The sequence below is a fragment of the Empedobacter sp. ULE_I140 genome (genome assembly GCF_053482575.1).
The window spans coordinates 1,730,142-1,845,484 of the sequence record NZ_JBQMTX010000001.1 but is presented as its reverse complement, the minus strand read 5'-3'; the positions used below and the strand labels follow the sequence as shown (position 1 = coordinate 1,845,484).

Here is a 115,343-nt window from a genome sequence, read left to right as displayed (position 1 = left end):
TCTCTTCTCAATTCAGCAATATCAGCTCTGGAACGACTTCTTTCATTAGAGTTAGCCGTCTGATTATTGCCTTTAGACATTTCCAAAGCATATTCGTCAGGATCAAAAGCTTTGTAAGTATAACAACTTGATAATAATAGAATAGATAATATGATAGATGTAGTTTTCATTTATAGTTTTAGAAATTAAACGATTAATTTATGAAAAGATTATTTCGATTCGATAAAAATATCTCGCCAAGTGTTTAATCGTTCAGAAATTCGCCATTTAAAATCGGGTAAATAACGCATTTCTTCAGGAAATTTAGACAATGGATACATTTTTCCGTCCGATTTTATGCGACATGCAACCAATTCAACATCTTTTCCTACAACATCAACTTCTATAATTCCGCAATAAGAAATATTAACTCCATAACGTTCTTTCACTTTCGTTTTTTGATCCGTATCATCCATGTACGTCAACGCGACAGCATTTTCTTCTACATTTATAAAATCAATTTTATCATCCTGAAAAAGAACAGTTAAATATTTTCCTTTGATTTGATGATATTCATTTTCCACAAGCGAATCCACTTTAGCAATCACAAAAGCATTATTAAACACTTTCATCGAGTCTAATTTTTCTGTTTTCGCATTTGTATACGCTTCGATATAATCTCCTGTAACTTGGTTATCACCAGAAAATAAAATTGGATCTTTGTAAAATTGCATCAATCCTTTAGTTTGATTGTACACCAAAGAATCTGCTTTTCCGTTCGCATTCGATTTGTAAAAACGCGCTTTATGAAAAGCTTTCACCAATGAAGTCGAATCAACATCGTGACGTTTTACCGCCAACAACGTATCAGCACTTATGTAAAGCGAATCTTTATCAAACGCTTTCACAGCATACGCGTTCTTCGTTACAAAAGCCGAATCTAAGTATTTAAAAGCTTCTGCGTAATCACCTTTCAAAAATCTTTTTTCTAATGGATCATCCAAAAAAACATCGCCTTCACCTTTACCAAAACCTGTTTTATCGTTGAAATAAAGTTTTTTAGCCGTCAACGTTTTGTTTTGATAATAAACTTTTGAATTTCCTCTTAACCAAGCTTCACCTGTTTTTTTATTAAAATCTCCATCCGAAGTAATGATATATTGTGATGGATCATTTCGACGTGTAATTTTAGAATAATCGCGGAAAGTTGTAATTCCCGTAATATCATTCGTCGTCATTTTTCTCGAATAAATCGTATAATCTTTATTCGTAATAAAAACTTCTGAACCAAAATTTGCCGATTTAGACTTTACATTATACACAACATTTCGTCCTTCGACTAAAGTTCCATCAGAACCAATTGTTTTGTAAGTATCATTTACAATAATATTTCCTGTCAATCGTTCGTAAATCATTTTCTCAGAACTTATTTGTTGCGTAGGTGTCTTCACTTCTACTTTCCCAATACCAGTCGCAATCTCGGTTGTACGATTATAATCCATATAATCTGCCGTAATACGAGAACTTGGATCAGTCAACACCACATCTTTGAAAGCTTTTGCAATTGTTGTGTTTCCGTCATACTCCATTTTATGCGCCGTAATTGTTTTGTCTTTGCTCACCAAACGTGCATTCGACCAAACAACAGCCAAGTTTTTATCACGATACAAAACCGCACTATCAGCCGAAATTACATCACCTTTATATTCGATTACAACATTTCCTGATAAAAAATCATTTCCCTCAAAACGTTTCGGATCATGTTCTACTAAATCAGCATGCCTTAGATTAACTTTTTCTTTTTTAGGTTTCTGTTGCGCAAAAACACTTATCGTTATAAAACATGAAAGTAAAAAAGCAACTTTCAAACCTGTTTTATTTCTATCTATATAATTAATTAACAATTACTTATTATTTTTATTTAATCTCTATTTCACTTCAAAAAAGTGTTAGCCAAAATTAGTATTAATTTTTTAGTCCTAAAAATTAATTATTACGATTAAACGAGCTTGAATACTTAAAATTATCATAATATTTTAATCAATATAACCCGTTGTGCATTTTAAATAATTTGGGTTTTTAGATTATTAATATTTCGATTAAAGTATGTTTTATTAATGTACTGAACCACAGTAAGTGCAGTAATTTTAGCTAAAATTCTGGTTTTAAATCCTTCGAAAGTCTTTGCATAATTTCGTCTAATCATAAACTGATCACATAGTTGAGAAAATAACGTTTCAATTCTTTTTCGATACTTTTTGAATGGATAAAACTGAGGTTTATACTCTTTTTGATTGGATCTTTTCGGTGTTTCTAATCGAATATTGGCTTCATTAAATAAGTCAATTTGAATTGTTTGTGACAAATAGCCTCTGTCACCAAGTAGCACACAATCTGACAGTTGAGATTTTATATCTTTCAAAAAATGAATATCATGAACAGATGCGGGACTAATATCAATACTCTGGAAAACACCAGTTAAAGAACAAACAGCATGAAGTTTATAGCCATAAAAAGACATTTGCTGAGAAGCACAAAAACCTCTATTTGGTGCACTATACTGATGTTCTTTGCAAATTTTAGAGCGATTAATTCTTGCTATTTTGCACACCTCCAACGGCATACTATCAACGATAAAACAATTTTCAAATTCATTAAATTCTTTCGCTAATTTGAGGCGAATACTATTAATTTGCTCTGATAATCTTCGTTTTCTACGATTGTAAATACTACGCTCAATTTTACAACTTAACGCATTAGGAAGATTTCGAAATAAATGATTTTCACTATCAATACCCATAAATTCAGCTGTTAAAACAAGACTTATGAGTTCTAAATCAAAAAGTTTAGGTTTTCTACGTTGATAAATTAAAAGTGTATCTCTTGATATTTTTCGAAGAACTTCCAATATTCTTTCGTAATTTGCAAGTAAGTTGTTCATTGTAAATGTTTTGTAGTTAAAACAATTTACTGATTTTCAATCAAATGAACAACTTTATTCTTTATTAATCAAAATGCACAACGGGTTAAATATAATATATTTATAAGTCATATTTTGATTCAAAAAAAATAACGATTATTCATCAAATTCAGTTTTAAAATTCTTAACTTCATATTCAATTTTATAAATCTATTAAATGCCTCAATATCAAAATGTATTAGACAGTCCAAACACCAATACTATTTTTATGGTTTGGAATTTCAAGGAAAATACTACTTACAAAGATGCTTTCAAAAAGCTTTGCGCTTTAATTATCAATCTCAATCATTCAGCCAATACACGTTTTCCGAAAACGCAATCGAGCGTTATTTTAGGAATTAGTTACGATGCTTGGATAAAATTAGATTTACCAAAACCTTTGCCGAAAGAATTAAAACCTTTTGTTGCCATTAAAGGAGAAAAGCATGAAGCCGTTTCTACAAAAGGTGATATTCATTTTCATATCCGCTCTACACAACAAAGCTATTGCGTTGATATTGTTTCTAATTTGACTGATTTATTGAATGATGTTGCAACTTGTCAAGAAGAAATTCATGGTTTTAGATATTGGGATGGTCGTAGTATTTTAGGTTTTGTCGATGGAACTGAAAATCCACAAGGTGACGAAAGAATAAATTTCGGTTTGATTGGTAATGAAGATTCTGCTTATACAAATGGAAGTTATTTATTTGTGCAAAAATACATTCATGATATGCAAGCTTGGAAAGATTTACCAATTTCCGAACAAGAAAAAGTAATTGGAAGATCTAAAGTTGATGATATTGAAATGAATGACGATGAAAAACCCTCGAATTCACATTCTGCATTAGCAAATGTTGGAGATGACAAAAAAATTGTTCGGGATAATATGCCTTTTGGAAATATGTCGACAAATGAAATGGGAACCTATTTTATCGCTTATGCCAGAAAGTTTAGCATTGTAGAAGAAATGTTAGAACGTATGTTTATTGGTGAACCTATCGGAAACTATGATCGAATATTAGATTTTAGTAAAGCCAAAACTGGAACTTTATTTTTTGTTCCTTCTTTTGATTTATTAGATCAATTTTCTAATTAAAAATAACAAAAAAGACCTTTTACGAAATCGTAAAAGGTCTTTTGATTTTATAAAATCAAGGTTATTTATTCTTACGAGTTCCGTAAAAATATAATGAATGATTATCAATTTTGATATCAAAAATATCTTCTATCGTTTGTTTGATAGATTGGATTCTTGGATCACAAAACTCCAATACTTCTCCTGTATCAGACAAAATAATATGGTCATGATTTTTGTCGAAATATGATTTTTCGTAATGCGCTTGTTGATCTCCAAACTGATGTTTACGCACCAATTTTGCTTCCATCAAAAGCTCGATAGTATTGTATAAAGTAGCACGACTAACGCGGTATTTCTTATTTTTCATTTTGATATACAACATATCAATATCAAAATGATCATCTGTAAAATAAATTTCCTCTAAAATAGCATAACGTTCAGGTGTCTTACGATGTCCATTGTCTTCCAAGAAATTCGTAAACACTTGCTTTACTATTTCGTAATTACTTGATTTTACTGATTCGTCTGTCATATAAAAAATTTGTGTAAATATACAGAATATTTCCTTATCAATGTAACGAAACAACTTTCAATTCGTACGTTTTTTCTATCTCTTGATAGTAAATCTTTATAACAACGTATAATTAACAATATATCTATATAAGAAAACGTATAATCTTTCAAAATTATTTTATCCTTTACACCACAAAGGTTAACTTTGCACACGATGGAAGAAAATTATTTAGAAAAACTGAACGAACCACAGCGTTTGGCTGTAGAAGCTACCGAAGGTCCAGTAATGGTAATTGCGGGTGCGGGTTCTGGAAAGACGAGAGTGTTAACTTATCGCATTGCTCATTTACTAAATAAAGGAGTTGATGCTTTCAATATATTGTCTTTAACATTTACCAATAAAGCTGCCCGAGAAATGAAAGAACGTATCGGACATGTGGTTGGTGAAGCGAATGCAAAAGCACTTTGGATGGGAACCTTCCACTCTGTTTTTGCGCGTATTCTACGTGTTGAAGCTCCGCTTTTAGGTTATCCATCAGATTTTACAATTTACGATCAACAAGATGCAGTTTCTGTAATGACAAAGATTATTAACGAAATGCATTTAGATAAAGATATTTACAAAGCAAAACAAGTTTTGGGACGTATTTCTCAATACAAAAATAACTTGATTACAGTTAGAGCTTATCACAATAATCAAGCTTTAATTGAAGCAGATAATGAAGCAATGCGCCCTCGAATGGGTGATATTTACAGAGCTTATGTAGATCGTTGTTTCAAATCTGGTGCAATGGATTTTGATGATTTATTGTTGCGTACCAACGAAATTTTGACGCGTTTTCCTGAGGTTTTAGCAAAATATCAAGAACGTTTCAAATACATTATGGTAGATGAGTACCAAGATACCAATCATTCTCAATATTTGATTGTAAAAGCATTGGCTTCTCGTTACGAAAACCTATGTGTAGTTGGTGATGATGCGCAATCTATTTATGCTTTCCGTGGTGCAAATATTCGAAATATTTTATCATTCAAATCCGATTATCCTGATGCGAAATTGTATCCATTGGAACAAAATTACCGTTCGACGCAAATGATTGTGGAAGCTGCGAATCAGATTATCAAACAAAATCAAGATCAATTAGAAAAAAATGTTTGGACTGCGAATGAAACTGGTGAAAAAATAGCCGTTTATCGTGGACTTTCTGATGCTGATGAAGCGCGTTATATTGCAACGCAGATATGGGAAAGACAGATAAATGAACATCTTCAACCAAAAGATTTTGCTATTCTTTATCGTACCAATGCACAATCTCGTGCGTTAGAAGAAGCCTTGAGAAAAAGAGGAATTCAGTACCGTGTTTATGGCGGAACATCTTTCTATCAACGCAAAGAGATTAAGGATATGGTTGGTTATATGCGATTATTGATTAATCAAAATGATGAAGAAGCTTTATTGCGAACAATCAATTATCCGGCACGTGGAATTGGTCAAACGACTATTTCAAAACTTTTGGTTGCGGCAGATCAACATCAAATTAGTTTATTTTCTTTGATTGAAAATATTGCGATGTATGCTCCAACCATTGGAATAAATGCAGGAACATCAAACAAATTGAATGATTTTGTGTTGATGATTAAGCGTTTCCAAGTGATGCTAAAATCACATGATGTGTATGAAGTAACAATGGAAATGGCTAAAACAACACAATTGTTGAATGCGTTGAAAGAAGATTCTACACCAGAAGGTGTTTCTCGCTTAGAGAACGTTCAAGAGTTGTTAAATTCGATCCAAGGTTATGTCGAAGAACAACAACAATTAGACGAAGGAGATGCTTCTTTAGGTGGTTTCTTAGAAAATATTGCTTTGGCAACTGATGCGGATAACGAAGAAGATGACGATAATAAGGTCAATTTGATGACGGTCCACTTAGCAAAAGGTTTAGAATTCCCTGTTGTATTTATTGCAGGTTTAGAAGAAAATCTTTTCCCTTCTATGATGAGTGTTAACACGCGCGCTGAATTAGAAGAAGAACGTCGCTTATTTTATGTTGCCTTAACACGCGCTGAGAAAGTGGCTTATATGACCTATTCTGTTTCACGTTTTCGTTGGGGAAAAATTATCGATTGTGAACCTTCTCGTTTCTTAGAAGAAATTGATGATAGTTTCTTAGAATGGAAAAATCTGAATATTTCTGCAAGAGCTTCTAATAATAGTGGATTATCGGCTGATTTATTTGGAGATGAACCAACACCACAAAACTATCAACAACGAGAAAAATCAGTTGCAAGACCAAATCCAAGAGCTCGTGTAGAACCAGCTCAACCAAGGTCAAATTTCAAACCAGTAAATCAAACAAAAAGTAACGCTTCATCAACAGCAAATGCACAAGGTTTGCAAGTTGGTCAAGTTGTTGTTCACGATCGTTTTGGACGAGGAATTGTGAAAGATTTGCAAGGAGAACCATCAGATATGAAAGCAATTATTCATTTTGATAATGCAGGAGAAAAAAAATTACTCTTAAATTTTGCAAAACTAAAAATCATTCGATCATAATAAAAAAACAGAAAAAGGTTACAGTAATTTGCAACCTTTTTTATTTGTATTTAACCAATTACACACCTTTTATCAAACTAAAGGTTTAAATAATATATCTTCAAAATTTAGAATAAAATTCTTGCTTGTATTTATTTTTTCGAATAAATAAACAGATTAAATCTTATAATTAAGATTTTTTTAGCATTTTAGCACCACAAATAAACACAAGAACAAAATTTTTTACTCAAATGGATGATATCATCAATCTAATAAGTAGCTACGTTTGGTCATATGCCTTGATTGGACTTTGCGCTTTAACAGGAATTTACTTCTCTATTCGCACCGGATTTTTACAAATAGTCTACATAAAAGACATGGTTCGCTTGCTATTTAGTGGCGAAAAATCGGACAAAGGAATCACTCCTTTCCAAGCTTTTTCTTTAGCAATTTCTGGTCGTGTCGGAACCGGAAACATTGTTGGTGTTGCAACCGCAATCGCAATGGGAGGCCCTGGAGCAATTTTTTGGATGTGGTTTATCGCATTTTTAGGAAGTGCATCTGCATTCATAGAATCTGCATTAGGACAGGTCTACAAGCAAGAAATCGATGGAGAATATCGTGGAGGTCCTTCATACTACATCGAAAAAGGTTTAGGAATCAAATGGTACGCGGTTTTGTTTGCAATCATTACAATTATGAGTTGTGGATTATTATTACCAGGCGTTCAGTCGAATAGTATTTCATCTGCTTTGAATAACGCGTTTGATATTCCTATTTATAATTTTGTAGGAATTCCAATCAACATTGTAGGATTCGTCATTATTGGATTATTAGCCTTGATTATTTTTGGAGGTGTAAAACGTTTGGGACAAGCTTCTGAATTTATCGTTCCTTTTATGGCAGGCGCTTACATCTTAATGGCAATCATTATTATTGGAATGAATATCCATCAAGTTCCATCAGTTTTACGATTAATTTTTTCATCAGCTTTCAATCAAGAATCACTTTATAGTGGTGTTTTTGGATCTGCAATTGCTTGGGGAATAAAACGTGGAATTTATTCTAACGAAGCTGGTCAAGGAACTGCTCCTCATGCGGCTGCGGCTGCGGAAGTAAACCATCCTGCACAACAAGGTTTGGTACAAGCTTTTTCTGTTTACATCGATACATTATTTGTGTGTACTGCAACTGCTTTTATGATTTTATTTACAGGAAAATACAATGTGAATCACCCAGAAAAAGCGGGAAGTTTCATTACTCAAAATCTTCCTGGAGTAGATTATACAGGTTTTACGCAAGCAGCTGTTTCAAGTCATTTTCCTTCATTCGGAAATAGTTTTGTTGCGATTGCTTTGTTTTTCTTTGCTTTTACAACGATTATGGCTTATTACTATTATGCTGAAACGAATATTACATACATTTTCAAGAAAGGAAATAGAAAAGTATATGTATGGATTTTACGTATTTGTTTTTTAGGTGCTACGTATTACGGAACAATCAAAACTGCTGAAACTGCTTGGGCAATTGGAGATATTGGTGTTGGTCTGATGGCTTGGGTAAATATTATTGCTATTTTATTATTAAGCGGAGTTGGGCTTAAGGTCTGGAAAGATTATAAAGACAAACGTAAAAAAGGAATTAAAAATCCTGATTTTAATCCTACAGAAATCGGAATTAAAAATGCTACTTTTTGGGAGAACAAAAATAAATAACACAAAAAAAACCACTTCGTTTGAAGTGGTTTTTTTGCTATTAAAAATTATGATTATTGGGCTTGAGTAAACTCTAAATTCACCAATAATTTTACTTTATCAGAAACCACTAATCCTCCAGCTTCTGTTACTTGGCTCCATCCTAATCCGTAATCTTTACGGTTGATTTCTCCTGAAAATTCGAATCCAGCTCTTTGTAATCCCCATGGATCAGTGATAACTCCACCAAAATCTGCATTTAATGTAATTGGCTGTTTTTCACCACGAATTTCTAAAGTTCCATTAATTTTTCCGTTTTGAATACCTGAAGTACTTTCAAATTTCATTTCTGGAAATTGCTCAGCAGCAAAGAAATCAGCTGATTTTAAATGTCCATCACGATCTGCATTTTTTGTATTGATTGAATCTACTTTTGCATCAAATTCAAATTTTGCATCAGAAAAATCATCTGAATTAGCTTCTACATCAGCATTGAAATGATCAAAATTTCCTGTTACTGTAGAAATTACCATGTGTTTTACTTTAAATTGGACTTCTGAATGAGAAGGGTCTAAATTCCATTTTGTTGCCATAATGTTTTGTTTTTATTTGTTATTTAAATTGATTTTATTTATCCTATTTTGAATGATAACATTCCTAATGATCCATAAATTAGTTTATCATTAAAAAGTGTTAGCTCCTCTTCTTTTCCTTGTAATGCTAATGCGTAAATAGCTGGCAAATAATGTTCCATAGATGGGACAGCAAGATTAAATGCGCTACCTTTTTGTACAAAATTGAACAATTCGTCGTGATTACCTGTTTGAACAATATTCTTGAATGTATCATTCACTTCATAAGCCCAATCATAACCAGCATTTGGCTCGCTCCAATTTAATGCTCTCAAATTGTGTACAACATTCCCACTTCCTACTATTAATATCCCTTTACTACGCAAAGCGTCTAATTCCTTCGCTAATTCGTAATGCTCTTTTGGCGTTTTATAAACATCCAAACTCAGTTCTATCATCGGAACATCTGCTTCTGGATACAAAAATTTAATCACACTCCAAGAGCCGTGGTCAAATCCCCACATTTTGTCTAAATCAACCTCTGTTGTTTTAATTAAATTTTTGACCTCTGTTGCTAATTCTGGACTTCCTGGCGCTGGATATTCAACATCGAATAAAGCTTGCGGAAAACCATAAAAATCGTGAATCGTTTTGGGTTGTTCTAAAGCCGTAACTTTAGTTCCTTTCGTTTCCCAATGTGCCGAAATACAAATAATCGCATTTGGTTTTGGGATTGTTTTTCCAATCTTCTTCCATCCTTCTACAAAAATATTTTCTTCGATTGCGTTCATCGGAGAGCCATGTCCTAAAAATAAAACTGGCATTTTATCAGTTGTAGAAAAACTTGAAGTAATTGATTTTAACGTATTGAAATCCACGATTTTTATAATATATTTTATTTATTATTATTTAGCTTTTGAAGCTGAAAATTCTAAGTTTGATGTTAATGTAACAACATCACCTACAACAGCTTCTGGGAAATTACCACCGATGTTAAAATCACTTCTTTTTACATTTCCTTTTACTGTAAATCCGTACGTTTTAACTCCGTTATTGTTGATGCTTCCGTTGTAAACTAATTTTAATGCAACTGGTTTAGTTACTCCGTTTAATGTTAAATCACCAACCATTTTAAATTGATTTCCTTTAACACGTGTAATTCCTTTTGAAGAGAATTCTAGTTTTGAATTTTTTGCTGCATTGAAAAAATCTGCTGATTTTAAATGATTATCACGTGCCTCAACTCCTGTATTGATTGAATTGATATCTGCAACTACATGAAATTTTGCATCGCTTAAATCTTCTTTTGTAAAGTTTAAATGAACATCAAAATTTTGGAATTGTCCTTCAACATCAGAAATTGTCATGTGAGAAACAGAAAAGCCTAATTTTGAGTGCGCTTTATCATTTGTATAATTTTGAGCAAATGCAGACATTGAAGCTGCTGATAACATTAACGTGAATAATAATTTTTTCATAACGAATGATTATTTGATTGTTTTTAATTAATTATTTATTTTGATAGGACAAATTTAGCTCAGTCATCAGCGAGATTTCATTGACATAAGATAAGAAATTAAAAAGCTTGATTTTTCATCTAATAAACGATCAAATTGTATCAATTAATATTCCAAAAAGTAAAGATTTTGAATTTGTTAGCAATAAAAAAAACACTTCAATAGAAGTGTTTAATATTATTTTACTGGACTAAAATACCAGTAGGTAGATGTTTTTTTATTCTCGATTTCCAAATATTCTGGAAATGCTTGCGGTAATAAATGTAATTCTTCCGATTTTTTCAAATCTGTTAGAATCTGACGCAAAGGATATCCTTTTTTACGGTCGTGAGGAAAATATCCTTTTTCAATTAAGAAAGGCATCATATCCTTAGTTTTTACACGTTCCAACTTATTTTCTGTTAAATAAGCCTGAATATCTTCGCTCATTTTTTTGACCACTTCGCGGTCTACTTTAATATATTCGTTTCTCTTCATATAATTTTACCAATTACCATTCATGTGCGTTAAAATCATAGGACCTTCAGAAGTAACCAAAACAGTATGTTCGTGTTGTGCAAAAACGCCAGGTGCATTTCCTATCATTGTCCAACCATCCGCTTGCTCAATTGCTTCGTAAGAATTTTCTGAAATAAAAGTTTCCAATGCAATAACTGAATTTTTACGGAATCGACGTTTATCATCAGGGTCTCTGAAATTCATCAAATCCAATGGTTCTTCGTGCAATGAACGCCCTACTCCATGACCAGTTAAATTCTCAATCACATGATAATGATGTTTTTTTGCTTCTTTCTCAATAATTCCACCAATATCAGCGATTTTAACTCCAGATTTTACAGCCGCAATTGCTTTTTGAAGCGCAGAAATAGATGCATCAACAATTTTTTGATAACCATTCACATCTTCTCCAACAACAATAGAACCTCCATTATCAGCCCAAAAACCACCTAATTCTCCAGAAACATCAATATTAATCACATCTCCGTCTTTCAAAATTTTATCGGCTCTTGGAATTCCGTGACAAATTTCTTCATTCACGCTTAAGCAAGTATAACCAGGAAATTGATACGTCTCGAAAGGAGCTGATTTGCAACCAAATTTGTGCATAATCTTCGCACCAAAATCGTCCAATTCTTTTGTTGACATTCCAGGTTTTACATAATCTTTCATCTCTTTAAGAGTAACGGCTACAGCTTCGCTGACTTTTTTCATTCCGATTAACTCTTCTTCTGTCTCTATAATCATTGCTTAAATTCTATTGATTTCCTTTTCAGAAATCATTTGCAAATTTACGGGTATTTGTAACGATTATTTGCTTATTTTGATAGAAATTCGTGATTATTGTATGATAGATTATATTGTTGATTGATAAAGAAGTATATCAATCATAATGAAAACGACATTTCGCAATTTGAATTTCATCTTCTACAACACGATATATTAACCGATGTTCATGATCTATTCTTCTCGACCAAAATCCTGCATATTTATGTTTCAAAGCTTCTGGTTTCCCCAGACCATCAAAAGGATTTCGAGCAATACCTTTAATCAATTCATTGATCTTTTTCAATTTAGATTTATCTGTTTTTTGCCAATACAAATAATCTTCCCATGATTCATCAACAAAAACGATTTTCATCTATTCTTCAATTAACTCCTTTGTAAACGTTTTCTGAGTTTTTAATTTCTCAATTGCAGCATCCAAACGCTCTTCATTTTTGCGAGAAGAAAGCTCATGATTCGTAGCCATTAGCGAATTATACTCTTCTAATGACATAATAACAACACCAGAATTTTTTCCACGATTAATAATCAATGTTTCAAAATTATTCGTCACACGATCAAAATATTCTTTAATATCTTTTCTAAATTCAGAAATATTTGTTATCAACATATGTACAATATTTTGTACAAAAATAAGTATAATTAATTATAAATAAACTTGATTTATAAAGTTTTAGAAAATAAAAAAATCCGTCAAATGACGGATTTAAGGTTATATTTTTCTAACGATTAATCTGCATCATAGATTAATACTCGTTTTGCTAATTTATTTGGACCATTCAAAAACTCGATATGTTGTGGATGTTTTTGATACGTCTCAAATTGTTCCATCGTTTCGAAAGCTGCAAACAAAGAAAACGAATACGAAGCGTCGATAACATCTCTTTCGATATTTGCTGGTGTTCCAACATGAAAAAATACTGAAGGAGCAATTGGTTCTAAATCTTTCAAAGCTTGATGAAATGTATTCACTTCAGCTTCTGTAGCGTCATCTTTTAACCAAAATAGTACGTGGTGTGCTAACATAAAATTCTATTTTTAATATGCAATTTGCATTTTTACTTTCTTATTTTTTACTTTTTGACCGTTCAATTTTTTCAATAAGTCCGGAACTTTTTTACGGTTAATCGCAACATACGAAGTGGTATCTTTTACCTCAATAATTCCGACATCGTTTTTTTCTAAACCTCCTTTTTTGAACAAAAATCCAACAATATCAACTTTGTTTACTTTGTCTTTTTTTCCTGCAGAAATATAAATCGTTTGGTAAGGTGTACGTTCTGGAATCTTATATGTTCCACCTAAATTTTCGACAGGTAAATTTTCATTTACAAACGGAAAATGTTCTTCATTGCTAATAATTAAATACACAAAACCTTTCGCATTCATACGTGCTGTACGTCCATTTCTGTGAATAAAAGCGGCTTCTTTTGCAGGTAATTGATAATGAATAATCGAATCTACTTCTGGAATATCCAAACCACGCGCAGCCAAATCTGTTGTAATTAAAACTCGAACCGAATCATTTCTGAATTTCAGTAACGCACGTTCGCGTTCGTCTTGTTCCATTCCACCATGAAAACTTTCACGCGCAATTCCTTTTTCATGCAACAAATTACTAATACGGTCGACAGCATCACGGTGATTACAGAAAATCAACATGCGTTTGCTTCCAATTTTGCAAATCAAATTAAATAAAGTATCCAATTTTTCTTCTGAAATGGTGTTAACCACTTTCATATGTAAATCAGGCTTTACCTCGATTTGTTTTAGATAGCTCACAATTTTTTCGTCATTCAATCCAACAAATTCTGGAATATTTTCCATTTCTGTAGCAGAAGTCAAAATACGTTGTTTCAAACCAGAAAGTTGCTCTACAATAAAGCTCATATCTTCTTGAAAACCTAATTCTAACGCTTTATCAAACTCGTCTAAAATTAAAGTTTGAACAGTCGAAGGATCAAAATTTTCGTTACGCAAATGATACGCAATACGTCCTGGAGTCCCAATTAATACAGCTGGAGCTTCTAACAAAGTATTTTGCTCAACTTTTGTATTGTGACCTCCATAACAACACGTTACTTTATAATCAGACTTCATCGATTTGAAAACTGTTTCGATTTGTAAAGCTAACTCACGCGCAGGAACTAAAATTAAGGTTTGAACACCTTTTACATCTGGATTTAAATCTCTTAAAGTCGGAAATAAAAACGCCAATGTTTTACCAGATCCTGTTGGTGATAATAAAATTAAATCTCGTTGATTTTCGGACATTTTGAATGCTGAACGTTGCATTGCATTCATATCTTTGATGCCCAAATTTTTATAAAGTAAATCGATTTGCATGCTGCAAAAATAGTCTATTCTTTCGAATTAATCATTTTTTGAAGCTGTAGAAATCTTATAATCTTCCATAAATTCATCAAAAAGATTCATGATTTCGAAGTGATTTTTATCTAAAGTATTTGCGTCAAACGAAACAACAGCGCCATACATTTTATTCCAAAATCTCATACGTGCTTGTAAGAATTTCTGCGTTTCGTTATGGATAAAATCGTCTGCATCAATAATTTTTATATTAATGACACGTTGGCGAGGCAATTTCAGTTCTTCAATTTCTAAAATTTTTCCCCATTCAATATAATTCAAATGATCCGTAGGTTTGTAAACAATTCCTTTTTTATCAATCAATAAAATCAATTGTTTTTTCATCAATTTTTTGATTGAAACGATGATGAATAGTAAACTTGGAACAAATAAAACTCCGCTTAAAATTTTTGCAGTTTGCGGAGAATTAACTTGATTGGCGTTTAGAAATAAATAAATTGAACAAGCAAAAAATAAAAGACTACCGAATAATAATCCCCAATTGCTTGTTTGTTTTGCGTAAACTTTAACTGAATTCAATTGATTTTGTTTTTACAAAAATATAGATTTTAATCTTAATTAAAGGTTATAAAAAAGAGTCTCAAAAAACTGAGACTCTTATTAATTATCCAAAAATTTCTTGGTATTGTTTCTTGTATTTTTCTAAAATAATTTTACGTTTAAATTTTAACGTTGGCGTTAATTCTCCACCTTCTACGGTCATTTCATTTGGAATAATTGCAATCTTTTTGATTTGTTCCCAATGTCCAAAATGATTATTCAGTTGATTGATTTCTTCTTCTAATTTCTTTTTGACAACATCGCTTTTCTGAAATTCATCATGAGGAAGATTTACAATTTCAAGAGCATTTGACTGCGACCATTTTTTTAGATTTGTATAACTCGGAACCACAAAAGCTCCAGGAAACTTCTCACCTTCTCCAACAACCATCAATTGCTCGATGAATGGCGATTCTACCATTTTCATTTCGATTTGTTGTGGAACAATATATTTCCCTCCCGAAGTTTTGTACATTTCTTTTTTACGGTCAACAATTTTCAAGAATTTATTGTCTATCCATTCTCCAATATCACCCGTGTATAGCCAACCATCTTTGATTTCTTCGGCAGTTTTTTCTGGTAAATTATGATAACCCATCATCACAATATCACCTTTTACTAAAATTTCGCCATCATCAGCCAATTTTACTTCAACACCTTTCAACGGAGGTCCAACAGTTCCTATCTTTTTACCTCGACGAAAACAATTCACCGCAATTACTGGCGAAGCTTCTGTCAATCCATAACCTTCATAAATTGGAATTTCGGCAGCTAAAAATACGCGAACAATTCGTTGTTGAATCGCTGCACTTCCCGTTACAATGGCTTTTAATTCGCCACCAAGTCCTTCGTACCATTTGTGTAAAACTAATTTTCGGGCAATTGCTAATTTCAAATTATAAATTGTAGAACGCTGATCATCTTCTAACACAAACTCATCGCCAACTTTTACAGCCCAATCAAAAATAGATTTCTTAAAACCTGATAATTGAGCTCCCGTTTGCATGATTTTTTCATAAACTTTTTCAATCACACGAGGAACAGCCGTAATCATATGCGGTTTAATTTCTTTTAAATTATCGCCAATCTTCTCCATCGATTCTGCAAAATATATCGAAATCCCCATGTACACATACAAATACTGAATTGTTCGCTCATACGCATGACAAGCAGGAAGAAAGGTCAAAGCACGATCATAAGGATCAAGTGGTGTTGAATATTCGCAAGCCATAACATCTGCAATAATATTTTTGTGCGACAACATCACACCTTTCGGATTTCCCGTTGTTCCTGATGTATAGATTAAAAAAGCTAAATCTTCGTGCTTTACATTTGCGGCACGTTTGTCTATTTCTTCTTGTTGAATTGTTTTTCCTTTTTCGATTAAAACATTCCAACTTTCTGTATTTTCAAATTCATCAATCGAGTACAGTTGCTCTAATGAAGGCAATTTTGTTTTGAGTTGATTGATTCGCGTATACAAATCGAGATTACTTGTAAAACACAATTTTATAGCCGAATCGCTAAAAATATATTCGTAATCGCTGTCAGAAATATTCGGATAAATCGCTACCACAACAGCTCCGATTTGTTGTATCGCATAATCTATCATATTCCATTCGACACGATTTTCTGAGATTAATCCCACTTTTTCACCTGGTTGAACTCCACAAGCGATTAATCCTTTTGAGATTGCATCAACATGTTCTAAAAAAGTTGTGGTTTTCATTGGTTTCCATTCTCCATTTTGTTTGGATACAAACATGGATAAATCAGGAAACTTTTCCAGCTGACGTTTTGGTAAATCAAAAATTCTGGTTGCTTCCATAGCGTACTTATAGTTTTGTAATTTTGAAAAGAATTCGTCGAAAATAGCGTAAAATGATGAGTTTTTCAAAAATTTTATCTTCAACTTAAAAAGAATTATATTCGTCATAACTATTACAATTATGAAATATCTAATTTTATTTCTCTTATTATTTTACTCTTGCAGTTCTGATTTTAAAAAGTCTTATATAATTGGAGATATTAAATTATATGAATTACAATGTTCTGGACACTATTATTTAAGCACTGATAATTGTGATTGTAAACATTTACCAACTAATTATTTTATTCCAAAAGGAGAAAATGATTCATTTTTTGAATTATTCTTAAGAGAGAATAATGGTAAACTTCAAGTTAATTCACTTTATAATGAATTTGAAACTCATGGAAATAGCTAAGAGAAAGTAGATTTTATTATATATACCGATAACGCTTCTTTTATGGATAGTATTGAAAAAGTAGATTATACTGTGATTCGTGGTTATACTAACGAAAGAATGAATCCATAAAAAAATCCCTCAACTCATTATGAATTGAGGGATTTTTTTATTTATAAATTTCTTCGAATTCTTTCTGATATTTCTTTAGAATAACTTTACGTTTTAATTTCAAAGTTGGAGTTAATTCTTCACCTTCAATCGTAAATTCATGCGCTAAAATTGCTGGTTTCTTAATCTGTTCCCAATTTCCAAAAAACTGATTTGCTTTACGAACTTCTTGATTAATTACTTTATGAACTTCTGTAGATGCTATGAATTCATCGCGAGAAAGATTACTAATTTCAGGTGCATTTTCTTTTGCCCATTCTTTCAGATTTGCATAATTCGGAACAATAAAAGCTGACGCAAATTTTTGCGCATCACCAACAACCATTGCTTGCTCAATAAAATTTGATTCGACAAGTTTTGTTTCAATTGGTTGAGGAACAACATATTTTCCACCAGAAATTTTGAACATTTCCTTTTTACGATCAATGATTTTCAAGAAATGACCTTCTCCTTCCTCCCAAACTCCAATATCACCTGTGTGCAACCATCCATCAATAATGACCTCATCGGTCGCTTTTTGATTTTTATAATAGCCCATCATCACATTAGGACCTTGAACCAAAATTTCTCCATCTTCGGCTAATTTTACCTTAACATCTTTTATTGGTGAACCCACAGTCCCTATTCGAACACCTAATTTATGCGGATTATTTACAGTGATTAAAGGCGAAGTTTCCGTCATTCCATATCCTTCAAAAAATGGTAATCCAGCCGCCATAAAAACACGCGCAATTTTACCTTGCAACGAAGCACTTCCCGAAATAATATATTTGAAATTACCTCCTAACGCTTCATAAAATTTATTCAAAACTAATTTTCGAGCTAAAGCTAACTTCACATTATACACCAAAGATCGTTTCTTCGCATCAGGTTCATATTGAGAAGCAATATTAATCGCCCAATCAAAAACTTTTCGTTTTTTTCCTGTTAAAGCGCTACCTGTTTTTAGGATTTTCTCATAAACTTTTTCCATCACTCGAGGAACAGCAGTCATGATATGAGGTTGTACTTCATTGATATTATCACCAATTTTTTCAAAACCTTCGGCGAAATAAACCGTTACACCAATATATAAATAGGTATAAATTACAGTTCTTTCGTATGTATGACAAGGCGGTAAAAAAGTCAAACCTCTTGTTCCTTCTTCTAACACAACAATTTCTTTTGCCGCAATAAAATTCGAAACCAAATTATTATGAGACAACATTACACCTTTCGGTTTTCCTGTTGTTCCAGACGTATAAATTAAAGTTGCTAAATCTGAATTTCGAACAATTGAACTAAGATTATTTACATATTCGTCTGTTATATCTTTTCCAATTTCTTTTAATTCTGACCAATTTCTAGAATCTGGGAACTCATTAATTGCAAAAACATATTCTAAACTATAAATTGTCCCAAACATATTATTGATACGTTCATACAAATTTTTTGTACTTACAATACACAATTGTATTTCGGCATCATTGAAGATAAATTGATATTCAAAATCTGTAATATTTGGATAAATCGCTACCACAACCGCACCAATTTGCTGAATTGCAAAATCAATCACATGCCATTCATAGCGGCTTTCGCACACAAGTCCTACTCGATCGCCAGGTTTAACTCCCAGAGCTAATAAACCTTTCGAAATTTCTCTTGTTTGCGCAATAAATTCGGCTGGTTTTGTAAACTTCCATTCGCCATCAATTTTACTTGCAAACATATTATGATTGGGGTAAAGTTCTTGTTGACGATAAGCTAAGTCAAAAATTCGTGTAGGATTATTCATTTTTTAAATACTAAACTTTATAAAAAAGAGTGCAAATTTGGTGCAAAATTTTCATAAATCAGTTTTATTTCACGAAAAAAGCAAGATTAATAAAAATCTTGCTTCGTTATTTTTCTAAAAAATTGATGTTTTTATTGATAAATTCCGTCAATTTCTTTTTTATATTTTTCTGAAATGATTTTACGTTTCATCTTCAAAGTTGGCGTTAATTCTCCAGCTTCAATTGTAAATTCATAAGGCAGTAAATGAAATTTTTTAATTTTTTCCCAATTTCCAAAATTGACATTTAATTTATTGATTTCATTTCCTATCAATTCATAAATTTTTGGATGCGTTAAAAACTCTTCACGAGGTAAATTAATCAATGAAGATTCATTTGCTTTTGCCCAATCAATACAGTTTTCATAAGAAGGAATAACCAAAGCAGCAGGGAATTTTCGTCCTTCTCCAACTACCATAATTTGTTCGATATAATTAGATTCTGAAAGAATTTTCTCAATTTGTTGTGGCACAACATATTTTCCTCCAGAAGTTTTGAACATTTCTTTTTTACGATCGATAATTTTTAAGAATTTATCATCAACCCATTCTCCAATATCGCCCGTATACAACCAACCATCTTTCAAAACCTCAGCCGTCGCCTCAGAATTTTTATAATATCCTTGCATGATATTTTTACCTTTTGCTAAGATTTCTCCATCTTCAGCTAATTTAATCTCAATATCAATCAAAGGAATACCAACGGTTCCGATTTTCATTCCACGTTTGATACAATTTACAGATAAACAAGGTCCAGCTTCTGTTAAACCATAACCTTCGTAAATTGGAATTCCGGCTGCTAAATACAATTTTAATAAACGAGTTTGTAAAGTTGCACTTCCCGATGCAATTCCTTTGACATTACCGCCAAGCGCCGCTTTCCATTTCGAAAAAATTAATTTTCGAGCAATGTTTAATTGAAATTTATACCAAGCAGAAAGTTTTGATTCGTCTAAATCATACTGTTCTCCTAACGAAATTGCCCAAAAGAATAAAGCTCTTTTTACTCCTGTCAATTGTTCTCCAGTCGCCATTATTTTATCGTAAACTTTCTCTAAAACACGTGGAACAGCCGAAAAAATATGTGGTTGAACTTCTTTCATATCTTGCCCAATCGTATCCATTGATTGTGCAAAATAGATTGGTAATCCCATTTTGATGTACACGTATTGAAAGACGCGTTCATACGCATGACAAGCAGGTAAAAAAGACAACGCTTTATCATACGCTTTTACAGGAAAAGAATATTCGGAACTATTGACATCAGCCAATAAATTTTCGTGAGAAAGCATAACGCCTTTCGGGTTTCCTGTTGTTCCAGAAGTATAAATAAGAGTTGCTAAATCAGTTGGTTTTACATTGTCCATCTTCGTTTGTAAAACCTCATCAGAAATAGAAATTCCTTTCGAAATTAGCTCAATCCAATTTGGTGTATGCGGATAAGTATTAAATGTATAAACTTGTTCAAGATTTGGAATACGATCTTTGATTCCTAATAATCGTTGATACAACGCATCATTGCTCACAAAACAAAGTTTGATTTCGGCATCATTTAGAATAAATTCGTAATCATTATCCGAAATATTGGGATAAATTGCCACAACAACAGCTCCAATTTGCTGAATTGCAAAATCTACTAAATTCCATTCTAAACGATTTTCGCTGATTAACGCAACTTTATCATTTTGTTGAACACCATTTGCAATCAAACCTTTCGAAATATTATTTACTCGATTGATAAAATCTGTTGTCGAAATTCCCTTCCATTCTCCTTTTTCTTTGTAATTAAAAATCGAAATGTTAGGTGTATTTTTTTCTTGAAATCGAGATAAATCGAATACTCTTTGTGGTTGTTTCATATTCTTGAAATAAGGATACAAATTTCTGCTAATTCTTTCTACTTTAGAAATTATTTACTCATTCTTTTCTCAAAAAAATTAAGTTTATTATCAATAAAAATCATTTTATTTTTTTGCAATAATTATACTATACTCTCTTTCAACTTTTTCGCCAGCTTTGCTAATTACACTTTCTGAAAATGTTTTTCTATTTTCAATAGAAAATTTAGCTGATTTCAATAGTTTTATCACTTCGTCTTCTGTGTATAAATTGAAGCCAAATTGAGTAAAAGGTAAAGTTTCCATAAATTCCTTTTTAGCAAAAGTAAGAGCAAATTCCCCATTGAATTTCAAGACTCTATAAATTTCACTCAAGAAAAATTTAGGATTTTTCCAAAAATAGATTGTATTCACTGTGAAAATTTTATCAAAACGTTTTTCATAAAAATGAATTCTTTCATCCATAATTATTTCAAATCTAATATTTGCATTCAAATAATCAGAATTGTTCGTGATAGCACTATTTTTCATGACCTGTGAAAGTTCTAAACCAATATATTCTAAATCCTTTGCTTGATTTAATACATAAGGTAAATGCTTACAATTTCCATGACCTAACTCTAATATTTGTTCTTTATTTTGTAATTGTAAATGATCTATTGTCGTTTTTATCATACCAAAATTACTTTCATTCATTTGCTCACCAACTTCAATTCCTTCGTCTCCATTTGGACAACTCAATTGTTCCGCAAGATTTTGTAAATCAATATTATTTTTCATTAAATTTATTTATATAGAATAATTCTAAATTAATAAATATTAATCATTGTTCGCGTGATTTTAATCATTTAAAAATTACATCTTACCTTTGAAAAATAGTAAAATAGATGAAGGATATTATACGAACTGAAGACGAAGATGATTTCAAATTGTTTTGTTTGGAATCTGTAGCAGATATTGAAGAGCAAAATGATTCGCAATTATTGGAATTTTTGGAACATTTGGCTCGAGAATTTCAGATTACAAATGTTTATAAAACGACTGATAGCTTTGAAGGTTTCGAAGAAAGTTTGACCAATCTTCTTTATCATGATAAATATTTTAGAGATTATAAAATCATTTATTTAGTTTTTGAAGGCGAAGGAAATCAAATTCAAATTGATGATTATTACTATAGTTTGGAAGAAGTAGCAGAAATTTTTCAAGGAAAACTAACCGATAAAATTGTTCATTTTGCAAATACAATGAGTTTAAATTTGGAAGACGAAAGTTTTCAATATTTTATTGATGTTACAGGAGCAAAAGCCTTATCTGGATATGTAAACCCTTCTCCAATTTTGAGTACAATTTTAGATCAATATTATTTTTGTTTAGCAAAAGAAATTGATGACGAAGAAGAGCTTGTACATGCATTGTTTGATAAACACGCCAATATATGCCTGAAATTAGGATTTAGATTGTATCATTAATAAGATTTAACAATAAGCTAAAACACTTCTCAGAAATAATCTATTCATTTACAAAAATAATAAAATGGATAGACGTAAATTTCTTAGAGGATCGGCATTAATTTCTACAGGCTTAATTCTAAATCCTTTCGATTTATTTGCTCAAAATAAAATCAAACCTAATCTTTCTACAAATTCTGCAAAGAATATTATTTTTATGATAAGTGATGGAATGAGTTCCGGAACTCTTGCTATGGCTAATTTGTACAACATACAATTGCATGGAAAAAATGGTAATTGGATAAATCTTTATGAAGAAAATAAAGTAAAAAGAGCTTTAATGGACACCGCTTCTGCAAGTTCTATTGTTACCGATTCAGCTGCTGCAAGTTCAGCTTTTGGAGGTGGAATTCGTGTGAAAAATGGCGTATTAAATATTAGCACGAATGGAGAACATCATGTTCCGATTTGGCAAAAGTTCAAAAAAGCGGGTAAAAGAACAGGGTGTGTGACTACAGTTACTATTACTCATGCCACTCCAGCTGGTTTTTGTATAAATTCTGCAAGTAGAAATGCAGAACCAGAGATAGCTGAAAAATATGCCGAAATTGGCATTGATGTTTTATTAGGTGGTGGTGATGAGTTTTTTAATTCATCCAAAAGAGAAGACAAGAAAGATTTGTATGCTATTTATAAAAATAAAGGCTATCAAATTGCGAAAACAAAGGAGGAATTAGGAAAATCTCAAAACAATAAATCTCTATTAGGTATTTTCAATACTGGAGCAATTCCTTACGCAATCGATCATAAAAATCTCTCAAAAAATAAATCTATTCCTACACTTGCCGAAATGACTAAGGTTGCGATTGATAATTTGAAAGATCATCAAAATGGTTTTGTATTGCAAGTAGAAGCTGGAAAAGTGGATTGGGCGGCACATGCAAATGATGTTGCAGGATTAATAAATGATCAAATTGCATTTGATGAAACAATCAAAACTGTAATGGATTTTGCTGAAAAGGATGGAAATACGTTAGTTATCATCACAACTGATCACGGAAATGCAAATCCAGGAACTATTTATGGAGCTGATGTAAACAAAAAATTTGAAAGTATTGTTAATTATAAATATACCAACGAACATATTTTGAATGAAATTCACGAAGATTTTAATATACAAGAAATCAAAGATTGGATTGTCGAAACAAATGGTTTTAGTTTAACTGATGATGAAGCAAAACATATGTTAGATTTTTACAAAGGTTTGGATAAAGAAGAAGGATTATATAATTTCAAAAAGCTTCCGTTCAAATTTTTCTCTGAAATTCAGAAAAAACACAACAATGTAGGTTGGATAAGTATGGATCACTCGGGCGATTATGTAGAATTAGCTATGTATGGACCAGGAAGTGATTTGTTGAAGCCATTTGTAAAAAATACAGATCTTCATCAACTTATGTTACAAGCAACGAACGTAAATGTATAGTAAACAAAAACCTCTCAAGTTGAGAGGTTTTATGTTTTATTCTTAAACTATATTTTACATCGAATGCGCTTTATTTCCTTCGAAATGAATCATCCAAGGTGTTCCAAATTGATCAATAAAAGACGCATAAAGCTCAGCAAAAAACTGCTCAGCCAAAGGCATTTCTAACGATTTTGCATTTACCGAAAGACGATCATATAATTGATGCGCTTCTGCGGGATTATCAACATCAAGCATAATGTAATTATTATTTCCAGCTTTGTATTGATGTCCAAATTCTTCAATAATATCAGAACCCATTAACATTGTTGTTTCATTAATAAACAATGCCACATGCGAAACTTTATCCTTTGCACTTTCTGGAATCTGAAATTCTGGATTTGGCGGCATATCTCCCATTTTATACATCCCAATATTTTGCGTTTCAAAAACAGTTTCATAAAACTGAAATGCCTTTTCGCAATCTCCGTTAAAATTTAAGTAAGCGTGTACTTTAGCCATAATATTGTGTTTTTTGTGATTATTTTTTTAATATAATGATTGACCATTTTCATCGGTTGTTAAAACCTCGGTCATATAATCTAAAAATGGTTGAAGAACTTGAATTGATTTCGCCACTTTCTGCGGAAAATCTTTTGCTAAAACTTCTTCATCTGTAAAATTCTTAATAAACAAATATTGCTTTTTACGTAATAATTCAATTCGTTCATGATCTTTAGAGAAACCTTTTGGCGCAGATTTCACTTCATCTCCTTGCATTTCTCCAAATTCTTTCTGAATCGTTTTTGATTGCAAAATCTTTGCTAATTCATCCGAAACTTCAATATCTTTTCTGATACGAAGCAAATCATCGCGCTCTGGTCCCCAAAAACCAACACCTATAAAATTATGATTCGGTTGAATATGGAAATAATACCCACCTCTATTAAGCGGTTTTTTGCGACCTGTTTGCGCAGAAAAATGAGTTTTATAAGGAGTTTTATCATGAGAAAAACGAACATCTCTGTAAATTCTATAAATTTTAAGCGGTTCTAATTCTTCCTTTTTACTTAATTCTTGGTAAATCACATTGAAAATTGAATCTGCTTCAGCTTTCGCTGTATCAAATTCAACTTTATGTTCTGTAAACCATTCGCGGTTATTATTTTTTTGTAATTTATTTAAAAATTTATCGATTTGTGACATGATTTATTTTTTTCGATTAAGTAGAACTTTTTCATAATTTTCTATCCATTCTTGTGGCGTAATTTTTTGCGCTAATTTTCCGATTAATTCGAACGGAATATCCTCCACTTTTTTGAAACGAATACAACTTTTTCCCATATCTAATTTACGTTTTGAGTATTTTGGATATTCATCAACAAACCAATTCAGCAATTTATTGTCCATATAAATTCCCATGTGATATAACGCAATGAAATTCTTTTGAGAAGCAATATTGATAAACGGCAACGGTGATTTCGGATCGCAATGATAACCATTCGGATAAAGTGAAAACGGTACAACAAACCCAAGATGACCATAGCTCAACTGCAACTCGAAACCAGTGGGTAATTTATCTGCCAAAATTTTAATTAATTTCTCAACAGCTTCTTTTCTTTCTACTGGAATTGACGTTAAATATTCTTCTAAATTTGCGACTTCATATTGCATTATTTTCGATATTTATCATTCAAACCTTTTCCTTCTAAAATCATAGGTTTTATTTTTTCGATGCGAGAAATTTTCGTTTTCTCTTGTTTTGCTTCATCAATATATTCGATGTATTCTTTTTGTCTTCCTGAAGTTAAAGCTTTAAATGAAGTAAATAATTTATTGTTTTGATTTAGAGTTTCTTTCAAAATCCCATCAACTTCTTTTGGTACAGATTTTTGAGGTTTTATTTCCTTTCCGTCTTTCACCAATTGAATCGCTTCTAAGACATATTCTCTTACTTTTTCGACATCAATTTCATCGGCAGAATTAAATCTCCATTGACGCAAAGCTTTCGTTTTTTCTTCATTCGCATTCACCAAAACTTTATATTGATCTTTCAAGAAAACGCCATTGTGAAACCACAACGCAAAATGATTTTTGAAACCACTAAATGCCAACACATTTTTCTTGTTAAACGTATAAATATCTCCACCCCATTTAAACTCTTTTACAAGTTCCGTTTCATTTACAACTTGTTGAATTTTCTCATTCGCTTCTGCCCAATTACCATTGTATATCGTCCATTCTTCAGCTTTCTGATCTTTCATCAAACTAACTTTATACAACACAATTTCTCTCAATAATTTCTTCGGTAAAACTTTATCCAAAGGAAGTTGTATTGTACCTTTTGATGTTTTATAATCGGTTAAATCATTTTTAAAATGTTCGATTGTTTCTGCTCCAGGATAAATCCCTACATGATTTTTGAACATCGCAAAATGAATCACATTTCCATTCAAACGAAATGTTGGCATTTTATAATTAATCGTTTCCATTGCTCTTGGTACAGCTTCATGAATAATTTTTCTTACGTTTTCTAAAATCTCCTGTTTAGCTTGATCAAACCCAAGAATATATTCATCAATAGTTGTGAAATTATCTGTCATCATAATTAATCTTCGCAAATCTCTTTCAGTTTGCGCAGTGCATTTATCCACATTTCTCTGACTTGAGTTTCTGGAAAAACCTGATCATCTATCTCCACCGAACAGGTTAATCGTGTGTGACCTTCTACATCTTCCATTTTATAGGTTTCTTCTGTATTTTTCCACGCATCAATTTCTGGTCCATCAAAAATTTCTTGACCTTCTTCATTCAGCTTTCCTATATGACGCATTTTGATTGATTTTCCAATAATATTTTCATCTATTGTAGCAATCATCGCTGCCGAACCTTTCTCGGTATCATAAGTGAAATAAACATGAGAACCTTCGGACCAATCTCCTTTAAAATCTGAAGTTTCACTAAACGATTTCGTCCAAATTTTATACGAATCTGGCGCAATCATTACTTTATGCACATGTTTAGGCTGCGCATAAATTACTTCTGTAAACGATACTTTTTTCATATTTTAAGCATTTGCTAATCCAAAAACAGCTCCAGCAGGATCTTCTACAATTGCAAATTGAAGATTTCCTTCTTTATTTTTAATCTCATGAATAGATTTCCCTCCCATTTCCAACGCTTTTTGTAAACTTTCCGCAACATTTTCTACACTAATGTACATAATCCATTGAGAAGGAATTCCTTTATTCATACCACGTTTCGTACAAACTCCACCAGCCGCATTTTCTGGAGAAGACATCATTGCATAATCATTGTATTCTTCTTCGCCATCTTTCATCGCAACATTTTTGACTTCCCAACCAATCACTTCTTTGTAAAAATCTTTTAATTCAGTCGAATTTTCAACAGTTAAATCAGCCCAAACCATTTGACCAATTTTCGATTTATTTTCTTCCATCTTCTACTATTTTTATCGATTTGATTCAACATAATTTTTGAAACTATTCAAAATAGCTTGCCAACCTTGTTGTTGCATTTCAGTAGGATTTTGACTTTCTGGTTCAAATTTTTCTGTGATTTTGGTTAAATTATTTTCTTCATGAAAATTAATTTCAACCTTACGACCATCTGCGATGTAATAACGAATAAATTTATTTGGAATGATTTCATCATATTTAGCTTCAAATTCGAATTGAAAACTGCCATCTTTCGCAGCCATCGTACTCTTTAATTTTCCACCAACTTGCAAATCATTTTCTGCTTTCGGACAATGCCAATCATCAGAAGCTTGATTCCATTTTACAATATCTTCAGGAGAATTAAAAGCTTTCCAAACTTGATCTATTGGAGCATTTATTATTGTTTCGATTGTGATCATACGTATGTCTTTTGTTCATTTTTAAGGTTTCATAAAATCAAAAGCACCTTTGCGCAAATTAATTCCATATTCGAGATAAGCTTTCAAACAAGCCAAGAAATTAGCCCAACCTTCTGTTTGTCCCATCAATTGCTTAATTCCAGCTTCATCATCATTCATTTCATGTTCAATGACTTTGACAATTGTCGAATCATTTTCTCCTTTTTCAAGAAAAATTTCCACCAACATATCATCAACACCGCCACTCCAATCAAACGAAATGTATTCATCTTGTTTTAAATCGCCTCCCATTACAGGAAAAATATCATCAAACTCAGGGAATTTCCATTCAACAATTTTTCCAGTTTCGATAGCACCCGTAGAAGAAGCGATAAAATATTGATTCATCTTATTTGGATTAACAATCGCATCAAAAACTTCATTTTTAGGTTTCTGAATTTGAATTGTTGCTTTTGCAGTTAACTTCATTTCAATTGATTTTGGCTAACTAATTTAGTCAAAAAAAGTGTTCGAATTTTCAAATTCATAAAAAATAATTAAAACTTTATCGATATTGAAATCATTTGTAGAAAATAATTCGATTTATAAGTGTAAAATTTAAAAGTTTTTTACATTTATAGTATTGTAAAATTGATAAACACGTGAAAAAATTTACTCAAAAAGCAACTCTACTTAGTCTTATTTTGATGAGTGGAATTAGCTATGCGCAAGTTGCAAAAGCAGATTCTGCCTATGTTAGAGAGCATTATGAAAAGACCGAACAATTGATTCCGATGCGAGATGGAACGAAATTGTTCACGGCTATTTATACGCCAAAAGATCAAACCAAAAAATATCCTGTTTTACTTAATCGAACACCTTATACCGTAGCGCCTTATGGAGCAAATGAGTATAAAAAATCGCTTGGAAATTTCCCTGCAGAAATGCGCGAAGGTTTTATTTTCGTGTACCAAGATGTGAGAGGAAAATGGATGAGCGAGGGTGAATTTGAAGATGTACGACCTGTTAATAAAACGAAAAATAAAAAAGCGATTGACGAAAGTACAGATACGTACGACACATTGGAATGGTTGGCAAAAAACATGAAAAATTACAACCAAAAAGCTGGAATCTATGGAATTTCTTATCCTGGTTTTTATTCAACAATGAGTTTAGTTAATTCGCATCCAACCTTGAAAGCTGTTTCGCCACAAGCACCAGTTACGAATTGGTTTTTAGGCGACGATTTTCATCACAATGGTGTATTATTTCTGAATGATTCTTTCAAATTTATGTCGTCATTTGGTGTAAAACGTCCGCAACCAATTACGCCAGATAAAGGTCCAAAATCATTAGAATATCCAATCAAAGATAATTACCGTTTTTATTTAGAAGGTGGATCTGTAAAGGAATTGAAGGATAAATATTTTCAAGATAATATCAAATTCTACAATGATTTGTTTGCACATCCTGATTATGATCAATTTTGGCAAGATAGAAATCCTTTGCCACATCTTACCAATGTGAAACCTGCTGTGATGACGGTTGGTGGTTTCTTTGACGCAGAGGATGTTTATGGTGCTTTTGAAACTTATAAAGCAATTGAAAAGCAAAATCCGAATGCGACAAATATTTTGGTCGCTGGACCATGGTTTCATGGTGGTTGGGTTCGCTCTAAAGCCGATACGTTTGGCGATATGCAGTTTGGAACGCCAACAGGTGAATATTATCAGCAACAAATTGAATTACCTTTTTTCAATTATTATTTAAAAGATAAAGGAAATTTCAAACCGACAGAAGCGCAAATCTTTATCACAGGTTCTAACGAATGGAAACAGTTTGATACTTGGCCACCAAAGAATGTGACAACTCAGAAAATGTATTTGCAAGCCAACGGAAAAATATCTTTTCAACAGACTAATAATACAAGTTTTGATGAATATGTAGCAGATCCAAATAATCCTGTTCCATATCAAGGTGGTGTTTTAGAAAGTCGTCCACGAGAATATATGGTCGATGATCAACGATTTGCGTCAACTCGTCCTGATGTTATGGTTTATCAAACCGATATTTTAACGGAAGATATGACAATCACAGGTCCAATTATAAATCATTTATTTGTTTCATCAACAGGAACAGATGCTGATTATGTAGTAAAATTGATTGATGTTTTTCCTGAAGATACACCAAAATATAATGGGAAATTGATGGCTGGATATCAAAATTTGATTCGTGCCGAAATTATGCGAGGAAAATACCGCAATAGTTTTGAAAAACCCGAAGCAATGGTTCCTAATCTGAAAACAAATGTAACGTATTCTATGCCAGATGTTGGACATACTTTCAAGAAAGGACATCGTATTATGATTCAAGTTCAAAATACATGGTTTCCTTTAGCAGACCGCAATCCGCAACAATTTATGAATGTTTATGAAGCAACCGCGAAAGATTTCTTGAAACAAACACAACGAATTTATCACGATTCTTACATCGAAATTCCAGTTTTGAAATAACAAAAAATCCAACAAGTAATTTGTTGGATTTTCTATTTTGATTCTATCAATTTATTCAACTAAAACTGCAGAAATCAACACTTTTTCGAAACTAAATGAAACACTAATCGGACAGGTTTCTTCTGCCTCTTTTGCTATTTTCTGAAATTCTTCATCTGTAATCGAAGGAATACTTGCTGTTAAACTTAATTCTGATCGAACAACTTTTCCTCCTTCAAAAACAATTTTACAATCGGTTTCTAATTTTTCTGCTGTATAACCTGCGTCTCCAAGTAATGCAGAAGTTTTCATTGTAAAACAACCTGCATGAGCCGCTGCCAGAAGTTCTTCTGGGTTTGTTCCTACTCCTTCTTCAAATCGACTTTTGAACGAATATTGCGTATTATCTAATACTGTACTTTGTGTGGTTAATGTTCCTGATCCTTCTGTAACCGAACCATTCCAAACTGCTTTTGCACTTCTTTTCATTTTGAATATTTTTTAGATTGAATTTTATTAAAGTTAAAGATTATGAAATCATAAGAAGAATTAATTCTCAACTTTAAGAATAATTTTAACGAAAAAAGTTCAGATAAAAAATATCTGAACTTTTACTAAAAAAACTACTAACCACCCTTTACTATGAATTGTATTAGGTTATTCAAATTTACTAAGAAACTAATATTTATAAAATTGAAAATCAATTTCTAATCTAATTTTAATTTTAGAAAATCTTTATAACGTAACTTTTCCTATCTTTCCTTTATTCCCAACCAAAATCACATATTTCTTATCTGGCGAAACTGTACACGTATTGTAACTATCTTGTGTAATAGTTGTCCAATTATGTCCTCCATCTGCTGAATAATCCACTCCAGAATAGCCACAAACCAAGACTTTATCTTTTGAAATAATTGTTACGCCAGATTTATATCCTGTTGGATATTTCCATGAATCTTGAAAAGCAATTTTACCATTTGTCAACTTAAATTTATAGAAATTATAGCTCGAATCTTCTGGTTTTGTAAAATCTCCACCAACCAAATATCCTACATTATTTGTTGCGTCATAAGCCATTCCATTAATTCCAGAAGTAGAACTTTTTGTTTTCTCTAACGCATACATTTGACCACCTTTTGGCGTATAATAGTATAAATTCGATAGCTCTCCTCCTGTCACAATCAAGGTTTGCTTTGCATCTACATACAAATTACTTCCACTTGAAGCAAAAAAAGCTTCTTTCGGATTTTTTAAACGCAAAGGTTGACCATGAAGCGATTTTGCAACTTCCCATTTTGTCGGATCAGTAATCGAAGACGTTAATACAAATGGTTTATCTGGCGACATTGGATCGCCCAAGACAATAATCTTTTTCGAAGTTTTATCCACATAAATTGCATCTAAAAAAATACCTTTTTCATTATTTTCATACACTTTATTCCATGATTTTCCGCCATCTTTCGTTTGCAAAACATAAGCAGGAGAATCAATTCCTAAAGCTAAATAGTTATCTTTTCCTAAAACTTCTACATCTCTAAAATCTCTATTTTCAACAACTTTCGGGTTAATCCAACTAAATGTTTTACCACCATCTATCGTTTTACCAATTGTATTTTTTGAGCCAGAAACAATAAACGTTTTTGCATCCTGAAAAGCCAAACCTCGGTAACTAACAGACGAATTTTCCTCATTAATCACTTGATAGGTTTGCGCAAAAGACAAACTCGATAACAATAGGACGAAATATTTCATTTTTTTATAAATTTTAGATTCTACATTTTATATAAAACTATTTTATCTCGGCGAATCAACCAAATATTTTTTAAGTTTGTGTTTTACATCAAATAAAATGAAACGATATACATTCTCAACATTACTTCTAAGTCTTACTTTAACATGTTTTAATCCAATTAATCAAACTGTTTATGGACAAAATATGTCAAAAAATAGTTCGAGAAGTTTACAGATTAATGAAAAAACATTAAACGATATTCTTGAGAGAAATAAAGCTTTTTACAAAGAAGGAAAAGTTGCCGATTATATTCCAGAATTAGGAAAAATGCAAGCGGATAAAATTGCTTTTTCTGTAGTTAATGAAAATGGTAAAGTGATAAATGTTGGCGATATCAATCAAAAATTTACAATTCAAAGTATTTCTAAAATCATTGCGTTGATGATTGCTGTTACAGAAAAAGGGGAGAAAAATGTATTTTCTAAAATGGGTTATTTCGGAACAGATAAACCATTTAATCATTACGCAAACCTTGAAACGACAGGAAAACCTCTGAATCCAATGATGAATGCTGGTGCGATTTTAACAACTTCTATGATTGATGGTGAAGGTGAAATTCCTTTCAAAAAAATCCTTGAAATGGTTCGCTACATCACCAAAAATAATTCGATAGATTATAGCAAATCCGTTTATAATTCTGAAAAAGAAACGGGACACAAAAATCGTGGAATGTTTTATTTGATGAAAAATAATGGCTTGATTGAAGGTGATGAAGAAAAGTTGAACAACTATTTCAAACAATGTTCTATCGAAGTAACTGCCGAAGATTTAGCTAAAATTGGTTATTTCTTTGCGCATCAATGCACACGTTTTGATGGTGATGCAACGTATAAAAATCCAGAAATCTCACAGTTAATTCAATCTCAAATGTTGACTGCTGGAATGTATGAATTTAGTGGCAAATATTCACGCACCGTTGGTTTACCAAGTAAATCTGGCGTTGGTGGCGGAATTACCGTTTCCGTTCCAAACAAAATTGGTATCGGCGTTTTCAGTCCTGCACTTGACGAACATGGGAATTCCGCAGCTGGATATCATATGATTTTGGATTTGGTAAAGCAATACAATTTAAGCTTATTTCAATAATTTCTTATGTTCGATTTTAGATTAAAAGTTTTTGATACGGTTGCTAAACGATTGAATTTCACGAAAGCAGCAAACGAATTAAACATAACACAACCAGCTGTTACAAAACACATTAAAGAAATTGAATTAAATCTTAACATTAAGTTATTTGAACGAAATGGGACGAAAATAAAATTGACCAAAGCTGGTGAAATTCTATTAAAATATACAGAAGAAATTTTTTCTGTTTATCAAAAAATGGAATTTGAAATTGGGCAATTACAAGAAAAACAAAAAGGAATTTTACGTTTGGGTGCAAGTACGACAATTGCGCAATATGTATTACCTCCTATTTTGGCAGAATTTCGAAAAAGATTTCCTGAAATTCAATTGAGTTTGGTGATTCAAAATTCGGAAAGAATTGAAGAATTATTAGGAAATCATAAAATCGATGTCGGTTTAATTGAAGCTCAAATCAAAAATAGAACGTTTCATTATTTTCCGTTTATGAAAGATGAAATTGTGTTAGTTTCTCGTCAAAATCATTCTATTTTTACCAAAAATAATATCAAATTAGATGATTTAAAGAACATTCCGTTGGTTTTTCGGGAACCTGGTTCTGGAACTTTAGAAACCATTGATTTAGCTTTAAAATCGAAAAATATAAAGCTAAATGAACTCAATATCGAAATTCAATTGGGAAGTACAGAAAGTATAAAATCGTATGTGTTACATTCTGATGCTTTAGCGTTTTTATCAATTCAATCTATTTTACAAGAACTTAAAAATCAAACTTTAACTATTATTGACATTAAAAACCTTGTGATAGAACGTAATTTCAATTTTATCATTCCAGAAGGTGATCAATCTAAATTGGTGAATTTGTTTATTAATTTTTGCAATAGTTATAACTTAAAGTAATAATAGATTACTTTTTATCATTTCTTTTTGAATAATAAGTACAAGAAATTTGTACCATAAAATTATTCAAATCATGAAAATTATACATTCAGAAAAAGGCTTATTTCAACAATTCACTACACAAAAAGTTATCTTTTTAATTTGTGCATTTCTATGTTTAATGCCTTTTATAAGCTCTCCTATCGCATTAGTTTTAGGATTTGTTGTTGCGCAAATATTTGGAAATCCATACGAAGTACAATCACGAAAAGTATCAAACACTTTACTGAAAGTTGCTGTGGTAGGTTTAGGATTCGGAATGAATATTTTTTCGGCTATACAAGCAGGAAAAGAAGGAATTGTATTCACCGTTGTAAGTATTTCTACGTTGATGATTTTAGGATTTTTATTTACCAAACTCTTCAAAATTGAAAAAGCTACAGGCTACCTAATTTCCGCTGGAACAGCAATTTGCGGAGGAAGTGCAATCGCTGCAATCGCGCCAATTACAAAAGCAAAACCCAATCAAATTTCGGTTGCTTTAGCAGTAGTTTTCACATTAAACTCAATTGCATTATTGATTTTCCCACCGCTTGGACATTTATTCAACTTATCTCAACACGAATTTGGTTTATGGTGCGCTATCGCAATTCACGACACAAGTTCTGTCGTTGGAGCAGCAAGTAAATACGGAGAAGAAGCTTTACAAATCGCTACAACAGTGAAATTAGCTCGCGCACTTTGGATTATTCCATTATCGTTTTTAACCTTATTGTTTTTCAAAAACAACACATCAAAAATTAATATTCCGTGGTTTATTGGTCTATTTTTAATCGCTATTTGTGTGAATACCTATGTACCTTTTGTCCATCAATTTAGTCCAATTATTATCGATCTATCTAAAGCTGCTCTTACGCTTACATTATTCTTAATCGGCACAAGTTTATCATTCAAAATGATGAAAAATATCGGCTACAAACCGTTATTAATGGCGATTATTTTATGGGTAATTATTGGTGTTGGAAGTTTAATTATGATTATGAATTTAGCTTAAAATCATTCAGATTTCTATATTTGTTGTTATCTTTAGAACAAGAAAATTTACAATGAATCATCGATTATTAAAAAATATTGCTCTCGGAATTGGATTTTCAATTTCGAGTTTTGTTTCTGCGCAAACCTATACTTTAAAATTCAAAACTAATTACGGAAAATTTGATGTAATGTTATATGATTTCACTCCCAAACATCGCGATTTGATTTTGAGTGAGATTAATAAAGGAACTTATACAAATGCACAATTTAACAGAGTTGTGAAAGATTTCGTCATTCAAGGAGGCGAATTAGATGATCCTATTTTGGCGCGAGAAGCCGAACATCCAGAGCAAAAACCGATTCGTTTAGCGCCAGAATTTAATCCGAAAGCTTTTCATAAAATGGGAGCTTTAGGTGCTGGTCGAGATGGAAATAAAGAAAAAGCTTCTTATTACAATCAAATTTATTTTGTTGTAGGAAAAAAAATTACAGCGAAAGAATTAGATGATTTGGAAACTAAAAAAGGAATCAAATTTACAGCAGAACAACGCGCTGAATATTTAAAAAATGGCGGACAGCCTCGTTTAGATCATGATTTTACAGTTTTTGGAGAAATTACAAAAGGTTTAGACAAAGTCATGAAAATTAGTGAAGTTGAAACAAAGAACGAATTACCATTAGAACCTGTTATTTTTTCAATCAAAGTGAAAAAGAAAAAAACGCCTACAAAATATAACAAAACAAGTGTTTCTTTGGGCGGCACAGCGATTGGTTTTTAATTATTATTTTTGCAAATCAATTACAAATTATGCAACCATCAATTTTATTAACGACTTTAAACGCAAAATATATTCACCTCAATTTGGCAATTCGTATTTTGTACGATTTGAATCATCATCGTGGAAATATTTTTTGGAAAGAATTTACGATTAAATCTGACTTTGATGAAGTTGCAGAAAAATGCGCTAAATACAATATTATCTGTTTTAGTTGCTACATTTGGAATATTACGCAGACGTTAGAGGTTTGTAAACGAATCAAACAAATTTCTCCTGAAACTAAAATTTTGTTGGGTGGACCAGAAGTTAGTTACGAATATGATGATGTGATTGCAAATGATTATATCGACTATATCATTGTAGGTGAAGGAGAAATTCCGTTCGAGGAATTTGCAGCAAATTATCCCGCAATAGAAAATGTACCGAATTTAGTTTACAAAAAAGAGAACGAAGTTGTTTACAATGTACAAAATATTCAATTTGATATTAATCGATTAAAAGGTCGAAATCCTTATCAATACGATAATCCAGCGGATTTGGAAAAGAAGGTTTGTTACATCGAAACTTCTCGTGGATGTCCTTATAAATGTGAGTTTTGTTTGGCAAGTTTAGACAATAAAATGCGCTATTTGCCGATGGAAACCATCAAAGAAAATTTGTTGTATTTGATGAAACACGGGAAAACAATCAAGTTTCTGGATCGTACATTTAACATAAAACGAGATTTTACGATTGAATTGTTTCAATTTATTTTGGATCATTATCGTGAAGGAAATGTTTTTCAGTTCGAGATTACAGCAGATATTGTTCATCCTGATATTATAAAATTCATCAACGAAAAAGTGCCAAAAAATCTTTTCCGTTTCGAAATCGGAATTCAAACCGTTAATCAACAAAGTAATCGAGAAGTTTCGCGCAAGCAAAATTTTGAAAAAACGTCAAATGTTATCAATCAATTAAAAGATCGAATCGAGATGCATTTGGATTTGATTGTTGGTTTACCTTTGGAATATATTGATGATTTGAAATTTAGTTTCGAAGAAACCTTTAAACTATATCCACCAGAATTGCAATTAGGTTTTCTGAAATTTCTGAAAGGGACTCCAGTTCGTCAAAAATATGAAAACTATGGTTACCATTTTGATCCAATGCCGCCTTATCAAATTATAAAAAGTGATTTTTTAAGTGAAAATGATTTAGAAAATATTACTGCTTTAGAAAATGCTCTGGAGATTTATTGGAACAAACCAAGAACGCCAGAAACGCTGAAATATATTAGTCAAAAGTATTCTATTTTCGATTATTTGATGGGATTAGGACAATATTTTGAGCAGCATCATTTGTTTCACAAACATACCTTGAACGATGTTTTTCAAACGATTTACGATTTTGCGCAAACATTTACAAACGACAAAATTATATTAGAATTAATCGCGATTGATTATTATAGTTTTCATAAATCAAAACCAAAAGATTTATTTGAAATGGAACAAAAAATTGAAGAAGATTTGAGTGAACTTGCTTCTCATCCAAAAAGTAAATTTGTTTCGATTCCAATTTCATTTGATTATCTAATTTGGAAAGATGAAAATCGAATTGAAGAAACTACTGAAAATTGGTTAATAGAATTTGTAGGAACTTCTCACAATATTATTCATTGCGAAGTTTTAGAGAAATAGAAGTATAAAAAAACCTCTCAAATATTTGAGAGGTTTTTTTCTTAAGATTAGAATTGCTTATTGCCATCCACCTCCAACAGCGCGATATAATTCGACCATTGATGATAAAGATGATAATTTCGCATCAACAACATTCAATTCAGCATTCAACCCATTGTCTCTTGCTGTAATTACTTCTAAATAGTTTGCCATACCGTAGTTTAACAATTCTTCAGAATAGGTAATTGCTTGATTGTATAATTGATATTCTTTTTGTTTATATTCAGCTTTCTTCGTTGCTGCATCGTATGTGTATAACGCATCAGAAACCTCTTTACTTGCATTTAAGATTTTGCTTTTATAATTAATCAAAGCATTTTCTTGATTTGCTAAAGCAACTTCTTTTTGCGTACGCAATTTACGTTGTTGTAACAAAGGTTGAGTTAAGCTACCGATCACCGTTGCAAATAAAGATTGCGCACTAAATAATTTATCGATATCAATTCCTTGTACACCACCTGTTGCAGTAATAGAAAGAGAAGGATAAAAACTTGCATTCGCAACGTTAACATTCTCAAAAGCATTCATCAATCCAAACTCTGCAGCTTTGATATCAGGACGATTTTCTAATAATTGAGCTGGAACACCAACAGATAATTTTTCGTCAATTTTTTGAGAAGCTAAGTTTGTACGATTAATAGATTGAGGATTTGTTCCTAACAAAATACTCATCACATTTTCATTCATCTTAATTCCATTTTCAACATCAACCAATAATGATTTCACATTGAACAATTGCGCCTCTGTTTGGTTAACTGCAACTTCTGTTACATTCCCAGCTTCTTTCAAAGCTTTCGTTGTTTCTAAACTTTGCTCGCGGTTGATTAAAGTTTTATCTAAAATTCTTTTTTGCTCATCTAAAGCCAATAAGTTGTAATACGCATTTGCAATAGATGCAACAATTTGCGTTTTTACCGCTTTGTGTGCTTCTACAGTTTGCAAATAAGTTGCAGCAGATGCACGTTGATTACTTCTAATTTTACCCCAAATATCTGCTTCCCAACTTAAGTTCCCTGAAACTTCGTATTGACTTTGTGCACGTTTTGACATCAATGCACCAAATTGAGTATTACGAGAGTTTTCTGTAAACGTATATTTCGGACCTACAGATAAAGTTGGTAAATAACCTGCTTTACCTTGTTTAGCATACGCCTCAGCAACTGCAATATTTTGCAGTGCTGAACGTATATCTAAATTATTTTGTAAACCTTGATTAATCAAAGCTTGTAATTGAGTATCTGTAAAAATTTGTTTCCAAGAAACAGTTGCAACACTTGCACTGTCTTTTGCAATAACATCTGTTCTGAAATTTGCTTCATTTACAACAGCTTCAGGACGATGATAATCTTTTGCTACGAAACAAGATTGAACAGCAAACAATCCAGCTGCGATTAAAGTAATATTAAATATTCTGTACTTTTTCATTTTTAGATTGAATTATTATGTTCAATTTCTTCTTGTGGACGATCAAATTTAACTGGTTTAACTTTTTCTTGTAATGTTTGGAAAACAACAAACAATACTGGAATAACAAATAAACCTAAAATTGTACCTACCAATAAACCAAATGCTGCTCCAGTAGCTACAGAACGGTTACCAGCAGATGATACACCTGTTGCAAATACTAATGGCATTAATCCTAAAATGAAGGCAAAAGATGTCATCAAAATTGGACGTAAACGAGCTTTAGCTCCGTCTATAGCTGCCTGAACAATTGACATTCCGTGTACACGTCTTTGTAAAGCGAACTCTACAATCAAAATGGCATTTTTAGCGAGTAACCCAACCAACATGATTAAGGCAATTTGGAAATAGATATTATTTTCTAATCCAGCTAACCATTGAGATAAATATGCACCCATCATACCACAAGGAACAGATAATAATACTGCGAATGGTAAAACATAAGACTCATATTGTGCAGATAAGATAAAGTACACGAATACGATACATAAAGCAAAAATCATTGCTGTTTGAGAACCTGAATTAATCTCCTCACGAGTAAGACCTGTAAAGTCAGTACTATAAGAAGTAGATAATGTTTGTTCAGAAACTTGATTAATTGCTGTAATCGCATCACCTGTAGAGAATCCTGGTTTTACTGCTCCTGTAATATTAGCTGATGTAAATAAGTTGAAACGGTTAACAGAGTTAGGACCATACACACGTTTTAAAGTCACAAATTGTGAAACTGGTGTCATTGAACCTGCATCCGTTTTCACGAACATTTTATTTAAGCTTGTTTCATTGATACGATCATCTGGTGAAGCTTGAATGTACACACGGTATTGTTTACCAAAACGTGTAAAGTCAGCTGCATATAATCCTCCAATATATCCTTGTAAAGTTGAGAAAATAGAACTTACTGAAACACCAGATTGTTTTGCTCTTTCAATATTAACATCGATTTCGTATTGAGGAAAACCTGTGTTTAAAGATGTTTGAGCATACATAATTTCTGGACGTTGCATTAAAGCACCAATATATTCCTTTGCAACTTTATCAAAATCAGCAATATCTCCACCTGTTTTATCTAATAATTTCAACTCGAAACCAGAAGACATACCAAAACCTGGAATTGATGGTGGTTGGAAGAAAATCATTTGAGCATCAGGAATTTGAGCTGCAGCACCAAATAATTGTCCAATGATTGATTGTATTGATAAAGCATCTGTTGTACGTTCTTCGAATGGCTTCAATTTAATGAACATCATACCATAGTTAGAACCAGCTCCAGAAATAATAGAGTTACCCGAGATAATTGTTGCTTTATCTAATCCAGGAATTTTTTCAATTTTTTTCTGGAATTCTTTTTCAACTTCATATACACGGTCCATAGAAGCACCCGCTGGTAACTCGATATTACCAATAATAAACCCATTATCTTCAGTTGGTACGAAACCTGTTGGCATCATCTTTCCAACACCCCAAATTCCTAAACCACTTACAATAATCAATAAGAATGAAATCCATTTGTGTTTAATTAAAAATTTGAATGAATTACCATATTTATGTGTCATACGATCAAATGAAGCATTGAAAGCATCAAAGAATCGCTGAATAAAGTTACGTTTTTGCTCTCCTTCTTGATGTGGTTTTAAGAATAAAGCACACAATGCTGGAGATAATGTCAAGGCATTTAATGCCGAAATTAAAATGGCAACAATTAAAGTAATACCAAATTGTTTGTAGAATACTCCGGTTGGTCCTGAGATAAATGTTACTGGTACGAACACCGCACACATTACTAATGTAATCGAAACGATTGCTCCAGAAATTTCATCCATCGCATTTTTTGTTGCATCCATAGGAGCTTCGTGATGAGACTCCATTCGAGCATGCACGGCTTCCACCACAACAATGGCATCATCTACCACAATACCAATGGCGAGTACTAAGGCAAATAACGTTAATAAGTTTAACGAGAATCCTGCCAAATTAAGGAAAAAGAATGTACCAATAATAGACACTGGTACCGCAATCAATGGTACTAATGTAGAACGGAAATCTTGTAAGAAAATATATACAACAATAAATACTAAGATAAACGCTTCTATCATTGTGTGAACAACTTTAGAAATAGACGCATCTAAGAATGTATTTGTATCCATTAAGATAGTGTAAGAAACTCCTTCTGGTAATAATTTAGAAGCTTTTTCTAACTCAGCTCTCAAGTTTACAATAATTTCTTGTGCATTAGATCCTGGTGTTTGATAAACAGCAAATACAGCAGAAGGATCCCCATCCATTGCAGAACGTCCTGCATAAGATTGAGCACCAAATTCTACATTTGCTACATCTTTTAATCTTAGAACCTGTCCGTTTGGTAAAGATTTAATAACAATATTACGATATTGATCTTCTGTCTTGTATCGTCCAGAATATGTAATTGTATATTGGAATGACTGTCCAGAGTTTTCTCCTAACGAACCAGCAGCAGCTTCAAGAGATTCTTGAGATAAAGCTGCAGAAACTTCAGAAGGAACTAAACCATAACTTGCCATACGAGAAGGATCTAACCAAATACGCATAGAATAAGTCATCGCACCAAACACAGTTGCATCCCCTACACCGTTTACACGTTTTAAGGCTGGAATAATATTGATGTTCAAATAATTTTGAAGATAAATCTCATCGTATTTGGGGTTTGTTGAACTAAACGAAGCAAACATCAATGCTGATGTCTGTTGTTTTTGTGTCACAACCCCTGAACGAGTTACCTCCGAAGGTAATAATGGTGTAGCACGTGCCACACGGTTTTGTACGTTTACCTGTGCGATATCTCCATCTACACCTGGTTTAAATACAACATCAATAGAAGCAGAACCGTTATTAGAGGCAGTAGAAGAAATATAATCCATTCCTTCAACCCCATTCACCTGTTCCTCTATCGGGATAATTACAGACTCCATTACTGTCTTTGCATTCGCTCCGGGATATGAAGCAGAAATTTTTACAGTAGAGGGTGCAATATCTGGATATTGTGTTACCGGAAGCGATATAAGCCCCAGTATACCCAATATCAATATAAGGATAGAAATTACCGTAGATAATACGGGTCTTTCAATAAACTTTTTTAACATATCTATTTACAATTTAGAATACCGTTTTTGTAGATTCTACGATTTGATCAAAGTTTGCTGGAGTTGGTTTAACAGCTGTTTTATCACGTAGTTTTCCTACACCTTGTGCAACAACTTTATCACCTTTTTTCACTCCGTCTTTTACAACTGCCATATTATTCGCTCTTTCTACTACAGTAATTGGCGTTGCGTAAGCTGTATCTTTTGTTACTTTGTAAACATAAGTCATACCTTGTTGTTCAAACGTTGCAGCCTCTGGCACAACCAATACATCAACATAAGTTTTTGGAACACGAATACGCCCTGAGTTACCATTTGCCAAAAGCTTAGCCTCATTATTGAACGTAACACGGAAATCAATTGTCCCTGTTGTTGGATTAATTTGACCAGTTACAGTTTGTATTTTACCTTTCTCAGGATAAACATCTCCATTAGCTAATACTAATTCAACTGCTGGAATTTTGTTTAATTTATCTTTTAAAGTTGATCCTTCAGATTTAGAAATAAAGTTTAAATACTCTTTCTCATTCATAGAGAAATAAGCATATACTCTACTTGTATTTGAAACTGTAGTAATTGGAGTTTGATCTGTAGGACCAACTAATGTACCTTGACGAGAATTAATAGAACCAACCACTCCACTAATAGGTGCTCTAACAACAGAATAATCTACATTTGCTTGAGCTCCTTTGTAATTTGATTGAGCTTCAGTAACACCAGCCTGCGCTTGAGACTTAGCAGCTACAGCTTGATTATAACTCGCTTGTGCTTTTGCTAGATTAGCTTTTGCAGTTTCTAATTGTACATTACTAATAATATTTTTCTGTACCAACGGAGTCAATTTGTTTACCTCTACTTGAGCTGCTTGTACTGCCGCTTCTGCTGCACTTACATTAGCCTGAGCCGCTTTTACATTAGCTTGCGCTGCACCAACACCTGATTTTAAAGCATCCGCATTTTGAGTTAAAACATTTGTCTCTAATTTGAACAAAGGTTGACCAGCTTGTACATATTGACCTTCATCAACATAAACTTCTGTAATATATCCTTGGATTTTTGCACGAACATCATTATTTACAATACCTTGAATATTTGCAGGGTATTCATCATAACTCGTTACCACTTTCGTAGGCACATCAACTACCGGATAAGGCGTTGGACCTTGTGCTTGTTGAGCAGCAACATTGTCTTTCTTTCCACAAGAACTCAAAGCTATTGCCAAAGCACCAACCATTATAACGTTAACGTTTTTCATATTACTTTTACTTATTTTCTAGTTGAATTTTATTTATTTTTTGTATTGTCTCGTCTAATATCACTTTTGTTTGATTAAGATGTTCCAAATAAATATCAACTACTCTATTATCAACATTTTTAGAAAGCGTATTATTCGCTAGTTTATGTTCTTTTATTCGATTTGTATAACCTATATCTTGAGAAATCATTTCAAATAAAAATTCTAATTTTTCTGTCAAATAATTAAAATTTAATCTAAAATATCTTTTTCTAGAATTAATTTTATTTATGTACTCGATGTGTTTCATCGATAGTAAGTAGTTAATAGAGTTTGATAAGGAACTTTTACTAACATTAAAAATCTCAAGAAGTTCTTCGAAAGTAAATCCCTCCTCATCTGATTCTAAAATCATGTATGCTTGCAACTTAGCCGTCAATGGAGGAAAACCATAAGTTCTCTCCAAAAAAGCACTATAGCTGCAAAAAAGATCCAAATTACATGCTTGATTTTTTATATTCATAATTGTATAATCTACAAAACCATGCAAATATAAAATAGTTAGTTCTGTTTACACAGAACTAACTATACTTTTTTCGATGTTTAACAATTAATTAAATTAATAATTTGTTAATTCACATCTTAAATCTTAACAAAAAATAGACCAAACAAATTAAAAATAAATCTTTTATAGCATAATTAATTATTATTTCACAAAATATTACATAAGCAAACTTTTGTTTAAAAGAACTATTAAGACTTAAAATTTATAGGAGTTTTTGTTAAAAAAATATTAATTTCATCAACATCGTTTAAATAATCGAATTTTAAATCTTCATGAAATTTTTCAAAAATAGAAAAAATCAATTTCAATCTGCCATGTTGATAATTGTATAATTTTTCTGCATTATCTCCTGTTGTATAAGTTTCAAAAAGATAAGGATAACGACTAAAAGATTCTTGAATGATATATTTTCTCAATTCAAATTCTGACACTTTATCTTTCGTAATTTGAACATGATAGTTCACAATTCCACTCAATGTTTTTAACGTCAACAACAATTGACGATGACTTCTATTTATGTTAATCTGATTAATTAAGTGATGAGACTTTTCAAACTGCAAATCAATTTTTTCATAAATATTTTTTACACGATCTTGCAAATCATTTTCATTCTCTAATAATTGAAAATGCAAATGTTCTACTAAAGTTTCATCTTTATTGATAAGACGCAAAAGAAGTTTATCTTTTTCTTTTGAAGGAAGATCTAAAATAGAATTTTTCAATTCAGGAACGTCTTTCAATTTCATACTTATTTTGTTTGTTGTTAGCTTGCTTAAAATTACAAAAATATTCGAGATAATTCATTTTACACAAAACGATTAAATCATATAAATAATGTATATTCGAAAAAATAAATCATAACCTAAATGTCAAAATCACTCAAAATCTACATCATTTCTTCAGTTCTTCTCATTTTATTTTTATTGAGTTTAAACCTTATGGGGTTGAATTTAAAAGGAGAATATACCTATCAAATTCTTGCTTGGACTTGGATTATTTTCACCTTTTACATCGTTATTAAATTTTGGAAAATTATCTATATCAAAATTTATGGTTTTTTACTTTTTGCTTTAGTTGGATTGAGCATTTTACCAATGGCAATTCCGTTTCTATCTATCGTTAGTTTTTTATTCAATATGAATACAATTCAAACCATTAAAGTAAACGATGAATATAAAATAGTAGTTACGAAAAAAGTTATGGCAATGAAACGTGCTTATATCTATAATTCTGAATCTAAATTTCCTATTTTAGAAAAATCAAACAATATCGCGAGACCAGATTATAGTGATATTGTTTCTGAAACATTAAATATTAATTCTGATGATCCAAAGCTATATGAATACGAAAACGAACCTATTCAGCAAGCTAAACTGATTTCTATAAACAAGGATAGTATTGGAATTGAAATATCAAATTCTCAACAAAAAGAAAATTATTTATCATAACCTTAACGAAACTTATGGATATTAAGCGCATTTCGTGATTTATAATCCGTACTTTTGCACTCCGAAAAAAGGATTATAATTATGAAAAGCGTTGTAGAACACAGAAAATTACTTGGAGTTGATAAAAATGTAACTCTAAAAGAGTTGAAAACAATTTACAGAAATACGATGAAAGATGCGCATCCTGATAAATTTATCAACGACGAAGCAGGTAAAATAGAAGCTGAAGAAAAAAGTAAAGTTGTGATCGAAGCATACCACTTTTTAGTAAGTATTAATCCTGAAACGCACGAAAAAAACAAAGAAGAATATACGATTACAACTGCAAAATCTAACATTCATGATTTTTATATGGATGAACAAATTTTGAAAGTAGAACATTTAGATGGAAATCATTACGAGTATTTTGGCGTTCCTAAAAATACGTACATCAAAATGGTAAATTCTGATTCTCCAAGCCGTTTTGCAAGAAGACATATCTATGGAAAATTTACGCATAGAAAAGCTGGTGAAGCAATGAAAGATTAATTATCGGAACGATATATAACAAAAAAACCACTTCAATCGAAGTGGTTTTTTTATGCTTAATATATTCTATTGATTAGTTTCCTAAAATATAGTTGAAAATCAATGGAGCAACAATAGTCGCATCAGATTCTATCATATATTTTGGTGTATCAACATCTAATTTACCCCATGTAATTTTCTCATTTGGAACTGCTCCAGAATAAGATCCGTAAGATGTTGTAGAATCAGAAATTTGACAGAAATACGCCCAGAAAGGAACATCTGTCCACTCTAAATCTTGGTACATCATTGGAACAACACAAATTGGGAAATCTCCAGAGATACCACCAGCAATTTGGAAGAAACCTACACCTTTACCATCAGAATTAGCACGATACCACTCTGTTAAGTAAATCATGTACTCAATTCCAGATTTTACTGTAGACGCTTTTAAATTTCCTTTGATTACGTTAGACGCAAAAATGTTTCCTGTTGTAGAGTCTTCCCAACCTGGACAAACGATAGGTAAATTTTTCTCAGCAGCAGCAACAATCCAAGAATCTTTCGGATCAATTTCGTAGTATTGCTCTAAAACTCCAGAATTTACAACTTGGTATAAAAATTCGTGTGGTAAATAACGCTCACCTTTTTCTTCTGCTGCATGCCAAACATTCTCTAAATGCTCTTGTAAACGACGAAAAGCCTCCTCTTCTGGAATACAAGTATCTGTAACACGGTTGAAGTGTGTATCTAACAATTCGCGCTCTTGCTCTGGTGTTAAATCACGGTAATTTGGAATTCTTTTATAGTGAGAATGCGCAACTAAATTCATTACGTCTTCTTCTAAATTTGCTCCTGTACAAGAAATGATGTGCACTTTATCTTGGCGAATCATTTCAGCTAATGAAATTCCTAATTCAGCAGTAGACATTGCTCCACCCAAAGAAATTAACATTTTACCACCTTCTAACAAGTGTTGCTCATATCCTTTTGCAGCGTCAACTAAAGCAGCTGCATTAAAGTGTCTATAGTTATGTTCTATAAACTGACTGATTGGTCCTTTACTCATTTTATTTGTTTTTTATTTATTTAAAATTCAATTATTTGTATCCCAAAGTATTCAACACATCTTGATGCGTTTGTTCTTCAGAATATACTTTTGCTTCATAATTTTCATCAATCAAAATATATTTGGGCTGAGGAATTAAACAGTGATTAATTCCACCAAAACCACTAATATTATCTTGATATGCTCCTGTATTAAAGAAACCGATATACAATGGTTTTGCTTGATCATATTTCGGAAGATAAATAGCATTTACATGCTGTTCTGAATTGTAATAATCGTCAGAATCACATGTTAAACCTCCTAATAATACACGTTCATACTTATCGTACCAACGGTTAATTGGTAACATTACAAATCGTTTCGAAATTGCCCAAGCATCTGGCAAAGTTGTCATAAAAGAAGAATCGATCATATCCCAATACTCTTTATCATTTTGTTTCTTTTGATAAAGAATTTTGTAGACTACTCCTCCACTTTCTCCAACTGTAAACGAACCAAATTCTGTAAAAATATTTGGAACAGCAATTCCTTCTTCATCACAAATCATTTTAATTTGCAACAAGATTTCTTTCGCCATGTATTCGTAATCATATTCGAAATTCAACGAATTTTTGATTGGGAATCCACCACCAATATTCAAACTATCTAATTCTGGACAAACTTTTTTAAGGTTTACATAAACTCTCAAACATTTTGTCAACTCATTCCAATAATACGAATTGTCTTTAATTCCTGTATTAATAAAGAAATGAAGCATTTTCAATTTAATGCGTTCATTAGGTTTTACCATTGTCTGATAAAAAGGAACAATATCCTTGTAACCAATTCCTAAACGAGAAGTATAAAATTCAAATTTTGGTTCTTCTTCCGATGCAATACGAATTCCGATTTCAAAATCACCTTCAATTGCCTCAGAAAACAAATCAACTTCCTCGTAATTGTCAATTACTGTAATCGTTTTACGATGTCCGCTATTTACCAAACGAGCAATATTTTCTACATATTCCTCACGCTTGAAACCGTTACAAACAACATATTGATCGTCTGTAATCAAACCTTCTCCAATCAAATTTTCGACAATATTAATGTCAAATGCAGAAGATGTCTCAATGTGAATATCGTTTTTTAATGCTTCACCTAAAATGTGACGAAAGTGAGAACTTTTTGTACAATAACAATAATTGTAAGTTCCCTCATAGTTTAACTCTTCACGCGCTTTTTCGAACCAACCTTTCGCTTTCTGAATGTTTTGCGAAATTTTAGGCAAATATGTGAATTTTAATGGTGTTCCATGTTCTTCGACCAAAGCTTTTAGGTCAATTCCATTAAATTTTAAGTACTCTCCATCTAATTCAAATTCATCTTGTGGAAAGTCAAATGATTGCGTGATTAAATCTATGTATTTAGTTTTCATTATGCTTTATAAATGTTACGTGTGTTTAATAATTCTAAAAATTTTGCAAAAAAATTAGGGTATTACAGACGTATCGCATAATATACATTGCGAAGCAATAAGGGGAAAGAATAATTCTTAAATTCGTTTCTATTCATTAAAACTACTGCGTTAAAGCTCTTTCTATTCTCAACGCTTTCGAATAAAAGGTTAAAACTCATCAACTTTTTTTATTAAAAAAATTATAAAAATACTTGTCGCAAATATAAGTTTTTTAATTCTGTTAAAAAGATAAAATAATATTAAAATTTAGCTTTACAGAACTGATGTTTTATGATGTAAAACAAATATTCAACAATTATTCAAAAATTTATTTTTTCTTTAAGGTTTAGCAAGGTTAAATATTGTATTTTTGAAATCGTTTTGAACGTAAATTATGGGTAAAATTATTGCTATTGCTAACCAAAAAGGTGGTGTTGGTAAAACGACAACTTCGTTAAACCTTGCCGCTTCATTAGGTGTTTTAGAGAAAAAAGTTTTATTAATTGACGCAGATCCGCAAGCAAATGCAACATCTGGTTTGGGTTTTGATTTGGATGAAATCGAAGCTGGAACCTATGAAGTATTGGAAAATGAAGTGCTTGCGAGCAAAGCTATTTTACAATCAGAATCGCCAAACCTAGACTTGATGCCTGCTCATTTAGATTTAGTTGCTGCCGAGATTGAGATTGTAGATTACGAGAACCGCGAATACATGTTAAAAAACGCGCTATCAGAAATCAAAGATCAATATGATTATATTATTATAGATTGCGCGCCTTCACTTGGTTTAATTACTTTGAATGCGCTTACAGCTGCAGATTCTGTGATTATTCCTATTCAGTGCGAATATTTTGCATTAGAAGGTTTAGGAAAATTATTAAATACGATAAAAGGAATTCAACAACATCACAACAAAGAACTGGATATTGAAGGTTTATTGTTGACGATGTATGATTCGCGTTTACGCCTTTCTAATCAAGTATTAGACGAAGTGAACAATCATTTTCCGCAAATGGTTTTCAAAACAATTATTACTCGAAATGTACGTTTGTCAGAAGCACCAAGTTTTGGCGAAACAATTATTCAGTACGACGCAGCAAGTAAAGGTGCAGAAAATTACTTAAATTTAGCGCGTGAATTTTTAATTAACAACAACGATACAGTTTAAATAAAATGGCAAAGCCAAACAAAAATAATCGCTTAGGACGTGGATTATCTGCTCTATTAAAGGATGAACCAACTGTAAAAACAGCACAAGATGAAGGTGCAAAGAAATTGGTTGGAAACATTTTGGAAATAGATTTAGAAAAAATCACCGCGAATCCTTGGCAGCCACGAACTAATTTCGATAAAAAAGCTTTAGAGGAATTGGTTTCGTCTATTCAAACATTAGGCGTTATTCAACCGATTACGATTCGTAAAAAACCAACTGGTGAATATGAATTGATTTCTGGTGAAAGACGTTTTCGCGCTTCACAATTAGCTGGTAAAAAAACAATTCCAGCTTATGTACGTTTAGCAAATGACCAAGAAATGCTGGAAATGGCATTGGTCGAAAATATTCAGCGTCAAGATTTAGATGCGATCGAGATTGCGCTTTCTTACCAACAATTGATTGATGAAATCAAGTTAACACAAGAAGAATTAAGTAAACGTGTTGGGAAAGACAGAACGTCTATTACCAATTATTTGCGTTTATTAAAATTAGACCCAATTATCCAAACAGGAATTCGTGACGGAATGATTTCAATGGGACACGGTCGCGCTTTAATGGCTATTGATGATACTGATTTACAATTTGATATTTACGAAAAAATTGTCAAAAACAATTTATCTGTTCGCGATACAGAACGTTTAATCAAATCGATAAAAGAAGGTAAACCTGAGAAAAAAGCAACAAATGAATTACCTTCTCAGTACAAAGAAGCATTAAGTTCTATTTCAAATTCATTGAATACGAAAGTTGAAATAAAACGTGCAAATAATGGAAAAGGTAAAATAATTTTGAATTTTACTTCTGATGATGAGTTTGAACGATTAAGAAAATTTTTAAATGAGAATTAAAGCATTCTTACTTGGATTAACGATCTCTTCGACGTTTGCTTTCGGTCAAGTTAAAACGGATTCTTTAGTCGTTGTCGAAAATAATGTTATTGTAAACGATACAATGAGCGTAACTAAAGAAGCATTAATGGAGAAAAGTCCAATTAGAGCCTCTTTGTATTCGGCTATTTTACCTGGTGCTGGACAATTGTATAACAAAAAATGGTTAAAAGCACCTATTGCGCTTGGTTTAGTAGGTACAGGAACAGGTTTTACGATTTATTACAATAATTTGTACAAAAAATACCGAAAAGCTTATATTGCGGTAAGAGAAGGAACACCAAACGAATTCACAGGAATTTTATCTGCAGAGCAATTGGCAGTTATTCAAGATGATTACAAACGAAAACGCGATTATAGTGTCGCTTTAACTGCATTAGCTTATTTATTAAATATTGTAGATGCAACAGTAGATGCGCATTTATTCACAGTTCGTAATGACACAGAAATGTCATTCAAACCAACAGTCATTCAAGATGAAATGACATTAGAGCCAGTTTTAGGATTGGCATTTAACTTAAAATTTTAGAAATTACAGATGAAAATTGCATTAATAGGATACGGAAAAATGGGAAAAGCCATTGAAGAAATTTTAATTCAACGCGGACACGAAGTTGTACTTAAAATATCTCGTACTCCACTTGCGGAAGAATTAAATAATGTTGAAGTTGCAATAGAATTTTCGAGACCAGAATTCGCTTACGACAACCTTAAAGTATTACTTGAAAATAAAATCGCAACAATTTGTGGAACAACAGGATGGTTAGATAAACAAGAAGAAATTAATCATTTAGCAATTTCAAATAACACCGCTTTTTTATATGCTTCTAACTTTAGTTTGGGCGTTAATTTATTCTTCGAATTAAATTCTATTTTAGCTCGAATGATGAATAAATATCGTAACGAATACCAAATTAATCTAGAAGAAATTCATCATACACAAAAGCTTGATGCACCTTCTGGAACAGCGATTACAATTGCAGAAGGAATTATTGACAATTCAACATATAATTCTTGGTCGATGGACGAAAAAGCAAAAGACATTATTCCAGTTGAAGCAAAAAGAATCGAAGATGTTCCCGGAACACATATCGTACAATATAACTCTGATGTAGATACTATTGAGATTTCTCATACGGCGCATTCTCGCAAAGGTTTTGCCTTAGGTGCCGTGATTGCTGCGGAATGGATTTGGAATAAACAAGGTGTTTTCACAATGAAAGATGTACTTGAACTGAACTAAATTAAAATACTAAATATCAAAAACTTATGCATGTACTAATTTACTGGTTAATTGGTTTTATTATTGCCAATATAATCTTTGGAGCTGCAACTTGGAAATTATATAAAAATGCTGGAAAGCAAGCAATTCAAGCTTATATTCCTTTTCTAAATATCTGGAAAGGTTTAGAAATTATTCATCGTCCAAAATGGTGGATTATTCTATTTTATTTGCCAATTGTTGGTCCTATTTTTTGGTTAGTATTCTTTGTTGATTTAGGAGATTCTTACGGAAAAATTGAAACAAAAGACAAAGTCATTATGGTTTTGACTTTAGGTTTATACATTTTTGCGGTTAATTATTCTGATAATCCAAAATATTTAGGTCCAGAAAAACGCAAACCAACATTTGTTTCTTCCTTAATTTTTGCCCTTGTTTTAGCAACTTTGGTTCATAACTGGTTTATTCAACCAATGATTGTTCCAACAGGATCGATGGAAAATACAATCAAAATTGGTGATGCTTTATTTGTAGAAAAAGTAAGTCACGGAGCGCGTGTTCCTATGACACCAATCGGAATTCCATTCTCAGAATTTATTTACCGTGATGGTTTTATCGACAAAGCACGCCTACCTTATATGCGTATTCCAGGTTGGAGAGATTTAAAATCGAACGACATTGTTGTCTTCAACTATCCTACAGATTCTATTTACAATGCGATCGATCGTAAAGATGCTTATGTAAAACGTTTAGTTGGTTTACCAGGAGAAACTGTACAGATTCGTAATGGAGTTTTATATGTAAACGATAAAAAATTCATTCCGAAAAAAGATGCACAAGTTCAGCATGCTTATACAGTTGTTGTAAAAACTCCTTTCAGTGATAAATTATTATACGATAATTTTGGAATCATAAGTACAGATTATAATGCTGCAAAACAAAGCGACGGAACATTTATTTATCAATTTGCAGCTTTGACTGATGCTCATGTTACAGCAATGAAATCTAATGCAAATGTAGTTTCTGTTGAACCTATTTTACAACCTGTAGGTGAAAAAACGGAACATATTGTAAATGGAAAAATTGATAGTACAAACACTATTTTTCCAGTAAACAAAAACTGGAATCCTGATCAATACGGACCTTTATACATTCCGAAAAAAGGTGATGTAGTTGATGTTAACAAAGAGACTTTAGCGCAATATATTAACATTATTCGTCGCTATGAAAACAATACATTAAGAGTTGATTCTACAAACGGTAAGTTTGATGTATTTATCAATGATCAAAAAACAGATAAATACGAAATCAAACAAAATTACTATTTTATGGTTGGTGATAACAGAAATCAATCATTAGATGCACGTTTCTTTGGTTATGTTGGAGAAGATCATATTATTGGTCGTCCTATTATGATTTGGGCAAATATGAACGGAATGTTCGAGCCTGCTGCTCCTAAGAAATTTATTTGGAATCGTTTCTTTACATCAATTAATAATGATAATCCTGACAAAACTTCTTACGGAATTTATGTTCTAATTGCCTTAATTGGTTGGATTGGATATGATATTGTAAAAGCTCGTAAAGAGAAAAAGAAGAACAAATATTAATAAAAAGAGCGATTAAAATCCTCTAAATTATAAAATTAACAACACTATAAATGTGCATTATAAGCTACTTGTAATGCACATTTCCATATAAAATAATAGAATGAAAAATACGTTTGCAGCTTTTTATTTTGGACCGATTGATTACTATGCAGAAATGGTAAAAAGCCAAACTTTGGATATCGAAGTTCAAGAAAATTTTCAAAAGCAAACTTACCGTAACCGCATGTATATTTTGGGTGCAAATGGTAAATTAATGTTGAATATTCCAATTTTACACAACGGAACACGTTTGTTCAAAGATTTGCAACCTTCTTATGAATATGATTGGCAAAAAGAACACATCAAATCTTTAAAGTCAGCTTATCAAAGTTCTCCATATTTTGAATATTATGAAGATGAAATTATTCCAATTTTAGAACAAAAAGAGAAATTTCTTTTAGATTTTAATCTAAAAACAATTGATTTCATCAACAAGAAATTAAGCTTAGATTTGGAGATTTCTAAAACTGAAACATATCAAGATTTAAATCCTGAAAATGATTTCAGAAATCAATTTTCTGCTAAAAAAGCACCTCAGTATAACCTACCAGAATATGCACAAGTTTTTGATGATAAATTTGAGTTTATAGAAGGTTTGAGTATCTTAGATTTACTTTTTAGCGAAGGACCAAGTGCCGCAGTATATTTAAAAAACTTAATAAAATAACAACATGAGAAAATTATTTATTGCTTTAGGATTTGCCTTTACATTAGGGTTTGTTCAAGCACAAACAACAGAAGTACCAAAAGAAAAATGGTATCATGCAGGTGTAGAACAAACAGGTGTTTATGGTGTAAATACTGATCAAGCTTTACAATTCTTAAAAGACAACAAAAGAAAAGCAAATACAATTATTGTAGGAGTTTTGGACAGCGGTGTTGAAAATTTTCACGAAGATTTGAAAGCAAATATGTGGTCAAATCCAAAAGAAATTCCAGGAAACGGAATCGATGATGACAAAAATGGTTACATTGATGACGTACATGGATGGTCTTTTTTAGGAACAGCAAAAGGAATCAATTACAATGATGATACCACTGAATTAACACGTGTTTACAAAGCTTTATCATCTAAATACGCAACTTTCGATCAAAAGAAAAATCATGAAGCTATTGTAAAAAATCCTACTGAATATGCTGAATTTCAAAAAATTGAAAAAGAATATTTAAGCGCTGTAGGAAAAGCAAAATATAACCAACAAGTTGCTCAATCTAAATTGAATGCTGTTGAAGGTGGTGTAAATAAAATGGTTCTTGAATTTGGAGATACTAAATTAACTAAAGATATTTTAAAAAATTACCAACCAACAGATTCTCAAATCTTAGAAGCTTTATGGATTTTTGGTGAATTGAAAGAAGAGCAATGGATTGGAAAAACGATGAAAGAAGTTTCGAATACCTATTTAGGAGCTGCTCGTCGTGCTGCGAAGGGAGATGCTTTATCTTCTCACTTAAATTTAGATTTGGTTGATCGTAAAGATGTTGACAATCCAAATGATAAAAAAGAGCGTTTTTATGGAAACAGTGATTCTAACGGACCTGAATCTTCTCACGGAACTCACGTTGCTGGAATTATCGGTGCTGTAAGAGGAAATAATATCGGTTCTGAAGGAACGACTGGAGGAAATAATGTAAAAATTATGTCGGTTCGTACAGTTCCAAATGGAGACGAACGCGATAAAGATGTTGCAAATGCAATTTACTACGCAGTTGACAATGGAGCAAAAATCTTGAATATGTCTTTCGGAAAACCTTATTCTCCTGATGCAGATTTAGTTTGGGATGCGTTCAAATATGCTTCTGATAAAGGTGTTTTAATCGTTAAAGCGGCTGGAAATAGCAACGAAGATATTGATGTTCATGTACATTATCCAACTAATTTTAGAAATGGAAATGTTGTTTCTAAATCTGTTCTTACGGTTGGTGCTTCTACTAAAGATCCAAATGCTTTAAAAGCTCGTTTCTCTAACTATGGTAAAAAATCGGTAGATGTTTTTGGACCAGGACAAGAGATTTATGCAACATATCCAGGGGTTGATCAATATCGTTTCTTAAACGGAACTTCTATGGCTTCACCTGCTGTTGCTGGTGTTGCAGCGTTGGTTTGGTCACATTATCCAAAATTAACTGCAGAAGATATTCGTAATATCTTAATGGAAACAGTTAATAAAAATGAGCAATTAAAAGAGATTTCTGTTGCTGGAGGTGTTGTAGATTCTTACAAAGCTGTACAAAAAGCTGAAGAAATTTACAAACAACGTAAATTGAAATAATTTTAAATTTAACACAACATTATAAAAAGGCTTCAAATTTTGGAGCCTTTTTTGCGTTTAAACTCGAGATAATTTTAGATGTAACAATTTCGGTTGTTTCTCGACATATAGATAAATCAATTATGAAAAAATTCTTATTAAGTATATCAGTTGCCATGTTTGTTGGTGTGGCATCGTTCGCACAAGAAACGACAACTGCTCTACCATTGCCTAAAGTTGATCAAAAATATTGGCAACACGAATCTTTAGAAGAAAGTGGTGTTTATGGTGTAAATACTCAAAAAGCTTTACAATTTTTAGAATCAAAAAAACGTAAACCTTCACAGTTAATTGTTGGTGTTTTAGATTCTGGAGTTGAGATTACTCACCCAGATTTAAAAGATAATATTTGGACAAACACCAAAGAAATTGCTGGAAATGGAATTGATGATGACAAGAATGGTTATGTTGATGATATTCATGGTTGGAATTTTATTGGAGGAAAAGATGGTAAAAATGTTGATGGAGATACATTAGAGTTAACACGTCTTTTTGTAAAATACCGCGATTTATTCGAAAAAAGTAAAGATGCAGCTTCTAACAAAACAAAATTCCCAAAAGAATTGGAAGAATATCAAAAAATAAAACCTGAGTTCGAAAATAAATTAGCCGAAGCAAAACAAAATGCAGCGCAATATGTGCAGATGAATGATATTTTCTCAGTTGCATTTCCTGCTTTGATTAAAGAATGGGGCGAAAAAGAGTTGAATGAAAAAAATATGATGTCTTTTAAACCTGTTTCTAAAGAAGCACAACAAGGGATGATTATTTTTGGTATGGTTCCGAAAGAAGCTTGGGAAGGAAAATCAATGAAAGATTTCTTAACAGAAGTTGGAAATGAAATTTCAGAAGGAACAAAATACTACAAAGAACAAGTTGAAATTAACTTGAATACAGAATTAGATCCTCGTCCAATTGTTGGTGATAATTATGCTGATAAATCAGAACGTTTTTACGGAAATAATGATGTAGATGGCCCTGATTCTATGCACGGAACACACGTTTCTGGAATTATTGCAGCAAAATCTGGTAACGGAATTGGAATGGATGGAATCGCTGGAAATGGTTATGTAAAAATCATGTCAGTTCGTACAGTTCCAAATGGAGACGAACGTGATAAAGATGTTGCGAATGCCATTCGTTATGCAGCAGATAATGGAGCAAAAATCTTAAATATGTCTTTTGGAAAAGCTTATTCTCCTGATAAACAAATTGTTTGGGATGCATTTAAATATGCTGAGAAAAAAGGTCTTTTATTGATTAAAGCTGCAGGAAATGAAAACGTAAATATTGATGACGAAATTCACTTCCCTACCGTTTATGACGACAAAGGTGTAGAAGTTTCTAAAAACGTAATTACAGTTGGAGCAAATACAATGGATAATGACAATTTAAGAGCAAGTTTTTCTAATTTTGGTAAAAAGTCTGTAGATGTTTTTGCGCCAGGAAATGAAATATATTCTACTGTTCCTAATAAAGATGGGGAATACAAAAATGAAAGCGGAACTTCTATGGCTTCTCCAGTTGTAGCAGGAGTTGCGGCTTTGGTTTGGGCACATTATCCTAAATTAACTGCAACAGATATCAAACAAATATTGTTAGAATCTGTCAACAAAAATCCTGCTTTAACAGATATTTCTGTAACAGGCGGTGTTGTTGATGCGTACAAAGCTGTTCAATTAGCAGAAAAAATGTATGTTGCTAAAAAATTGAAGTAAGGAAATCTTAATATCACCATTTCTTATAGTATTTAAGTAACAAAATAAACTTGGGTTAGATTCTATTTTTTTTAGAGTCTAACCTTTTTTTGTATAAGATATTTCTTGTACAGATTGAATAAAAATTGTCAGTTCGAGTGATTTTTAGGAAAAATTATAAATGAATCATTTATTTAAAATCATAATTTCTCCTCGCCCATTTTTTACTTGGTTCAATCCATTCATCAAGAGCTTTATAAAGAAAACCATGCTTTAAGCCATTATTTAATTCAATTTCTTTGAAATGATTGATTTTATTGGTTGAATTTTCTTTACGTTTTATAGCTGAAACGCCAAATGCATCAGACTTCTCGTAAATGGTTAAAACATTTCCAGAAAATTTTATATCAGGCATTTCTTCTAAATCACTTTCTTGAAACGAACCAATAAATACATAGTTGATTTGAGGATTATTTTTAAAAGTTGATACATATTGCGCAATGTAACCACCTTTCGAAGTTCCTACAACCGTAATATGATTAGGTTTAACACCTGTATTAATCAAACTATCAATTTGCTTAACAACCTTTTTTGCATATTTTATTCCGTCTGTTTTTGGCTTTCTTTTCTCGCTAATCACAATAAATCCGTCATTCCTGAATGAATTCAAAACTTTAGAATACTCAATTTTAGTTTTATAGACTGTATCATAATCTCCATCGTTATGCGTTTCTAAATATTTATTATGGAGAAAAAAGATATAATCTTGATCCTTTACATTTTTTGATATTTTATGTTGCGAACAACTCATTAAACCAATTATGAGAATCAACAAATATTTCATTATTCAATTTTAAATCAATCAAATATAACAAAAAAACCCTTCACTGAAAAGTGAAGGTTTTTTTTATATTCTAAATTTGTAAATCTAAATTCAAACTTACTTACCAGTTCATCAAAACAGAGCCCCATGTAAATCCTGCTCCAAAAGCAGTCATCATTACTAAGTCACCTTTTTTGATTTTACCTTCTTGTTTTGCTTCACTCAATGCAATAGGAATAGATGCTGCCGTAGTATTTCCGTAACGCATAATATTGTTATAAACTTTCTCATCTGGTAATCCCAATTGTTTTTGTACAAATTGAGAAATACGCAAATTCGCCTGATGTGGAATAAATAAATCTAAATCTTCTGGCTTTTTATTCGCAGTCGATAAAGCTTCGATAATTGATTCTGGAAAACGAGTTACCGCATGCTTGAAAACATAGTTCCCATTCATATATGGATAAATCTCTTTTTTAGTTAACGTATTACCTTCTTTCAATAATTCGTCTGACCAACCTGTTTTTGTTCCAGGGAAAGTAACTGCTAATTCTTCGGCAAATTCACCTTCAGAATGTAAATTAGTCGATAAAATTCCACGTCCTTCTTCTTCCGTTGCCGAAACAATTACTGCTCCTGCTCCATCTCCAAAAATTACTGAAACGCCACGACCTTCATCCGACATATCCAATCCGAATGAGTGCACTTCTGCTCCAATCACCAAAATATTTTTGTAAACTCCTGCTTTTATAAAAGCATCAGCCGTTGATAACGCATATACAAAGCCAGAACACTGGTTACGAATATCCATTGCCCCAATTGTACGACAACCTAACTCTTTTTGCACCAATACACCATTTCCAGGAAAATAATAATCGGGAGATAAAGTCGCAAATAATATAAAATCAATATCTTGAGCAGTGATTCCTGCATCTTCTAACGCATTTTTAGCCGCAATAACTCCCAAATCTGTAGACGAAATCTTAGAACCTGGCTCGATATGTCTTCTTTCGACAATCCCTGTACGTTCCTGAATCCATTCGTCATTGGTATCCATCACTTCAGCTAAATCAAAGTTTGTAACAACTCTTTCGGGAACATAATGCCCAACACCTGTAATAATAGAGTGTATCATGTGATTATGGTTTACTTTTCAATTGAAGCAAAGATATTAAATGATAAGCATTCTTTAAAACAAATGCGTCTTTTTGACAATAAATTATTTAGAAAATCTTGTTTTTAATATTCCGTTCATAATGATAGAAAGTACCATTACCCCTGTAGCAATATAAAATATAGGATTCATATGTTCTGAATCTCCAAAAATAAGACTTGCCAAAATGATGCCATAAACTGGTTCTAAATTTACGTTCAACATCAACGTAAAAGCACTAACATGTTTCAGCAAATCAACTGATTCTATTTGTGCAAAAGCTGTAAAAATGACGCCAAGCAAAGTCAACCATCCTAAGTTTGACCAACTTATATTTACAACTTCAGAAATAGCTTCTGGCTGAAAAAGAATCATTACCACCGAAAGTGTGATAACTCCACCAATCATTTCGTATAAAGTAACTTTAGTTGGTTTGATTGACTTTGGTAATCTCGAATTAAGAACTGCAAATAATGCCGATAGAAAACTACACAAAATACCAATGATAATTCCCAATTTATAATCTTCTGGTGATGCATTAAAAATAACAGCTACACAAGTGGAAACGATTATAGCAAGAATTATTTCGAGCAGATTAATTTTTCGTTTAAAAAAAATAGGTTCTAAAATCGCACTAAAAAGCGCGCCCATCGACAACGTACTCAACGCAATTGAGATATTAGAAAGTTTAATCGACAAATAAAATGTAAACCAATGTATTCCTACAATTCCACCGATAGCAAGTAATTTCAACAATTCGTTTTTAGTTACCTTGAAATCCATTTTTCTGAACTTCATATAAATAAAAACAGCAATAGCCCCAATAAGAACACGATACCAAACCATTGACAACGCACTCATTGTAACTAATTTTCCGAAAACTCCTGTAAATCCCCAAAGAAGTACGAGAAACTGCAACCGAAGTTGAACTTTTGAAATCATTCTAAGTCTTTTTCGCAAAAGTAAAGTTTAATTCTATATTGCTAAAACGATTTGATTGATTTAATCTGTAAATAATTTTGTATAAGTTCTAATATTAAATTAACATTAAATAATTATTACTCAAACTTTAATTCTTATTCTTCGTTGTATTTTCGAAACTTCAAAATTAATCGATGGATTTTAGTATTTTTTTACAACCAGATGCATTAGTTGCATTATTTACATTAACAATGTTAGAAATCGTTTTAGGGATTGATAATATTGTTTTTATTTCTATTTTGTCAGGAAAATTGCCTGCACATCAACAAAAGAAAGCACAACAGCTTGGTTTATTTTTAGCCATGTTTACACGTGTTATCCTTTTATTCTCACTAAGTTGGGTCATGAGTCTTACCACTCCTCTATTCAATATTGGCGAATGGATTGGCATTACTTCAACCGAATGGTTAGAAAAATTAGCAATCTCTGGTCGAGATTTGATTTTACTAATCGGAGGATTATTCTTGATTTATAAATCGACTGTAGAAATTCACCACAAAATAGAAGGTGTTGAAGAAACCGGAGGAAAAGTGAAAGTCCATTCTTTTGCAGGAACTATCGTACAAATCTTAATTTTAGATATTGTTTTCTCATTAGATTCTGTAATTACAGCAGTTGGTATGGCAGAACATATTGAGGTTATGATTGCGGCTGTAATTATTGCTGTTGCAGTTATGATGCTTTCAGCAAGTGCGGTTTCTAAATTTGTGAACGATCATCCAACGGTTAAAATGTTGGCTTTATCATTCTTATTATTAATCGGCGTTTCGTTATTAGCAGAAGGGTTTGATCAACACATTTCGAAAGGATACATTTATTTTGCCATGGGCTTCTCTGTTTTAGTCGAATTCTTGAATTTGAAAATGAAGAAAAAACATTCGAATCCAGGAATTGTTCGAAATACGGTTGGTGATGCAGAAGAACAAAACAAAAATATATAATACAAAAAAGAGTTTTTTTCAAAACTCTTTTTTTATTTATTCTCTAAAATAGTTTCGTTTTCAGCTTCAACTTTCTTTTCATATTTTTTTCGGATATATTCTGCAGCCAATGTTACGGCTACTCCACCAATTATTCCATATATTGAACGTTTTCCCAAAAATTTAGCTACCGTTACTCCCGTTGTAGCGGCTGTTGTTAATAAACCTATTTTAGTTCCTTTCTCCGTTTGATTTTTTGTTAATGCATCTAAAATTTTCATAGCTTTTTATGTTTAGTCTTAGAAATACTTACAATTATCAAACCATTTTTATTTAATAAAATTTTCTACCAATTCTTTTGGACGACCTACTATTCCACTTTTTCCATCTGTCACTATTGGACGTTGAATCAATTTTGGATATTCAACCAAAGCATTCAAAATTTCATCATCAGAAAGTTCATTTCCTTTAAAATTTATTTTCCAATCTTCTTCATTTGTCCTTACTATATCAATTGGTTTTAGATTTAATCTTGTTAAAATAGTTCTCAATTCATCTTTCGTCAAAGGCTCATTCAAATATTCTCTTATTTCAAAATCTTTTCCAGACTCTTCCAAAACCTTTACTGCATCTCTACTTTTTCCGCAACGCGAATTATGTAATATTGTGTACATAAATACTCTTTTAGAAATTAAATATAGTTCAAAAAAAAGAATCCTTATATAAGGATTCTTTTTTTATTTTATTTTTACATTAACAGCCATAAGACCTTTTTTTCCTTTTTCAATATCAAAAGTAACTTGATCATTTTCAATTACTTTGTCAATTAATCCAGAAACATGTACAAAAACATCTTCACCTCCGTTTGCGTTAGAGATAAAACCAAAACCTTTTGATTCGTTGAAGAATTTTACTGTTCCTTCTTGCATAGTTGTATATTTAATTAATTTATTTTTTTGATATTTGAATTGCTCTGAATCCTTTTTCAGACATTTCTTTTTTGAACTGCACTTGATCTCCTACTTTAAGTAATTCTTTTGATTCTTTGAAGTGGAAGAAGATTTTATCGTTAGAAGTTGGTACTTTAATAAAACCAAACCCTTTTGAATCGTTGTAGATATCAACCATACCTTCTATAAAAACATCTCTGTTATCAGATTCTAATCTTTTATTATTCAGCAAATCGGCTTCTTTGTCTTGTAAATGAGGTGGTACATCTGTAAAATTACCAAGTACATCAACATAGACAATCATATCTTCTAATGATTTTCCTTTGTTGTTATTCTCTTTTCTGTTCTCTCTTTTGTTTAATTTCTCTAATTTTTTTAAAGCTTTCTTTTTGCTATTTTCTTTTTTAGATGTAGAATCTGCCATAAATGTTTGTATAGATTTTTTATTATTAATACTCATAAAACCTAAGAAAACATGAATTAATTATCCAACAACATTTATATTATAATGTAGTAAAACTTACAAGTATACGTTTTAGAAAACAGAAGTTAAAATTATATTGACTAGGTCAATTAGTGAATTAAAAAAAGTAAAATAAAGAATACAATTGTAAACTATTAAGACAAAATATCTTCTTAAGTACGTTGCAAAGGTAATAAGTTTTAATGAATTAAATGGTATTAATTTCTAGAGAATTCTATATGACTAAAAAGTTCTAACCTAATTGTGATTAGAAATTTGATCTTATTATGATTGATATCGTTAAAATTGATAAATAAATGTGTTGATATTCATACCTGCACCAACAGATGCAAATAATACAACATCGCCTTCATTTATTTGGTGATTTTCCAAATCATTATCCATAATCATTTTCAAAAGAATTGGAATTGTTGCCACACTACTATTGCCAAGTTTATGAATATTCATTGGCATAATATTTTTTGGCACATCCTGATCATATAAACTATAAAAGCGTTTTACAATTGCTTCGTCCATTTTTTCATTAGCTTGATGAATCACTATTTTACTGATATCGTCAATGTTATATGTACTATCATCAACACATTTTTTCATTGCTAACGGTACTCTGGATAAAGCAAATTCATAGATTTTTCGACCATACATTTTGATGTATTTGGTATTCGGACATTTTTCTGAATTATATGATTTTCCAAAGAACAGATAATCTTTTTCTTCGTTTGCATAAGAAGCAGATAAATGGGCTTGTATCCCTTTATTGTTTGTAGAAGCTTCTAGTATTACAGCTCCAGCGCCATCTGCATAAATCATCGTATCTCGGTCGTGTTCATCGACAACTCTCGAAAGCGTTTCCGCACCAATCACCAAACATCTTTTTGCTAATCCAGCTTTCATAAATGCATTGGCTTGTATAACACCTTCTACCCAGCCAGGACAACCAAAAATAACATCGTAAGCAACACAATAAGGATTCTGAATTTTCAATAAATTTTTTACTCTTGCAGCAAGACTTGGCACCATATCAGACTGAATCGTATCGTGTTTTACATCTCCAAAATTATGAGCGAATATAATATAATCAATAGTTTCTGCGTCGATATCTGCATTTGTGATAGTCGCAGCAGCTGCCATATAGCCTAAGTCTGATGTTACTTGATCTTTTCTGGCATATCGACGTTCTTCTATTCCTGTTATTTGTTTTAATTTATGCGAAATTGTAGCATTATTTTGGTCTAAAATTTCTCCTTGTTCATTATAAAATTGATGCTCTTCAAAAAATTGATTTGAAATTGTTTCGGTTGGAATATATTTTCCTATTCCTATAAAGTGATTTGTCATATATATTTTAGATAACAGAGTTAGAATCTGCTATCGGATACAATCTCGGGATAACTTTAAGAACTATCGCTATAAAGTCATATTTTTAACTTAAACTTTATATTTATACCAAAATTATATCTTATACCCGTTGTGCATTTTGATTACTAAATAATAAAGTTGTTCATTTGATTGAAAATCAGTAAATTGCTTTAACCACAAAACATTTACAATGAACAACTTACTTGCAAATTACGAAAGAATATTGGAAGTTCTACGAAAAATTTCCACAGATACACTTTTAATTTATCAACGTAGAAGACCTAAACTTTTTGATTTAGAACTCATAAGTCTTGTTTTAACAGCTGAATTTATGGGTATTGATAGTGAAAATCATTTATTTCGAAATCTTCCTAATGCGTTAAGTTGTAAAATTGAGCGTAGTATTTACAATCGTAGAAAACGTAGATTATCAGAGCAAATTAATAGTATTCGCCTCAAATTAGCGAAAGAATTTAATGAATTTGAAAATTGTTTCATAGTTGATAGTATGCCGTTGGAAGTGTGTAAAATAGCAAGAATTAATCGCTCGAAAATTTGCAAAGAACATCAGTATAGTGCACCAAATAGAGGTTTTTGTGCTTCTCAGCAAATGTCTTTTTATGGCTATAAACTTCATGCTATTTGTTCTTTAAATGGTGTTTTCCAGAGTATTGATATCAGTCCCGCATCTGTTCATGACATTCATTTTTTGAAAGATGTTAAAACTCAAATGTATGATTGTTTGCTACTTGGGGACAAAGGTTATTTGTCGCAAACAATTCAAATTGACTTATTTAATGAAGCTAATATTCGATTAGAAACACCGAAAAGATCCAATCAAAAAGAGTATAAACCTCAGTTTTGTCCATTCAAAAAGTATCGAAAAAGAATTGAAACGTTATTTTCTCAACTATGTGATCAGTTTATGATTAGACGAAATTATGCAAAGACTTTCGAAGGGTTTAAAACCAGAATTTTAGCTAAAATTACTGCTCTTACTGTGGTTCAGTACATTAATAAAACATACTTTAATCGAAATATTAATAATCTAAAAACCCAAATTATTTAAAATGCACAACGGGTTAAATTAATAAATTTCATGATGATAATTTTTCAATGTCTCTTAGAGATATATAAATAATATGAAATAAACATTTATATTTCAGAACTACTATTCATGTAATTCTAAATTATTAGAATAAAAGTGTAAATGTAGATATAAACACTTAATATCATTAATTTTCAGTACATTTAATTAAATTAAAGATTATGAAAAAGCTATTTTTATTTATCAGCGTTTCTCTCCTATTTTTTGCTTGCACAACCAATCAATCCGCACAAAATTCAGTTCCGAATAAAGATGAGAATTCATTAAAATTCGAGCCGAATGAAGATGGTGATTATGATATTGTTGTATTTGATCCTCAATATGATATTTATTTAAAAACAACTGCATTACCCAAAGAGTATTATTCAAAAGAATATTACGAACAAAAAAATCGCCAATATGTGATGATTTGGAATCAACGACATATGCAACCAATGACATATAATCCAGATTTGTATGCAGTAAGTATAGATTTAGATCCTTCTATTGACTATGGTTATGATTTTGAATACAAATTATTTAACTTTTTTCGATTTATTGAACATAAATATCGTGTCAGAATTAGATAATATCGTTTATTTTTGCAAGCTAATTTTAGAAAGATGAACGATTTTTCAATCAAAATATACAATCAAATCATTGAAGCAATTCCAGATTTTACAGGGCTTCACAAGAAAGATACCGAATTATTAGAATTTCATATCGAGAATGAATACAAATCGACTTTTGGAGATCTTTATATTCAGACTTCGGATGATGATAAGATTTGGATCAAATCTTCTTTTCCTTTTACAACTTACGAAGTAGATTCTGTTGAGGAACTTTTGTATATTTTGGAAGGTTTGTTGTTTAACCAATTATTCTGGGTAATTAGTTATGATGATGGCGATTGGGACGATACTTTTTTGATGCTGAAAGACCAAGAAATTAAAACGGAAGAAGGTTTTACTTATAAAATTCTTTCTTGGAACGGAAAAGATGATAAAGTGATTAATGCTTAACCTCCTATTTTTATACATTTGCAATTATGTTTAACAACGAATTACTAAAAGACATCCAAAAACGTACACAAGACTTGCACGAATATTTGGAAATCGAACAAAAAGAAATCGAAGTTCAAAATGAAGAAGAACACGCTGCTTCACCTGAATTTTGGAACAACCCGAAAGAAGCCGAAGCTTTTATGAAAGTTTTACGTGGTAAAAAGAAATGGATTGATGAATACAAAACGATTGCAAATGCAGTAAATGATGTCGAAGTTTTAGTAGAATTTAACCGCGAAGGCGAGGTAAGTGACGAAGAAGTTATGGAACAATATACTGTTGTTGCTAAGCTTTTAGAAGATATAGAATTCAAGAATATGCTTTCAGAAGAAGGAGATAATCTTGGTGCAATTCTTCAAATTACTGCGGGAGCTGGAGGTACAGAATCTTGTGATTGGGCTTCTATGTTGTTGCGTATGTATTTGATGTGGGCCGAAAAACATGGATATAAAGTAAAAGAATTAAACTATCAAGCGGGTGATGTTGCAGGTGTAAAAACGGTAACATTAGAAGTTGATGGCGAATTTGCTTTTGGTTATCTAAAAGGAGAAAATGGTGTGCATCGTTTGGTGCGTATTTCGCCTTTTGATAGTAATGCAAAGCGTCACACAAGTTTCGTTTCGGTTTATGTTTCCCCAATTGTGGATGATACAATCGAGATTGAAATCAATCCTGCTGATATCGAATTACAAACGTCTCGTTCTGGAGGAGCTGGAGGGCAAAATGTAAATAAGGTAGAAACTAAAGTTCAGTTAACGCACAAACCAACTGGGATTGTAGTTGTTTGTCAGGTTGAACGTTCTCAGTTAGCCAATCGCGAACGTGCAATGGAGATGTTAAAATCTGAATTGTATAAGATTGAGTTAGAGAAAAAAATGGCCGCACGTAATGAGATTGAAGCAAATAAGATGAAAATCGAATGGGGTTCTCAAATTCGTAATTATGTGATGCATCCATACAAATTGGTAAAAGACGTCAGAACAGGAACTGAAACAGGTAATGTGGATGCTGTAATGAACGGTGATATAGACGAATTCTTGAAATCGTTCCTAATGTTAATGGGACAAAAAGAAACGTCAAAATAGTTTTATCCTAAATTTCTTTCATGAAAATATTAATCGGAGGTGCTGGAGAAGTTGGTTTTCATTTGGCTAAATTACTTTCTAATGAAATGAACGACATCGTCATCATGGACATGGACAAGGACAAGTTGTTGATGATCGAAAACTCGTTAGATGTAATGGCTTATCGTGGTGATATCACTTCTTTCAAGGCTTTGCGAGAAGTTGGAATTGATGATACAGATATTTTTATATCGGTCACTCATCTTCAAAACACAAACCTTACAAGTGCTTCGATTGCGAAAGATTTAGGGGCAAAACGCACATTAGCTCGAATTTCGAATCCTGAATTTCTTTACAAAGAAAATCAATTTTGGGTTCAAGGAATGGGAATTGATGCATTAATTAGCCCTGAGAAATTAGCGGCTGATGAGATTTATTCTCTTGTTCAACAATCTGCTTTCAATGCGATGCATCCGTTTGCAAATGGTCAACTTTTTATGGTTGGAACTGTTTTGGATGCGGATTGTAAAATTTTGGACAAGCAGTACAAAGACATGTATTTGACGACGAAAGGTGGCGAAGACAATCTTTTGATGCCAATTGCAATAATTCGTAGCAACGAACGTGGCGAGTATCAAACCATTATTCCTGAAGCTGAAACTGAATTTAGAATAGATGATCACGTTTATTTTATTGTCAAAAAAGCTGGAATTTTAGAAGTTTATAAAATCCTTGGAAAGAAACAAGAATATTTCAAAAATGTAATTGTTTTGGGAGGAGGAAGTATTGGTGTCAAAGTTGCCAAACTTTTAAAAGACAACAAACACAACGTTAAGTTATTAGAAATCAACAGAAACAAAGCTTTTGATTTAGCTGATGATTTAAATAACATTTTGATTATCAATGGTGATGGTCGAGATGGAGAATTGTTATTGGAAGAAGGTATTTCTGATTCGGATGCTTTTATCGCTGTGACAGGAAGTTCGGAAACGAATATTATGTCATGTCTTTTGGCAAAATCAAAAGGCGTTAAAAAAACAATTGCTTTGGTCGAAAATATCGACTATATACATCTTAGTCAAGAAGTTGGAATTAACGCTTTTATCAATAAAAAACTCTTAACCGCAGATAGTATTTTCCGTTATATTCGACAAGGTTCTGTGATGGATGTAACAGGAATTTCTGATTTAGATGCTGAAGTTTTAGAATTCCGTATTCACGAAAATTCTGAAATCGCATTCAAAAAAGTAAGCGATTTTCCGTTTAAAGAAGGTGCTATTATTGCTGGAATTGTTCGCAGAAATGATGGATTTATTCCAACAAAAGATTTCATTATCGAACCAAAAGATCACGTCGTTGTTTTTAGTCAAGCGAATTTAATTCCAAAAGTGACCAAATATTTTAAATAATGAAATCACTTAACATCAAAGTAATCCTGAATCTTTCGGGTGTTTTATTACTATTAAATGCGCTCTTTATGTTTATTGCAACATGTGTCAGCATTTATTTTAATGATCATCTACTCTACCCTTTTTTAGTTTCGGGGAGTTTAGTGGGATTGTCGGGAGCTGCAATGATGTATTTTACGCGTGACAGAAGAAAACACATCAACAAACGCGAAGGTTATATCGTAGTTTGTGTCGGATGGCTTTTCTTGATTCTTTCGGGGTGTTTACCCTATGTTACCTCGTTAATATTTCTACCAAACGATCATATCATCAATGAGAATTTTAGTTTTGTCAACATTATTTACGAAACCGTTTCTGGTTATACAGCGACTGGGACATCAATTTATGATGATGTAGAAAGTCTCCCAAAAAGTATATTATTTTGGCGAAGTACAACCAATTGGATTGGTGGTATGGGGATTATCGTTTTGACGATTGCGATTTTACCGTTTCTTGGAATTGGTGGTCGACAGCTTTTTATGGCAGAAGCGCCTGGAATTTATACGGATAAAATTCACCCTCGAATTACAGAAACAGCAAAAAACCTTTGGTTAGTTTATTTAGGCTTAACTGCTTTTTTTGCGATGTTGCTTTATTTTGGTGGAATGAATTTATTTGATGCTGCAAATCATTCGATGAGTGTGATTGCAACGGCAGGTTTTTCTACTAAGAATGAAGGTTTGATGTATTGGAATAACAATATTTTTATTCAATATGTATTAATCGTGATGATGTTTTTGGGCGGAACAAACTTCGCATTGATTTATTTATTGATTAAAGGACAATTCAAAAAAGTATGGAAAAATGAAGAATTCCGTTGGTGGGTTGGTTTACTTGCTGTCGTTACATTTATCGTTTTTGTTGTATTATTTTTCAATATTTACCCTAGTTATTCCGTCGAAACCTATTCGTGGTTTAATTTCGAACATTCATTCAGAAGTTCATTATTCCACGTTGTATCTATCGCATCTACAACAGCTTTGGCAATGGAAGATTACACAAGTTGGTTAACCGTAACCACACTTATTTTCTTCTCTTTGTTCTTCATCGGAGGTTCGGCAGGTTCTACATCTGGAGGAATTACAGTTATTAGACACGTCATTTTATTAAAAAATAGTTGGATCGAATTTAAGCGTATTTTACACCCAAACGCAATTATTCCTGTTCGTTATAACAATCGTTCGCTTAACCAATCTATTGTTTTCCACGTCATGGCATTCTTTGTCATGTTTATGTTTACATGGATTGTGAGTTCTATTTTGTTTGCGCTTTTGAATTATGGTATAACAATGAGTTTCCAAGATATTTTGGCCTCTTTAACATTAACTGCTTCCACTTTAGGAAACGTAGGTCCGGGAATTGGCGAATTTGGTCCGGGTACTTCAATGAATTCTTTAACGGATAGTGCAAAATTATTATGTTGTTTTTTAATGGTTTTGGGACGATTAGAGCTTTATACAATCTTAATTTTATTTACGCCTGCTTTCTGGAAAAATAATTAATGGGATGCTTCTAAAATTACTTTCTGAATGATTTCTTCGGTTTGATCTGGGAAATCTTTCTCAATAATTTTATTCGAATCCACCCAACGTTGCAATTGTGCTACATTCAAATCATATGAATAATCAACGCCAATCATTTTTAAAGCTTCACAATTACATAATTGTTCGTATTGACCTTTAATCGGAATCACAAAAAGCTTCTTTTTAAGATAAATACTTTCGGCAGGCAATTCGAAACCAGCACCGCACAAAACTCCTTTACAATTTTCGAGCGCTTTTATAAAAAGACGTTCATCAATAGGATAAATTTCAACATTAAATTGACGTATTACTTCTTTCACAAAAGGTGAAAAAACTTTCCATTTTGAGTCTTTAATGAATGATAATTTCTCCATAATTTCGGTTGGATGAAAACTCGGTAAATACGCCAAATAGTAATCTTCTTGTTTTGGATGCAATGCTCTAATTTTATCTCGAATGATTGGTAAAAAAATAGCATCATTATATTCTTCGAAATGAAAACCGTAATGTTTAGAAGTTGGTGCATAATATTTTAAAATCGTCTCGCCCGTTTTATTTTTCACTTTTGGCGTTTCATCAAATAAAAGCGAAGCTTGATGACTTAATCCAACAATATTTATCTTTTTCTTTCGAGCTGCATGTGCCGTAATTGGCTCAAAATCATTAATAATTAAATCATATTTTTCAATTGGAAAATGATTCACTTCATTCCAAAAAGATTTAAAACTATTCTCCTTAAAAATTCGTTTATACGAAACTTTCCCAAGCTGATTATAAAACAACGACAAGCCATTGTGATGTTTAAATTGATAATTTTCGAGTTGTAATTGTGAATTAGAACCACTTACAAAAACATCCAAATCTCCATATTCTTCAAGGATTGGTAACATTTTTTGCGCACGAGCCAAATGTCCATTTCCTGTTCCTTGCAAAGCGTATAAAATTTTCATTTATTTTTTATTGAGAATTGAAACAATCAGTTCATCTAACGAATAATTGAACTCGATTTCTTCTAAATTTTGCATCAAAGTATGTTTATGTTCTTCAAAATAAAACACTGACCAATTTCCGTCTATATATTCTAAAGCAGATAAATTCTCAATCCAATCCCCCGAATTCATATAAACACAAATTCCTTTATCCGTTTTTACTTTTCGCAATTGTGGTTGATGAATATGTCCACAAACTACATAATCATATTCATTTTCGATCGCTAATTCGGCAGCAGTTTGTTCAAAATCATTGATATGCTTCACCGCTTTTTTCACTGAATTTTTAATCTTTTGAGATAACGAATAACGTTCTCTTCCAAAAAACTCTAAACATTTATTGATAAAATAATTCAACTGAATTAATTTATCATAACCCCAACCACCTAATTTCGCAATCCATTTCGAATGTTGAATCGATGCATCAAACACATCTCCATGAAAAATCCAAGCGACTTTATCATTTTGTTTCAACATATATTTATCCGTTAAAAGAATATTTCCAAAACGCATTGTGGTAAATTTACGTAACAATTCGTCATGATTTCCTGTTATATAAACGATTGGAATTCCTTGTTCTGAAAGATTTAACAAATAACTAATAATTTGAAGATGCGTTTCTGGGAAATAACTTTTCTTAAAATTCCAAATATCCACAATATCACCATTGAGAATAATTTTTTTTGGATTGATTGACTGTAGATAAGCTAACAGCTCTTGTGCTTTGCAACCAAAAGTTCCTAAATGCACATCCGAAATAACAACAACATCAAGATTACGCTTCATTGATTTTTATTTAAATTTCGAAATCAAATATTACTTAAACGTTTTTTTAATCTTATGAAATCTTTATAAATTTGAGTCTAAATTGTAAAGTTATGAGCGAATTGAAATTCAAAACAAATATAAATTGTGACAGCTGTATCAAATCTGTAAAACCTTTTTTGGACGAAGCTGTTGGTGAAGACAATTGGAAAGTTGATACTTCTGATGAACGAAAAGTACTGACTGTGACAACAACCGAAGATGAAGAAGAGGTTGTGGAAGCCGTGACAGATGCAGGTTTTAAGATTCAGAAATTAAAAGAATAAATAAAAGCGATTCAGTAAACTGAATCGCTTTTTTGTTAGATTAAGAATATATTCTTTCTTATTTTTTTACTACTTTTTGAGTAGAAGATTTTCCGTTAGAAGTTGTTTTAACCACATAAGTTCCTTTAACTAATGAAGAAACGTCTACATTTTGAACACCTTTAACTTCGAAAGATTTTACCAATTGTCCGTTAATATTATAAACTTCTACAGTTGTTTTATCTTTTGCATTGAAAGAAGCTGTATTTGTCCATAATGTATTAGAAACTGCTTTAGTTAATGTTAAATTATCTGTACTCAAATTTGTACAAACATTTGCAGCCGTTTGTCCATTTCTAGGAGCAGCAGCAGCTACGTCAAAATCATTCTTATTATCATTTGTATCTTGACATCCTTTTAACTTTCTTTGAGCAGAATCAGTATTAGATAAAGCCGCAGTAGGACCAGATCCTTCATATTCATTAGACGTTCCAAAACCTACAAAATCAACGATATCTTTATCTGTTACATCAGTTATTGGATCAACATTAGATACAAGTGCTACTTTACCGTTCATGGCTCCTAATGCAAGAGCTGTAGCAGGAATTTGGTCTGGAGTTGGCAATGCATCTGTTCCACTATTACCTTTAGCTTGTTGAATTAAATAATATTTACCTGGCTGAATTGTAATATCTGCTAATACTTGTGTATTAGCTGCACTAACATTACCTGTAGCAGAAGCATATTGAAGTGAATGACCTTTTAATGTAACAGCTTAAGAGCCTCTATTAAACAACTCAATAAAATCATGCGTATATTTTGCGCCCGAATTTCCTCCTCCACCATAAACTTGACTAATCACAACTTGTCCAAATGATAAAGAAGATAATGCAGTAATTACTACTAAAGAATAAAATTTTTTCATATTATATCTGTTTTTAAATTATTATTATAAAGATAGTTAAAAAACAAATTCAATATACATAACGCAAAAAATTAACGATTTGGTAAAATAAAAAAGCAGCCAAAAGGCTGCTTCAACTATAAATTTTAAATTTATTTCTTAGATATGAATTGCATGTCCATATGCATCTTCTACCGCTTCCATAATAGCTTCTGCCATTGTAGGGTGCGCGTGAACAGATTTCATAATTTCATGTGCAGTAGTTTCTAATTTACGGGCTACAACTGCTTCTGCAATCATTTCAGTAACTCCATCACCAATCATGTGACATCCTAACCATTCACCATATTTCGCATCAAAAACTACTTTTACAAAACCATCAGCAGCTCCGTTTGCAACAGCTTTACCGTTTGCAGAGAATGGGAATTTTCCTACTTTTACTTCGTATCCAGCTTCTTTAGCTTTTGCTTCTGTTAATCCTACAGATGCAATTTCTGGAGAACAATAAGTACAACCTGGGATGTTTCCGTAGTCGATTGGTTCTACTTTTTCACCAGCAATATGCTCAACACATAAAATACCTTGTGCAGATGCTAAGTGAGCTAAATCTGCTCCTTTTACAACATCACCAATTGCATAATATCCTTTTACAGATGTTTCACAAAAATCATTGATAACTATTTTACCTCTTTCAGTTGCAATACCAACTTCTTCAAGACCAATATTTTCTGTATTTGGAACAACTCCTGCTGCTGATAAAACAACTTCTGCTTCAAGAATTTCTTCTCCTTTTGCAGTTTTAATTGTTGCTTTTACTAAATCTCCAGTTGTATCAACTCCTGTAACTTCTGCATTTGTTAAGATATTGATTCCAGATTTTTTAAGAGATAATTGTAATTGTTTCGAAATATCTTCATCTTCAACATTTACAATGCGTGGTAAAAACTCTACAATTGTCACTTTTGTTCCTAATGTATTGTAGAAGTGAGCAAACTCAACTCCAATCGCTCCAGAACCTACAACAATCATTGATTTTGGTTGCTTTTCCATTGCTAATGCACCACGGTAACCAATTACTTTTTTACCATCTTGTGGTAATGCAGGTAATTCACGAGAGCGTGCACCAGTTGCAATAATTATATTTTCTGAAGATAATTCACTAACAGAACCATCTGCTGCAGTAACTTTTACTTTTTTTCCTGGTAAAACTTTTGCTTCACCTTGAATTACTTCAATTTTGTTCTTCTTCATTAAGAATTGAACACCTTTACTCATACGATCCGCCACTCCTCTACTACGAGAAACAACATTTCCAAATTCGAATGAAATATCTGAAGGTAAGTTAATTCCAAAATCTTCTGCATGATTTAAGTATTTGAATACTTGAGCAGATTTTAATAAAGCTTTTGTAGGAATACATCCCCAGTTAAGGCAGATTCCACCTAATTCAGCTTTTTCTACGATTGCTACTTTTTTACCTAATTGTGCTGCTCTAATTGCTGCAACGTATCCTCCAGGACCACTTCCAATAACTATAATGTCGTAACTCATTTTTTCCATAATTTGAATGCTAATTTAATAATTATAACCCGAAAAAAAAGGAATTCCTTAAAATAGATTAAAATTTCTTACTTTTGCACTGTGAAAATATTCTTTGAAAATTACGCTGACGACTTACAGGTCGAAACTGAATTACCTTTAGAAGGTAGTTTATCACAAGCTATTGAGATTTTTCATAACCTACCTGATTATGACGGAAGTTATATTGGTTTGATGAATCAAGATGGGAATACTGTTCAGATTTCGAAATATGATCGATTTTTATTTTTAGTAGAAATCCCTGTTTACCAAGAACAAGCTTCATATTCAGTATTATTTACTTATTTTCAAGTAATGCAATTATTAGAAGATTTATACAAAGGATTTGATCCTTATAACATAAAAGGATTGAAATTTGAACAGTATTTAACAAAAAAAGCAACGAAATAATCGTTGCTTTTTTATTTTTATATTATTTAGATTTTACTGCCAAATATATTTTTCACCTAAACTTAACGTTGATTTCATCACATATTCTCCTTCCTCATTTTTTTCAGTTAATACTAAAATAGGATAATATTCACCCGCAGGAACCAATTTTGTGATATTTGTAGTAAAATTTAGCTTTTCAATTTTAGTAAAAGCAGAAATTGGTGAAACATCTAGATTTAGAAGTTCAAATCCGTCTATTTCTTTAATTCCTGTTATATTTTGATTTGAAAAATATACCATTAATTTTAAGTCATTTGTAGGTTTATAATCTAAATTCTGTATAGAATTATCAACTCCACCAATTGTAACCATCAACGAATTGAAATCAATTTCTAATTTCCAACCTCCAACTAATTTTAGTTTTTTATTTACATTCGCTATGTTCAAAGAACTTTCTACAGGTGTATATATATCAGATAAAGTAGCGTCTATATTCTTTGTAGAAGCTAAAGTATTAGCATCTGTAACCTGAGGTAATTCTACATTCTTTACAACTTTTTCAATTAAAATATTATTAGATTCTAAAGAAATTTTATTACTCAAAACTTTATAATTCAAAATAGAACCTGATTCTTTTTCTTTCAATAACAAAACTGGTGTATAATCTCCTTGTGCTAATGTTTCAAGATCTGAAGCTTTAAAAGTAATAGTAACGTTATTGAAGCTTGTTCCATTTCCTTCTAACTGCCCTAATTGTGCGTTTGTATTGATTTTATTCGGTAAATTATATAAATCTACAGATGTTTTTGATGGAGCAAAATATAAATCAAGAAATAAAGTCTGACTTGTTTTGTTTAAATAATTTGTCAATTTTCCTCCAGATATTTTATAGTTAGATGTATTTCCATCATTCGAAATTTTCCATACTCCTTCAAAAGAATAGTCTTTATTTATCGTAGTCGGTAAATTAATAATGTTTATACCATCTTGTTGAGCTGTAACAAAACTACTCATTATAATAGTTGCAGTAAAAAATAATTTAGTAAAAATATTCATAGGTTATATTTTAAGCTTTCCTACAAAAGGAAGAATTTAATTTACAAAAAGTGTTTAAAATTGGATTTTTTAATATTTATATACAAACTATTAATTTTTGATTAATTAATTTTACGTCGAATTATAGAATTATGACTAAAATATCACCAAAAGATACAGACCAGTTTGACAATTTTGTTCACAAAGAAACAACAACATTTGAAGATTTAACTGTTTTCGATCGCAACAATTTGGCACCAATATCTATTGATAATCAATTTGGTTTAATAGATAAAGAAGGAAATGTAATTATTCCGTTTCAATATCAAAAACTTGTGCTCACAACTGTTAATGCCTATAGCGCGCAAAAGGAGAATAAGTGGGGAATTATCACAAAATCTAACCAGATTTTGATTCCGTTCGAATATGATTTAACAAGTGATTTTATTGAAAATATTTGTGCTGTAAAAAAAGATGGAAAATGGGGTTTTATTGATTTATTAAATCAAGTTGTGATCCCGTTCGAATATGATGGTTGTACAGATTTTAGAGCTGGTTTAGCTGGAGTTGAAAAAGATGGAAAATGGGGAATGATTGATAAAAATAATCAGTTGATTATAGATTATCAATACGAATATTTAACGCCAGTCGATCAAAATTTTGCCACTTTTGGAGAAGCTACTTCACTAAAAATTGAGCGTCCAGATATATTAGCTTATTTTCCATATTTCTTATCAAAAGAGAATTATTTGATGCATTTTGGTTTAATTTCAACCAAAAACGAACAAATTTTAGGTCCAATTTCTGAATTACCAATTTTAGAAAGTTTCGAGAATCAAGCTGTTATTCGTCAAAATTATCAATTAGGTTACTTAAAAAATGGAAAAGATTTTGTGAAATTTGAACAATTTACAATCGATCCGTACGAAGAAAAAATCTTAACACAATTAGGAGTAATGAAATAAAAAAAGAGCTTTAAGAAAAGCTCTTTTTTTATTATCTATTGTTTTGGTTTATACTGCATATATTCATGATTTTCGCTCATCAACATTTTTTCCCCAACCACTTCAAAACCTTTTCTTTCGTACAATTTCTTTGCATTTGGGTTTGTAAAATCGACCAATAAACCTAATGTTTTGCCTTGCTTATTTCCTATTTCATCAATCAAATAATCCAATATTTTAGAACCTATTCCTTTCCCTCTAAAATCTTCAGAAACTGCAATTGTGTCAATATATATTTCACCTGCTTGTGTTTCATCTTGCGGATGAATAATTTGGTTATAATCATTTTTCAATAATTCTAAAACAGGTTTTCGAAGTTCTTCTAATTTTCCTCCGTCATAAAAAGTTGTTGTTCCAGCAAATTGATTATCATATTCTACAACAACTGTATTTTGATAACTATATTGATTTTCTTCTTGTTCAATTAATTTTTTCAAGAATAAAACTCCTTCTTCATAATCTGTTTTTCCGATAAAATCATAAACGATTTTATCCATCGCTAACATCATCAATCTTGCAATTGATAACGCATCTGTCTTTGTTGCTTCTCTAAAATTTAACATAAAAAAATAGCCTTGAGATTTCTCAAGGCTAAGTTAGCAATAATTATTTTGAAATTATTTCGCTTTTAATTTATCTAACGTATTGTTATATCCTTCTTTTGCTTTTTCTCCAGCTTCTTTCGCTTCTGCTTTCACATCTTTTGCAGCTGCATTGATATCAGCTTTTGCATCTTTTGCAACAGTTTTAATATCTTCTTTTGCTTGATTAGCTTTTGCATCTACTTTATCTACAGTATTATTCACTCCATCTTTTACATCTTGCGCAGCATTATTTACAGCAGCTTTTGCATCAATCCACGCTTTATTAGCATCGTCATAAGCTTTTTGTGCAGCTTCTGTTGCAGCTTTATCACCTTTCGCTTTTGCTTCATCTAAAGCTTTTTTTGCTTCGTCTACTTTCGCTTTTGCATCAGTTTCTGATAATGTAGTTGTTGTAGTTGTCGTTTCTTTGATAACAGTCGTAGAATCATTCGCTAATGAATCTACAGTTACATTAGTTTCAGTTGTTTTTGAAGTTTCTTGTTTACAAGAAGTAGCAAATGATAATGAAGCAACTGCCACTAATACAAATAATTTTTTCATAGTTGTTTTTTTTTATTGTTTTAATAATAGAATCAGTTCTAACAATTTTAATACCAAATTGCGAACGATTATTGAATTAAAATTAAATCTTTTCAGAAAATAAAACAAGATTCTTATAGATAATTATTGATTAGAAGCACTTAGCATACGATCATTTCCAGAAATATCTTTATGAATGATTACATTTTGATAAAATTTTTGAAATAATTGTTTTGTCTCTTTTCCTAAATATTGATTGATTTCACAATAAATTTTACCATTCTCTTTCAAATGATTTTTAGCAAAATCTATTACTCGTTCATAAAAAATTAAAGCATCATCATTTTCAACAAAAAGCGCCAAATGAGGTTCAAAATTCAAAACATTTTGATGCATTTCTTTTTTTTCAAGATTTCGGATATAAGGTGGATTTGAAATAATTACATCAAATTTATGGTTTAATTGAATGTCTTCCAGTAAATTATTGTGATAAAAATTTATATTAACTTTTAAATTTTCAGCATTTGATTGCGCTATTTTCAATGCATTTTCAGAAATATCTAATGCTGAAACATTTGCATTTGGAAATAATTTTGCCAACGAAATAGGAATACATCCTGTTCCTGTTCCTAAATCAATCATAGAAATATCTTGATTTTGAGCATAATCATTTCTAATTAATTCAACCAATTCTTCCGTTTCTGGACGAGGAATTAATGTATGTTCATTCACAAAAAAGAAATCGTTATAGAAAAAAGCTTTTCCAGTAATATGTTGTATAGGTTGACCTTTTTTTAATTGTTCTAAATCTGATAAAATTTCAGTCGTTAATTCAATTTCATCTCGGCTAGATAAATCAAGATTCAACTTATCTTCTACATAAATCATGAAAATATGAGAAGCTTCTTCTTTATCATATAGTAATTGCAATTTATCTAAAAACAATTGTTTTAGCTCAACTAAAGTCATTTTGTTAAATTTTTGTAAAGTTAGATTTTATTAATTGAAAGTGCACGATTCTTGATTTCTAAAAAGTAACCAAAAAAGAAATCACAATGAAAATGAATAAATTATTATGTGCTGTTACGATGTTATTTATTAGTCACCTTTCTTTTGCGCAGATAGAAATTGATGGAAATAATAAAAAACTAACGTTAGATTGTAAGGGACAAAAAGTAGAAGTTGGCGGAAGTGGACATGTGATCAATTTGAAAGGAGATTGTACCAAAGTTGAAATCATGGGAACAAATAATACAATATCTGTTAATGGATTAACTTCTGCTGAATTAGCTGGCGAAGGAAATACATTATATTATCGTAAAGCATTATCTAAAAATGGTAAATTACCTCAAATAATTGAGGGAAATAATAATACAATTATCAAAAAGCAGTAAAAATCTTTTCATTTATTATGTCTTTAATAGTTAGAATCTCTTTCTTAATTGTATTATTAAAGAAAGGGATTCTTTATTTCTTAACATTTCCTTATTTTTTTTTCAAATTGGTTCCTAGCTGATTATAAATAAAATGTATTAATTAACTTGTCTAAACAACAAAATATCAATTAACACAAATTATTTATGAAAAAAAATTACTTCCTACTAAGTATGATTTTACTTGGTATAGATTCTTTTGCGCAGGAATACAAAATGCCCGTTTCTAGTGTTACTTCTAAACAAGAGGCACAAAGTGGTAATGAAGCTACTTTTAGCGCAGATGGTATATTAACGACAATGTACCATTCTAAATGGAATCAAAATGGAATCCCAGATCAATTAGATTTTAGTTTCAACAGTCAAGTTAAATCTATAAAATCCCTTGCCTATTTTCCAAGGCAAACAGGTACTAATGGAATTTGGACAAATGTTGAAATTTTATATTCAACTAAAGGTGATCCAACAAATTTCAAAACAGCGACTACGAGTGCTATAACATGGGCTGGAGATTCTACATCTAAAAAATTTGATTTTGATAAAGAAATTATCAATCCAGCAGTCATTAGAATAAAAGTGAATGCTGCTCTAGGAAATTTCTCGAGTGCTGCGGAAGTTGAGTTTTACTCGTCTGATCAAATTACTCCAATAGCTTCGGAGTGTGTAATACAAACAAATGAGTTCTCAAACTATAAGGATATGAAAGTTTCTCCATTAGTTACAGGTTCGTCAGCATCAAGTTTTCAAACAGGGGAAAACATAGAGCAATCATTTGATGGAGATTACAATACGCTTTATCATTCTAACTACAATTCTACTGAAAAAACTTTCCCTATTTCATTAATTTATGCTTTTGATGGAAACACACCATTAGATTATATGATCTATTATCCAAGAAATGATGGTGGAGTAAATGGTTTATTAGGAAAAGTAAAAGTTAGTTACAATACTATAGCTGACCCTACTTATATTGAAATTTCTACACAAGATTTTACGCAAACAAATGATGTAAGAAATATATCTTTTCCATCACAAATAAAACCTTCTTCTATCAAATTAGAAATTTTAGATGGCAAAGGAAATTTTGCAAGTGTTGCCAAGATGGAATTTTATCAAAAAAATTCAAACAAGTTTGATCAGAAAAAGTATTCAACAATTTTTAAAGATGATTTATTCTCAGAATTAAATTCAGGCGTAAATCAACAAACAATTGATGGAATTACTACATCTCCTTTTGTTAAATCTTTAGCACAATGTTTATTAGATAATAAATACAAAAAAATAGATCGTGTTAACGAACATAAAGCATATAAAACAATAGCTTCTATCAATAAAGAATACAAAATTGGAAATTACAATGCTTACGAAAATCCAACAGGAATAGTTTTTTCGGAAAAAACAACTAGCGTTATGTTTGTAAGTGGTATTCCTTCTGGTGAAAGTGTATATTTACGTGTTAGAGATTCTGCTAAGGAAGCAAATGTAACTGATATCTCCTACCCTTTATCAAATGGAATAAATGCTATTGAAATGAAAAATAATGGATTAGGATATATTTCTTATTATTCTGATTCTAATAATCTACCAAATATAAAATTAAATGTGTAATCTTCCCTAAAAAACGGAACGTTTAAAAATATAGTTTATTAACTTAGGGATAATTATGAAACAAAGCAATTTTACAGAAGTTCAGATCGTCAAGATCTTATCAAAACAAAATCAAGGCAAAACAGTCAATGAAATTTGTCGTGAACATGGAATAAGCCAACCCACTTTTTATAAATGGAAGAGTAAATATGGCGGAATGGAAGCCCATCAATTAGCTCAATTAAAGGAACTAGAGAAGCAATTGTCCCGATATAAAAAAATTGTAGCAGAGCTTACTTTAGAAAACGTAGTTTTAAAAGATGTTATCGAAAAAAAGCTATAACGCCTTGTGAAAAACGAGAATTGGTGTTGTATTCAAAAGCAAAACATCAACTAAGTTCTCGCAGGGCTTGTCGTCTATTTAGCTTAAGAACATCCGTTTTTTATTATCAAAAAGTACGTAAAGATGAGGATGATAAAATACGTTTTCAATTGATAGCACTATCTAACGAGCATCAAACTTGGGGCTTTTGGATGATGCATTATCGTTTACGAAATTTAGGCTTTACTTGGAACCATAAACGAGTTTATCGAATTTATACTTCGATGAAACTTAACCTACGTAATAAACGTAAAAAAAGACTTCCTGCAAGTATTAAAGAGCCGCTTTTACGTCCGATTTATCCAAATGTAACGTGGAGTATGGATTTTATGCATGATAGTTTAGAAAACGGAAAAAGCGTGAGAAGTTTGAATATTATAGACGATTTTAATCGAGAAATTTTGAGTATTTGTATCGACACAAGTTTACCTTCAGCTAAAGTAATTTCTGAACTAGAAAAACTAATCGAATGGCGAGGGAAACCTGAGAAAATTAGAGTAGATAATGGTACAGAATTTATTGCTGAAAAACTAAAACTATTTTGTCAAAAAAAAGCCATTGAATTATATTATATTCAACCTGGGAAACCTACGCAAAACTCTTTGATTGAAAGATTTAATAGAACTTTTAGAACAGATTTTTTAAATGCTTATTTATTTGAAAATATCAAAGAAATGAAAAATTATACAGAAATTTGGATGTGGATGTATAACAATGAAAGACCACATAGTTCTTTGCAATATCTTTCTCCTAGAAACTTTTTATTGAAATATGGTAAGGTCAAAAATCCTAATGATTTTCCTACATTTCAAATTAATCAAAATAATAATACAATAATATTAAATAAAAACTCTACTTTTAAGTGTTCTTAACAAGGGGAAGATTACACTGTTACTAAAGAAATTGATGACTACGGAAAAGTTACTATCATTGTCACGCAAGAAATGATTGATGAAGCAAAATCGTATATCAAATCCAAAAATTATCCAAAACCAGTTTCTCCAGTAATGCATTACTTAAACTCATTTAATGTAAATATTTACAAAGACAAATTAAAACTTTCTGGGAAAACAGGTGAAGGTGCTAGTATTGTAACAAATACGAACGGAACGTTTTTAACTGTTGAAACTGCAAAATGGGCAAATGCTGTTGCTTACGAAACTTACAATGAAGAAGACGAATTAATTTCTGTTTCTGTTTTAGGTACAGGAGATGTTACGTTTAAAAATACATTTGTAGATTTCCCAGTCAATGCTAAAAAAGTATATGCTGTTGGTTTCGATGGCGCTAAAATACTAGTTTATCCAACTAATTTATCTACTAACGAAAGTATCAAATCTACGGATTTTAATATTGTTCCAAATCCAATCAAAAATGACTCAAACATTAAGATTACACTTAACAATTCAAAAGGACAATACAATTTAAGTGTAATTGACATCAATGGAAAAGTCATCACAAATTCGATTGGAAATATAGATGAATTGAATAAAACTATCAATTCAAAATTCAAATCATTACCAAAAGGTATCTATATTGTTACATTGAAAAATGAAACTTCAAAATACACGAAAAAGATTATTAAAGAATAGTTTAACACGTATAATTCATAAACAAAAAACTCCCGCAAATGCGGGAGTTTTTACTACTATATAAAAGATAATTATTTCGCTTTATACTTCGCGATTCCATCTTGTAACCATTTTAGGTAAACTTCTACATCAAGTTCAGCTTCTAAAGGTTTAGAAAAACGATTCAAATCTTTATCAACCAAAATATAATAAGGTTGAGCATTTGCATTGAAATGTTCAATCTCGAAAGAAGTCCATTTGTTACCAACTGTTTTCAAATTACGATCTAACGCTTTCGAAAATACTTTTTGATCTTCTGGTAATTCTTTTGCTTCGTCAACATATAACGAAACTAAAACAACATCTTCAGCCAAAATTTTCTTCACACGCTCATCGCTCCAAACACGTTCTTCAACTTTACGGCAATTTGCACACGCATGCCCTGTGAAATCTAACAACATTGGTTTTCCAACTTTCGTTGCGTAAGCTGCTGCTTGATCAAAATCTTTGAATGCAGGAATTCCATGAGGTCCAGCAACCATATTTGGATCATCAAATTTAGCTGTTGCTTGTCCACCTCCTACACCTTCGTGGAAACCTCGTGGCGCTTCAGAATAGGTCATTGGAGGTGTTAAACCACTTAATAGTTTTAATGGTCCACCCCATAAACCTGGAATCATGTAAATCGCAAATGATATCGAAACCAATGCAAATAACATTCTCGGAACACCAATTGTTTGCACAGGTGAGTCTAATTCTAATCTAAATTTACCTAAAAGATATAATCCTAAGAAGATAAAAATTGCAATCCAAAATGCTAAGAAAATTTCTCTTGGTAACCAATTCATTTGCCAAACTAAATCTGCGTTTGATAAGAACTTCAAGGCAAAAGCTAATTCAATAAATCCTAAAGAAACTTTGATTGTATTTAACCATCCACCAGATTTTGGCATTGAATTTAACCAACCAGGGAACATCGCAAACAATGTAAATGGAATCGCTAATGCTAAAGAGAAGCCAAACATTCCTACGATTAATGAATAATAGTTTCCTCCTTGCGTCGCTTGAACTAATAACGAACCAATAATTGGTCCTGTACAAGAGAAAGACACTAATGCTAATGTGAATGCCATAAAGAAGATTCCAATTAATCCGCCTTTATCAGCACCTTTATCAGCTGCATTTACCCATTTACTTGGTAATGTCAATTCGAAAGCTCCAAAAAATGAAATAGCAAATACAATGAAAATTGCAAAGAATGCTAAATTCACCCACGGATTTGTTGACATTTCATTTAGGACTGATGGTCCAAAAATAACTGTCGCCAATAAACCTAATGCAACATAAATAACAATGATTGATAATCCATAAATAAAGGCTTTTCCAACTCCTTCTCCTTTCGATTTACTTTGTTTTGTAAACATACTTACTGTCAAAGGAATCATTGGGAAAATACAAGGCATTAATAGCGCTGCTAATCCTCCTAAAAATCCTAAAGAAAAGATTTTCAATAAACCATTATCTTTCTTTTCGTTATCTGCTAATAAAGAATCATCAACTTTTTTGATTGTATCTTGTGTTGCTACAACAACAGCTGTAGAATCTTCTTGAACAGAATCCTGCGTAATTTCATTTACTGCAACAGTATCTTTTGCTTCTGTAGCATCTGCTGGCTTTGCCTCTTCTTTCGTCTCTTCAACTTTTGCGGAAGGCGTTAATTTTATCGTTCCGCTTGTTTCATCTGGTGGCAAACAACGTTCGGCATCACACATTTGAAATTCTATTGTGTACGATACATTTACAGGTTTATCACCCGAAACTTTCACTTTTTGAACAAATTTTACTTGATTTTCGTAATATTTTTCATCTTGTTCAAAAATTTGGCTGTATTTATCTATACGTTTTCCAACTTCGCGCGTACCTCCAATCAATTTTGCATTTGCAGCTGGTTTAAATGATGCACTTGCTGGAATTCCAATTCCTCCATCAGGATGTTTCATTGAATAAAGGTGCCAACCTCTATCAATTTTTCCTGTTACCTCGATTTCAAACTCATTCTGTCCAACCTCCTTCACCGAACTCGACCATTTTGCAGGACTAAATAACTGTGCGTTGACTAAAATTGGAAACAAAAAAAGTATCCAAAGTTTCTTTAACATACTGTAATGTTTAAAAAGTTTTTACTTGTTTCTGTCGTTTTGAAACGTTCATCCAAACGATGATTTACCACCCAAATAATTTGATCTTTTTGGTCACAAAGCAACCAAACCTTCTCTTTTTCTAACTTAGAAAGTTTCAAATCTTTCATAAACTTACTCAACAATTTTTTTTGACCTTTCATTCCAATTGGATAAAAGAAATCTCCCTCTTTCACTTTTCTAAGTTTAAGCGGAAACAAAATTGATGTAAAGTCTACTATTTCAGTAGCGTTTTCGTGTGGATTTATCGATTTCACGAACTTCAAATTTAACGAATTGATTTCAATTAACTCATCAAAAATCGTTAATTCATCTTCATTTTCTTCTTCTATTTTTTGCAACAACAAATTTTCTCGATTTTTAATTAATCGATAAGTTGCTGATTTTATTTCACTTCCCGTTTCTGCATCCAAAAATTTTAAAATTTCTTTGCTCGACGAAAATCCATATTTTTCGAACAAATAATGTAAAAATGTTTCTAATGGTTGAAGTTTTTTTAATGCTGAAATTTCAATTTCAATCGGATTATCTCCTGAGAATAAATCACTTCTAACTTCTCCAACTTTATTTTGTACAATTTGATAATTATCATTGATATGATTTAAACTTGACAAAAAATTCTCATCAAATTGCGGATGAAGCTCTTTTAGAATTGGTGTAATGTGATGACGAATCTTATTTCTAGTATAATCATCCGTCGCATTCGTATAATCTTCTCGCCAATTTATTTCATTTGATTTTGCATATTCCAACAAATCATTTTTTGTAAAATTTAAAAGTGGACGAAAGATTTTTCCATTATCAATTTGCATTCCAACCAAACCTTTCAAACCTGTTCCACGAGAAAGATTAATCAAAAAAGTTTCAATATTATCATCCAAATGATGAGCTGTCACCAAAACATCCAAACGATTTTGTTGTTGAACTTGCTCAAACCACTCATAACGCAAATTTCGGCAAGCCATTTCTACCGAATAATTTCCTACTTTCTGATAAGCCGCAACATCAAAACGAGTCGAATGAAACGGTATATTATATTTTCCACAATATTCTCTCACAAACAATTCATCGCCATTTGCGTCTTCTTCACGCAACTGAAAATTACAATGTGCCACCTGAAAATTTGCAGCTGTTTGACGGAATAAATCTAACAAAACCATACTATCAATCCCTCCACTAATCGCCAATAAATAACGATGCGTAGAAAAAGAACGTTGTTCTAAAAGTTCTTTAAACTCTTGTTGTATAGATCTATTTTTCATGAAATACAAATGTTCGAAATTAGGAAGAATTCTCGAAAAAGAGTTATACTTTTTTTCTTCATTCTTATAAAATTTTACAATAAAAAAGCCTGAAAAACTCAGGCTAAAGATTTATTTTAAACTTTCTAAAGATTTATTTTCAAGAATTTCTAAAGTCGAATCTCTCAATTCAACCATCACCTTATTCAATGTACAAATGCCTTCGTTAGGGCAATCATCACATTTTTCGTAGTAATTTTTACTTACACAAGGTAAAAGCGCGATTGGTCCTTCTAAAACACGAATCAAAGATGCTAAACTAATATCTTTCGCATCACGTGCCAAATAATATCCACCACCTTTTCCTTGTTTCGAATTGACAAAGCCTAACTTTTTTAAATCCAATAAAATAGCCTCCAAGAATTTTTTCGGAATAACTTCTGTTTCAGAAATTTGTCCGATTAAAACTGGTTTGTTACTTTCTTGTCTGGCCAAATGAGCCATTGCTTTTAGTCCGTATTTTGTCTTTTTTGATAACAATTCTATAAGATTTAACTACAAAAATAACGTTGATTGTTGTATAAAACAAATATAAAATTAAATCGTTGAACCGAGATTTAAAAATATTTCATCAAAAAATCAATTACCTTTTGAGTTGTAGAATTATAGGGATAATTGAGAAATTTTGAAGGTGATAAAAACCAATTGACTTTTAAAATCGGTTTCATATGTGAAAAACTCTTTCTAAATATATTTTTCGCTAATAAACAGTAAGATGACGAATATTTGCTTTATTCTTACATTGCTTATCATAAATCTCATCTATTTTCGTTTTAAAATCTGGCACATGAAAAATTTTGAACGTTAATTTAACACTATTTTAAGTATTTTTAATCCCAAAAAGCAACAAATGAAAAATAATCTTACTTTGATTGACAAATTAAATCACATCAAAAATTTATTTATTATTGGTAAAAGTGATGGTAATTTGAATGAAAAAGAGATTCAAATTATCTCTGATATTGCCAAATTTCATGAGCTTTCTGCCAAAGATATAAGTTATATTTTGAACGAGAACACGAAGTTTGATTTTACGTTGCCAAAAACCTTTACTGATCGACTTTCTTTGTTGTACGACGCTGTTTTGTTAATGGTTGTTGATTTGAATATTCATCAAAATGAAAAAGCAATTTGTATTGATTTAGCTAAAAAATTTGAATTTAATCCTCAAATTATTGATGAATTAATCGAAGATATTTTGAGTTATATTTTAGAAGGAAAAGAATGCGATGAAGTGATGGAATATTTGCTTAAATACTCGCATCCAAAGCAAAATTTGAATTAAATTTTTATTGAAAAAGTTGATAAATCGTTAACAAAGAAATCACACTCGTCACTCCTCCTATTACATAGTTGATATTCTTTAAAATAAACGAATCTTCTTCTGATTTTGAATTAAAAAATTTCAGATACAGACCAAAAATAATCATCGAACCAATAACGACTCCTAAAGCAAAAACTGAGCTATTTGGTTGTCCAAAAACATTAACATTATACGAAATCAACGTTGCGCTTAAAAATACATAAAAAGGTATTGGAAAAACATTTATGGCAGATAACAATAACCCATAGATGAATTTATTTTTCTGTTTTACATTACCTTGTTGTTTTAGCTTTTTATTCTTATTTTTTTGATCTTGTTTCTTTGCAAAAAAGAGAAAATAAATCGTAATAATTACAAAAACAGCTAATCCAACTTCCCTAAAAATTTTAGTAACTTCTTCATTAAAATCAATAAATTTTGCCAGAAAAATTGCCAAATAAACCTGAATTGCAATCGTAATCGCTGTTCCAGACATAAAACTATATGCACTTTTAGTTCCTTCTTGTTTCCCAATTTTTACCACCGTCATATTCAACAATCCAGGAATGGATGATCCAATAAAAGCTGTGAAAACTCCGATTAAAAGTAGTTCTAAATACTGCATTAATTCTTTTTAAAAAGGTTTGCAAATTTAGACAAACTTGTTGGAGAAACCTATTGAAGTAATATGAATCATTTAAAAAAATATTACTTAAACATCCATATTAACGCTGATTTTATTGAAGAATTGAAAATTGTGAAATGATTTTGCGAAGGATCATGTAAATAATTCCAATTTGATTTCAAGTTATCTTTTTCGCGTAATTTTTCTACAAATTGATCTGTAAACTTTGAAATTGAAATAGTTTTAGAACTTGAAATCCAAATCTTTTTATTTTCTAATAGATTAAAATCAAATTTTTTACAATAAGAGTCAAACAATTCGTGGTTATTCCACCAAAGCGAAGGATCAATTGCGATATAAGAATCAAAATAATGCGAAAAATAAAACAATATATCCATTACCAATAATCCGCCTAAAGACTCACCAACAATAGTTTTCGAATTATTTGTATAGTAATTTTTCGAAATATAAGGAAGTAATTCTAATACAATAAATTTCTCAAAATATTCTGCATTTCCATATTCTGGAACCCATTTTTTATCTTTTGCAATGTATGTATTTCTTGTAAAATCTAAATTTCGATTAATATTTTCAATTCCTACAATCATCAATGGTTGAATATGATTTGATATAATTAACTCATCAATTAGTTTTGATATTTGCTTAAATTTTTCATTAATTCCGCCATCTAATAAATACAAAACAGGCAAACTTTCATTTATAAAACGCTCTGGTATCCAAACAAAAATATTTCTTTCTTGGTTTAAAAAATCAGAATACAACTTTTTCTTTTTGTAATTTAATTCGCTTGACATTTATACTTTTTTGAGGCTTTATTAAAGTTAATCGAAAAAAATCAATAAAAAAACCACTCCAAAATTTGGAGTGGTTTTTCATATATTTTAAAAATTAAATTAAAATTACAAAGCTTGTAACTGCTCTTCAATTTGAGCAATTTTAGATAATGCATCAGCCTCTTTTTTACGTTCTGCATTAATCACTTGTTCTGGCGCACCAGCAACAAATTTTTCGTTTGATAATTTTTTACGAACCGAGTTTAAGAAACCTTGGTTGTAATCCAACTCTTTTTGTAATTTCTCACGCTCAGCTTCAATATCGATATTATCAGACATCGGAACCATAAATTCTAACGTACCAACACGGAAAGCAAAACCTTTTTCTGGTTTATCACCTGTATTGAAATTAGAAACATTTCCTAATTTAGAGAACACATCTACATAAATTTCATTCGCAGCTTGAGCATCAGCAAAAACTTCTAATGCTTCTTTTGGTGACATTCCTTTTTCTGAACGTAATCCACGAATAGCAGTTGTTGCTTCTTTTGTATTTTCAAAATTCTTGATAATCTCTTCATTGAAAGATGTTACTTCAGGATATTTAGAAATAATTAAGGCTTCGTTTTCTGTTCTTTCAGCAATTAAATGCCAAATTTCTTCTGTTAAGAAAGGCATAAATGGATGTAAAACTTTCAATACATTTTCTAAATAAGAAATTGTTGCTGCATAAGTTTTTGCATCAATTGGCTCACCAAAAGTAGGTTTAATTGCTTCTAAGTACCAAGAACAGAAATCATCCCAAATCAATTTATAAATTGCCATCAATGAATCAGATAAACGATATTGATCGTAATTATGTTCGATATCTGCTAATGCTTGTTGGAATTTATTTTCGAACCATTCAACCGCTTTTGTTTGAGCAGAAGTTTGTTCTAAATCTTCTTTCACTTCCCAACCTTTTATTAGACGGAAAGCATTCCAAATTTTATTCGCAAAATTACGTCCTTGTAGACACAAATCAACATCGAAAGGTAAATCGTTCCCAGCAGGCGCTGTTAGCAACATTCCCATACGCGTAGCATCTGCACCATATTCGTTCATCAATTCGATTGGATCTGGTGAATTCCCTAACGATTTTGACATTTTACGCCCTTGTTTATCACGAACAATTCCTGTGAAATATACATTTTCGAAAGGTAATTCGTTACGATACTCATATCCAGCCACAATCATACGCGCAACCCAAAAGAAAATAATATCTGGACCAGTTACTAAATCTTGTGTTGGATAATAATAATTGATTTCTTCATTTTCTGGCTCATTGATTCCGTTGAAAACAGAAATTGGCCATAACCAAGAAGAAAACCAAGTATCTAACGCATCTTCGTCTTGACGTAAATCTTCGATTGTTAATGTAACATTTCCTGTTTTTTCCTGTGCTAATGGTAAAGCTTCTTCTTTTGTTAGAGCAACAACGAAATCTTCGTTTCCATCACCATAGAAAAATGCAGGAATTTGGTGTCCCCACCATAATTGACGAGAAATGTTCCAATCTGTTACATTTTCCATCCAATTACGATATGTATTTTTAAATTTCGCAGGATGAAATTTAATCGTATCATTCATTACATTTTCTAAAGCTGGTTTAGCTAAATCTGTCATTTTCAAGAACCATTGATTTGAAATTTTAGGCTCAATCACCGCTCCTGTTCTTTCAGATGTACCAACTTTATTATTATAATTTTCTACTTTTTCAAGTAAACCTTTTTCTTCTAATTCTTTCTCGATTTCTTTACGCGCTTTGAAACGATCTAATCTAGCATAATTTAATCCTAAATCATTTAATTTCGCATCATCCGTAAAAATATCAATAAAATCTAAATTATGTTTTTTACCTAATTCGTAATCGTTCACATCGTGTGCAGGCGTAACTTTAAGACATCCTGTACCAAATTCGATGTCAACATATTCGTCTTCGATAATATTTACTTTACGACCAACGATTGGAACAATAACTTGTTTTCCTTTCAACCATTCATATCGCTCGTCATTTGGATTGATACAAACTGCAGAGTCACCAAAAATTGTTTCAGGACGAGTTGTCGCCACAACAATATATTGATCAGTTCCGTCAACTTGATATTTTAAATGATATAATTTTCCATTTTTATCAACATGAATAACTTCTTCGTCAGAAATATTTGTCTTTGCTTCCGGATCCCAATTTACCATACGGTATCCACGGTAAATTAATCCTTTGTTATATAAATCAACAAAAACACGTTGAACAGATTCAGATAAATCTGGATCCATCGTAAATTTCGTACGATCCCAATCGCAAGAAGCTCCTAACTTTTTTAATTGGTCTAAAATAATTCCACCATGTTTATGCGTCCAATCCCAAGCGTGATTTAAAAATTCTTCACGACCGATATCAAATTTAGAAACACCTTCCTCTTTTAACTTCGCAACAACTTTCGCTTCAGTAGCAATTGAAGCATGGTCTGTACCTGGTACCCAACAAGCGTTAAATCCACGCATACGCGCACGACGAATTAAAACGTCCTGAATCGTATTATTTAACATATGTCCCATGTGCAAGACACCTGTTACATTTGGTGGTGGAATGACGATTGTGTAAGCTTTTCTTTCATCTGGAGTAGATTTAAAATACTTCTTCTCCATCCAGTATTCATACCATTTTCCTTCAACTTCCGTTGGCGTATATTTAGATGCGATTTCCATTATTTATATATGACTTAAAATAAATTTGGGCAAATTTACACAATCTGCCCAACATTTCTAAGATATTATATAATTTGTTTATTTATTCAATAAATCAATAAGTTTAATTAAATCTTGTTCTTTTTTTATGCTAAGTTTATTTGTACTTACAATTTGATTTACGTCTTTATCTGTAAAATCTTTAAATTTTTTAGTTGAATTTGGAACATTATACATTTTATCACTATAACCAATCAATAATTTCTCTTGTTTAAAATAATTTCTCTTATTAGAAGCATTTAAACCACCAGCACCAAGACCATCTACTCCATCATTAGATAATTTTCTATAAAGTACAATTTTTCGATCTAAAGGTGAAAATACTTGTAAATATCTTGATGTTAATGTACCCCCATCAATATAACTTACATACTTAAGAATTTTACCATCATCGAATCTAATAGTCTGGTTTGATAATTTATTCATTTTATATAAATATCCATCTCTTAAAAACTCTAAATCGTCTAGTAATGCATTATATCTAAAATTCTCCTTTTCTTTGAAACCATCTATACTTGCAGGAAGAAAATTAACATTAAAATATTCATCTTTATTAGTAACTCCTTCTGTATATTTCTGTTGTTTTACTTCTGCAACAATAGTTTGTAGATTATATTCATTAACAGTAGCTGTAGAAGACATTTGTGCATTAGTAAAATTGTAAACTAGAAGCATTATTGTAACAATTATTCTTTTCATATTAATATATATTAAACCCGTTGTGCATTTTGATTAATAAAGAATAAAGTTGTTCATTTGATTGAAAATCAGTAAATTGTTTTAATTACAAAACATTTACAATGAACAACTTACTTGCAAATTACGAAAGAATATTGGAAGTTCTTCGAAAAATATCAACAGATACACTTTTAATTTATCAACGTAGAAGACCTAAACTTTTTGATTTAGAACTCATCAGTCTTGTCTTAACAGCTGAATTTATGGGTATTGATAGTGAAAATCATTTATTTCGAAATCTTCCTAATGCGTTAAGTTGTAAAATTGAGCGTAGTATTTACAATCGTAGAAAACGTAGATTATCAGAGCAAATTAATAGTATTCGCCTCAAATTAGCGAAAGAATTTAATGAATTTGAAAATTGTTTCATAGTTGATAGTATGCCGTTGGAAGTGTGTAAAATAGCAAGAATTAATCGCTCGAAAATTTGCAAAGAACATCAGTATAGTGCACCAAATAGAGGTTTTTGTGCTTCTCAGCAAATGTCTTTTTATGGCTATAAACTTCATGCTATTTGTTCTTTAAATGGTGTTTTCCAGAGTATTGATATCAGTCCCGCATCTGTTCATGACATTCATTTTTTGAAAGATGTTAAAACTCAAATGTATGATTGTTTGCTACTTGGGGACAAAGGTTATTTGTCGCAAACAATTCAAATTGACTTATTTAATGAAGCTAATATTCGATTAGAAACACCGAAAAGATCCAATCAAAAAGAGTATAAACCTCAGTTTTGTCCATTCAAAAAGTATCGAAAAAGAATTGAAACGTTATTTTCTCAACTATGTGATCAGTTTATGATTAGACGAAATTATGCAAAGACTTTCGAAGGGTTTAAAACCAGAATTTTAGCTAAAATTACTGCTCTTACTGTGGTTCAGTACATTAATAAAACATACTTTAATCGAAATATTAATAATCTAAAAACCCAAATTATTTAAAATGCACAACGGGTATATATTAATTATTTTAGTACTAAAATACAAAAAAAGGTAGACTTTTTGTATTATTTATTTTAACTTTGGTTACAAATTAATTATCGTCATGAAAAAATTAATGTTTTTAGGTGCTTTTGCTTTAGGCGTTACAAGTTTATTTGCTCAAACACTTAGTTTAGAAAAAGAAGAAATTCAATTTGGAAATATAAAGTTGAATACCGAAGTAACAGCTAAGATGAAAGTAACCAACTCAGGTGATAAACCTTTAATTCTTAAAAGCGTTGTTGGTTCTTGTGGATGTACAGTTCCTGAATATCCTACAACACCTATCGAACCAGGAAAATCTGCGGATATTACCGTTAAATATTCAAGTGGTTCTGTGACTGGAGATTTCAATAAATCTGTAACAATCACATCTAACGATCCAGTTTCTTCTCGAAAAATTTTCAGAATAAAAGGAAAAGCGGAATAATTGTAAAGCAAGTTAAATAACTTGCTTTTTTCTTTTTATAAATTAAAAACCATTATCTACCTAATAATCTTGAAGTCACATGATTACTAAATGTTTCAATTTCATTTGATTTTAGAAATTTAACCTTCATTGTTCCATCAAAATCTTCAACAGAAATGATTTCAATTTCATCATTCAAATGAATATTTTTTGAATTCAAATACTTCAAAAATTCATCAGAAGAACCAATAACAGCGCATATTTCTACTTTATCACCTTCTTTAAATTCGGCCAATTTTTTGTAATTGATAATTTCTATTTTTCCATTTTTATCTGGAATTGGAGAACCATGCGGATCTAATTTAGGAAAATTCAATAATTCGTCCATTTTATCGAAAAAAATTGGACTTTGAATATGTTCTATTTGCTCAGCAATTTCATGAACTTGTTCCCAACCAAATCCCATTTTATCTACCAAAAACATCTCTGTTAATCGGTGTTTTCTTACAATCAAAGAAGCTTTCAGAATTCCTTTATCAGATAACCGAAGTGGTTTATACGATTCATAAATCACCAATTCTTTTTCAGCTAATTTTTTCATCATACTGTTTACAGTAGGCATTTTTATTTCCAAATGCTTACTCAAATCCTTCACATTCACTTCTCCTTTCCCATTTTCAGAAAGATGAAATAATGCTTTTAGGTAATTTTCTTCGACCAATGAATTCATGGAAACAAATATAGTTGAAAATTAAGTAAAATTTAAAAATTCATTTTTAATAATATTTTTGTTAGATTTGTCTAACTTTTTAATTTGATTATAAATTTTACTTAACATGAAAACAACATTTTATTTATTCATCACCTTAACCTCCATTCTATCAAATGCTCAGGAACAAAAAGATTCTATTTATATGGAAGATTCTTCAGAAAATTTAGATGAGATTGTAATTACAGGAACAATGAAAGCTGTAAGAAAATCTGATAGTCCAGTTCCAATTGAAATCTATACACCAAAGTTTTTTCAAAAAAATCCAACACCTTCATTATTTGACGCTGTACAATTAATAAATGGTGTTCAACCACAACTAAACTGTAATGTTTGTAACACAGGTGATATTCATATTAACGGAATGGAAGGTCCATATACCATGATTTTAATTGACGGAATGCCAATTGTTTCTTCTTTATCTACTGTTTATGGTTTGAGCGGAATTCCGAACTCTTTGGTAGAACGAATAGAAGTTGTAAAAGGACCAGCATCTTCCCTTTATGGAACAGAAGCCATGGGTGGTATAATTAATGTAATTACGAAATCTCCTAAATCTGCTCCAAAATTATCTTTGGATGCTTTTACAACTTCTTGGTTGGAAACCAATCTTGATGGTGGATACAAATACAATTTAGGAGAAAAGGTAAATAGTTTATTTGGTTTTAATTACTTTAAATATGGTAATAAGAAAGATAAAAATAACGACGGTTTTACGGATGTAACGTTACAAGATCGCATCACGTTATTCAATAAATTTGATTTTGAACGTCAAAAAAATAGAACAGCATCAGTTGCTTTACGTTATTTATACGAAGATAGATGGGGAGGTCAAATGAATTGGAAAAGAAAACTACACAGAGGAAGTGACGAAGTTTATGCCGAAAGTATTATGACAAATCGTTTTGAAGCGATAGGAATGTATCAATTACCTATAAAAGAAAAAATAATGACTCAATTTTCTTATAATTTTCATCAACAGAATTCATTTTATGGTCCAGAATCTTATCAAGGAAAACAACAAGTTATTTTTGCTCAAGCTTATTGGGATAAGATAATTGGACAACATAGCTTACTTTTAGGATCTTCATTTAAATATACTTATTATGATGATAACACAAGAGGTACTGGAGAATATGATGAGGATAATAATCTAATCAAGAATAACCCAATGAATACACAGATTCCTGGTATTTTTGTACAAGACGAATGGACATTAAATTCTGAAAACAAATTATTACTTGGTTATCGATTTGATTATGATAAAACACATAAAGGAATACATTCTCCAAGAATTGCATACAAATTTTCACCTTCATCTCATCATACTTTAAGAGCAAGTTTTGGTACGGGATTTCGTGTTGTGAATGTCTTCACAGAAGATCATCGTGCATTAACTGGAGCTAGACAAGTAGTTTTTGAAAATGAATTAAAACCTGAAAAATCATATAATGGAAATATTAATTATGTATTCAAACTACCAACTTCTTTCACCGCTTTAAACTTTGATTTTACAACATTCTATTCTTATTTCACAAACAAAATTATTGCTGATACAGATACTGACGAAACAAAGATTATCTATGACAATTTAGATGGACACGCAATATCTCAAGGAGTTTCTTTAAACATAGATGCAACATTTGACTTTCCTCTAAAAATAATGCTTGGCGCAACCTATATGGATGTATACAAAAAAGAAGATGGAGAAAAAGAAGTTCAATATCATGCACCAAAATGGTCTGGAAATTTCTTAGCAAGTTATACATTCAAAAAAGGTTTTACTGTTGATTTAACCGCCAATTATAATGACAAAATGAAATTACCTCAAGTAGAAAATGATTATCGACCAGAATATTCAAAACCAACTGTTATTGCAAATATTCAATTAAGTAAATCATTTAAGAATAATATTGAAATCTATGGTGGAATCAAAAATATTTTTAATGTTTTACCAAAAGGCGATGTTATTGCTCGTTGGTGGGACCCATTCGGAGAACCTGGAAATGGCGTTACTCCTCCTAAAGGAAGAAACGATGTTATTTTTGAACCAAATGATTACAGCTATACACCTATGCAGGGAACAAGAGGTTTTATAGGTGTTCGATACAATTTACGTTAATGAAAATCTGGTACTTCATATTCATTTTATCATCATTGAATCTCCAAGCACAGATTTCATTAGAAAAATTTAATTCAATTTCTAATGAAAATCCTAAACCAATTCTACTTTATTTTTCGACAAATTGGTGTAGTTACTGTATGATTCAAAAGAAACAATTAAAAAAGGATAAAGAATTACTTCAAATTCTAAATAATGACATTTATTTTATTGAATTTGAAGCAGAAACAAATGAATCTATTATCTTTTTAAACAAAAAATATGAACCTAAATCGAATAAAAAAACTCACCTATTTTTAGAAGAATTCATTGATAAAAATGAACAAATTAGTTATCCATATTGGGTTTTAATCTCAAAAGATTATAAAATTGAAATGACTTATACTGGATTAATTAAAAATAAACCCCTAAAACTTTTATTGGAAAAGTATTTACAAAAACCTTAATTTTTAGATTTACAAAAAAGCCTCAATTAATATTGAGGCTTTTTAATCACAAAAATTTACTCAAACGCAATTATCGAAAGTTTTGGATTTTCAATAGTCTCTTTTTGTTTGAGCTTTTCTATATCAATCACACCAACAATATGATTGTAATTTTTACTCTGATAACGTTCTTCTATTTCATCAAAAATATTTGAAACATCATCTGCTTGATTCTCAAAACCGATATAAATTCGCTTCTTTCCTGTTTGATTAAAAACTCCTTCTTCTTTGTTTTCATATTTTCGAATCGAATATTGATAATCATATTTCAACGCAGAAATATCACTCAAAACAGCCGAAGAAGTTGGGAAACGCCCTGCTCCTTTTCCATATAAAAATTGCTCATCTGAAAGCGAACTTCCAATCAAAACTCCATTATATTCGTTATTCACAAGCGCAATTGTTTTATTTAATTCAACAAAAGTTGGCAAAACTGTTGATGTAATTTCACCCGTTTGATGATTAATTTTAGAATTAGCAATCAACTTTATTGTATAATTTTTTTCTTTTGCGTATTTAAAATCTTCAACTTTCAATGAAGTAATTCCTTTTCGAATAACTTGATCAACATCAATCTTTTTACCGAAAGCATGCAACGTAATAATTGCTAATTTACTCGACGCATCAAAACCTTCTACATCAGCCGTTGGATCAGCTTCTGCAAAACCACTTTCTTGCGCTGCTTTTAAGGCATCTTGATACGACTCATTTTCATTCGCCATTTTCGTCAAAATGTAATTTGTTGTCCCATTTACAATTCCAGATACATAATTCAATAAATCGTTATCAAAATATTCTTCTAGATTTCTAATAATCGGAACTGACCCGCAAACAGAGGCTTCATAAAGAAAAGAAACATTGTTTTGTGCTTGCAAATCCAATAATTCTTTGTGATGATCTGCAATCAATTTTTTATTTGCACTTACCACATGTTTACCTTTATTGAACGCTTTTATAATGATATCATGTGCCGCATCAGCATCCGAAATTAACTCAACAACAACATTTATTTCATCGTCATTTAAAATATCATCCGCATTAGTCGAAAATAATTCAGACGGAGCATTTCTAGATTTAGAATTATCTTTAATTACAATTTTTTTAATTGCAGCATTCAATTGTGGTTTTTCTTCCAATACCTTGTAAATTCCTTCTCCTACAACTCCAAATCCGAACAATCCGATATTTATTTTTTTCATTTATTTGTTTTGTTTTTAATTATTTACCAAAGAAAAGTGAAGAAAAAAAATGGTTCAATCGCATAAAAACAATTGAACCATTTTGAATAAAGAATATTATTGAAGATTGGTTTACAGTAGTTTTTATTCATCTTTCCTATAAGGATGGATTTAGCACCTTGATTCATTAATCAGGTTGCTAAAGTTTCTTTGGGCCATTTCCCTCCACTTTTCTTGATAAAATGTAAATTTTAATGAACTATTTCTGAGGACAAATTTAGGCGAAAGAATTCTATATATCCAAATTAATTTCATTTCTTTAATTTAATATTTTCCGTAATTATAGATAAAAATACACAAATAATGAATTTTATTCTATAAATATTTATAGACAAAAATAATTTTCTAAAAAATACAATTAAAAGAAAAAACAAATCTTAATAATTTTTAATAAAACCCTATTTTTATTAAAAATATTCTAAAAACTACAATTTTCAATAACTAATTAAAATATTATTTCTTTAAAATAGTAATTTTAAAGAAATATTTTCTAAAATAAATTTCAAAAATGACCTATTAGAGATTTTGAACTATTTCAAACAAAAATTATTTCTATGAACCAAGTTTCGAACTCGTTTTTTTCAATCTTGATTTTTTTATTCTCAATACTTTAAATAATTTTGCACATAGCTTTATAAAGAAAGATGGAGGGAATAGGCCCGTTGAAATCTTAGCAACCCAAAGTATAGTTGGGTGCTAAATCCTACTCAAATAGAGAAAGATAAGGACTTACCTCACACTTCTTCCCATAAGGCTTTTAAAATATTTAGAATGAAATTAGACGATATACTAAAAGAGCGTATTGTTATTTTAGATGGTGCAATGGGAACGATGATCCAAAAGCACAATTTACAAGAAGAAGATTATCGTGGAGAACGATTCAAGGATTTTCATACTTCTTTAAAAGGAAATAACGATTTATTGGTTTTAACCCAACCTCAAATCATAAAAGATATTCACCGAGAATATTTGGCTGCTGGTGCAGATTTAATCGAAACAAATACGTTCAATGCCAATATTATTTCGATGGTTGATTATGACATGGTTGATTTGGTTGATGAATTAAATTACGAAGCCGTTCGTTTAGCGAAAGAAGCGTGTGAAGAGTTTTCTACGCCAGATAAACCTCGTTTTGTTGTTGGTTCTTTAGGCCCTACAAACAAGACAGCCTCTATTTCGCCACAAGTAAATGACCCAAGTTATCGCGATGTAGATTTTGATATATTGGCAAATGTTTATTATCGTCAAGCAAAAACAATGTTAGAAGCTGGTGCCGATATTTTACTTGTTGAAACTATTTTTGATACTTTAAATGCAAAAGCAGCATTTTATGGAATTCAAGATGCAATAGAAAAAACAGGAATCAACGTTCCTTTAATGGCTTCTGGTACAATAACAGATAAATCTGGACGTACACTTTCTGGACAAACAACAGAAGCTTTCTTGATTTCATTAGAACATATTGATTTAATTTCAGTTGGGTTAAATTGTGCTTTAGGTGCAAAAGATTTGATTCAATATTTAGAAGTTTTAGCCGAAAAAGCACCATTTTATGTCAGCGCATACCCAAATGCTGGTTTACCAAACGCTTTCGGTGGATACGATGAAACTCCTGAAATGATGCGAGATTTTATCAAACCCTTCTTGCATAAAAAATTGGTAAATATTTTAGGTGGATGTTGTGGAACTACACCAGATCACATCAAATTGATGGCTGATTTAGCAAAAGAATACGAACCTCGAAAAATTAATGTAGAATGTCAGGCGTAAAAATTCAACTTTCTGGATTAGAACCTTTAATTGTTCGTGAAAATTCAAACTTTGTCAACGTTGGTGAACGTACAAATGTTACTGGTTCTAAAAAATTCTTGCGATTAATCAAAGAAGAAAAATTTGAAGAAGCACTTCAAGTTGCACGTGATCAAGTAGATGGTGGCGCGCAAATTATCGACATCAATATGGATGAAGGTATGCTTGATGGTGTAGCTTCTATGGTGAAATATTTACGTTTGATTGCTTCTGAGCCTGATATTTCGAAAGTTCCAATTATGATTGATTCTTCGAAATGGGAAATTATTGAAGCTGGTCTAAAAAATGTTCAAGGTAAAGCGATTGTCAACTCAATTTCTTTAAAAGAGGGAGAAGAATTATTTATCGAACATGCGAAGAAAATTAAACGTTACGGTGCTGCAACAGTGGTTATGGCGTTTGATGAGAAAGGTCAAGCGGATAATTATGAACGTCGAATCGAAATTGTAAAACGTTCGTATGATATTTTGGTAAATCAAGTAAATTTCAATCCAAGAGATATCATTTTTGATGTGAATATTTTCCCAGTTGCAACAGGAATGGAAGAACATCGCCGTAATGCCATCGATTTTTTTGATGCAACAAAATGGATCAAAGAAAATCTTCCGCATGCGTTAGTTTCGGGTGGAGTTTCGAATGTTTCATTTTCCTTCCGTGGAAACAATGCGGTTCGTGAAGCGATGCACACGGCGTTTTTATATCACGCCATTAAACACGGAATGGACATGGGAATCGTCAATCCAGAAATGATTGAGATTTACGATGATATTCCAAAAGATTTATTAGAACACGTTGAAGATGTTTTATTGGATCGACGTGACGATGCAACAGAGCGTTTGATTGATTTTGCCGAACATCTAAAAGGTGTTACAAAAGAGAAAAAGAAAGATGATGCTTGGCGCGAATTACCTTTAGAAAAGCGTATTGAAATTTCTTTAGTAAAAGGAATTACAGAATTTATTGACGAAGATACTGCAGAAGCTTTGAAAAAAATTGGTTCGCCATTACGTGTTATTGAAGGTCCTTTGATGGACGGAATGAACGTTGTTGGAGATCTTTTCGGAAGCGGAAAAATGTTCTTGCCTCAAGTAGTTAAATCGGCTCGCGTAATGAAAAAATCTGTTGCTTATTTAACGCCATTTTTAGAGGAAGAAAAACTTAGAAATAAAACAGACAAAGAGCCTTCTAAAATCTTAATGGCAACTGTAAAAGGTGATGTTCACGATATCGGAAAAAATATTGTTTCAGTCGTTTTAAGCTGTAATGGTTTCGAGATTATCGATTTAGGCGTAATGGTTTCTTCTGAAACAATTTTAGACGAAGCGCAAAAAAATAATGTCGATGTGATTGGTCTTTCTGGATTAATTACACCTTCGTTAGATGAAATGGTGCATGTTGCTAGAGAAATGAAACGTCTTAATCTTGATATTCCATTGATGATTGGTGGCGCTACGACTTCTAAAGCGCATACAGCTGTTAAAATTGCACCAGAATACGATAAAGCAATTCATGTTTTAGATGCTTCTCGTTCGGTTACGATTTGTCAAAAATTGATTGGAAATCAACAGGCAGAATTACTTACAGAAACAACTATTGATTATACAAAAATTAGAGAAGGTTTCTTGAATCGTGCTGTATCAAAGGAATATCTATCGATTGAAGATGCTCGAAAAAATAAATTAAAAGTTGATTTTGAAGAAAATAAACCTTTTAAACCAAATAAATTAGGTGTTTTTACGCATCAAACAACAGTTTCTGAATTAAGAGATTTTATAGATTGGACTCCATTTTTCAAAACGTGGGATTTACACGGAAAGTTTCCAGCGATTTTAGATGATGAAATTGTTGGAACAAATGCCAAAGAATTATATGTTGATGCATTGTCGATGTTAAATAAAATCGAAACTGAAAATTTAGCAAAACCAAAAGCTGTTTTTGGGCTTTTCAAAGCGAATACGGTAAACGATGACACGATTGAATTGTTTGATGAAAATGATAACAAAATCGAAGAATTTTACACACTTCGTCAACAAGCAAAAAAATCGAAAGAACAACCAAATATTTCGATTGCTGATTTTATTGCGCCAAAAGATTCAGCTATTCAAGATTATATCGGTGCATTTGCTGTCACAGCTGGTCAAGAAATTGAAGAAGTTGCTAAAGCTTACGAAACAAATTTAGATGATTACAATTCGATTATGGTGAAAGCAATTGCCGATCGTCTAGCTGAAGCTTATGCAGAATATTTGCACAAATATGTTCGTACAGAAATTTGGGGTTATGCGAAAGATGAAACTTTATCAAATGATGAATTAATTTCAGAAAAATATAAAGGAATTCGCCCCGCTCCTGGTTATCCTGCATGTCCTGACCATTTAGAAAAAGAAACAATTTTCAAAATCTTGGATGTAGAGAAAAATGCAGGGATTGAGTTAACAAGTTCTTTGGCCATGTATCCTGTTTCGTCTGTTTCTGGTTATTATTTTGGTAATCCAGAAGCAAAATATTTTGGAGTTGGAAAAATAAAAATGGATCAGGTTGAAGATTTTGCAAAACGTAAAAATATAGAACTTGATAAAGCTGAACGTTGGTTGAGTCCTAATTTGGCGTAAAAGCATTAAGCAAAAATAAATTTTGTCTTTCTAAATACAGCATTTCGAAATAAAGAATCTCATATTCCTCCCAAGCTCGAAATGACAGAAACACAAAGGCATTCTGAACTCGTTTCAGAATTACACAAGTTTGGATGAAATGTAGAAATAAATTCAGCATGATAACAAACGTAGAACAAAATTAAAAAATGCGTTAGGGATTGCAGTGAAAATCCTTTTTTGTTGATTGGACGAAGTCGAAATTAACAAAAAAGATTGTAACGAAAAGCCCGCCCGAAGGAAACGCCCATATAAAAGAAAATATATAATCGAAATTCGAGATTCGAACTTCGCTAAACGATAAAATAAAGAATGAAAGTTACCGAACATATAGAACGCGCAAACGGAAAACCATTATTTTCTGTAGAGATTTTACCGCCTTTGAAAGGACAAGATGTCAATGCGACGTTCAAAACTTTAGACCCGTTAGTTGAGTTAAATCCAGCTTTTATCGATGTAACTTATCATCGTCAAGAGTATATTTACAAACAGAAAGAAAATGGGTTATTGAAACGTTATCAGGTACGAAAACGTCCTGGTACAGTTGCAATTTGTGCTGCAATACAGAATCATTATAAGATAGACGCAATTCCGCATTTGATTTGTGGTGGATTTACAAAAGAAGATACAGAAGATGCGTTAATCGATTTGAATTTCTTGGGAATTGACAATCTTTTGGTTTTACGTGGAGATCCTATAAAATCGGAAAAATCTTTTGTTCCTGAAGTTGGTGGACATGCAAATGCTTCGGAATTGATTGAGCAAATTACTGCTTTGAATACAGGAAATTATCTAGACGACGAACTACAAGAATCGCATGCAATGGATTTTTGTATTGGTGTAGCGGGTTATCCTGAGAAGCATTTCGAATCACCAAATCTTGCAATGGATTTGTATTATTTGAAAAAGAAAGTGGAATTGGGAGCTGATTATATCGTGACGCAAATGTTTTTTGATAATCAGAAATATTTTGATTTCGTTAAAAAATGTCGCGAAATGGATATTAATATTCCGATTATTCCGGGTATAAAACCTTTGACAACTTTCAATCAACTAACGTCGATTCCACAAAATTTCTATTTGGACTTACCAGAAGCTTTGGCAATGGAAGTTTTGAAGTCGAAAGATAAGGAACGAATCAAGGAAATCGGAATTGAATGGTGTATTCAACAATGTAAAGAGTTGATCGATTTTGGTGTTCCTGGATTACATTTTTATACAATGAGTAATTCTATAAATACAAAAAGAATCGCTGAGGCAGTTTATTAAAATAACAATAGTTGGTTGTTTATCTTTTCACAAATAAACAACCAAAATTATTAATTAAATTAATACGTAAAAATTAATCCATAGAAAAATTGTTTTTCCCCCTTATAGTCTTATAACTCATCATTACAGCGATAAGCGAAATAATTGTAACCGAGAAACTGATGTTCAAGATAAAATCCGCATGATCTACATTTAACATTTTTAAAAAGACAGAAACAAGAAGTAAAATACTAATTACAAGGAAGAACTTAATTGTGTTCTTAAAAATCAATTTATTCATATTGTGTTAAATTTTGGTTAAATAAAAATAAATAAAAAATTATATAATCCAATTTTTTTTTGACTTATTCAATATTAAATTTTAAATAACAAACGTTAGTAAAACTTTATTTATCTGCACATTACATTAACTGAATTAAATCTAAATTCCTTATTTTTGATCATATAAAACTATAAATGGATCTTTTTAACGATTTATTTGACGGACAACAAAATCTACTTCCAAAAGATGGAACTGTAAATTATTTTGGACAAATTATGACCGATGAAAAAGCGCATCATTATTATTCTATATTATTAAATGAAATTGAATGGAAAAACGATCAAGCAATAATATTTGGAAAATTGATAGAAACTAAACGAAAAATTGCTTGGTATGGAGATTTTCCATTTGCTTATACCTATTCCAAAATCATGAAAACAGCTTTGCCTTGGACTGATACTTTACTTGAATTAAAAAAATTAGCTGAGGAAAAAACTGGCGAAACTTATAATTCTTGTTTGGTAAATTTATATCACGATGGTTCCGAAGGGATGGCTTGGCATAGTGATGGTGAAAAACAATTGAAACGTCATGGCGCAATTGCCTCGCTAAGTTTCGGCGCTGAACGTAAATTTGGTTTTAAACATAAAGAAACTAAAGAAGTAATTGCTTTAAATCTTGCAAGTGGTAGTTTATTAGTTATGAAAAATGAAACACAAGATTATTGGCTGCATCGCTTACCTCCTACTAAAAAAGTAAATTCGCTACGAATTAATCTAACATTCAGAACAATAGATTTGGAGCAATAATTATTTTTGCTTGGAGATTTCAGCTTTATAAAAAGTCAAACTTTGTTGATTAAATTTATTCAGAAATGCATCATTAAAATCATTCAAAGAAATAACATCCAAATCAATTTTAGTTTTTAGCGTTGGTAAAGCAATCACTTTATTTGATGATTTATCCAAACTATTCCATTTCGCAATAAACTCTTTTGTAGCTGTAATAAAAGTTGATTCGCCATTTTCTTTCGAATAATCATCCGAAACTATTGAACGTTTTATGGCAGATAATTCAATCTTTTTTGTCTGACGATTGTATCGAAAATAAGATGTAAACAAAACATCTCCTATTTTATTGATAATCTTGAAACCTTTCTTTGTTTCCTCAATCTTCGTATTACGATCCAATTCATTAAAAGCTAAACTACTCTGCTTTTTATATTCAGTATCAGAAAGTAAAAACTCTATTTTATTCGTTTCAAAATTAATTGAAACCTTGTCAAACTTTCCATCGCCATCCAAATCTTTCACAATCGATTGTTTGGCAAAAGTTAGTAAACTCATGCTCAAAAATAACGATATGAAAAATGTTAATCTCATCAGAAAGTATAATCTCTTAAATTTTATTTAAAGATACCACAAAAAAAGCTCCAAAAAGGAGCTTTAACTATTTAATAACAGGATTTATATCCAAAATATTTTCTTTTCGATATTTTTCGATAAAATCATCTGTAAAATTTTCGCTTCCTAACAATTTATTTTCTTGTAAAACCTTTTTAATATCAAGCTTTTTATAAGCTTGTAACATCGGTTCAGAAATCGCTTTATACGTAAAATGCCACGGTTCATATTTGAATCCTTTTCTCGCTGAATTATCCGTGTACACCAAATAAAAACCATATTTAGATGCATTTTCATCTAACCAAAGTTTAAATTTATGCATTGATCCTCCTTCGTTAAAATGTTTCTCATTCAACGGATCTGCTGGTATTCCGCGCGTTCCGTCTATAATATCCAAATCAGTTCCCCAATGGTGACGAGAAGTTCCTGGAATGGTAGAATATTCAATAATCTTTTCGATGTTTTCTTTCGCTGCAATTTTCTTCGCTTGATTTGCTTTATACTTGCGCTCCCAAATTCCGTTTTGATACGTATAATTTCTATAGCTCGAAATCACTTGTATTTTAAAACCTGCTTTTTGTGCATCAGCTTTCATTAATTCAAATTGTTTTGCAACTTCTGGCAACAATTTATACCCATTTCCAACCATCGTAGGGTTGCCTTTACCAATCAATTCAGCCGTTGTAAAAGTAGGTAAAATAGTATCTGTTTCTTCTGGAGTTTGATCGCTGTTACCGAAAGCACAACCAGCATTTAGCATAAAAGCAAGTAAAATTAAATAAGAAAATTTCATAATATTAAATTGAGACATTATGGTAAGTATTAGATTTTGGTTTATTTTTATCAAAATTAAAGAATAAAAGTGGAGATTGTTATAATAATCGTATTGATTTTATTGAACGGAATTTTTTCCATGTCAGAAATGGCACTTGTTTCGTCAAGAAAATTCAAATTAGAAAATCAAATGAAGAAAGGAAGTTCTGGTGCTAAAACGGCTTTAGAACTTGCTGAGAATCCGAACAAATTTTTATCAACCGTACAAATCGGAATTACCCTTATTGGTATCTTATTAGGGGTTTTCTCGGGTGATAAACTAACTGCAAATTTAACAGAATTTTTAACATCTATTTCTTTCATTGCACCTTACGCCAAAACACTTTCTCCAATTATTATGGTAGTAATCATCACTTATTTTTCGATTGTATTTGGCGAATTATTACCAAAACGTTTGGGAATGAAATTTCCTGAAATGGTTTCTACTATTGTTTCGAAACCGATGAAATGGTTATCTATCATCACTTCTCCATTCGTTTGGTTGTTAACAGTTACCAATAATTTTTTCTTAAAATTGTTTGGTATTAAAGACGATAGCAGCGAAGTTGTTTCGGAAGAAGAAATTAAAAATATCATCAAAGAAAGTACAGAAGGTGGTGAAATTCAGGAAAAAGAACACGAAATCTTAGAACGTGTTTTCGAGCTTGGAGATCGTCGTGTGAACACGTTAGCAACGCATCGTTCGGAAATTGCTTCATTAGATATTTCGGATGATTATGAGAAAGCACGTGCAAAAGTTAAGAAAAATAAATATTCAGCCTACCCTGTTACGAAGAACAATAATCTGGACGAAATCGTTGGTATCTTGAAACTAAAAGATATGTTTGGTGTAAGTAAGGAAGATTTTAGCCTGAAAAAATTTATACACAAACCTATTTTTGTCAATGAAAATTCGTTTAGTTATCCTTTGTTGGAAATGTTACAGAATTCACAAGCACATTTTGCCATTATTTTAGACGAATATGGTACGACGGCTGGAATTGTAACAATAAACGATATTTTGGACGAATTGGTTGGTGATACACCAGAGAACCAAGACGAAGATTACGAAATCGTAGAACGTGAAGATGGTACATGGTTGATCGATGGGCAATTTTCGATCTATGAATTCGAGAAGTTTTTTGAGATTGATATCGACGAAGACATCGAAAATAGATATGTTACCGTTGCTGGAATTTTCTTAGATAAATACGAAACCATTCCAAATGTTGGTGATAAGGTAGAAGTAGAAGATTTGACACTAGAAATTGTAGACAAAGACGGTAATCGTATTGATAAAATATTGGCATATCGTAAGAAATAAAAAACTCAACCAAATGGTTGAGTTTTTTATTAACTCACTAATTTATTTTTTGAGCAGTAATATAATTTTCTCCATTAGCACTAATCCCTAGACCAGTAAATAGATTTATAGCGATGCTGTCTGGGTAGTGGTATTTGAATTATTCTAATTAGAATATTTTCTAGAACCTTGTCAAAATGTTGTAATTTGTTGTTTCTCTTGTCCCTTCACCTATTATATTAATTCAATAACTGAAAAGGCTGTTTTATAATAAATTATAAAACAGCCTTTTATTAAATTACTAAATATTAAATCTTCCTAATGTCCTCCTTCAGATTTAACTTCACCAAGATTTATTCCTTGTTTTTTAAGAATTTTAGGCGTTGCAATTGCATAAAATACAAGATACACAAAACATAAAATACAAACAATATAACTAGAATTAACAGTTGATAAATCTGCAATATACCCTTGGAATATACTTACTAATCCTCCTCCCATAATCATCATAATTAAGAAGTTACTTCCTTGCGAAGTGTTTTTTCCTAAACCATTAATTGCTAATGCAAAAATACAAGGCCATAATGTACTACAGAACAAACCAACACTTGTAATAGAATAAATAGAGACTAAACCAGTTGTATTCATTCCGATTAATAATGCTACAATTCCAATAATTGAGAAAGTTAATAACATTTTAGCAGGGTTTCCATTTGTCCATAAAGAAGCTAAAATCATTATTAAAATAATTACACTATATAGATAAAATGGTTTCAAATCATGCCCTGCAATGTAATTAACTAATAAGAAAATCCCAAAAGCTAAATAAGGTGCTATAAATTTAAGAGCCAATGTTTTTGTCTTATCTAAACCAAATGCTTCTGCTGCACCACCCCAACGACCAATCATCATACTTGCCCAATATAACGAAACATATGGTGTTACTCCTTGTATATCGAACCCTAATTCATTGTGCATATATGCTGGTAAATTACTTACAGTAGAAACTTCTACACCTACATATAAGAAGATCGCAAGCATTCCTAATAATAATTGAGGATATTTTAAGGCTGATGATTTATCATTTTTTGAAGTTGCAATCGCACTATCCTCTTCTTGTTCTGGATGATTTGGTAAAGACGAAAATTTCAAGAAAATAGCAACAGCTAAAAAAGCAACACCCAAACACAAATATGGAATTTTAACTGCTTCTATACTCAAAGTTGTTTCTCCTTCTCCTCCTGCACCAAAAATTGCATAAGCAACAATTAAAGGTCCAATTGTAGTTCCTAAGTTATTAATACCTCCAGCTAATGTTAAACGTTGAGATCCAGTACTTGCATCTCCTAAAGCAATTGCAAGCGGATTAGCAACAGTTTGTTGCAACGAAAAACCTAGACCTACAGTAAACAAACCTGTTAACATTAAAGGAAATGATCCTGTATTGGCTGCTGGAATAAAAAAAAGCGTTCCAATAGCTGATAAAAGAAGTCCAAAAGATAATGAATTCTTATACCCAAATTTATTGATTAAATCTTGTTTAGCTAATAATGAAACGCCCATATAAATTAAAGCTCCAACCGTATAAGCGATATAATAAGCTACTGCGACTAATTGACTTTCGGCTTGGGATAAATCAAATGATTTTTTAAAAACTGGAATTAAAATTTCATTACTTGCCGCTACGAATCCCCAAAAGAAGAATACTGTAACCAGTGGGATAAATTGACCCCAATTAGTTTTTTGTGATTGACTCATGTGTTTTGATATAATTTTTTTTTAAATATTGGTTGATGATTGCCTAAACAACCAGCTTATAAATATAGGTTATTTATAGTTTAATTTACAAATAGGTGAATGCTTAAATATTATACAGCACAAAGAAAAAAACTATATATTCAATAAATAAATATTATTTTTTTACAGATCAAATAATAATTAATAGATTATTTTTAACAAAAACATGTTAAATGTATTTAAAATTTAATTTCTCACTTTTTTATAAATCAAAAAAAAACTGTCCGATTAAGACAGTTTTCATTGTGTATTTATTCTTTATTTCACAGGAGTTTCTCTCGCAGCTTCGTATATAATCGAATCTCTTTGCTCTTGCGTCAAGTCATATTTGTAATCAAATATTGCAGATTCCCAATCTCCATATCCAACATTCGGCAATACAATAAATCGTTTTCCAAATTCAGATTTTAAAGTTTCTACAGCTGCCGCTCTTTCTTTTTCAGATTTATGATTATCAAATAAAGAAGAAAAATCTGTTAAACTATCTCCTAGCAATAAAACAATGTCATAATCTTTCGAAATATTTTGACGACGTGCTTCTTTGCTACTTTCTTTACTTCTCAAAATCAAATTCTGAGCACTTTGAATTGGATAATTGTATTTTTCTAAATTTGCCAAAGTTCCAGGACGCTCTACTTCGTATCGATTTGTAACGTAAAAAATCTGAACACCTTTACTCGCTGCATACTGAAAAAACTCTTGAGAACCAGCCAAAGGAGTTGCAATTCCTTTCGACGTCCAATTTGCCCAAGTTTCTTGCGACCACGTTTTTCCTTGACGCGCCATTTCTACTGCATAGTACGAATTATCCAAAAAAGTTTCGTCAATATCCGTTACAATCGCTAAAGGTTTTGCGCCTTTTGTCGCAATTGCTTCATCCAATCTCATTTTAGCAACATTATAAGCTTGCTGGCTTAAGGCTTGATATTCAGCAGCACGTTGTTGAAAAAATGCAGCATAAATTTTACCATCAACTTGTAAACTTTTTTGCTGAACTGGTTGTTGTTCAGTAACTATTTTTGGTGTTTGACAAGCTGTTAATCCAAAAAGCATCAAGCTTCCAAGCATCAATTGTATATGTTTCATATCTCTAAATTCTGAAATGCAAAATTAAGCCTTACAATTCAAATCAAAAAATCAGATTACTGAATGTATTTAATCGATTCGAAAGTTGTTTGATGAAAATAGTTTTTGAACTGATGATGTTCTCCATTAATTTCTATATCAATTTCCAGATAATCGTTTTGATTAAAATGAATTAAATCTGTTTCGAAAAAATAAATATTTCGGATAACGTGAGAATCAGGTAAAATGGTATTTTTCAATAAAATATCATTTGTCCCCATTGCCAATTCTCCATAAAATGTAACATCAGCTTTGATTTTTTTTTGAGAAAAATTTGAATAAAAATCAGCTTCAACGATATTTATACGAACTGTTTTTTCGGTATTATTTTGAATAGAAATTAAGAATTCTAATGTATTTTTTTTCTTTGTTACCGAATCTATTTTTACTTGAAATTCTGAAATTTGTTGATTAGAATCATCAATCAAATCATCATTTTTTTCAATTTTTAAAAACGATATTTTTGGTTCTTCTTCTTTCGGAAGTGGTTTTTCAATTGGAACTGTTTTTAATTTTTTGTAAATAACAAACAGCACTAACAATACAAGTAAAATGAATAAATATTTCATTTTACAAATTTAGAAATTAAATCGTTTTTCTGATTTCGAAAAAATGATTTGTTTCGTTTTAGACAATTTTTTTTCTGAAACGAAAAGCACAAAAAGCTAAAACAAATACACTTCCTGCTACAGCAAAACTAATAGGATTTGAAGATTTAGAGCTATTTTCAGTAAAATTTGTTTGTATTAATTGACTATTTAAACCAGAAGATTGAGCAAATGAAATAGTTGTACTTGCAATGAATAGTAATAAAAATTTGAAGAGAGTTTTCATAATAATGAATTAAATAAAAAGTTTGGTTTTGATATTAAGAATTGATAAAACAAATACAATGCCTAATTTTCTTAAAATTAAATAATTTGCAATTTAGTAATGCCACTCAAATTCAATAATCAATTTTTTGGAGCATAACAATTAGGAGATAAAATATAAACTATTTATCAAAACCCTATAAACAAAATAACTCAATTCATTTTCAGAATTGAGTTATTTATTAATGATGTAAAAACTTTAATCTAGTTCTATTTTCACGAAATGATTGTCCAATAAATGATCAATTAAATCTTGCGATTTATAATCAATCGGATCTTTTATTTGTTCTTTTGCTTTTGTATGTTCTTCAATTCGATGCAAAGCTTTATAAAAGCGTCGAACTTCGTTCAGATTCTTCAAAATTAATTTTGGAGCTTCTGCTTTTTCACCATTTTCTTCTTTGCATATCATCGTAAAATAAGACGAATTACAATGTTTAATTTCACTTGTTTGGATATTTTGACTTTCTACTCGAATTCCTACGACGATTGACGTTCTTCCGACATAGTTTACCGATGCTTTTAGCGTTAATAATTCTCCTACTTCTACTGGCGTTAAGAAATCTACTCTATCCACAGACGCCGTAACACAGTATTTTCCAGAATATTTGGAAGCACATGCGAATGCAATTTGATCGAGTAGAGAAAGAATGAATCCACCGTGTATTTTTCCACTAAAATTGGAATGTGACGGAAGCATTAATTGCGAAAAAGTTACCAATGAACTTTTTACCGTTTTGTAAATCATTTTATCTATTGTTGTGTGTGTGTTCAATTTGTAGTAATTAAGTTTAGACTGTAAAATTCATCTGCAATTTCGCGATTATTAGACAAACGAGGAACTTTATTTTGTCCACCTAATTTCCCTATCGATTTCATATAATGCTGAAAACCTTCTGTTTTAACTTCAGAAACGACAAGCGGACGCAAGATATTTCCCGTAATCAAATCATCGTAATACGTATTTTGGCGACGCATTTGTGTATCTAATTCTTGATTAAAAATAGTTATATCTTGTGGTTTTTGATCAAATTCTATTAACCATTCGTGATATGGCAAACCTTCTGCTGGATTAACTTGAGGCGCAACTGTAAACTCATTTACACTCGCTGGATATTTTTCTAAAGTTTTTTGCAACGCCTGTTCCACTTCGTGACCAATTACATGCTCACCAAAAGCAGATGTATAATGTTTAATTCGACCAGAAACAACAATTCTATAAGGTTTTATCGAAGTAAAACGAACTGTGTCACCAATATTATATCCCCACAAACCTGCGTTTGTATTGAGAATTAGAACATAATCTTTTCCTACTTCAACATCTTTCAATGAAATTCGGGTTGGATTTTCATCAAAAAACTCTTCAACTGGAACAAATTCATAAAAAATTCCATTATTCAATAAAAGTAATAAATCATCATTTTTTTGAGAATCTTGATACGCAATAAACCCTTCTGAAGCTGGATATGTCTGAATACAATCTATTTTTCGACCAATTAGTTGATTCACTTTATCGCGATAAGGTTCATAATTTACACCTCCTGTTACCATTAGTTGTAAATTCTTAAAAATCGACTGAACGTTTTCTTTTTCAGAAACTTTAATCAATCGTTCAAAATACATAATCAACCAAGGCGGAATCCCAGAAATCAGCGTCATATCAGCTTTCACCGTTTCATCCACTACCCTATCCACTTTTGTTTCCCAATCTTCAATCACATTTGTTTCATAAGATGGTAAACGATTTTTTTGCAAATAATTTGGAACAAAATGTGCGCTAATTCCAGAAAGTCGACCTACTTTCAATCCATTTTTCTCTTCAAGAATTGGACTTCCTTGTAAGAAAATCATTTTTCCGTCAACAAAATTAGAATTCTTTGTTTCATTAATATAAAACAATAAAGCATTTCGAGCAGAATTTATATGAGATGGAACAGATTCTTTTGTAAGCGGAATATATTTGGCTCCAGAAGTAGTTCCTGAAGTTTTAGCTAAATAAAGAGGTTTTCCAGGCCACAGAATATCAGGTTTCCCTTCAATTACTTCATCAAAATAATGTTTCAAACCTTCATAATCATTGATTGGAATTTGCGATTTGAAATCTTCATAATTTTTGATTGATTCAAAATGATGATCAACTCCAAACTTTGTATTTTTTGCAGCAATAATCAATTCATTTAGAATTTTGTCTTGTGTTTCTAGCGGATTATTTATCCACTTTTGTTCTTTGTTGACAATGTATTTTGCAAAAATTTTCGCTAAAAAAGCTTTCATGCTGTTCCTTTAAAACATTATTATTGGTCGAATTTAAACGAATATTCTAAATAATTTAACAACAATTGCAATGATTTTTCTTAGTCAAATCACTAATTACATTAAAGCTAAAACGTTAGCTATCATTTTATAATCATCCCGTAAAAAGTCGCTTCTCTATTATTTCTATTCCACATAAAATTATCTTATTTTTTCGAAGGATACAAGATTTTTTCTAATCGAACGTTTTATTGTAGATTTGTTTTTATTCGCTATCATGAAAAAGATTGTACTGAGTATCTTCGCCGCAAGTTTTTTAATCGGCTGTTCTACGCAAAAAAATAGTTTCAAAAACCGACAATATCACAAGATGACATCGTGGTTTAATGGAGTATTCAATGCTGAGGATGAGTTAGAAAAAAAGAACACAGAACTACAAACAAATTATGTAGAAAATTACTCGAAGATTTTACCTGTTGGAATAGAATATTTTTCTGTTTCGGACTCTGCTAATTTAGGTGAATTTAATACGCCCAATTTTGGTATTGGAAGTGGAAATCGAAATAATCAAGATAAAGTAGAAAAACCTGTTGGATTTGCTGCTGTAGAGGCAAAAGCTTCGAAAGCAATCGAAAAACATTCGAT

Annotated in this window: 116 protein-coding genes and 2 riboswitches (2 of these 118 cut by a window edge); of the genes, 47 read left to right on the top strand and 69 right to left on the bottom strand. The window is 31.3% G+C overall.

Annotation, left to right across the window (positions count from 1 at the left end):
• The 3 genes from ACTS9J_RS08760 to ACTS9J_RS08750 form a co-directional block, all read right to left on the bottom strand.
• A protein-coding gene (locus tag ACTS9J_RS08760) for a hypothetical protein (protein WP_291048466.1) crosses the window boundary here: on the bottom strand, positions 1–170 show its beginning. Its footprint begins 382 nt before the window's first position; the window shows 170 of its 552 coding nt (coding positions 1–170); the start codon lies at positions 168–170; the stop codon falls past the left edge of the window.
• Positions 171–209: 39 nt separating this feature from the next.
• On the bottom strand, positions 210–1,883 hold the full coding sequence (locus ACTS9J_RS08755) for an OstA-like protein (RefSeq protein ID WP_448353132.1): 1,674 nt from the start codon (positions 1,881–1,883) through the stop codon (positions 210–212).
• Between the two features lie 158 nt (positions 1,884–2,041).
• Complete coding sequence (locus ACTS9J_RS08750) at positions 2,042–2,920, bottom strand: IS982 family transposase (RefSeq protein WP_448353131.1); 879 nt, start codon at positions 2,918–2,920, stop codon at positions 2,042–2,044.
• Positions 2,921–3,116: 196 nt separating this feature from the next.
• Between ACTS9J_RS08750 and ACTS9J_RS08745 the strand changes: the two genes are divergently transcribed.
• Positions 3,117–4,037, top strand: coding sequence for a Dyp-type peroxidase (locus ACTS9J_RS08745; protein WP_221855080.1), 921 nt, complete (start codon positions 3,117–3,119; stop codon positions 4,035–4,037).
• 61 nt (positions 4,038–4,098) lie between these two features.
• Here the strand turns inward: ACTS9J_RS08745 and ACTS9J_RS08740 are convergent, their stop codons facing one another.
• Complete coding sequence (locus ACTS9J_RS08740; protein ID WP_038331681.1) at positions 4,099–4,551, bottom strand: Fur family transcriptional regulator; 453 nt, start codon at positions 4,549–4,551, stop codon at positions 4,099–4,101.
• Between the two features lie 195 nt (positions 4,552–4,746).
• Between ACTS9J_RS08740 and ACTS9J_RS08735 the strand changes: the two genes are divergently transcribed.
• Positions 4,747–7,089, top strand: a complete 2,343-nt coding sequence (locus ACTS9J_RS08735; protein WP_312133485.1) for an ATP-dependent helicase — start codon at positions 4,747–4,749, stop codon at positions 7,087–7,089.
• 230 nt (positions 7,090–7,319) lie between these two features.
• The gene (locus ACTS9J_RS08730) at positions 7,320–8,783 is read left to right on the top strand and encodes an alanine/glycine:cation symporter family protein (protein ID WP_221855076.1); all 1,464 of its coding nucleotides are present in this window, start codon (positions 7,320–7,322) and stop codon (positions 8,781–8,783) included.
• Positions 8,784–8,836: 53 nt separating this feature from the next.
• On the opposite strand, the gene ACTS9J_RS08725 is transcribed toward ACTS9J_RS08730, so the two are convergent.
• From ACTS9J_RS08725 to ACTS9J_RS08660, 14 genes are all read right to left on the bottom strand, one after another.
• Positions 8,837–9,355, bottom strand: a complete 519-nt coding sequence (locus ACTS9J_RS08725) for a YceI family protein (protein ID WP_125350085.1) — start codon at positions 9,353–9,355, stop codon at positions 8,837–8,839.
• 38 nt (positions 9,356–9,393) lie between these two features.
• The gene (gene ygiD, locus ACTS9J_RS08720; protein ID WP_221855074.1) at positions 9,394–10,212 is read right to left on the bottom strand and encodes a 4,5-DOPA-extradiol-dioxygenase; all 819 of its coding nucleotides are present in this window, start codon (positions 10,210–10,212) and stop codon (positions 9,394–9,396) included.
• Positions 10,213–10,239: 27 nt separating this feature from the next.
• Positions 10,240–10,812, bottom strand: coding sequence for a YceI family protein (locus tag ACTS9J_RS08715; RefSeq protein WP_221855071.1), 573 nt, complete (start codon positions 10,810–10,812; stop codon positions 10,240–10,242).
• Between the two features lie 216 nt (positions 10,813–11,028).
• Positions 11,029–11,328 carry a hypothetical protein gene (locus ACTS9J_RS08710; protein WP_125350083.1) on the bottom strand — a complete coding sequence of 100 codons (300 nt, stop codon included), beginning with the start codon at positions 11,326–11,328 and terminating at the stop codon, positions 11,029–11,031.
• A gap of 6 nt (positions 11,329–11,334) precedes the next feature.
• Positions 11,335–12,096, bottom strand: coding sequence for a type I methionyl aminopeptidase (map, locus tag ACTS9J_RS08705; protein ID WP_115000652.1), 762 nt, complete (start codon positions 12,094–12,096; stop codon positions 11,335–11,337).
• A 136-nt stretch (positions 12,097–12,232) separates the two neighbouring features.
• A complete protein-coding gene (locus ACTS9J_RS08700) occupies positions 12,233–12,490 on the bottom strand; it encodes a Txe/YoeB family addiction module toxin (protein WP_221855067.1) in 258 nt (85 codons plus the stop codon).
• Positions 12,491–12,745 (bottom strand): type II toxin-antitoxin system Phd/YefM family antitoxin, encoded by a 255-nt coding sequence (locus ACTS9J_RS08695; protein ID WP_221855065.1) that lies wholly within the window; start codon positions 12,743–12,745, stop codon positions 12,491–12,493.
• Between the two features lie 119 nt (positions 12,746–12,864).
• Complete coding sequence (locus ACTS9J_RS08690) at positions 12,865–13,161, bottom strand: Dabb family protein (RefSeq protein ID WP_221855064.1); 297 nt, start codon at positions 13,159–13,161, stop codon at positions 12,865–12,867.
• Positions 13,162–13,173: 12 nt separating this feature from the next.
• Entirely contained in the window at positions 13,174–14,481 is a 1,308-nt protein-coding gene (locus ACTS9J_RS08685; protein ID WP_180906721.1) for a DEAD/DEAH box helicase, read from the bottom strand.
• Between the two features lie 27 nt (positions 14,482–14,508).
• Positions 14,509–15,042 (bottom strand): STM3941 family protein, encoded by a 534-nt coding sequence (locus ACTS9J_RS08680; RefSeq protein WP_221855062.1) that lies wholly within the window; start codon positions 15,040–15,042, stop codon positions 14,509–14,511.
• An 85-nt stretch (positions 15,043–15,127) separates the two neighbouring features.
• A complete protein-coding gene (locus ACTS9J_RS08675; protein ID WP_221855060.1) occupies positions 15,128–16,891 on the bottom strand; it encodes an AMP-dependent synthetase/ligase in 1,764 nt (587 codons plus the stop codon).
• 545 nt (positions 16,892–17,436) lie between these two features.
• Positions 17,437–19,212: an AMP-dependent synthetase/ligase gene (locus tag ACTS9J_RS08670; RefSeq protein ID WP_291048518.1), complete on the bottom strand. Its 1,776-nt coding sequence runs from the start codon at positions 19,210–19,212 to the stop codon at positions 17,437–17,439.
• A 131-nt stretch (positions 19,213–19,343) separates the two neighbouring features.
• Positions 19,344–21,110 carry an AMP-dependent synthetase/ligase gene (locus ACTS9J_RS08665; protein WP_291048521.1) on the bottom strand — a complete coding sequence of 589 codons (1,767 nt, stop codon included), beginning with the start codon at positions 21,108–21,110 and terminating at the stop codon, positions 19,344–19,346.
• 105 nt (positions 21,111–21,215) lie between these two features.
• Positions 21,216–21,869: a class I SAM-dependent methyltransferase gene (locus ACTS9J_RS08660; protein WP_221855054.1), complete on the bottom strand. Its 654-nt coding sequence runs from the start codon at positions 21,867–21,869 to the stop codon at positions 21,216–21,218.
• Positions 21,870–21,976: 107 nt separating this feature from the next.
• Here ACTS9J_RS08660 and ACTS9J_RS08655 point away from each other — a divergent pair, with 107 nt between their 5' ends.
• Both ACTS9J_RS08655 and ACTS9J_RS08650 read left to right on the top strand, forming a co-directional pair.
• Positions 21,977–22,558: a DUF6642 family protein gene (locus tag ACTS9J_RS08655; RefSeq protein WP_219033962.1), complete on the top strand. Its 582-nt coding sequence runs from the start codon at positions 21,977–21,979 to the stop codon at positions 22,556–22,558.
• Between the two features lie 64 nt (positions 22,559–22,622).
• Positions 22,623–24,023, top strand: a complete 1,401-nt coding sequence (locus ACTS9J_RS08650; RefSeq protein WP_219033963.1) for an alkaline phosphatase — start codon at positions 22,623–22,625, stop codon at positions 24,021–24,023.
• Positions 24,024–24,077: 54 nt separating this feature from the next.
• Here ACTS9J_RS08650 and ACTS9J_RS08645 read toward each other — a convergent pair whose 3' ends face one another.
• Genes ACTS9J_RS08645 through ACTS9J_RS08610 form a run of 8 tightly spaced genes read right to left on the bottom strand, consistent with a single transcriptional unit; the run spans position 24,078 to position 28,350 of the window.
• A complete protein-coding gene (locus tag ACTS9J_RS08645; protein WP_038330748.1) occupies positions 24,078–24,524 on the bottom strand; it encodes a VOC family protein in 447 nt (148 codons plus the stop codon).
• A 27-nt stretch (positions 24,525–24,551) separates the two neighbouring features.
• Positions 24,552–25,208: a DUF2461 domain-containing protein gene (locus ACTS9J_RS08640; RefSeq protein WP_219033964.1), complete on the bottom strand. Its 657-nt coding sequence runs from the start codon at positions 25,206–25,208 to the stop codon at positions 24,552–24,554.
• Positions 25,209–25,211: 3 nt separating this feature from the next.
• On the bottom strand, positions 25,212–25,676 hold the full coding sequence (locus ACTS9J_RS08635; RefSeq protein WP_219033965.1) for a DUF1801 domain-containing protein: 465 nt from the start codon (positions 25,674–25,676) through the stop codon (positions 25,212–25,214).
• A complete protein-coding gene (locus ACTS9J_RS08630; RefSeq protein WP_448353130.1) occupies positions 25,676–26,656 on the bottom strand; it encodes a DUF1801 domain-containing protein in 981 nt (326 codons plus the stop codon). Before ACTS9J_RS08630 ends, ACTS9J_RS08635 begins: the two co-directional genes overlap by 1 nt.
• Positions 26,611–27,066 (bottom strand): SRPBCC domain-containing protein, encoded by a 456-nt coding sequence (locus ACTS9J_RS08625; protein WP_125350073.1) that lies wholly within the window; start codon positions 27,064–27,066, stop codon positions 26,611–26,613. The genes ACTS9J_RS08630 and ACTS9J_RS08625 overlap by 46 nt, the downstream gene beginning before the upstream one ends.
• A gap of 3 nt (positions 27,067–27,069) precedes the next feature.
• Positions 27,070–27,462 carry a VOC family protein gene (locus ACTS9J_RS08620; protein ID WP_125350072.1) on the bottom strand — a complete coding sequence of 131 codons (393 nt, stop codon included), beginning with the start codon at positions 27,460–27,462 and terminating at the stop codon, positions 27,070–27,072.
• Between the two features lie 12 nt (positions 27,463–27,474).
• The gene (locus ACTS9J_RS08615) at positions 27,475–27,882 is read right to left on the bottom strand and encodes an SRPBCC family protein (protein ID WP_125350071.1); all 408 of its coding nucleotides are present in this window, start codon (positions 27,880–27,882) and stop codon (positions 27,475–27,477) included.
• Positions 27,883–27,903: 21 nt separating this feature from the next.
• Positions 27,904–28,350, bottom strand: a complete 447-nt coding sequence (locus ACTS9J_RS08610) for an SRPBCC domain-containing protein (protein ID WP_219033967.1) — start codon at positions 28,348–28,350, stop codon at positions 27,904–27,906.
• Between the two features lie 218 nt (positions 28,351–28,568).
• Between ACTS9J_RS08610 and ACTS9J_RS08605 the strand changes: the two genes are divergently transcribed.
• On the top strand, positions 28,569–30,374 hold the full coding sequence (locus ACTS9J_RS08605) for a CocE/NonD family hydrolase (RefSeq protein WP_219034004.1): 1,806 nt from the start codon (positions 28,569–28,571) through the stop codon (positions 30,372–30,374).
• Between the two features lie 51 nt (positions 30,375–30,425).
• Here the strand turns inward: ACTS9J_RS08605 and ACTS9J_RS08600 are convergent, their stop codons facing one another.
• Together ACTS9J_RS08600 and ACTS9J_RS08595 are read right to left on the bottom strand one after the other, a co-directional pair.
• Complete coding sequence (locus tag ACTS9J_RS08600; RefSeq protein ID WP_115000360.1) at positions 30,426–30,842, bottom strand: OsmC family peroxiredoxin; 417 nt, start codon at positions 30,840–30,842, stop codon at positions 30,426–30,428.
• A 246-nt stretch (positions 30,843–31,088) separates the two neighbouring features.
• On the bottom strand, positions 31,089–32,105 hold the full coding sequence (locus ACTS9J_RS08595; RefSeq protein ID WP_219033968.1) for a YCF48-related protein: 1,017 nt from the start codon (positions 32,103–32,105) through the stop codon (positions 31,089–31,091).
• A gap of 184 nt (positions 32,106–32,289) precedes the next feature.
• Here ACTS9J_RS08595 and glsA point away from each other — a divergent pair, with 184 nt between their 5' ends.
• The 5 genes from glsA (at position 32,290) to ACTS9J_RS08570 (ending at position 37,603) form a co-directional block, all read left to right on the top strand.
• Positions 32,290–33,231, top strand: a complete 942-nt coding sequence (glsA, locus tag ACTS9J_RS08590; RefSeq protein WP_371875726.1) for a glutaminase A — start codon at positions 32,290–32,292, stop codon at positions 33,229–33,231.
• 6 nt (positions 33,232–33,237) lie between these two features.
• On the top strand, positions 33,238–34,131 hold the full coding sequence (locus ACTS9J_RS08585) for a LysR family transcriptional regulator (RefSeq protein WP_219033970.1): 894 nt from the start codon (positions 33,238–33,240) through the stop codon (positions 34,129–34,131).
• A gap of 73 nt (positions 34,132–34,204) precedes the next feature.
• Positions 34,205–35,164 (top strand): YeiH family protein, encoded by a 960-nt coding sequence (locus tag ACTS9J_RS08580; protein WP_115000367.1) that lies wholly within the window; start codon positions 34,205–34,207, stop codon positions 35,162–35,164.
• 52 nt (positions 35,165–35,216) lie between these two features.
• Positions 35,217–35,924 (top strand): peptidylprolyl isomerase, encoded by a 708-nt coding sequence (locus ACTS9J_RS08575; RefSeq protein WP_084106814.1) that lies wholly within the window; start codon positions 35,217–35,219, stop codon positions 35,922–35,924.
• A 29-nt stretch (positions 35,925–35,953) separates the two neighbouring features.
• The gene (locus ACTS9J_RS08570) at positions 35,954–37,603 is read left to right on the top strand and encodes a B12-binding domain-containing radical SAM protein (protein WP_291089852.1); all 1,650 of its coding nucleotides are present in this window, start codon (positions 35,954–35,956) and stop codon (positions 37,601–37,603) included.
• Between the two features lie 57 nt (positions 37,604–37,660).
• Here ACTS9J_RS08570 and ACTS9J_RS08565 read toward each other — a convergent pair whose 3' ends face one another.
• The 5 genes from ACTS9J_RS08565 to ACTS9J_RS08545 form a co-directional block, all read right to left on the bottom strand.
• Positions 37,661–39,067, bottom strand: coding sequence for an efflux transporter outer membrane subunit (locus ACTS9J_RS08565; protein WP_219033973.1), 1,407 nt, complete (start codon positions 39,065–39,067; stop codon positions 37,661–37,663).
• Positions 39,068–39,069: 2 nt separating this feature from the next.
• Positions 39,070–42,225: an efflux RND transporter permease subunit gene (locus tag ACTS9J_RS08560; protein WP_448353129.1), complete on the bottom strand. Its 3,156-nt coding sequence runs from the start codon at positions 42,223–42,225 to the stop codon at positions 39,070–39,072.
• Positions 42,226–42,238: 13 nt separating this feature from the next.
• Positions 42,239–43,480 (bottom strand): efflux RND transporter periplasmic adaptor subunit, encoded by a 1,242-nt coding sequence (locus ACTS9J_RS08555; protein WP_416410498.1) that lies wholly within the window; start codon positions 43,478–43,480, stop codon positions 42,239–42,241.
• Between the two features lie 7 nt (positions 43,481–43,487).
• Entirely contained in the window at positions 43,488–43,982 is a 495-nt protein-coding gene (locus ACTS9J_RS08550; protein ID WP_416410499.1) for a GbsR/MarR family transcriptional regulator, read from the bottom strand.
• Between the two features lie 230 nt (positions 43,983–44,212).
• Positions 44,213–44,770: a hypothetical protein gene (locus tag ACTS9J_RS08545; protein WP_416410501.1), complete on the bottom strand. Its 558-nt coding sequence runs from the start codon at positions 44,768–44,770 to the stop codon at positions 44,213–44,215.
• Between the two features lie 192 nt (positions 44,771–44,962).
• On the opposite strand from ACTS9J_RS08545, the gene ACTS9J_RS08540 reads away from it, so the two are divergent.
• Both ACTS9J_RS08540 and ACTS9J_RS08535 read left to right on the top strand, forming a co-directional pair.
• Positions 44,963–45,472: a hypothetical protein gene (locus tag ACTS9J_RS08540; protein ID WP_291091604.1), complete on the top strand. Its 510-nt coding sequence runs from the start codon at positions 44,963–44,965 to the stop codon at positions 45,470–45,472.
• Between the two features lie 81 nt (positions 45,473–45,553).
• Positions 45,554–46,000: a KTSC domain-containing protein gene (locus ACTS9J_RS08535; RefSeq protein ID WP_038330588.1), complete on the top strand. Its 447-nt coding sequence runs from the start codon at positions 45,554–45,556 to the stop codon at positions 45,998–46,000.
• 73 nt (positions 46,001–46,073) lie between these two features.
• Here ACTS9J_RS08535 and ACTS9J_RS08530 read toward each other — a convergent pair whose 3' ends face one another.
• Both ACTS9J_RS08530 and ACTS9J_RS08525 read right to left on the bottom strand, forming a co-directional pair.
• Positions 46,074–47,048: a deoxyhypusine synthase family protein gene (locus tag ACTS9J_RS08530; protein WP_219033979.1), complete on the bottom strand. Its 975-nt coding sequence runs from the start codon at positions 47,046–47,048 to the stop codon at positions 46,074–46,076.
• Positions 47,049–47,079: 31 nt separating this feature from the next.
• On the bottom strand, positions 47,080–48,462 hold the full coding sequence (locus ACTS9J_RS08525) for a decarboxylase (RefSeq protein WP_038330584.1): 1,383 nt from the start codon (positions 48,460–48,462) through the stop codon (positions 47,080–47,082).
• A 415-nt stretch (positions 48,463–48,877) separates the two neighbouring features.
• Here ACTS9J_RS08525 and ACTS9J_RS08520 point away from each other — a divergent pair, with 415 nt between their 5' ends.
• From ACTS9J_RS08520 to ACTS9J_RS08485, 8 genes are all read left to right on the top strand, one after another.
• The gene (locus tag ACTS9J_RS08520) at positions 48,878–49,651 is read left to right on the top strand and encodes a ParA family protein (protein ID WP_038330582.1); all 774 of its coding nucleotides are present in this window, start codon (positions 48,878–48,880) and stop codon (positions 49,649–49,651) included.
• Positions 49,652–49,656: 5 nt separating this feature from the next.
• Positions 49,657–50,547 carry a ParB/RepB/Spo0J family partition protein gene (locus ACTS9J_RS08515; RefSeq protein WP_038330580.1) on the top strand — a complete coding sequence of 297 codons (891 nt, stop codon included), beginning with the start codon at positions 49,657–49,659 and terminating at the stop codon, positions 50,545–50,547.
• A complete protein-coding gene (locus tag ACTS9J_RS08510; RefSeq protein WP_180904451.1) occupies positions 50,537–51,115 on the top strand; it encodes a DUF5683 domain-containing protein in 579 nt (192 codons plus the stop codon). The genes ACTS9J_RS08515 and ACTS9J_RS08510 overlap by 11 nt, the downstream gene beginning before the upstream one ends.
• Before the next feature lie 9 nt (positions 51,116–51,124).
• The gene (gene dapB / locus ACTS9J_RS08505; RefSeq protein ID WP_115000386.1) at positions 51,125–51,829 is read left to right on the top strand and encodes a 4-hydroxy-tetrahydrodipicolinate reductase; all 705 of its coding nucleotides are present in this window, start codon (positions 51,125–51,127) and stop codon (positions 51,827–51,829) included.
• A 26-nt stretch (positions 51,830–51,855) separates the two neighbouring features.
• Positions 51,856–53,418, top strand: coding sequence for a signal peptidase I (lepB, locus tag ACTS9J_RS08500; RefSeq protein WP_219033981.1), 1,563 nt, complete (start codon positions 51,856–51,858; stop codon positions 53,416–53,418).
• 100 nt (positions 53,419–53,518) lie between these two features.
• Positions 53,519–54,124 (top strand): WbqC family protein, encoded by a 606-nt coding sequence (locus tag ACTS9J_RS08495; RefSeq protein WP_180904454.1) that lies wholly within the window; start codon positions 53,519–53,521, stop codon positions 54,122–54,124.
• 4 nt (positions 54,125–54,128) lie between these two features.
• A complete protein-coding gene (locus tag ACTS9J_RS08490; RefSeq protein WP_291051797.1) occupies positions 54,129–55,730 on the top strand; it encodes a S8 family serine peptidase in 1,602 nt (533 codons plus the stop codon).
• Positions 55,731–55,852: 122 nt separating this feature from the next.
• On the top strand, positions 55,853–57,487 hold the full coding sequence (locus tag ACTS9J_RS08485) for a S8 family peptidase (protein ID WP_219033983.1): 1,635 nt from the start codon (positions 55,853–55,855) through the stop codon (positions 57,485–57,487).
• Between the two features lie 169 nt (positions 57,488–57,656).
• On the opposite strand, the gene ACTS9J_RS08480 is transcribed toward ACTS9J_RS08485, so the two are convergent.
• The 3 genes from ACTS9J_RS08480 to ACTS9J_RS08470 all read right to left on the bottom strand — a co-directional run bounded on the left by ACTS9J_RS08480 (position 57,657) and on the right by ACTS9J_RS08470 (position 60,384).
• Positions 57,657–58,310, bottom strand: coding sequence for an alpha/beta hydrolase (locus tag ACTS9J_RS08480; RefSeq protein WP_448353128.1), 654 nt, complete (start codon positions 58,308–58,310; stop codon positions 57,657–57,659).
• A 100-nt stretch (positions 58,311–58,410) separates the two neighbouring features.
• A complete protein-coding gene (locus ACTS9J_RS08475; RefSeq protein ID WP_286494918.1) occupies positions 58,411–59,424 on the bottom strand; it encodes a beta-ketoacyl-ACP synthase III in 1,014 nt (337 codons plus the stop codon).
• Positions 59,425–59,508: 84 nt separating this feature from the next.
• Positions 59,509–60,384 carry a DMT family transporter gene (locus tag ACTS9J_RS08470; RefSeq protein WP_286494919.1) on the bottom strand — a complete coding sequence of 292 codons (876 nt, stop codon included), beginning with the start codon at positions 60,382–60,384 and terminating at the stop codon, positions 59,509–59,511.
• A gap of 173 nt (positions 60,385–60,557) precedes the next feature.
• On the opposite strand from ACTS9J_RS08470, the gene ACTS9J_RS08465 reads away from it, so the two are divergent.
• On the top strand, positions 60,558–61,364 hold the full coding sequence (locus ACTS9J_RS08465) for a TerC family protein (protein WP_448353127.1): 807 nt from the start codon (positions 60,558–60,560) through the stop codon (positions 61,362–61,364).
• 32 nt (positions 61,365–61,396) lie between these two features.
• On the opposite strand, the gene ACTS9J_RS08460 is transcribed toward ACTS9J_RS08465, so the two are convergent.
• From ACTS9J_RS08460 to ACTS9J_RS08440, 5 genes are all read right to left on the bottom strand, one after another.
• Complete coding sequence (locus tag ACTS9J_RS08460; protein ID WP_125350054.1) at positions 61,397–61,624, bottom strand: hypothetical protein; 228 nt, start codon at positions 61,622–61,624, stop codon at positions 61,397–61,399.
• 48 nt (positions 61,625–61,672) lie between these two features.
• The gene (locus ACTS9J_RS08455) at positions 61,673–62,017 is read right to left on the bottom strand and encodes an arsenate reductase family protein (protein WP_312355144.1); all 345 of its coding nucleotides are present in this window, start codon (positions 62,015–62,017) and stop codon (positions 61,673–61,675) included.
• 63 nt (positions 62,018–62,080) lie between these two features.
• Entirely contained in the window at positions 62,081–62,272 is a 192-nt protein-coding gene (locus ACTS9J_RS08450) for a cold-shock protein (RefSeq protein ID WP_280048937.1), read from the bottom strand.
• A 19-nt stretch (positions 62,273–62,291) separates the two neighbouring features.
• On the bottom strand, positions 62,292–62,717 hold the full coding sequence (locus ACTS9J_RS08445; protein ID WP_219033988.1) for a cold shock domain-containing protein: 426 nt from the start codon (positions 62,715–62,717) through the stop codon (positions 62,292–62,294).
• 339 nt (positions 62,718–63,056) lie between these two features.
• Positions 63,057–64,115: a 3-oxoacyl-ACP synthase III family protein gene (locus ACTS9J_RS08440; protein WP_416411149.1), complete on the bottom strand. Its 1,059-nt coding sequence runs from the start codon at positions 64,113–64,115 to the stop codon at positions 63,057–63,059.
• A 211-nt stretch (positions 64,116–64,326) separates the two neighbouring features.
• Here ACTS9J_RS08440 and ACTS9J_RS08435 point away from each other — a divergent pair, with 211 nt between their 5' ends.
• From ACTS9J_RS08435 to ACTS9J_RS08410, 6 genes are all read left to right on the top strand, one after another.
• Positions 64,327–65,205, top strand: coding sequence for an IS982 family transposase (locus ACTS9J_RS08435; protein WP_219034401.1), 879 nt, complete (start codon positions 64,327–64,329; stop codon positions 65,203–65,205).
• A gap of 200 nt (positions 65,206–65,405) precedes the next feature.
• Positions 65,406–65,813 (top strand): DUF6146 family protein, encoded by a 408-nt coding sequence (locus ACTS9J_RS08430; protein ID WP_312356920.1) that lies wholly within the window; start codon positions 65,406–65,408, stop codon positions 65,811–65,813.
• A 33-nt stretch (positions 65,814–65,846) separates the two neighbouring features.
• Positions 65,847–66,245, top strand: coding sequence for a hypothetical protein (locus ACTS9J_RS08425; RefSeq protein WP_313097608.1), 399 nt, complete (start codon positions 65,847–65,849; stop codon positions 66,243–66,245).
• Positions 66,246–66,271: 26 nt separating this feature from the next.
• Complete coding sequence (prfB, locus tag ACTS9J_RS08420) at positions 66,272–67,372, top strand: peptide chain release factor 2 (RefSeq protein WP_448353126.1); 1,101 nt, start codon at positions 66,272–66,274, stop codon at positions 67,370–67,372.
• Positions 67,373–67,392: 20 nt separating this feature from the next.
• Entirely contained in the window at positions 67,393–68,760 is a 1,368-nt protein-coding gene (gene trkA, locus ACTS9J_RS08415) for a Trk system potassium transporter TrkA (RefSeq protein WP_180906656.1), read from the top strand.
• Positions 68,760–70,301 carry a TrkH family potassium uptake protein gene (locus ACTS9J_RS08410; RefSeq protein ID WP_180906655.1) on the top strand — a complete coding sequence of 514 codons (1,542 nt, stop codon included), beginning with the start codon at positions 68,760–68,762 and terminating at the stop codon, positions 70,299–70,301. Before trkA ends, ACTS9J_RS08410 begins: the two co-directional genes overlap by 1 nt.
• Here ACTS9J_RS08410 and ACTS9J_RS08405 read toward each other — a convergent pair.
• Positions 70,298–71,272, bottom strand: coding sequence for a glycosyltransferase family protein (locus tag ACTS9J_RS08405; protein WP_416411122.1), 975 nt, complete (start codon positions 71,270–71,272; stop codon positions 70,298–70,300). The two genes, ACTS9J_RS08410 and ACTS9J_RS08405, sit on opposite strands and share 4 nt — an antisense overlap.
• A complete protein-coding gene (locus ACTS9J_RS08400) occupies positions 71,273–72,097 on the bottom strand; it encodes a UDP-2,3-diacylglucosamine diphosphatase (RefSeq protein WP_416411121.1) in 825 nt (274 codons plus the stop codon).
• 92 nt (positions 72,098–72,189) lie between these two features.
• Between ACTS9J_RS08400 and ACTS9J_RS08395 the strand changes: the two genes are divergently transcribed.
• Positions 72,190–72,402, top strand: a complete 213-nt coding sequence (locus ACTS9J_RS08395) for a hypothetical protein (protein ID WP_115000930.1) — start codon at positions 72,190–72,192, stop codon at positions 72,400–72,402.
• Positions 72,403–72,460: 58 nt separating this feature from the next.
• On the opposite strand, the gene ACTS9J_RS08390 is transcribed toward ACTS9J_RS08395, so the two are convergent.
• From ACTS9J_RS08390 to lpdA, 3 genes are all read right to left on the bottom strand, one after another.
• On the bottom strand, positions 72,461–73,006 hold the full coding sequence (locus ACTS9J_RS08390) for a T9SS type A sorting domain-containing protein (RefSeq protein WP_280038152.1): 546 nt from the start codon (positions 73,004–73,006) through the stop codon (positions 72,461–72,463).
• A 150-nt stretch (positions 73,007–73,156) separates the two neighbouring features.
• Entirely contained in the window at positions 73,157–73,306 is a 150-nt protein-coding gene (locus tag ACTS9J_RS08385) for a hypothetical protein (protein WP_280038151.1), read from the bottom strand.
• 138 nt (positions 73,307–73,444) lie between these two features.
• Complete coding sequence (gene lpdA / locus ACTS9J_RS08380; protein WP_286494926.1) at positions 73,445–74,836, bottom strand: dihydrolipoyl dehydrogenase; 1,392 nt, start codon at positions 74,834–74,836, stop codon at positions 73,445–73,447.
• Between the two features lie 90 nt (positions 74,837–74,926).
• On the opposite strand from lpdA, the gene ACTS9J_RS08375 reads away from it, so the two are divergent.
• Positions 74,927–75,274 carry a hypothetical protein gene (locus ACTS9J_RS08375; RefSeq protein ID WP_219033995.1) on the top strand — a complete coding sequence of 116 codons (348 nt, stop codon included), beginning with the start codon at positions 74,927–74,929 and terminating at the stop codon, positions 75,272–75,274.
• Positions 75,275–75,307: 33 nt separating this feature from the next.
• Here the strand turns inward: ACTS9J_RS08375 and ACTS9J_RS08370 are convergent, their stop codons facing one another.
• Positions 75,308–76,312 carry a hypothetical protein gene (locus tag ACTS9J_RS08370; RefSeq protein WP_448353125.1) on the bottom strand — a complete coding sequence of 335 codons (1,005 nt, stop codon included), beginning with the start codon at positions 76,310–76,312 and terminating at the stop codon, positions 75,308–75,310.
• A gap of 131 nt (positions 76,313–76,443) precedes the next feature.
• Here ACTS9J_RS08370 and ACTS9J_RS08365 point away from each other — a divergent pair, with 131 nt between their 5' ends.
• Positions 76,444–77,256: a WG repeat-containing protein gene (locus tag ACTS9J_RS08365; RefSeq protein ID WP_221857095.1), complete on the top strand. Its 813-nt coding sequence runs from the start codon at positions 76,444–76,446 to the stop codon at positions 77,254–77,256.
• 35 nt (positions 77,257–77,291) lie between these two features.
• On the opposite strand, the gene ACTS9J_RS08360 is transcribed toward ACTS9J_RS08365, so the two are convergent.
• The 3 genes from ACTS9J_RS08360 to prmC form a co-directional block, all read right to left on the bottom strand.
• Entirely contained in the window at positions 77,292–77,858 is a 567-nt protein-coding gene (locus tag ACTS9J_RS08360) for a GNAT family N-acetyltransferase (RefSeq protein WP_219033998.1), read from the bottom strand.
• A gap of 54 nt (positions 77,859–77,912) precedes the next feature.
• Positions 77,913–78,440 carry a hypothetical protein gene (locus ACTS9J_RS08355; protein ID WP_286494928.1) on the bottom strand — a complete coding sequence of 176 codons (528 nt, stop codon included), beginning with the start codon at positions 78,438–78,440 and terminating at the stop codon, positions 77,913–77,915.
• Between the two features lie 123 nt (positions 78,441–78,563).
• Positions 78,564–79,388 carry a peptide chain release factor N(5)-glutamine methyltransferase gene (gene prmC / locus ACTS9J_RS08350; RefSeq protein WP_125350425.1) on the bottom strand — a complete coding sequence of 275 codons (825 nt, stop codon included), beginning with the start codon at positions 79,386–79,388 and terminating at the stop codon, positions 78,564–78,566.
• Between the two features lie 92 nt (positions 79,389–79,480).
• Here prmC and ACTS9J_RS08345 point away from each other — a divergent pair, with 92 nt between their 5' ends.
• From ACTS9J_RS08345 to ACTS9J_RS08325, 5 genes are all read left to right on the top strand, one after another.
• A complete protein-coding gene (locus tag ACTS9J_RS08345) occupies positions 79,481–79,813 on the top strand; it encodes a DUF3060 domain-containing protein (RefSeq protein WP_160279610.1) in 333 nt (110 codons plus the stop codon).
• Between the two features lie 186 nt (positions 79,814–79,999).
• Positions 80,000–81,460: a discoidin domain-containing protein gene (locus tag ACTS9J_RS08340; RefSeq protein WP_448353124.1), complete on the top strand. Its 1,461-nt coding sequence runs from the start codon at positions 80,000–80,002 to the stop codon at positions 81,458–81,460.
• 55 nt (positions 81,461–81,515) lie between these two features.
• Positions 81,516–81,782 carry a transposase gene (locus ACTS9J_RS08335; protein WP_219033924.1) on the top strand — a complete coding sequence of 89 codons (267 nt, stop codon included), beginning with the start codon at positions 81,516–81,518 and terminating at the stop codon, positions 81,780–81,782.
• A gap of 23 nt (positions 81,783–81,805) precedes the next feature.
• Positions 81,806–82,693, top strand: a complete 888-nt coding sequence (locus tag ACTS9J_RS08330) for an IS3 family transposase (RefSeq protein WP_448353039.1) — start codon at positions 81,806–81,808, stop codon at positions 82,691–82,693.
• A 72-nt stretch (positions 82,694–82,765) separates the two neighbouring features.
• Positions 82,766–83,413, top strand: coding sequence for a T9SS type A sorting domain-containing protein (locus ACTS9J_RS08325; RefSeq protein ID WP_448353123.1), 648 nt, complete (start codon positions 82,766–82,768; stop codon positions 83,411–83,413).
• A 71-nt stretch (positions 83,414–83,484) separates the two neighbouring features.
• Here the strand turns inward: ACTS9J_RS08325 and ACTS9J_RS08320 are convergent, their stop codons facing one another.
• The 3 genes from ACTS9J_RS08320 to ACTS9J_RS08310 all read right to left on the bottom strand — a co-directional run bounded on the left by ACTS9J_RS08320 (position 83,485) and on the right by ACTS9J_RS08310 (position 87,371).
• Positions 83,485–85,551, bottom strand: coding sequence for a protein-disulfide reductase DsbD family protein (locus ACTS9J_RS08320; RefSeq protein ID WP_291049271.1), 2,067 nt, complete (start codon positions 85,549–85,551; stop codon positions 83,485–83,487).
• Positions 85,545–86,852 (bottom strand): tRNA lysidine(34) synthetase TilS, encoded by a 1,308-nt coding sequence (tilS, locus tag ACTS9J_RS08315; protein WP_219035235.1) that lies wholly within the window; start codon positions 86,850–86,852, stop codon positions 85,545–85,547. The genes ACTS9J_RS08320 and tilS overlap by 7 nt, the downstream gene beginning before the upstream one ends.
• Before the next feature lie 111 nt (positions 86,853–86,963).
• Positions 86,964–87,371: an RrF2 family transcriptional regulator gene (locus ACTS9J_RS08310; protein ID WP_219035236.1), complete on the bottom strand. Its 408-nt coding sequence runs from the start codon at positions 87,369–87,371 to the stop codon at positions 86,964–86,966.
• A gap of 370 nt (positions 87,372–87,741) precedes the next feature.
• On the opposite strand from ACTS9J_RS08310, the gene ACTS9J_RS08305 reads away from it, so the two are divergent.
• The gene (locus ACTS9J_RS08305) at positions 87,742–88,176 is read left to right on the top strand and encodes a hypothetical protein (protein ID WP_286496178.1); all 435 of its coding nucleotides are present in this window, start codon (positions 87,742–87,744) and stop codon (positions 88,174–88,176) included.
• 4 nt (positions 88,177–88,180) lie between these two features.
• On the opposite strand, the gene ACTS9J_RS08300 is transcribed toward ACTS9J_RS08305, so the two are convergent.
• The 4 genes from ACTS9J_RS08300 to ACTS9J_RS08285 all read right to left on the bottom strand — a co-directional run bounded on the left by ACTS9J_RS08300 (position 88,181) and on the right by ACTS9J_RS08285 (position 93,075).
• Positions 88,181–88,819, bottom strand: coding sequence for a LysE family transporter (locus tag ACTS9J_RS08300; protein WP_286496177.1), 639 nt, complete (start codon positions 88,817–88,819; stop codon positions 88,181–88,183).
• 83 nt (positions 88,820–88,902) lie between these two features.
• Positions 88,903–89,634, bottom strand: a complete 732-nt coding sequence (locus tag ACTS9J_RS08295; protein WP_286496176.1) for an alpha/beta hydrolase — start codon at positions 89,632–89,634, stop codon at positions 88,903–88,905.
• Between the two features lie 105 nt (positions 89,635–89,739).
• On the bottom strand, positions 89,740–92,361 hold the full coding sequence (locus tag ACTS9J_RS08290; protein WP_448353122.1) for a valine--tRNA ligase: 2,622 nt from the start codon (positions 92,359–92,361) through the stop codon (positions 89,740–89,742).
• Positions 92,362–92,439: 78 nt separating this feature from the next.
• Positions 92,440–93,075, bottom strand: coding sequence for a hypothetical protein (locus tag ACTS9J_RS08285; RefSeq protein WP_448353121.1), 636 nt, complete (start codon positions 93,073–93,075; stop codon positions 92,440–92,442).
• 125 nt (positions 93,076–93,200) lie between these two features.
• On the opposite strand from ACTS9J_RS08285, the gene ACTS9J_RS08280 reads away from it, so the two are divergent.
• Positions 93,201–94,079, top strand: coding sequence for an IS982 family transposase (locus ACTS9J_RS08280; protein WP_219034401.1), 879 nt, complete (start codon positions 93,201–93,203; stop codon positions 94,077–94,079).
• A 103-nt stretch (positions 94,080–94,182) separates the two neighbouring features.
• The gene (locus ACTS9J_RS08275; protein WP_038334454.1) at positions 94,183–94,548 is read left to right on the top strand and encodes a DUF1573 domain-containing protein; all 366 of its coding nucleotides are present in this window, start codon (positions 94,183–94,185) and stop codon (positions 94,546–94,548) included.
• A 52-nt stretch (positions 94,549–94,600) separates the two neighbouring features.
• On the opposite strand, the gene ACTS9J_RS08270 is transcribed toward ACTS9J_RS08275, so the two are convergent.
• Positions 94,601–95,257, bottom strand: coding sequence for a metal-dependent transcriptional regulator (locus ACTS9J_RS08270; protein ID WP_115000633.1), 657 nt, complete (start codon positions 95,255–95,257; stop codon positions 94,601–94,603).
• Positions 95,258–95,363: 106 nt separating this feature from the next.
• Between ACTS9J_RS08270 and ACTS9J_RS08265 the strand changes: the two genes are divergently transcribed.
• Together ACTS9J_RS08265 and ACTS9J_RS08260 are read left to right on the top strand one after the other, a co-directional pair.
• On the top strand, positions 95,364–97,418 hold the full coding sequence (locus ACTS9J_RS08265) for a TonB-dependent receptor plug domain-containing protein (protein WP_219035242.1): 2,055 nt from the start codon (positions 95,364–95,366) through the stop codon (positions 97,416–97,418).
• On the top strand, positions 97,418–97,864 hold the full coding sequence (locus ACTS9J_RS08260) for a thioredoxin fold domain-containing protein (protein WP_125350313.1): 447 nt from the start codon (positions 97,418–97,420) through the stop codon (positions 97,862–97,864). The genes ACTS9J_RS08265 and ACTS9J_RS08260 overlap by 1 nt, the downstream gene beginning before the upstream one ends.
• A gap of 56 nt (positions 97,865–97,920) precedes the next feature.
• Here ACTS9J_RS08260 and ACTS9J_RS08255 read toward each other — a convergent pair whose 3' ends face one another.
• Positions 97,921–99,102 carry a homoserine dehydrogenase gene (locus tag ACTS9J_RS08255; protein WP_221856801.1) on the bottom strand — a complete coding sequence of 394 codons (1,182 nt, stop codon included), beginning with the start codon at positions 99,100–99,102 and terminating at the stop codon, positions 97,921–97,923.
• Between the two features lie 124 nt (positions 99,103–99,226).
• Positions 99,227–99,325: riboswitch (SAM riboswitch) on the bottom strand.
• Between the two features lie 445 nt (positions 99,326–99,770).
• Positions 99,771–99,869: riboswitch (SAM riboswitch) on the top strand.
• Positions 99,870–99,912: 43 nt separating this feature from the next.
• Between ACTS9J_RS08255 and ACTS9J_RS08250 the strand changes: the two genes are divergently transcribed.
• The 4 genes from ACTS9J_RS08250 to ACTS9J_RS08235 all read left to right on the top strand — a co-directional run bounded on the left by ACTS9J_RS08250 (position 99,913) and on the right by ACTS9J_RS08235 (position 105,941).
• Positions 99,913–100,911, top strand: a complete 999-nt coding sequence (locus ACTS9J_RS08250; RefSeq protein WP_416410207.1) for a homocysteine S-methyltransferase family protein — start codon at positions 99,913–99,915, stop codon at positions 100,909–100,911.
• Positions 100,899–103,562 carry a methionine synthase gene (gene metH / locus ACTS9J_RS08245; protein WP_416410205.1) on the top strand — a complete coding sequence of 888 codons (2,664 nt, stop codon included), beginning with the start codon at positions 100,899–100,901 and terminating at the stop codon, positions 103,560–103,562. Before ACTS9J_RS08250 ends, metH begins: the two co-directional genes overlap by 13 nt.
• Positions 103,563–103,913: 351 nt before the next feature.
• Positions 103,914–104,870: a methylenetetrahydrofolate reductase [NAD(P)H] gene (gene metF / locus ACTS9J_RS08240; protein ID WP_125350316.1), complete on the top strand. Its 957-nt coding sequence runs from the start codon at positions 103,914–103,916 to the stop codon at positions 104,868–104,870.
• Positions 104,871–105,326: 456 nt separating this feature from the next.
• Positions 105,327–105,941: an alpha-ketoglutarate-dependent dioxygenase AlkB family protein gene (locus tag ACTS9J_RS08235; protein WP_416410204.1), complete on the top strand. Its 615-nt coding sequence runs from the start codon at positions 105,327–105,329 to the stop codon at positions 105,939–105,941.
• Here the strand turns inward: ACTS9J_RS08235 and ACTS9J_RS08230 are convergent, their stop codons facing one another.
• Positions 105,942–106,478: a hypothetical protein gene (locus tag ACTS9J_RS08230; protein WP_219035070.1), complete on the bottom strand. Its 537-nt coding sequence runs from the start codon at positions 106,476–106,478 to the stop codon at positions 105,942–105,944.
• A gap of 103 nt (positions 106,479–106,581) precedes the next feature.
• Complete coding sequence (locus ACTS9J_RS08225; RefSeq protein WP_280037621.1) at positions 106,582–107,328, bottom strand: M15 family metallopeptidase; 747 nt, start codon at positions 107,326–107,328, stop codon at positions 106,582–106,584.
• Between the two features lie 69 nt (positions 107,329–107,397).
• Between ACTS9J_RS08225 and ACTS9J_RS08220 the strand changes: the two genes are divergently transcribed.
• Entirely contained in the window at positions 107,398–108,672 is a 1,275-nt protein-coding gene (locus tag ACTS9J_RS08220) for a hemolysin family protein (RefSeq protein ID WP_125350320.1), read from the top strand.
• A 297-nt stretch (positions 108,673–108,969) separates the two neighbouring features.
• Here the strand turns inward: ACTS9J_RS08220 and ACTS9J_RS08215 are convergent, their stop codons facing one another.
• From ACTS9J_RS08215 to ACTS9J_RS08190, 6 genes are all read right to left on the bottom strand, one after another.
• Complete coding sequence (locus ACTS9J_RS08215; RefSeq protein ID WP_416410203.1) at positions 108,970–110,409, bottom strand: MFS transporter; 1,440 nt, start codon at positions 110,407–110,409, stop codon at positions 108,970–108,972.
• 297 nt (positions 110,410–110,706) lie between these two features.
• Positions 110,707–111,534, bottom strand: a complete 828-nt coding sequence (locus ACTS9J_RS08210; protein ID WP_125350322.1) for a 5'-nucleotidase, lipoprotein e(P4) family — start codon at positions 111,532–111,534, stop codon at positions 110,707–110,709.
• Between the two features lie 56 nt (positions 111,535–111,590).
• Entirely contained in the window at positions 111,591–112,142 is a 552-nt protein-coding gene (locus ACTS9J_RS08205; RefSeq protein WP_219035068.1) for a hypothetical protein, read from the bottom strand.
• A gap of 58 nt (positions 112,143–112,200) precedes the next feature.
• Positions 112,201–112,407, bottom strand: a complete 207-nt coding sequence (locus tag ACTS9J_RS08200) for a hypothetical protein (RefSeq protein WP_125350324.1) — start codon at positions 112,405–112,407, stop codon at positions 112,201–112,203.
• Between the two features lie 237 nt (positions 112,408–112,644).
• Positions 112,645–113,220 (bottom strand): acyl-CoA thioesterase, encoded by a 576-nt coding sequence (locus tag ACTS9J_RS08195; RefSeq protein ID WP_376741545.1) that lies wholly within the window; start codon positions 113,218–113,220, stop codon positions 112,645–112,647.
• Positions 113,217–114,719, bottom strand: a complete 1,503-nt coding sequence (locus ACTS9J_RS08190) for a GH3 family domain-containing protein (RefSeq protein WP_125350326.1) — start codon at positions 114,717–114,719, stop codon at positions 113,217–113,219. Before ACTS9J_RS08190 ends, ACTS9J_RS08195 begins: the two co-directional genes overlap by 4 nt.
• Positions 114,720–114,975: 256 nt before the next feature.
• Between ACTS9J_RS08190 and porW the strand changes: the two genes are divergently transcribed.
• On the top strand, positions 114,976–115,343 hold the beginning of the coding sequence (gene porW / locus ACTS9J_RS08185) for a type IX secretion system periplasmic lipoprotein PorW/SprE (RefSeq protein ID WP_448353120.1). It continues 2,056 nt past the right edge of the window; the window shows 368 of its 2,424 coding nt (coding positions 1–368); it begins with the start codon at positions 114,976–114,978; the stop codon falls past the right edge of the window.

Bases quoted from the DNA above. Each gene is read 5' to 3' on its own strand.
- ACTS9J_RS08530 (WP_219033979.1), bottom strand. From the start codon at position 47,048: ATGAGTAAAGGACCAATCAGTCAGTTTATAGAACATAACTATAGACAC.
- ACTS9J_RS08275 (WP_038334454.1), top strand. From the start codon at position 94,183: ATGAAAAAATTAATGTTTTTAGGTGCTTTTGCTTTAGGCGTTACAAGT.
- ACTS9J_RS08440 (WP_416411149.1), bottom strand. From the start codon at position 64,115: ATGACAAATCACTTTATAGGAATAGGAAAATATATTCCAACCGAAACA.
- ACTS9J_RS08610 (WP_219033967.1), bottom strand. From the start codon at position 28,350: ATGAAGTTAACTGCAAAAGCAACAATTCAAATTCAGAAACCTAAAAAT.
- ACTS9J_RS08510 (WP_180904451.1), top strand. From the start codon at position 50,537: ATGAGAATTAAAGCATTCTTACTTGGATTAACGATCTCTTCGACGTTT.
- ACTS9J_RS08290 (WP_448353122.1), bottom strand. From the start codon at position 92,361: ATGGAAATCGCATCTAAATATACGCCAACGGAAGTTGAAGGAAAATGG.
- ACTS9J_RS08250 (WP_416410207.1), top strand. From the start codon at position 99,913: ATGAAATTAGACGATATACTAAAAGAGCGTATTGTTATTTTAGATGGT.
- ACTS9J_RS08710 (WP_125350083.1), bottom strand. From the start codon at position 11,328: ATGAAGAGAAACGAATATATTAAAGTAGACCGCGAAGTGGTCAAAAAA.
- ACTS9J_RS08600 (WP_115000360.1), bottom strand. From the start codon at position 30,842: ATGAAAAGAAGTGCAAAAGCAGTTTGGAATGGTTCGGTTACAGAAGGA.
- ACTS9J_RS08735 (WP_312133485.1), top strand. From the start codon at position 4,747: ATGGAAGAAAATTATTTAGAAAAACTGAACGAACCACAGCGTTTGGCT.
- ACTS9J_RS08335 (WP_219033924.1), top strand. From the start codon at position 81,516: ATGAAACAAAGCAATTTTACAGAAGTTCAGATCGTCAAGATCTTATCA.
- ACTS9J_RS08695 (WP_221855065.1), bottom strand. From the start codon at position 12,745: ATGTTGATAACAAATATTTCTGAATTTAGAAAAGATATTAAAGAATAT.
- ACTS9J_RS08700 (WP_221855067.1), bottom strand. From the start codon at position 12,490: ATGAAAATCGTTTTTGTTGATGAATCATGGGAAGATTATTTGTATTGG.
- ACTS9J_RS08205 (WP_219035068.1), bottom strand. From the start codon at position 112,142: ATGAAATATTTATTCATTTTACTTGTATTGTTAGTGCTGTTTGTTATT.
- ACTS9J_RS08475 (WP_286494918.1), bottom strand. From the start codon at position 59,424: ATGATACACTCTATTATTACAGGTGTTGGGCATTATGTTCCCGAAAGA.
- ACTS9J_RS08270 (WP_115000633.1), bottom strand. From the start codon at position 95,257: ATGAATTCATTGGTCGAAGAAAATTACCTAAAAGCATTATTTCATCTT.
- ACTS9J_RS08210 (WP_125350322.1), bottom strand. From the start codon at position 111,534: ATGAAACATATACAATTGATGCTTGGAAGCTTGATGCTTTTTGGATTA.
- ACTS9J_RS08495 (WP_180904454.1), top strand. From the start codon at position 53,519: ATGAAAAATACGTTTGCAGCTTTTTATTTTGGACCGATTGATTACTAT.
- ACTS9J_RS08295 (WP_286496176.1), bottom strand. From the start codon at position 89,634: ATGTCAAGCGAATTAAATTACAAAAAGAAAAAGTTGTATTCTGATTTT.
- ACTS9J_RS08615 (WP_125350071.1), bottom strand. From the start codon at position 27,882: ATGATCACAATCGAAACAATAATAAATGCTCCAATAGATCAAGTTTGG.
- ACTS9J_RS08365 (WP_221857095.1), top strand. From the start codon at position 76,444: ATGACTAAAATATCACCAAAAGATACAGACCAGTTTGACAATTTTGTT.
- ACTS9J_RS08535 (WP_038330588.1), top strand. From the start codon at position 45,554: ATGAAAAGCGTTGTAGAACACAGAAAATTACTTGGAGTTGATAAAAAT.
- ACTS9J_RS08465 (WP_448353127.1), top strand. From the start codon at position 60,558: ATGGATTTTAGTATTTTTTTACAACCAGATGCATTAGTTGCATTATTT.
- ACTS9J_RS08570 (WP_291089852.1), top strand. From the start codon at position 35,954: ATGCAACCATCAATTTTATTAACGACTTTAAACGCAAAATATATTCAC.
- ACTS9J_RS08260 (WP_125350313.1), top strand. From the start codon at position 97,418: ATGAAAATCTGGTACTTCATATTCATTTTATCATCATTGAATCTCCAA.
- ACTS9J_RS08355 (WP_286494928.1), bottom strand. From the start codon at position 78,440: ATGAAAAAATTATTTGTATTAGTGGCAGTTGCTTCATTATCATTTGCT.
- ACTS9J_RS08675 (WP_221855060.1), bottom strand. From the start codon at position 16,891: ATGGAAGCAACCAGAATTTTTGATTTACCAAAACGTCAGCTGGAAAAG.
- ACTS9J_RS08385 (WP_280038151.1), bottom strand. From the start codon at position 73,306: ATGAAAAAATTTTATTCTTTAGTAGTAATTACTGCATTATCTTCTTTA.
- ACTS9J_RS08490 (WP_291051797.1), top strand. From the start codon at position 54,129: ATGAGAAAATTATTTATTGCTTTAGGATTTGCCTTTACATTAGGGTTT.
- ACTS9J_RS08445 (WP_219033988.1), bottom strand. From the start codon at position 62,717: ATGGCAGATTCTACATCTAAAAAAGAAAATAGCAAAAAGAAAGCTTTA.
- ACTS9J_RS08340 (WP_448353124.1), top strand. From the start codon at position 80,000: ATGAAAAAAAATTACTTCCTACTAAGTATGATTTTACTTGGTATAGAT.
- ACTS9J_RS08395 (WP_115000930.1), top strand. From the start codon at position 72,190: ATGAGCGAATTGAAATTCAAAACAAATATAAATTGTGACAGCTGTATC.
- ACTS9J_RS08525 (WP_038330584.1), bottom strand. From the start codon at position 48,462: ATGAAAACTAAATACATAGATTTAATCACGCAATCATTTGACTTTCCA.
- ACTS9J_RS08605 (WP_219034004.1), top strand. From the start codon at position 28,569: ATGAGTGGAATTAGCTATGCGCAAGTTGCAAAAGCAGATTCTGCCTAT.
- glsA (WP_371875726.1), top strand. From the start codon at position 32,290: ATGTCAAAAAATAGTTCGAGAAGTTTACAGATTAATGAAAAAACATTA.
- ACTS9J_RS08560 (WP_448353129.1), bottom strand. From the start codon at position 42,225: ATGTTAAAAAAGTTTATTGAAAGACCCGTATTATCTACGGTAATTTCT.
- ACTS9J_RS08575 (WP_084106814.1), top strand. From the start codon at position 35,217: ATGAATCATCGATTATTAAAAAATATTGCTCTCGGAATTGGATTTTCA.
- ACTS9J_RS08520 (WP_038330582.1), top strand. From the start codon at position 48,878: ATGGGTAAAATTATTGCTATTGCTAACCAAAAAGGTGGTGTTGGTAAA.
- ACTS9J_RS08435 (WP_219034401.1), top strand. From the start codon at position 64,327: ATGAACAACTTACTTGCAAATTACGAAAGAATATTGGAAGTTCTACGA.
- lpdA (WP_286494926.1), bottom strand. From the start codon at position 74,836: ATGAGTTACGACATTATAGTTATTGGAAGTGGTCCTGGAGGATACGTT.
- ACTS9J_RS08730 (WP_221855076.1), top strand. From the start codon at position 7,320: ATGGATGATATCATCAATCTAATAAGTAGCTACGTTTGGTCATATGCC.
- dapB (WP_115000386.1), top strand. From the start codon at position 51,125: ATGAAAATTGCATTAATAGGATACGGAAAAATGGGAAAAGCCATTGAA.
- ACTS9J_RS08685 (WP_180906721.1), bottom strand. From the start codon at position 14,481: ATGCAAATCGATTTACTTTATAAAAATTTGGGCATCAAAGATATGAAT.
- ACTS9J_RS08690 (WP_221855064.1), bottom strand. From the start codon at position 13,161: ATGTTAGCACACCACGTACTATTTTGGTTAAAAGATGACGCTACAGAA.
- ACTS9J_RS08670 (WP_291048518.1), bottom strand. From the start codon at position 19,212: ATGAATAATCCTACACGAATTTTTGACTTAGCTTATCGTCAACAAGAA.
- ACTS9J_RS08280 (WP_219034401.1), top strand. From the start codon at position 93,201: ATGAACAACTTACTTGCAAATTACGAAAGAATATTGGAAGTTCTTCGA.
- ACTS9J_RS08425 (WP_313097608.1), top strand. From the start codon at position 65,847: ATGAACGATTTTTCAATCAAAATATACAATCAAATCATTGAAGCAATT.
- ACTS9J_RS08515 (WP_038330580.1), top strand. From the start codon at position 49,657: ATGGCAAAGCCAAACAAAAATAATCGCTTAGGACGTGGATTATCTGCT.
- ACTS9J_RS08370 (WP_448353125.1), bottom strand. From the start codon at position 76,312: ATGAATATTTTTACTAAATTATTTTTTACTGCAACTATTATAATGAGT.
- ACTS9J_RS08550 (WP_416410499.1), bottom strand. From the start codon at position 43,982: ATGAATATAAAAAATCAAGCATGTAATTTGGATCTTTTTTGCAGCTAT.
- ACTS9J_RS08450 (WP_280048937.1), bottom strand. From the start codon at position 62,272: ATGCAAGAAGGAACAGTAAAATTCTTCAACGAATCAAAAGGTTTTGGT.
- ACTS9J_RS08725 (WP_125350085.1), bottom strand. From the start codon at position 9,355: ATGGCAACAAAATGGAATTTAGACCCTTCTCATTCAGAAGTCCAATTT.
- ACTS9J_RS08555 (WP_416410498.1), bottom strand. From the start codon at position 43,480: ATGAAAAACGTTAACGTTATAATGGTTGGTGCTTTGGCAATAGCTTTG.
- ACTS9J_RS08480 (WP_448353128.1), bottom strand. From the start codon at position 58,310: ATGAAATATTTGTTGATTCTCATAATTGGTTTAATGAGTTGTTCGCAA.
- ACTS9J_RS08740 (WP_038331681.1), bottom strand. From the start codon at position 4,551: ATGACAGACGAATCAGTAAAATCAAGTAATTACGAAATAGTAAAGCAA.
- ACTS9J_RS08235 (WP_416410204.1), top strand. From the start codon at position 105,327: ATGGATCTTTTTAACGATTTATTTGACGGACAACAAAATCTACTTCCA.
- ACTS9J_RS08635 (WP_219033965.1), bottom strand. From the start codon at position 25,676: ATGCAATATGAAGTCGCAAATTTAGAAGAATATTTAACGTCAATTCCA.
- ACTS9J_RS08565 (WP_219033973.1), bottom strand. From the start codon at position 39,067: ATGAAAAAGTACAGAATATTTAATATTACTTTAATCGCAGCTGGATTG.
- ACTS9J_RS08585 (WP_219033970.1), top strand. From the start codon at position 33,238: ATGTTCGATTTTAGATTAAAAGTTTTTGATACGGTTGCTAAACGATTG.
- ACTS9J_RS08620 (WP_125350072.1), bottom strand. From the start codon at position 27,462: ATGGAAGAAAATAAATCGAAAATTGGTCAAATGGTTTGGGCTGATTTA.
- ACTS9J_RS08190 (WP_125350326.1), bottom strand. From the start codon at position 114,719: ATGAAAGCTTTTTTAGCGAAAATTTTTGCAAAATACATTGTCAACAAA.
- ACTS9J_RS08215 (WP_416410203.1), bottom strand. From the start codon at position 110,409: ATGAGTCAATCACAAAAAACTAATTGGGGTCAATTTATCCCACTGGTT.
- ACTS9J_RS08345 (WP_160279610.1), top strand. From the start codon at position 79,481: ATGAATAAATTATTATGTGCTGTTACGATGTTATTTATTAGTCACCTT.
- metH (WP_416410205.1), top strand. From the start codon at position 100,899: ATGTCAGGCGTAAAAATTCAACTTTCTGGATTAGAACCTTTAATTGTT.
- ACTS9J_RS08460 (WP_125350054.1), bottom strand. From the start codon at position 61,624: ATGAAAATTTTAGATGCATTAACAAAAAATCAAACGGAGAAAGGAACT.
- ACTS9J_RS08265 (WP_219035242.1), top strand. From the start codon at position 95,364: ATGAAAACAACATTTTATTTATTCATCACCTTAACCTCCATTCTATCA.
- ACTS9J_RS08430 (WP_312356920.1), top strand. From the start codon at position 65,406: ATGAAAAAGCTATTTTTATTTATCAGCGTTTCTCTCCTATTTTTTGCT.
- map (WP_115000652.1), bottom strand. From the start codon at position 12,096: ATGATTATAGAGACAGAAGAAGAGTTAATCGGAATGAAAAAAGTCAGC.
- ACTS9J_RS08650 (WP_219033963.1), top strand. From the start codon at position 22,623: ATGGATAGACGTAAATTTCTTAGAGGATCGGCATTAATTTCTACAGGC.
- ACTS9J_RS08625 (WP_125350073.1), bottom strand. From the start codon at position 27,066: ATGAAAAAAGTATCGTTTACAGAAGTAATTTATGCGCAGCCTAAACAT.
- ACTS9J_RS08230 (WP_219035070.1), bottom strand. From the start codon at position 106,478: ATGAGTTTACTAACTTTTGCCAAACAATCGATTGTGAAAGATTTGGAT.
- ACTS9J_RS08405 (WP_416411122.1), bottom strand. From the start codon at position 71,272: ATGAAAATTTTATACGCTTTGCAAGGAACAGGAAATGGACATTTGGCT.
- ACTS9J_RS08360 (WP_219033998.1), bottom strand. From the start codon at position 77,858: ATGTTAAATTTTAGAGAAGCAACAAAGACAGATGCGTTATCAATTGCA.
- prmC (WP_125350425.1), bottom strand. From the start codon at position 79,388: ATGACTTTAGTTGAGCTAAAACAATTGTTTTTAGATAAATTGCAATTA.
- ACTS9J_RS08665 (WP_291048521.1), bottom strand. From the start codon at position 21,110: ATGAAACAACCACAAAGAGTATTCGATTTATCTCGATTTCAAGAAAAA.
- ACTS9J_RS08325 (WP_448353123.1), top strand. From the start codon at position 82,766: ATGATTGATGAAGCAAAATCGTATATCAAATCCAAAAATTATCCAAAA.
- ACTS9J_RS08305 (WP_286496178.1), top strand. From the start codon at position 87,742: ATGAAAAATAATCTTACTTTGATTGACAAATTAAATCACATCAAAAAT.
- ACTS9J_RS08225 (WP_280037621.1), bottom strand. From the start codon at position 107,328: ATGAAATTTTCTTATTTAATTTTACTTGCTTTTATGCTAAATGCTGGT.
- ACTS9J_RS08200 (WP_125350324.1), bottom strand. From the start codon at position 112,407: ATGAAAACTCTCTTCAAATTTTTATTACTATTCATTGCAAGTACAACT.
- ACTS9J_RS08285 (WP_448353121.1), bottom strand. From the start codon at position 93,075: ATGCTTCTAGTTTACAATTTTACTAATGCACAAATGTCTTCTACAGCT.
- ACTS9J_RS08320 (WP_291049271.1), bottom strand. From the start codon at position 85,551: ATGTTAAAGAAACTTTGGATACTTTTTTTGTTTCCAATTTTAGTCAAC.
- ACTS9J_RS08655 (WP_219033962.1), top strand. From the start codon at position 21,977: ATGAAGGATATTATACGAACTGAAGACGAAGATGATTTCAAATTGTTT.
- ACTS9J_RS08645 (WP_038330748.1), bottom strand. From the start codon at position 24,524: ATGGCTAAAGTACACGCTTACTTAAATTTTAACGGAGATTGCGAAAAG.
- ACTS9J_RS08470 (WP_286494919.1), bottom strand. From the start codon at position 60,384: ATGATTTCAAAAGTTCAACTTCGGTTGCAGTTTCTCGTACTTCTTTGG.
- tilS (WP_219035235.1), bottom strand. From the start codon at position 86,852: ATGAAAAATAGATCTATACAACAAGAGTTTAAAGAACTTTTAGAACAA.
- prfB (WP_448353126.1), top strand. From the start codon at position 66,272: ATGTTTAACAACGAATTACTAAAAGACATCCAAAAACGTACACAAGAC.
- ACTS9J_RS08255 (WP_221856801.1), bottom strand. From the start codon at position 99,102: ATGAAAAAAATAAATATCGGATTGTTCGGATTTGGAGTTGTAGGAGAA.
- ACTS9J_RS08660 (WP_221855054.1), bottom strand. From the start codon at position 21,869: ATGAAAAATAATATTGATTTACAAAATCTTGCGGAACAATTGAGTTGT.
- ACTS9J_RS08545 (WP_416410501.1), bottom strand. From the start codon at position 44,770: ATGAAATTGAAAGACGTTCCTGAATTGAAAAATTCTATTTTAGATCTT.
- ACTS9J_RS08715 (WP_221855071.1), bottom strand. From the start codon at position 10,812: ATGAAAAAATTATTATTCACGTTAATGTTATCAGCAGCTTCAATGTCT.
- ACTS9J_RS08300 (WP_286496177.1), bottom strand. From the start codon at position 88,819: ATGCAGTATTTAGAACTACTTTTAATCGGAGTTTTCACAGCTTTTATT.
- ACTS9J_RS08485 (WP_219033983.1), top strand. From the start codon at position 55,853: ATGAAAAAATTCTTATTAAGTATATCAGTTGCCATGTTTGTTGGTGTG.
- ACTS9J_RS08400 (WP_416411121.1), bottom strand. From the start codon at position 72,097: ATGAAGCGTAATCTTGATGTTGTTGTTATTTCGGATGTGCATTTAGGA.
- ACTS9J_RS08410 (WP_180906655.1), top strand. From the start codon at position 68,760: ATGAAATCACTTAACATCAAAGTAATCCTGAATCTTTCGGGTGTTTTA.
- ACTS9J_RS08455 (WP_312355144.1), bottom strand. From the start codon at position 62,017: ATGTACACAATATTACATAATTCGCGTTGCGGAAAAAGTAGAGATGCA.
- lepB (WP_219033981.1), top strand. From the start codon at position 51,856: ATGCATGTACTAATTTACTGGTTAATTGGTTTTATTATTGCCAATATA.
- ACTS9J_RS08750 (WP_448353131.1), bottom strand. From the start codon at position 2,920: ATGAACAACTTACTTGCAAATTACGAAAGAATATTGGAAGTTCTTCGA.
- ACTS9J_RS08540 (WP_291091604.1), top strand. From the start codon at position 44,963: ATGGGGTTGAATTTAAAAGGAGAATATACCTATCAAATTCTTGCTTGG.
- trkA (WP_180906656.1), top strand. From the start codon at position 67,393: ATGAAAATATTAATCGGAGGTGCTGGAGAAGTTGGTTTTCATTTGGCT.
- ACTS9J_RS08580 (WP_115000367.1), top strand. From the start codon at position 34,205: ATGAAAATTATACATTCAGAAAAAGGCTTATTTCAACAATTCACTACA.
- metF (WP_125350316.1), top strand. From the start codon at position 103,914: ATGAAAGTTACCGAACATATAGAACGCGCAAACGGAAAACCATTATTT.
- ACTS9J_RS08640 (WP_219033964.1), bottom strand. From the start codon at position 25,208: ATGTCACAAATCGATAAATTTTTAAATAAATTACAAAAAAATAATAAC.
- ACTS9J_RS08745 (WP_221855080.1), top strand. From the start codon at position 3,117: ATGCCTCAATATCAAAATGTATTAGACAGTCCAAACACCAATACTATT.
- ACTS9J_RS08595 (WP_219033968.1), bottom strand. From the start codon at position 32,105: ATGAAATATTTCGTCCTATTGTTATCGAGTTTGTCTTTTGCGCAAACC.